121 protein-coding genes (1 of these 121 running past the window's edge) are annotated in these 115,343 nt (G+C 31.2%); 44 read left to right on the forward strand and 77 right to left on the reverse strand.

The window, feature by feature from the left end:
• Positions 1 to 473 precede the first annotated feature (473 nt).
• A complete protein-coding gene (locus LQ682_RS09925; RefSeq protein WP_017000499.1) occupies positions 474 to 893 on the forward strand; it encodes a YgzB family protein in 420 nt (139 codons plus the stop codon).
• A gap of 31 nt (positions 894 to 924) precedes the next feature.
• On the opposite strand, the gene perR is transcribed toward LQ682_RS09925, so the two are convergent.
• From perR to bcp, 3 genes are all read right to left on the reverse strand, one after another.
• Entirely contained in the window at positions 925 to 1,383 is a 459-nt protein-coding gene (gene perR, locus LQ682_RS09930; protein ID WP_017000498.1) for a peroxide-responsive transcriptional repressor PerR, read from the reverse strand.
• A 78-nt stretch (positions 1,384 to 1,461) separates the two neighbouring features.
• Positions 1,462 to 2,397 (reverse strand): phosphoglycerate dehydrogenase, encoded by a 936-nt coding sequence (locus LQ682_RS09935; RefSeq protein ID WP_239724227.1) that lies wholly within the window; start codon positions 2,395 to 2,397, stop codon positions 1,462 to 1,464.
• A gap of 23 nt (positions 2,398 to 2,420) precedes the next feature.
• On the reverse strand, positions 2,421 to 2,879 hold the full coding sequence (gene bcp, locus LQ682_RS09940) for a thioredoxin-dependent thiol peroxidase (RefSeq protein ID WP_017000496.1): 459 nt from the start codon (positions 2,877 to 2,879) through the stop codon (positions 2,421 to 2,423).
• Positions 2,880 to 2,963: 84 nt separating this feature from the next.
• Between bcp and LQ682_RS09945 the strand changes: the two genes are divergently transcribed.
• Both LQ682_RS09945 and LQ682_RS09950 read left to right on the forward strand, forming a co-directional pair.
• The gene (locus LQ682_RS09945) at positions 2,964 to 4,250 is read left to right on the forward strand and encodes a glutamate-1-semialdehyde 2,1-aminomutase (RefSeq protein ID WP_017000495.1); all 1,287 of its coding nucleotides are present in this window, start codon (positions 2,964 to 2,966) and stop codon (positions 4,248 to 4,250) included.
• A gap of 95 nt (positions 4,251 to 4,345) precedes the next feature.
• Entirely contained in the window at positions 4,346 to 5,440 is a 1,095-nt protein-coding gene (locus LQ682_RS09950; RefSeq protein ID WP_017000494.1) for an FUSC family protein, read from the forward strand.
• A 77-nt stretch (positions 5,441 to 5,517) separates the two neighbouring features.
• On the opposite strand, the gene LQ682_RS09955 is transcribed toward LQ682_RS09950, so the two are convergent.
• The 4 genes from LQ682_RS09955 to mutY form a co-directional block, all read right to left on the reverse strand.
• Positions 5,518 to 7,113 carry an FMN-binding glutamate synthase family protein gene (locus LQ682_RS09955; RefSeq protein WP_103269096.1) on the reverse strand — a complete coding sequence of 532 codons (1,596 nt, stop codon included), beginning with the start codon at positions 7,111 to 7,113 and terminating at the stop codon, positions 5,518 to 5,520.
• Between the two features lie 68 nt (positions 7,114 to 7,181).
• Positions 7,182 to 8,921 carry an ABC transporter ATP-binding protein gene (locus tag LQ682_RS09960; protein ID WP_017000492.1) on the reverse strand — a complete coding sequence of 580 codons (1,740 nt, stop codon included), beginning with the start codon at positions 8,919 to 8,921 and terminating at the stop codon, positions 7,182 to 7,184.
• A 66-nt stretch (positions 8,922 to 8,987) separates the two neighbouring features.
• Complete coding sequence (gene ntdP, locus LQ682_RS09965) at positions 8,988 to 9,542, reverse strand: nucleoside tri-diphosphate phosphatase (protein WP_017000491.1); 555 nt, start codon at positions 9,540 to 9,542, stop codon at positions 8,988 to 8,990.
• 75 nt (positions 9,543 to 9,617) lie between these two features.
• On the reverse strand, positions 9,618 to 10,655 hold the full coding sequence (mutY, locus tag LQ682_RS09970; protein ID WP_103269095.1) for an A/G-specific adenine glycosylase: 1,038 nt from the start codon (positions 10,653 to 10,655) through the stop codon (positions 9,618 to 9,620).
• Between the two features lie 92 nt (positions 10,656 to 10,747).
• Here mutY and LQ682_RS09975 point away from each other — a divergent pair, with 92 nt between their 5' ends.
• Positions 10,748 to 11,722: a metal-dependent hydrolase gene (locus LQ682_RS09975; RefSeq protein WP_017000489.1), complete on the forward strand. Its 975-nt coding sequence runs from the start codon at positions 10,748 to 10,750 to the stop codon at positions 11,720 to 11,722.
• A 97-nt stretch (positions 11,723 to 11,819) separates the two neighbouring features.
• Here LQ682_RS09975 and LQ682_RS09980 read toward each other — a convergent pair whose 3' ends face one another.
• The 5 genes from LQ682_RS09980 to LQ682_RS10000 form a co-directional block, all read right to left on the reverse strand.
• Entirely contained in the window at positions 11,820 to 12,590 is a 771-nt protein-coding gene (locus LQ682_RS09980; protein ID WP_017000488.1) for an ABC transporter permease, read from the reverse strand.
• Between the two features lie 9 nt (positions 12,591 to 12,599).
• Complete coding sequence (locus LQ682_RS09985) at positions 12,600 to 14,147, reverse strand: ABC transporter ATP-binding protein (protein WP_064211574.1); 1,548 nt, start codon at positions 14,145 to 14,147, stop codon at positions 12,600 to 12,602.
• Between the two features lie 12 nt (positions 14,148 to 14,159).
• Positions 14,160 to 14,477: a YfhH family protein gene (locus tag LQ682_RS09990; protein WP_017000486.1), complete on the reverse strand. Its 318-nt coding sequence runs from the start codon at positions 14,475 to 14,477 to the stop codon at positions 14,160 to 14,162.
• Complete coding sequence (gene recX / locus LQ682_RS09995) at positions 14,470 to 15,273, reverse strand: recombination regulator RecX (RefSeq protein ID WP_017000485.1); 804 nt, start codon at positions 15,271 to 15,273, stop codon at positions 14,470 to 14,472. The genes LQ682_RS09990 and recX overlap by 8 nt, the downstream gene beginning before the upstream one ends.
• A gap of 83 nt (positions 15,274 to 15,356) precedes the next feature.
• Positions 15,357 to 16,175 carry a glycosyltransferase gene (locus LQ682_RS10000; RefSeq protein WP_147641003.1) on the reverse strand — a complete coding sequence of 273 codons (819 nt, stop codon included), beginning with the start codon at positions 16,173 to 16,175 and terminating at the stop codon, positions 15,357 to 15,359.
• A 171-nt stretch (positions 16,176 to 16,346) separates the two neighbouring features.
• Here LQ682_RS10000 and LQ682_RS10005 point away from each other — a divergent pair, with 171 nt between their 5' ends.
• Entirely contained in the window at positions 16,347 to 18,080 is a 1,734-nt protein-coding gene (locus LQ682_RS10005; RefSeq protein ID WP_103269092.1) for a pyruvate oxidase, read from the forward strand.
• Positions 18,081 to 18,379: 299 nt separating this feature from the next.
• Here LQ682_RS10005 and LQ682_RS10010 read toward each other — a convergent pair whose 3' ends face one another.
• Together LQ682_RS10010 and LQ682_RS10015 are read right to left on the reverse strand one after the other, a co-directional pair.
• Complete coding sequence (locus LQ682_RS10010; RefSeq protein ID WP_064204906.1) at positions 18,380 to 18,895, reverse strand: type 1 glutamine amidotransferase domain-containing protein; 516 nt, start codon at positions 18,893 to 18,895, stop codon at positions 18,380 to 18,382.
• A gap of 102 nt (positions 18,896 to 18,997) precedes the next feature.
• Positions 18,998 to 19,159 carry an SE1561 family protein gene (locus LQ682_RS10015; RefSeq protein WP_017001206.1) on the reverse strand — a complete coding sequence of 54 codons (162 nt, stop codon included), beginning with the start codon at positions 19,157 to 19,159 and terminating at the stop codon, positions 18,998 to 19,000.
• A 273-nt stretch (positions 19,160 to 19,432) separates the two neighbouring features.
• On the opposite strand from LQ682_RS10015, the gene yfkAB reads away from it, so the two are divergent.
• Positions 19,433 to 20,572 carry a radical SAM/CxCxxxxC motif protein YfkAB gene (gene yfkAB, locus LQ682_RS10020; RefSeq protein ID WP_103269091.1) on the forward strand — a complete coding sequence of 380 codons (1,140 nt, stop codon included), beginning with the start codon at positions 19,433 to 19,435 and terminating at the stop codon, positions 20,570 to 20,572.
• Positions 20,573 to 20,842: 270 nt separating this feature from the next.
• Here yfkAB and LQ682_RS10025 read toward each other — a convergent pair whose 3' ends face one another.
• From LQ682_RS10025 to LQ682_RS10040, 4 genes are all read right to left on the reverse strand, one after another.
• Positions 20,843 to 21,355 (reverse strand): acyl-CoA thioesterase, encoded by a 513-nt coding sequence (locus LQ682_RS10025; RefSeq protein WP_064204904.1) that lies wholly within the window; start codon positions 21,353 to 21,355, stop codon positions 20,843 to 20,845.
• Positions 21,356 to 21,479: 124 nt separating this feature from the next.
• The gene (locus tag LQ682_RS10030) at positions 21,480 to 21,659 is read right to left on the reverse strand and encodes a hypothetical protein (RefSeq protein WP_016999024.1); all 180 of its coding nucleotides are present in this window, start codon (positions 21,657 to 21,659) and stop codon (positions 21,480 to 21,482) included.
• An 80-nt stretch (positions 21,660 to 21,739) separates the two neighbouring features.
• Positions 21,740 to 22,969 (reverse strand): aminopeptidase, encoded by a 1,230-nt coding sequence (locus tag LQ682_RS10035; RefSeq protein ID WP_239724206.1) that lies wholly within the window; start codon positions 22,967 to 22,969, stop codon positions 21,740 to 21,742.
• A gap of 18 nt (positions 22,970 to 22,987) precedes the next feature.
• The gene (locus LQ682_RS10040; RefSeq protein WP_016999026.1) at positions 22,988 to 23,191 is read right to left on the reverse strand and encodes a DUF1128 family protein; all 204 of its coding nucleotides are present in this window, start codon (positions 23,189 to 23,191) and stop codon (positions 22,988 to 22,990) included.
• A gap of 133 nt (positions 23,192 to 23,324) precedes the next feature.
• Here LQ682_RS10040 and LQ682_RS10045 point away from each other — a divergent pair, with 133 nt between their 5' ends.
• The 4 genes from LQ682_RS10045 to LQ682_RS10060 all read left to right on the forward strand — a co-directional run bounded on the left by LQ682_RS10045 (position 23,325) and on the right by LQ682_RS10060 (position 25,842).
• Positions 23,325 to 23,690 (forward strand): PH domain-containing protein, encoded by a 366-nt coding sequence (locus LQ682_RS10045; RefSeq protein ID WP_064204901.1) that lies wholly within the window; start codon positions 23,325 to 23,327, stop codon positions 23,688 to 23,690.
• Positions 23,691 to 23,851: 161 nt separating this feature from the next.
• The gene (locus tag LQ682_RS10050) at positions 23,852 to 24,151 is read left to right on the forward strand and encodes a hypothetical protein (RefSeq protein ID WP_016999028.1); all 300 of its coding nucleotides are present in this window, start codon (positions 23,852 to 23,854) and stop codon (positions 24,149 to 24,151) included.
• Positions 24,152 to 24,221: 70 nt separating this feature from the next.
• Entirely contained in the window at positions 24,222 to 25,289 is a 1,068-nt protein-coding gene (locus tag LQ682_RS10055) for a YihY/virulence factor BrkB family protein (protein ID WP_064204900.1), read from the forward strand.
• Positions 25,273 to 25,842: a beta-class carbonic anhydrase gene (locus tag LQ682_RS10060; protein WP_016999031.1), complete on the forward strand. Its 570-nt coding sequence runs from the start codon at positions 25,273 to 25,275 to the stop codon at positions 25,840 to 25,842. Before LQ682_RS10055 ends, LQ682_RS10060 begins: the two co-directional genes overlap by 17 nt.
• Positions 25,843 to 25,978: 136 nt before the next feature.
• Here LQ682_RS10060 and LQ682_RS10065 read toward each other — a convergent pair whose 3' ends face one another.
• The 5 genes from LQ682_RS10065 to map all read right to left on the reverse strand — a co-directional run bounded on the left by LQ682_RS10065 (position 25,979) and on the right by map (position 29,669).
• Positions 25,979 to 26,608, reverse strand: a complete 630-nt coding sequence (locus tag LQ682_RS10065; protein WP_016999032.1) for a response regulator transcription factor — start codon at positions 26,606 to 26,608, stop codon at positions 25,979 to 25,981.
• A complete protein-coding gene (locus LQ682_RS10070) occupies positions 26,598 to 27,641 on the reverse strand; it encodes a sensor histidine kinase (RefSeq protein ID WP_016999033.1) in 1,044 nt (347 codons plus the stop codon). Before LQ682_RS10070 ends, LQ682_RS10065 begins: the two co-directional genes overlap by 11 nt.
• Complete coding sequence (liaF, locus tag LQ682_RS10075; protein WP_016999034.1) at positions 27,638 to 28,348, reverse strand: cell wall-active antibiotics response protein LiaF; 711 nt, start codon at positions 28,346 to 28,348, stop codon at positions 27,638 to 27,640. The genes LQ682_RS10070 and liaF overlap by 4 nt, the downstream gene beginning before the upstream one ends.
• Before the next feature lie 15 nt (positions 28,349 to 28,363).
• Positions 28,364 to 28,753, reverse strand: coding sequence for a hypothetical protein (locus tag LQ682_RS10080; protein ID WP_016999035.1), 390 nt, complete (start codon positions 28,751 to 28,753; stop codon positions 28,364 to 28,366).
• Between the two features lie 160 nt (positions 28,754 to 28,913).
• Positions 28,914 to 29,669 (reverse strand): type I methionyl aminopeptidase, encoded by a 756-nt coding sequence (gene map / locus LQ682_RS10085; protein ID WP_016999036.1) that lies wholly within the window; start codon positions 29,667 to 29,669, stop codon positions 28,914 to 28,916.
• 95 nt (positions 29,670 to 29,764) lie between these two features.
• Here map and LQ682_RS10090 point away from each other — a divergent pair, with 95 nt between their 5' ends.
• Entirely contained in the window at positions 29,765 to 30,766 is a 1,002-nt protein-coding gene (locus LQ682_RS10090; RefSeq protein ID WP_016999037.1) for an FUSC family protein, read from the forward strand.
• Between the two features lie 55 nt (positions 30,767 to 30,821).
• Here LQ682_RS10090 and gatD read toward each other — a convergent pair whose 3' ends face one another.
• On the reverse strand, positions 30,822 to 31,544 hold the full coding sequence (gene gatD / locus LQ682_RS10095) for a lipid II isoglutaminyl synthase subunit GatD (protein WP_016999038.1): 723 nt from the start codon (positions 31,542 to 31,544) through the stop codon (positions 30,822 to 30,824).
• Complete coding sequence (gene murT / locus LQ682_RS10100) at positions 31,544 to 32,854, reverse strand: lipid II isoglutaminyl synthase subunit MurT (RefSeq protein ID WP_103269089.1); 1,311 nt, start codon at positions 32,852 to 32,854, stop codon at positions 31,544 to 31,546. Before murT ends, gatD begins: the two co-directional genes overlap by 1 nt.
• Before the next feature lie 146 nt (positions 32,855 to 33,000).
• On the opposite strand from murT, the gene LQ682_RS10105 reads away from it, so the two are divergent.
• Both LQ682_RS10105 and LQ682_RS10110 read left to right on the forward strand, forming a co-directional pair.
• The gene (locus tag LQ682_RS10105; protein WP_016999039.1) at positions 33,001 to 33,507 is read left to right on the forward strand and encodes a ferritin; all 507 of its coding nucleotides are present in this window, start codon (positions 33,001 to 33,003) and stop codon (positions 33,505 to 33,507) included.
• A gap of 195 nt (positions 33,508 to 33,702) precedes the next feature.
• Entirely contained in the window at positions 33,703 to 34,266 is a 564-nt protein-coding gene (locus tag LQ682_RS10110) for a 3'-5' exonuclease (protein ID WP_016999040.1), read from the forward strand.
• Positions 34,267 to 34,306: 40 nt separating this feature from the next.
• Here the strand turns inward: LQ682_RS10110 and LQ682_RS10115 are convergent, their stop codons facing one another.
• The 10 genes from LQ682_RS10115 to gatC all read right to left on the reverse strand — a co-directional run bounded on the left by LQ682_RS10115 (position 34,307) and on the right by gatC (position 44,197).
• On the reverse strand, positions 34,307 to 34,522 hold the full coding sequence (locus LQ682_RS10115; protein WP_016999041.1) for a hypothetical protein: 216 nt from the start codon (positions 34,520 to 34,522) through the stop codon (positions 34,307 to 34,309).
• A 119-nt stretch (positions 34,523 to 34,641) separates the two neighbouring features.
• The gene (gene dinB, locus LQ682_RS10120) at positions 34,642 to 35,709 is read right to left on the reverse strand and encodes a DNA polymerase IV (RefSeq protein WP_016999042.1); all 1,068 of its coding nucleotides are present in this window, start codon (positions 35,707 to 35,709) and stop codon (positions 34,642 to 34,644) included.
• 68 nt (positions 35,710 to 35,777) lie between these two features.
• Entirely contained in the window at positions 35,778 to 36,323 is a 546-nt protein-coding gene (locus LQ682_RS10125; RefSeq protein WP_016999043.1) for a DUF3267 domain-containing protein, read from the reverse strand.
• Positions 36,324 to 36,418: 95 nt separating this feature from the next.
• Positions 36,419 to 37,555 (reverse strand): PQQ-dependent sugar dehydrogenase, encoded by a 1,137-nt coding sequence (locus tag LQ682_RS10130; RefSeq protein ID WP_239724208.1) that lies wholly within the window; start codon positions 37,553 to 37,555, stop codon positions 36,419 to 36,421.
• A 110-nt stretch (positions 37,556 to 37,665) separates the two neighbouring features.
• Positions 37,666 to 38,364 carry a GNAT family N-acetyltransferase gene (locus LQ682_RS10135; RefSeq protein WP_239724211.1) on the reverse strand — a complete coding sequence of 233 codons (699 nt, stop codon included), beginning with the start codon at positions 38,362 to 38,364 and terminating at the stop codon, positions 37,666 to 37,668.
• A gap of 20 nt (positions 38,365 to 38,384) precedes the next feature.
• Positions 38,385 to 39,758, reverse strand: a complete 1,374-nt coding sequence (rlmD, locus tag LQ682_RS10140) for a 23S rRNA (uracil(1939)-C(5))-methyltransferase RlmD (RefSeq protein WP_103269086.1) — start codon at positions 39,756 to 39,758, stop codon at positions 38,385 to 38,387.
• A gap of 60 nt (positions 39,759 to 39,818) precedes the next feature.
• Positions 39,819 to 40,784 carry a diacylglycerol kinase gene (locus tag LQ682_RS10145; protein ID WP_239724213.1) on the reverse strand — a complete coding sequence of 322 codons (966 nt, stop codon included), beginning with the start codon at positions 40,782 to 40,784 and terminating at the stop codon, positions 39,819 to 39,821.
• Positions 40,785 to 40,993: 209 nt separating this feature from the next.
• Positions 40,994 to 42,421 carry an Asp-tRNA(Asn)/Glu-tRNA(Gln) amidotransferase subunit GatB gene (gatB, locus tag LQ682_RS10150; protein WP_064204894.1) on the reverse strand — a complete coding sequence of 476 codons (1,428 nt, stop codon included), beginning with the start codon at positions 42,419 to 42,421 and terminating at the stop codon, positions 40,994 to 40,996.
• A gap of 6 nt (positions 42,422 to 42,427) precedes the next feature.
• Complete coding sequence (gene gatA, locus LQ682_RS10155) at positions 42,428 to 43,894, reverse strand: Asp-tRNA(Asn)/Glu-tRNA(Gln) amidotransferase subunit GatA (RefSeq protein ID WP_064204893.1); 1,467 nt, start codon at positions 43,892 to 43,894, stop codon at positions 42,428 to 42,430.
• A gap of 3 nt (positions 43,895 to 43,897) precedes the next feature.
• Positions 43,898 to 44,197 carry an Asp-tRNA(Asn)/Glu-tRNA(Gln) amidotransferase subunit GatC gene (gatC, locus tag LQ682_RS10160; protein WP_016999054.1) on the reverse strand — a complete coding sequence of 100 codons (300 nt, stop codon included), beginning with the start codon at positions 44,195 to 44,197 and terminating at the stop codon, positions 43,898 to 43,900.
• A 165-nt stretch (positions 44,198 to 44,362) separates the two neighbouring features.
• Between gatC and putP (LQ682_RS10165) the strand changes: the two genes are divergently transcribed.
• Together putP (LQ682_RS10165) and putP (LQ682_RS10170) are read left to right on the forward strand one after the other, a co-directional pair.
• Entirely contained in the window at positions 44,363 to 45,892 is a 1,530-nt protein-coding gene (gene putP / locus LQ682_RS10165; protein WP_239724215.1) for a sodium/proline symporter PutP, read from the forward strand.
• 259 nt (positions 45,893 to 46,151) lie between these two features.
• Complete coding sequence (putP, locus tag LQ682_RS10170; protein WP_147640999.1) at positions 46,152 to 47,684, forward strand: sodium/proline symporter PutP; 1,533 nt, start codon at positions 46,152 to 46,154, stop codon at positions 47,682 to 47,684.
• 343 nt (positions 47,685 to 48,027) lie between these two features.
• Here the strand turns inward: putP (LQ682_RS10170) and LQ682_RS10175 are convergent, their stop codons facing one another.
• From LQ682_RS10175 to LQ682_RS10225, 11 genes are all read right to left on the reverse strand, one after another.
• A complete protein-coding gene (locus tag LQ682_RS10175) occupies positions 48,028 to 49,215 on the reverse strand; it encodes a CamS family sex pheromone protein (protein ID WP_103269083.1) in 1,188 nt (395 codons plus the stop codon).
• A gap of 11 nt (positions 49,216 to 49,226) precedes the next feature.
• Complete coding sequence (ligA, locus tag LQ682_RS10180) at positions 49,227 to 51,230, reverse strand: NAD-dependent DNA ligase LigA (protein WP_016999058.1); 2,004 nt, start codon at positions 51,228 to 51,230, stop codon at positions 49,227 to 49,229.
• A gap of 2 nt (positions 51,231 to 51,232) precedes the next feature.
• On the reverse strand, positions 51,233 to 53,413 hold the full coding sequence (gene pcrA, locus LQ682_RS10185) for a DNA helicase PcrA (protein ID WP_239724216.1): 2,181 nt from the start codon (positions 53,411 to 53,413) through the stop codon (positions 51,233 to 51,235).
• Between the two features lie 12 nt (positions 53,414 to 53,425).
• On the reverse strand, positions 53,426 to 54,109 hold the full coding sequence (pcrB, locus tag LQ682_RS10190) for a heptaprenylglyceryl phosphate synthase (RefSeq protein WP_016999060.1): 684 nt from the start codon (positions 54,107 to 54,109) through the stop codon (positions 53,426 to 53,428).
• A 151-nt stretch (positions 54,110 to 54,260) separates the two neighbouring features.
• Positions 54,261 to 54,974: a M15 family metallopeptidase gene (locus LQ682_RS10195; RefSeq protein WP_103269081.1), complete on the reverse strand. Its 714-nt coding sequence runs from the start codon at positions 54,972 to 54,974 to the stop codon at positions 54,261 to 54,263.
• Positions 54,975 to 55,122: 148 nt separating this feature from the next.
• Complete coding sequence (locus tag LQ682_RS10200) at positions 55,123 to 55,425, reverse strand: YerC/YecD family TrpR-related protein (protein WP_016999062.1); 303 nt, start codon at positions 55,423 to 55,425, stop codon at positions 55,123 to 55,125.
• A gap of 76 nt (positions 55,426 to 55,501) precedes the next feature.
• On the reverse strand, positions 55,502 to 56,797 hold the full coding sequence (gene purB / locus LQ682_RS10205; RefSeq protein WP_016999063.1) for an adenylosuccinate lyase: 1,296 nt from the start codon (positions 56,795 to 56,797) through the stop codon (positions 55,502 to 55,504).
• A 258-nt stretch (positions 56,798 to 57,055) separates the two neighbouring features.
• The gene (locus LQ682_RS10210; RefSeq protein ID WP_064498971.1) at positions 57,056 to 57,232 is read right to left on the reverse strand and encodes an NETI motif-containing protein; all 177 of its coding nucleotides are present in this window, start codon (positions 57,230 to 57,232) and stop codon (positions 57,056 to 57,058) included.
• Complete coding sequence (locus LQ682_RS10215) at positions 57,222 to 57,791, reverse strand: DUF2179 domain-containing protein (RefSeq protein WP_016999065.1); 570 nt, start codon at positions 57,789 to 57,791, stop codon at positions 57,222 to 57,224. Before LQ682_RS10215 ends, LQ682_RS10210 begins: the two co-directional genes overlap by 11 nt.
• 64 nt (positions 57,792 to 57,855) lie before the next feature.
• Positions 57,856 to 58,677, reverse strand: coding sequence for an ammonia-dependent NAD(+) synthetase (gene nadE, locus LQ682_RS10220; RefSeq protein ID WP_026023611.1), 822 nt, complete (start codon positions 58,675 to 58,677; stop codon positions 57,856 to 57,858).
• Positions 58,677 to 60,149 (reverse strand): nicotinate phosphoribosyltransferase, encoded by a 1,473-nt coding sequence (locus tag LQ682_RS10225; protein ID WP_147640996.1) that lies wholly within the window; start codon positions 60,147 to 60,149, stop codon positions 58,677 to 58,679. Before LQ682_RS10225 ends, nadE begins: the two co-directional genes overlap by 1 nt.
• Positions 60,150 to 60,307: 158 nt before the next feature.
• Between LQ682_RS10225 and LQ682_RS10230 the strand changes: the two genes are divergently transcribed.
• The 12 genes from LQ682_RS10230 to LQ682_RS10285 all read left to right on the forward strand — a co-directional run bounded on the left by LQ682_RS10230 (position 60,308) and on the right by LQ682_RS10285 (position 70,530).
• The gene (locus LQ682_RS10230; protein WP_103269079.1) at positions 60,308 to 61,480 is read left to right on the forward strand and encodes an MFS transporter; all 1,173 of its coding nucleotides are present in this window, start codon (positions 60,308 to 60,310) and stop codon (positions 61,478 to 61,480) included.
• A gap of 175 nt (positions 61,481 to 61,655) precedes the next feature.
• Complete coding sequence (locus tag LQ682_RS10235; RefSeq protein ID WP_016999069.1) at positions 61,656 to 62,486, forward strand: ATP phosphoribosyltransferase regulatory subunit; 831 nt, start codon at positions 61,656 to 61,658, stop codon at positions 62,484 to 62,486.
• 9 nt (positions 62,487 to 62,495) lie between these two features.
• On the forward strand, positions 62,496 to 63,113 hold the full coding sequence (gene hisG, locus LQ682_RS10240) for an ATP phosphoribosyltransferase (RefSeq protein WP_064211552.1): 618 nt from the start codon (positions 62,496 to 62,498) through the stop codon (positions 63,111 to 63,113).
• Complete coding sequence (hisD, locus tag LQ682_RS10245) at positions 63,103 to 64,359, forward strand: histidinol dehydrogenase (protein ID WP_064205127.1); 1,257 nt, start codon at positions 63,103 to 63,105, stop codon at positions 64,357 to 64,359. The genes hisG and hisD overlap by 11 nt, the downstream gene beginning before the upstream one ends.
• 3 nt (positions 64,360 to 64,362) lie before the next feature.
• Complete coding sequence (locus LQ682_RS10250; protein WP_064205128.1) at positions 64,363 to 65,373, forward strand: pyridoxal phosphate-dependent aminotransferase; 1,011 nt, start codon at positions 64,363 to 64,365, stop codon at positions 65,371 to 65,373.
• Positions 65,345 to 65,923 carry an imidazoleglycerol-phosphate dehydratase HisB gene (hisB, locus tag LQ682_RS10255; protein ID WP_016999073.1) on the forward strand — a complete coding sequence of 193 codons (579 nt, stop codon included), beginning with the start codon at positions 65,345 to 65,347 and terminating at the stop codon, positions 65,921 to 65,923. Before LQ682_RS10250 ends, hisB begins: the two co-directional genes overlap by 29 nt.
• Complete coding sequence (gene hisH / locus LQ682_RS10260; protein ID WP_103269078.1) at positions 65,920 to 66,501, forward strand: imidazole glycerol phosphate synthase subunit HisH; 582 nt, start codon at positions 65,920 to 65,922, stop codon at positions 66,499 to 66,501. Before hisB ends, hisH begins: the two co-directional genes overlap by 4 nt.
• Entirely contained in the window at positions 66,494 to 67,198 is a 705-nt protein-coding gene (hisA, locus tag LQ682_RS10265; protein WP_016999075.1) for a 1-(5-phosphoribosyl)-5-((5-phosphoribosylamino)methylideneamino)imidazole-4-carboxamide isomerase, read from the forward strand. The genes hisH and hisA overlap by 8 nt, the downstream gene beginning before the upstream one ends.
• Positions 67,195 to 67,953, forward strand: a complete 759-nt coding sequence (hisF, locus tag LQ682_RS10270; RefSeq protein ID WP_103269077.1) for an imidazole glycerol phosphate synthase subunit HisF — start codon at positions 67,195 to 67,197, stop codon at positions 67,951 to 67,953. Before hisA ends, hisF begins: the two co-directional genes overlap by 4 nt.
• Positions 67,950 to 68,582, forward strand: a complete 633-nt coding sequence (hisIE, locus tag LQ682_RS10275) for a bifunctional phosphoribosyl-AMP cyclohydrolase/phosphoribosyl-ATP diphosphatase HisIE (protein WP_103269076.1) — start codon at positions 67,950 to 67,952, stop codon at positions 68,580 to 68,582. The genes hisF and hisIE overlap by 4 nt, the downstream gene beginning before the upstream one ends.
• 65 nt (positions 68,583 to 68,647) lie before the next feature.
• Positions 68,648 to 69,706, forward strand: a complete 1,059-nt coding sequence (locus tag LQ682_RS10280) for a nitric oxide synthase oxygenase (RefSeq protein WP_016999078.1) — start codon at positions 68,648 to 68,650, stop codon at positions 69,704 to 69,706.
• 14 nt (positions 69,707 to 69,720) lie between these two features.
• Positions 69,721 to 70,530: a prephenate dehydratase gene (locus tag LQ682_RS10285; protein ID WP_147640995.1), complete on the forward strand. Its 810-nt coding sequence runs from the start codon at positions 69,721 to 69,723 to the stop codon at positions 70,528 to 70,530.
• A 75-nt stretch (positions 70,531 to 70,605) separates the two neighbouring features.
• On the opposite strand, the gene LQ682_RS10290 is transcribed toward LQ682_RS10285, so the two are convergent.
• The gene (locus LQ682_RS10290; protein WP_147640994.1) at positions 70,606 to 71,733 is read right to left on the reverse strand and encodes a glycosyl hydrolase family 28-related protein; all 1,128 of its coding nucleotides are present in this window, start codon (positions 71,731 to 71,733) and stop codon (positions 70,606 to 70,608) included.
• A gap of 86 nt (positions 71,734 to 71,819) precedes the next feature.
• On the opposite strand from LQ682_RS10290, the gene LQ682_RS10295 reads away from it, so the two are divergent.
• Genes LQ682_RS10295 through LQ682_RS10305 form a run of 3 tightly spaced genes read left to right on the forward strand, consistent with a single transcriptional unit; the run spans position 71,820 to position 73,655 of the window.
• Positions 71,820 to 72,371, forward strand: a complete 552-nt coding sequence (locus tag LQ682_RS10295; RefSeq protein ID WP_026023612.1) for a cysteine hydrolase family protein — start codon at positions 71,820 to 71,822, stop codon at positions 72,369 to 72,371.
• A gap of 58 nt (positions 72,372 to 72,429) precedes the next feature.
• Positions 72,430 to 73,356 (forward strand): manganese-dependent inorganic pyrophosphatase, encoded by a 927-nt coding sequence (locus LQ682_RS10300; protein WP_103269073.1) that lies wholly within the window; start codon positions 72,430 to 72,432, stop codon positions 73,354 to 73,356.
• Positions 73,357 to 73,379: 23 nt separating this feature from the next.
• Entirely contained in the window at positions 73,380 to 73,655 is a 276-nt protein-coding gene (locus LQ682_RS10305; protein ID WP_016999083.1) for a GNAT family N-acetyltransferase, read from the forward strand.
• Between the two features lie 88 nt (positions 73,656 to 73,743).
• Here the strand turns inward: LQ682_RS10305 and LQ682_RS10310 are convergent, their stop codons facing one another.
• On the reverse strand, positions 73,744 to 74,046 hold the full coding sequence (locus LQ682_RS10310; RefSeq protein WP_239724219.1) for a hypothetical protein: 303 nt from the start codon (positions 74,044 to 74,046) through the stop codon (positions 73,744 to 73,746).
• Positions 74,039 to 75,013 (reverse strand): Gfo/Idh/MocA family protein, encoded by a 975-nt coding sequence (locus LQ682_RS10315; protein ID WP_064205136.1) that lies wholly within the window; start codon positions 75,011 to 75,013, stop codon positions 74,039 to 74,041. The genes LQ682_RS10310 and LQ682_RS10315 overlap by 8 nt, the downstream gene beginning before the upstream one ends.
• 121 nt (positions 75,014 to 75,134) lie before the next feature.
• Here LQ682_RS10315 and LQ682_RS10320 point away from each other — a divergent pair, with 121 nt between their 5' ends.
• Positions 75,135 to 76,511: an aldehyde dehydrogenase gene (locus LQ682_RS10320; protein WP_135021527.1), complete on the forward strand. Its 1,377-nt coding sequence runs from the start codon at positions 75,135 to 75,137 to the stop codon at positions 76,509 to 76,511.
• Positions 76,512 to 76,731: 220 nt separating this feature from the next.
• Here LQ682_RS10320 and LQ682_RS10325 read toward each other — a convergent pair whose 3' ends face one another.
• The 4 genes from LQ682_RS10325 to pglS form a co-directional block, all read right to left on the reverse strand.
• Positions 76,732 to 77,490, reverse strand: a complete 759-nt coding sequence (locus LQ682_RS10325; RefSeq protein ID WP_016999087.1) for an ABC transporter permease — start codon at positions 77,488 to 77,490, stop codon at positions 76,732 to 76,734.
• Entirely contained in the window at positions 77,490 to 78,212 is a 723-nt protein-coding gene (locus tag LQ682_RS10330; RefSeq protein WP_218688148.1) for an ABC transporter ATP-binding protein, read from the reverse strand. The genes LQ682_RS10325 and LQ682_RS10330 overlap by 1 nt, the downstream gene beginning before the upstream one ends.
• 184 nt (positions 78,213 to 78,396) lie before the next feature.
• Entirely contained in the window at positions 78,397 to 79,173 is a 777-nt protein-coding gene (locus LQ682_RS10335; RefSeq protein WP_239724220.1) for a carbon-nitrogen family hydrolase, read from the reverse strand.
• Between the two features lie 15 nt (positions 79,174 to 79,188).
• Positions 79,189 to 80,223, reverse strand: a complete 1,035-nt coding sequence (pglS, locus tag LQ682_RS10340) for a 6-phosphogluconolactonase (RefSeq protein ID WP_103269069.1) — start codon at positions 80,221 to 80,223, stop codon at positions 79,189 to 79,191.
• A gap of 450 nt (positions 80,224 to 80,673) precedes the next feature.
• On the opposite strand from pglS, the gene LQ682_RS10345 reads away from it, so the two are divergent.
• The 4 genes from LQ682_RS10345 to agrA are packed head-to-tail and all read left to right on the forward strand — an operon-like array spanning position 80,674 to position 83,440.
• On the forward strand, positions 80,674 to 81,249 hold the full coding sequence (locus LQ682_RS10345; RefSeq protein ID WP_016999091.1) for an accessory gene regulator AgrB: 576 nt from the start codon (positions 80,674 to 80,676) through the stop codon (positions 81,247 to 81,249).
• Complete coding sequence (gene agrD, locus LQ682_RS10350; protein ID WP_016999092.1) at positions 81,246 to 81,386, forward strand: cyclic lactone autoinducer peptide AgrD; 141 nt, start codon at positions 81,246 to 81,248, stop codon at positions 81,384 to 81,386. The genes LQ682_RS10345 and agrD overlap by 4 nt, the downstream gene beginning before the upstream one ends.
• A gap of 24 nt (positions 81,387 to 81,410) precedes the next feature.
• Positions 81,411 to 82,727, forward strand: coding sequence for a quorum-sensing sensor histidine kinase AgrC (agrC, locus tag LQ682_RS10355; protein ID WP_147641141.1), 1,317 nt, complete (start codon positions 81,411 to 81,413; stop codon positions 82,725 to 82,727).
• Positions 82,724 to 83,440 carry a quorum-sensing response regulator AgrA gene (agrA, locus tag LQ682_RS10360; protein WP_016999094.1) on the forward strand — a complete coding sequence of 239 codons (717 nt, stop codon included), beginning with the start codon at positions 82,724 to 82,726 and terminating at the stop codon, positions 83,438 to 83,440. Before agrC ends, agrA begins: the two co-directional genes overlap by 4 nt.
• A 61-nt stretch (positions 83,441 to 83,501) precedes the next feature.
• Here the strand turns inward: agrA and LQ682_RS10365 are convergent, their stop codons facing one another.
• Positions 83,502 to 83,720: a hypothetical protein gene (locus LQ682_RS10365; RefSeq protein ID WP_016999095.1), complete on the reverse strand. Its 219-nt coding sequence runs from the start codon at positions 83,718 to 83,720 to the stop codon at positions 83,502 to 83,504.
• A gap of 244 nt (positions 83,721 to 83,964) precedes the next feature.
• Here LQ682_RS10365 and LQ682_RS10370 point away from each other — a divergent pair, with 244 nt between their 5' ends.
• Positions 83,965 to 84,930 carry an LPXTG cell wall anchor domain-containing protein gene (locus LQ682_RS10370; protein WP_103269066.1) on the forward strand — a complete coding sequence of 322 codons (966 nt, stop codon included), beginning with the start codon at positions 83,965 to 83,967 and terminating at the stop codon, positions 84,928 to 84,930.
• A 188-nt stretch (positions 84,931 to 85,118) separates the two neighbouring features.
• Here the strand turns inward: LQ682_RS10370 and LQ682_RS10375 are convergent, their stop codons facing one another.
• A complete protein-coding gene (locus LQ682_RS10375) occupies positions 85,119 to 85,286 on the reverse strand; it encodes a hypothetical protein (RefSeq protein WP_016999097.1) in 168 nt (55 codons plus the stop codon).
• Positions 85,287 to 85,533: 247 nt separating this feature from the next.
• On the opposite strand from LQ682_RS10375, the gene LQ682_RS10380 reads away from it, so the two are divergent.
• Together LQ682_RS10380 and LQ682_RS10385 are read left to right on the forward strand one after the other, a co-directional pair.
• Positions 85,534 to 86,505: a bile acid:sodium symporter family protein gene (locus LQ682_RS10380; RefSeq protein ID WP_239724221.1), complete on the forward strand. Its 972-nt coding sequence runs from the start codon at positions 85,534 to 85,536 to the stop codon at positions 86,503 to 86,505.
• 386 nt (positions 86,506 to 86,891) lie between these two features.
• On the forward strand, positions 86,892 to 87,929 hold the full coding sequence (locus tag LQ682_RS10385) for a C45 family autoproteolytic acyltransferase/hydrolase (protein ID WP_103269064.1): 1,038 nt from the start codon (positions 86,892 to 86,894) through the stop codon (positions 87,927 to 87,929).
• A 72-nt stretch (positions 87,930 to 88,001) separates the two neighbouring features.
• On the opposite strand, the gene LQ682_RS10390 is transcribed toward LQ682_RS10385, so the two are convergent.
• Both LQ682_RS10390 and LQ682_RS10395 read right to left on the reverse strand, forming a co-directional pair.
• Positions 88,002 to 88,841: a DUF4097 family beta strand repeat-containing protein gene (locus LQ682_RS10390; protein WP_239724222.1), complete on the reverse strand. Its 840-nt coding sequence runs from the start codon at positions 88,839 to 88,841 to the stop codon at positions 88,002 to 88,004.
• The gene (locus LQ682_RS10395; protein WP_103269062.1) at positions 88,841 to 89,386 is read right to left on the reverse strand and encodes an HAAS signaling domain-containing protein; all 546 of its coding nucleotides are present in this window, start codon (positions 89,384 to 89,386) and stop codon (positions 88,841 to 88,843) included. The genes LQ682_RS10390 and LQ682_RS10395 overlap by 1 nt, the downstream gene beginning before the upstream one ends.
• 151 nt (positions 89,387 to 89,537) lie before the next feature.
• Here LQ682_RS10395 and LQ682_RS10400 point away from each other — a divergent pair, with 151 nt between their 5' ends.
• Both LQ682_RS10400 and LQ682_RS10405 read left to right on the forward strand, forming a co-directional pair.
• A complete protein-coding gene (locus LQ682_RS10400; RefSeq protein WP_239724223.1) occupies positions 89,538 to 90,575 on the forward strand; it encodes a S66 family peptidase in 1,038 nt (345 codons plus the stop codon).
• Positions 90,576 to 90,654: 79 nt separating this feature from the next.
• The gene (locus tag LQ682_RS10405; protein WP_016999103.1) at positions 90,655 to 91,206 is read left to right on the forward strand and encodes a thioredoxin family protein; all 552 of its coding nucleotides are present in this window, start codon (positions 90,655 to 90,657) and stop codon (positions 91,204 to 91,206) included.
• A gap of 717 nt (positions 91,207 to 91,923) precedes the next feature.
• Here LQ682_RS10405 and LQ682_RS10410 read toward each other — a convergent pair.
• From LQ682_RS10410 to LQ682_RS10465, 12 genes are all read right to left on the reverse strand, one after another.
• Positions 91,924 to 93,282, reverse strand: a complete 1,359-nt coding sequence (locus tag LQ682_RS10410) for a gluconate:H+ symporter (protein ID WP_016999104.1) — start codon at positions 93,280 to 93,282, stop codon at positions 91,924 to 91,926.
• A gap of 12 nt (positions 93,283 to 93,294) precedes the next feature.
• Positions 93,295 to 94,830, reverse strand: a complete 1,536-nt coding sequence (gene gntK / locus LQ682_RS10415; protein WP_218688139.1) for a gluconokinase — start codon at positions 94,828 to 94,830, stop codon at positions 93,295 to 93,297.
• 9 nt (positions 94,831 to 94,839) lie between these two features.
• Positions 94,840 to 95,547: a GntR family transcriptional regulator gene (locus LQ682_RS10420; protein WP_016999105.1), complete on the reverse strand. Its 708-nt coding sequence runs from the start codon at positions 95,545 to 95,547 to the stop codon at positions 94,840 to 94,842.
• A 148-nt stretch (positions 95,548 to 95,695) separates the two neighbouring features.
• Positions 95,696 to 96,889 (reverse strand): amidohydrolase, encoded by a 1,194-nt coding sequence (locus tag LQ682_RS10425; protein ID WP_103269060.1) that lies wholly within the window; start codon positions 96,887 to 96,889, stop codon positions 95,696 to 95,698.
• A gap of 102 nt (positions 96,890 to 96,991) precedes the next feature.
• On the reverse strand, positions 96,992 to 97,195 hold the full coding sequence (locus LQ682_RS10430) for a hypothetical protein (RefSeq protein ID WP_016999108.1): 204 nt from the start codon (positions 97,193 to 97,195) through the stop codon (positions 96,992 to 96,994).
• Positions 97,196 to 97,256: 61 nt separating this feature from the next.
• Positions 97,257 to 97,985 carry an ABC transporter permease gene (locus LQ682_RS10435; protein ID WP_239724224.1) on the reverse strand — a complete coding sequence of 243 codons (729 nt, stop codon included), beginning with the start codon at positions 97,983 to 97,985 and terminating at the stop codon, positions 97,257 to 97,259.
• Positions 97,985 to 98,854, reverse strand: a complete 870-nt coding sequence (gene pmtC / locus LQ682_RS10440) for a phenol-soluble modulin export ABC transporter ATP-binding protein PmtC (protein ID WP_103269058.1) — start codon at positions 98,852 to 98,854, stop codon at positions 97,985 to 97,987. The genes LQ682_RS10435 and pmtC overlap by 1 nt, the downstream gene beginning before the upstream one ends.
• Positions 98,855 to 98,869: 15 nt before the next feature.
• Positions 98,870 to 99,535, reverse strand: a complete 666-nt coding sequence (gene pmtB / locus LQ682_RS10445; RefSeq protein WP_103269057.1) for a phenol-soluble modulin export ABC transporter permease subunit PmtB — start codon at positions 99,533 to 99,535, stop codon at positions 98,870 to 98,872.
• The gene (locus tag LQ682_RS10450; protein WP_103269056.1) at positions 99,532 to 100,188 is read right to left on the reverse strand and encodes an ABC-2 transporter permease; all 657 of its coding nucleotides are present in this window, start codon (positions 100,186 to 100,188) and stop codon (positions 99,532 to 99,534) included. The genes pmtB and LQ682_RS10450 overlap by 4 nt, the downstream gene beginning before the upstream one ends.
• Positions 100,189 to 101,064 carry a phenol-soluble modulin export ABC transporter ATP-binding protein PmtA gene (pmtA, locus tag LQ682_RS10455; RefSeq protein ID WP_064204930.1) on the reverse strand — a complete coding sequence of 292 codons (876 nt, stop codon included), beginning with the start codon at positions 101,062 to 101,064 and terminating at the stop codon, positions 100,189 to 100,191.
• A 1-nt stretch (position 101,065) separates the two neighbouring features.
• Positions 101,066 to 101,443: a PSM export ABC transporter transcriptional regulator PmtR gene (gene pmtR, locus LQ682_RS10460; protein WP_016999120.1), complete on the reverse strand. Its 378-nt coding sequence runs from the start codon at positions 101,441 to 101,443 to the stop codon at positions 101,066 to 101,068.
• Between the two features lie 168 nt (positions 101,444 to 101,611).
• Positions 101,612 to 102,895: an aminotransferase class I/II-fold pyridoxal phosphate-dependent enzyme gene (locus LQ682_RS10465; protein WP_103269055.1), complete on the reverse strand. Its 1,284-nt coding sequence runs from the start codon at positions 102,893 to 102,895 to the stop codon at positions 101,612 to 101,614.
• Between the two features lie 167 nt (positions 102,896 to 103,062).
• On the opposite strand from LQ682_RS10465, the gene LQ682_RS10470 reads away from it, so the two are divergent.
• A complete protein-coding gene (locus LQ682_RS10470) occupies positions 103,063 to 103,239 on the forward strand; it encodes a hypothetical protein (RefSeq protein ID WP_167543685.1) in 177 nt (58 codons plus the stop codon).
• Positions 103,240 to 103,384: 145 nt separating this feature from the next.
• On the opposite strand, the gene rsgA is transcribed toward LQ682_RS10470, so the two are convergent.
• On the reverse strand, positions 103,385 to 104,434 hold the full coding sequence (gene rsgA, locus LQ682_RS10475; RefSeq protein WP_239724225.1) for a ribosome small subunit-dependent GTPase A: 1,050 nt from the start codon (positions 104,432 to 104,434) through the stop codon (positions 103,385 to 103,387).
• Positions 104,435 to 104,629: 195 nt separating this feature from the next.
• On the reverse strand, positions 104,630 to 105,442 hold the full coding sequence (locus LQ682_RS10480; protein WP_103269053.1) for a MetQ/NlpA family ABC transporter substrate-binding protein: 813 nt from the start codon (positions 105,440 to 105,442) through the stop codon (positions 104,630 to 104,632).
• A gap of 118 nt (positions 105,443 to 105,560) precedes the next feature.
• On the opposite strand from LQ682_RS10480, the gene LQ682_RS10485 reads away from it, so the two are divergent.
• Complete coding sequence (locus LQ682_RS10485; protein WP_103269052.1) at positions 105,561 to 106,073, forward strand: methylated-DNA--[protein]-cysteine S-methyltransferase; 513 nt, start codon at positions 105,561 to 105,563, stop codon at positions 106,071 to 106,073.
• Between the two features lie 104 nt (positions 106,074 to 106,177).
• Here LQ682_RS10485 and LQ682_RS10490 read toward each other — a convergent pair whose 3' ends face one another.
• The 3 genes from LQ682_RS10490 to groES form a co-directional block, all read right to left on the reverse strand.
• The gene (locus LQ682_RS10490; RefSeq protein WP_026023628.1) at positions 106,178 to 106,741 is read right to left on the reverse strand and encodes a GNAT family N-acetyltransferase; all 564 of its coding nucleotides are present in this window, start codon (positions 106,739 to 106,741) and stop codon (positions 106,178 to 106,180) included.
• A 93-nt stretch (positions 106,742 to 106,834) separates the two neighbouring features.
• Complete coding sequence (gene groL, locus LQ682_RS10495; protein ID WP_064204924.1) at positions 106,835 to 108,460, reverse strand: chaperonin GroEL; 1,626 nt, start codon at positions 108,458 to 108,460, stop codon at positions 106,835 to 106,837.
• Between the two features lie 53 nt (positions 108,461 to 108,513).
• Positions 108,514 to 108,801 (reverse strand): co-chaperone GroES, encoded by a 288-nt coding sequence (groES, locus tag LQ682_RS10500; protein ID WP_016999250.1) that lies wholly within the window; start codon positions 108,799 to 108,801, stop codon positions 108,514 to 108,516.
• Positions 108,802 to 108,977: 176 nt separating this feature from the next.
• Between groES and mroQ the strand changes: the two genes are divergently transcribed.
• Positions 108,978 to 109,745, forward strand: coding sequence for an intramembrane glutamic endopeptidase MroQ (gene mroQ, locus LQ682_RS10505; protein ID WP_016999249.1), 768 nt, complete (start codon positions 108,978 to 108,980; stop codon positions 109,743 to 109,745).
• 154 nt (positions 109,746 to 109,899) lie between these two features.
• A complete protein-coding gene (locus LQ682_RS10510) occupies positions 109,900 to 111,600 on the forward strand; it encodes a M3 family oligoendopeptidase (protein WP_103269051.1) in 1,701 nt (566 codons plus the stop codon).
• Between the two features lie 61 nt (positions 111,601 to 111,661).
• On the opposite strand, the gene LQ682_RS14170 is transcribed toward LQ682_RS10510, so the two are convergent.
• From LQ682_RS14170 to LQ682_RS10530, 3 genes are all read right to left on the reverse strand, one after another.
• Positions 111,662 to 112,726 carry an SdrH family protein gene (locus LQ682_RS14170; protein WP_275591506.1) on the reverse strand — a complete coding sequence of 355 codons (1,065 nt, stop codon included), beginning with the start codon at positions 112,724 to 112,726 and terminating at the stop codon, positions 111,662 to 111,664.
• Between the two features lie 185 nt (positions 112,727 to 112,911).
• Positions 112,912 to 114,393: a sucrose-6-phosphate hydrolase gene (locus tag LQ682_RS10525; RefSeq protein ID WP_103269049.1), complete on the reverse strand. Its 1,482-nt coding sequence runs from the start codon at positions 114,391 to 114,393 to the stop codon at positions 112,912 to 112,914.
• A gap of 73 nt (positions 114,394 to 114,466) precedes the next feature.
• A protein-coding gene (locus tag LQ682_RS10530; protein WP_103269048.1) for a LacI family DNA-binding transcriptional regulator crosses the window boundary here: on the reverse strand, positions 114,467 to 115,343 show its 3' portion. The gene runs 71 nt beyond the window's last position; the window shows 877 of its 948 coding nt (coding positions 72–948); its start codon lies off the right edge, out of view — the gene reads right to left on this strand; it ends in the stop codon at positions 114,467 to 114,469.

Below are 115,343 nucleotides of genomic sequence, written 5' to 3' on the forward strand. Positions count from 1 at the left end.
TGGTTAAGCCAATCACTCTTTGAAGTACTTTCAGTACTCAATTATTGGAATTAACGTTGACATATTGTCATTCAGTTTTCAATGTTCATTTTTAACCGCTACAAGAATCAATTATACCAGTTATTTTATTTCGATGCAAGCTTTATTTTTAAAAAGTTTTAATTTGTTTTTTCGCTAGAAACAATCTTTTCAAGTTGTTAATTGCGAAGTAACTCACTTGCATAATTTATATTACATTGTTATTTCGTTAAATTCAAGCATCAAATTTACACTTTATTAACCTTTTTAACAAATTCTATAAGTTGTGTTCGTCTATGTGTTTCGACGACTTTTTTATAATATCAAGTTATATAGAGAACGTCAACGATTTATTCAAACAAATATGTATATTATTTCACTTTAAAAGCCACTATATATCATAATAGAAAATATGCTATACTTTATCAGTATTAAATAGTGTGGAGGGAATAGAATTGAAGCTATTTCGTAAAAAACCTACTAGTAAAATAAATAGAATAAGATCTTTTGCATTAGGATTAATCTTCTTAGGAATGATAATAATGTATATAGGTGTATTCTTCTTTTACTATTTCAAGAGTCAAATTGTTTTTAGTATTTTCTTAGTACTTGGTATGCTGGCATTAGGATTATCATTTATTGTTTATTTCTGGATTGGGATGCTTAGTTCGAGAACAATACAAGTTAAATGTCCAAACTGTGATCAATATACTAAGATGTTGGGTCGAGCAGATATCTGTGCAAATTGTAATCAACCTTTAACTCTAGATAAGAACTTAGAAGGAAAAACTTTTAATCAAGATTACAACAACAAACGTAAATCTAAGAAGTTAGAAGAAGCCGAACAGGATAATAATACTGAAGAACATAAATAAAAAAACTAAAGACCTAAAGTCTTTAGCTTTTTTATTTGTTTTTATTTTTACTTTGACATTCCGGACAAACACCATATATTTCCATTCTGTGGTGTGTAACAGAAAAACTTGTTACATGTTGAGCTAGTTGTTCAACTTCATCTAATCTCGGATAATGGAAATCAGTAATCTTTCCACATTGATCACAAATGATATGATAATGGTTGTGTGTTTCAAAATCAAAACGACTTGATGCATCACCATATGTTAATTCTTTAACAAGTCCAGTTTCTTTAAAAACTTTCAAGTTATTATAAACTGTAGCAACACTCATATTTGGAAATTGTGGTGAAAGTGACTGATAAATTTCATCAGCTGTAGGATGACTATCTGCTTCTATTAAATATTGAAGAATAGATTGACGTTGTGGTGTTATTCTTACGCCTGTACTTCTCAATGTTCCAATCGCATCTTCTAATAAATGTTCAACATCTTCTGTACTATGCTGCATCCTTTCACCCACCTTCTAATTTATAATGATTATTATTTATAATATAGCCCCTATAACAGTGCTTTGTCAAACAATTAATCAATATCCTGACTGAATATTCACTTCATTATTTAACTCGCTATTATCATTTTCTATCATTTTATTGAGATTTTCTATTAATATATCTGCACATCTCTCCATATTACGATTGTCATTACCCGTGATGTGTGGGGTTATCGTAACATTTTCCATATCATATAGCTTTGAATCCTCAGGCAGTGGTTCAATTTCAAAAACATCTATAGAAGCATGTCGTATTTCTTTATTTTCTAATGCTTTTACTAACACATCTTCAGAGACTACAGTTCCTCTTCCTACATTAATAAAGTGTACATCATCATTCATAGATTTGAAGTCTTGTTCATCTAATAAATGTACCGTGTTATCTGTTTCAGGTAATACATTCACAATAAAGTCTGCTTTATGATAAACTTTACCTCTTTCTTCTATAGAATATACTTCATCAAATTCATCTACTTTGTGACCTGTTGTATTTATACCAATCACATTCATATTAAATGCTTTCGCAATACGTGCAGTTCTTTCAGGAATTTTGCCAGTCCCTAAAAATAGGATTGTCTTATTATAGATAGAACCGGGATTTAACTTATGTTTAAATTCATGGTTCTTTTGCGCTTCATATGTTTCTTTAAATAGTTTTATATCATTAAATATGTAACCAAAAATAAACTCTGCAATTTGAATTGCGTGTACGCCTCTAGCATTTGTTAATTTAATTCTTCTTTTGTCGATATAATCGAGTGGTAAATTATTTACACCAGTAGCAAACCACGCTATCAATTTTAAGTTCTTGCATTTATCTAAAAAGGTTTCATCTACTTCGCTATGATAAGCTACCAATACATCCGCTTCTTTTAATACATCATTATCAGCTAATTCTGGATGCTTATAGAAAGTAAATTCAACTTTAGGAAATGCATTTACTAATCTTTCTTCTTGATCCTTCAATTTCATCAAAGCAACTACCTTCATTTATATCATTCCTTCAAAAAGTTTTTTAAGTCTTCTATTTGTGTTTTAACTTTAACTTTTTCAATAACATGTATTACTTTATTATCTTCATCAAGAACAAATGTAGTTCGAACTATCCCCATTGATTCTTTACCAAAAGATTTTTTCAGTTGATATACACCAACCTTTTCAGATAATTGATAATCTTCATCTACTAACAAGTCAAAATTTAGGCTATGTTTGTTTGAGAAATTAGAATGTTTCTTCTCACTGTCCCCACTTATACCATATACTTTAGTATTCAATTCATTAAAATCTTCTAAATTATCTCTAAAGTCACATGCTTCTGTAGTACATGTAGGTGTATTATCTCTTGGGTAAAAATACACAATAGATTTACTGCCTTTTAAGTCTTCACTAGATATTGTTTCACCATTTTGATTCTTTAAATTAAAATCTGGAAATTTGTCACCAATTTTTGTCATCATATACACTCCTTATCAACGATAGATACTTAATTTTATGATACGATATATATGAAAATAATTAAAACAAAAGAGGTTGATAAAATGGATTTTAAAAATAGTGAATATTTACAGACACTTTCTGATGAATATATTTTAGGTGGCGTTAACTCCCCTTCTCGTTCATATAAAGCGGTCGGTGGTGGAGCACCTGTAGTTATGAAAAAAGGGAAAGGCGCTTATTTATATGATGTAGATGGAAATAAATTCATAGATTATTTACAAGCTTATGGCCCTATTATAACAGGCCATGCTCATCCTCATATTACTGAAGCTATTAAAGGAGCAGCAGAAGATGGCGTACTACTAGGTACACCAACTGAATATGAAATTACATTTGCTAAAAAGCTACGTGAAGCTATCCCTTCATTAGAAAAAATTAGATTCGTCAACTCAGGTACAGAAGCTGTAATGACTACAATAAGAGTTGCGCGTGCATATACAAAAAGAGATAAAATTATAAAATTTGCTGGTTGTTATCACGGTCATTCAGATTTAGTACTAGTTGCAGCGGGTAGTGGTCCAGCTCAATTAGGAACGCCTGATTCCGCAGGAGTACCAAAAAGTGTAGCTCAAGAAGTAATAACAGTTCCTTTCAATGACATTGAATCATTTAAAGAAGCAATGGAACATTGGGGCGACCAAGTTGCTGGTGTTCTAGTTGAACCTATTGTAGGTAACTTTGGTATGGTTGAACCTAAAGAAGGTTTTTTAGAAGCTGTAAATGATATTACTCACGAACATGGTGGCTTAGTTATTTACGATGAAGTGATTACAGCATTTCGTTTCCATTATGGTGCAGCTCAAGACTTACTGGGCGTATACCCTGATTTAACTGCTTTTGGTAAAGTAATTGGTGGTGGACTACCAATCGGCGCTTATGGCGGTCGACAAGAAATCATGGAACATGTTGCACCTTTAGGTCCAGCTTATCAAGCTGGTACAATGGCTGGTAATCCATTATCAATGAGAGCAGGAATTGCATTATTAGAAGTTCTTGAACAACCTGATGTATATGATTATTTAGATAAACTAGGTAAACAATTAGAAGATGGTCTTCTAGAATTAATTGAAAAACATAATGTTAAAGCTACAATTAATCGTATTAAAGGTGCTTTGACTATCTATTTCACTGATGAAAAAGTTGAAAATTACATTCAAGCTGAAAACACAGATGGTGAGAAGTTTGCTAAATTCTTTAAATCTATGCTAAATCAAGGTATCAATTTGGCTCCATCTAAATATGAAGCATGGTTCTTAACAACTGAACATACTGAAGAGGATATAAAAGAAACTATAAAAGCAGCAGATATCGCTTTATCTCAACTATAAACTTGAAAATTGTTTAAAAACAATGTATAACCTATATATAATAGACTTGTGAATAAAGTTACAAGCTTTCTTCAACAACAAAAAGGAATGGTTCTATGAAATTTGGGGCAAGAATATTTAAGACAGGTATCGCAATTGTCCTTGCTATATTTCTAGCAAATTTACTACCAGGTTCAGTCATGCTTACTTCCATAGCTGGGGTTACAGCAATGGTAGCTATGCAACCAAGTGTTTATCGATCATTTAAAACAGTAGTAGAACAATTTCAAGGTAATATCATTGGTGCGGTTACTGCCATTACCATATTCTCTATTTTTGGTAACAATGTAGTCTTTATTGGTCTTACTGCGGTTATTATTATTTCAATACTTTATAAATTTAATTTACAACACGTTTCTAATTTAGCCGTTGTTACAGCTTTAATCATACTTGGGCATCATGAAGGCGACTTCTATATTTCTGCATTCTACAGATTTGCTCTCGTTATGATAGGTGTATCAAGTGCATTCATAGTGAATTTTGCTTTTCTACCACCAAAATTTGAAACTAAAATGTATTATAACTCTTTAAATATCTCTACAGATATATTTAAATGGTTCAGATTAGTATTAAATGGTACAACAGAATTTCATTACGTTAAACAAGATTTAGAAAATATTAGAACTCGTATTGTAAAGTTAGAACAGTTTTATCTTTTCTATAAAGAAGAGAGAGCTTATTCTAAGAAAAAAGCATTTGCTCAAATGCGCAAAAAGGTGCTATTTAAAGAAGCTATCATGGCAACTAGGCGAGCCTATGAAGTATTGAGAAAAATGAATCGGTATGAAAATGATATTCATAATTTAGATGATGACTTTAAAGTACAAATGAAATTTGAATTAGATGAATTGATGGCATTACATGAACAAATACTCGTTCGTATCTCACAAAAAGCAAAACACGAACTCGATAATGTGCCTGATCATCTAGTAGAACCATATAAAGAAGAGCTAATGGATATTTTCATTAAAGAAATCACAAGTAACCCTGATCAAGATGATTATGATATAGAAAACATAATGCAAGTCATTTCAGCAATGTTGGATTACAAATCTAGTATTTTACATTTAGATAGACTTTCATCAAGTTACTTTAAATTCCACCCTGAAGATAGTGATATAGAAATTGCTGAGGAAGATTTCGATTTATAAGTTTGACTGGCAAAGCTACAATATTAACACTTATCTTAAAAAGAGACGGAGACACTTTTATGTCTCCGTCTCTTTTATTATATTGCTCTTTTTTCATTATATAAAGATTTTTTATACTGTATACCATTTAACACGTGCCCATTATAACTTCTATAGAGTATATGTTTTTCTTCTATTTGATTCGGACTTTTAACTCCAACTGCAGCTGCTAAATTAAATAATCCTTCATGCAAGCTTACAATATAATTCGACACTCTATATTCTTTCTCTGATACGACTAATGCTGTTTCTTTTTTAGGGTCAGTAGTTGCAACACCAACCGGACAATTATTAGTATGACATTGTTGTGCCATGATACACCCTACATTAATCATCAAACTTCTTGCAACATTGACTAAATCTGCGCCTAATCCTAATGCAATAGCAATTTGATCAGGTGTAATTAATTTACCTGAAGCGAATACTTTTACTTTATCTCTAATTCCGTTGTTTTTGAGTTCTAGGTCAAGCAGTGGTAAAGCAGTAAACAGTGGTAATCCTACTGTATCCGTCAATTCTTGAAAAGTTGCCCCTGTCCCACCTTCACTACCATCTACTGTAATGAAATCAGGAATGATTCCACTTCTTGACATTTCGCTTATCAAATCTTTTAAGTCTTCTATATTACCTACTACGATTTTAATTCCTACAGGTTTTTCTGATAGATTTCTTAACTTATCAACAAATTGTAATAGCTCTAGGTTATTATGTAGAAATTCAAATCTATTTGGTGAGTTAACAGTTTCATATGGCGTCACGTTTCTAATTTCAGCAATTTCTTTCGTTATCTTCTTGCCATCAATATGCCCGCCTCTTGTTTTTGCACCTTGAGCTAATTTTAGTTCAAAAGCTTTTACTTGTTCTATTTTAGATTTCTCTATAAATTCATCCTCATCGAAGTTACCTGCTTTATCTCTTACTCCGAATAATCCCGGGCCAATTTGAAAAATGACGTCACAATTTCCGGATAAATGATGGTCACTTAAACCACCTTCTCCTGTATTCATCCAAGAACCGCTTCTTGCTAAGCCTTTAGATAATGCAGTTATAGCATTTTTACCAAGTGCACCGTAGCTCATCCCTGATTGGCCTACTAATCTATTTACTACAAAAGGATGCTTTAATTCTGGACCAATTACCATTTCATTAGTTTCCGTTAATTTATAAGGTTCTACAGTTTTTTTAACTTGTGACTCTTTTCTATCAAATAACCCTTCATTATCAACATTATAAATATAAGTAGACATCATATCTTTTTGATTTATTTCTAATTCATCAACATCTATAGGAAACATAGAATTTTGAATATAAAAACCTGGTTCTTCAAATTGTCTCTTAGAACCAAAACTTTCTATTCGACTCTTATATTTACCTGGCATTACCATATTTAAATATTGCTTTCTAGAAAATGGTTTGCCATCGTTATCATTTAATATTAGATATTGTCTTAATTCTGGCCCAACACTTTCTAAAAAGTATCTTGCTCTCCCTAGTAAGGGATAATTTCTTAATACGCTATGATGTTTTTGTCTTTTGTCTATTATATAAAGCGTTACCCCCGTGATTAACAATCCAATTATAATAACAAAAAATAATATGTTCACAATTAATTGTAATACACTTAGAAAAGTCATAAAAATTCCCCCTCTTTTCTACTATGATAACTTAATAATATCATAGTTAGATAGAGGGGGATGTAATTTTACTCGAAAGATTGTATATTGTATAAATTGAAGTAGCTGCCTCTAGCTTCCATTAACTCTCTATGCGAACCAACTTCTTCAATATTTCCATTTTGTATAACGACTATTTTATCTGCATGCGTAATTGTTGAAAGTCTATGCGCAACAATTAAAGTCGTTCTTTCAGCGCTTAATATTTCAAGTGCATCTTGAATAATTTTTTCACTTTCTAAATCTAACGCACTTGTCGCTTCATCTAGAATCAGTACAGGTGGGTTATTTAAGAATATTCTCGCAATAGATACACGTTGTTTTTGTCCACCTGAAAGTTTAACACCACGTTCTCCTACTTCTGTTTCATATCCATTAGGCAATGACATAATAAAGTCGTGAGCATTAGCTTTTTTACTTGCTTCAATGACTTCATCTTCAGTCGCGTCTGGTTTACCTAATAATATATTTTCTTTAATTGAATCCGAGAATAAAATATTATCTTGTTCAACCATGCCTACTTGATGACGTAAGCTCTCTGTTGTGAAATCTTTAACGTTATGTTCATCTATCATAATTCTACCTTCTGTTACATCATAAAATCTAGGTATCAAACTAATTAATGTAGATTTACCGCCGCCACTCATGCCCACAAATGCAACTGTTTCACCTTTATTAATATTTAAATTAATTTGATGTAACACTTCATCGTCATATTCATTATATTTAAATGAAACATTTTCAAATTCAATATCACCATTCGTAATTTTAATGGGTTCGGCATCTTCTGTATTTTTAACATCGTATTTTTCATCAAATAAATGAAAAACTCTGTCCATAGAAGCAATACTTTGAGTTAACGTTGTTGATGAAGAAACTAGTCTACGTAACGGTCCATAAAGTTGTTCTAAGTAAGCAACAAATGCTGCTAAAGTCCCTACTGTTAATTGTCCATTTATAACTAAAAATCCTCCGATACCTACTACTAACAATGGCCCTAAATCTGTTACTGTATTGATGACAGCAAATGATTTAGCGTTCCATAATGTATGTTCAGTAGCTTTCGTTAGAAAATTACGGTTACGTTCGTCAAATCTTTTTTCTTCATTTTTTTCAATAGCAAAACTTTTAATCACAGACATTCCAGAAACTCGCTCATGTAGAAAACCTTGAAGCTCAGCTAAACTTTGTGATCTTTTTCTAGTTAGCCTTCTTAACTTTCCGAAGAAGTAATAAATACTAAAGATGAATAGTGGAAAAATTGCAATTGCTGCAAAAGTTAATTTAATATCTAAAACAAACATAATACTTAATGCTATAACAATTGTTACTAAGTCTAGCCAAACATTCATAAGCCCTGTTAATATAAAATCTTTTGTCTGTTCAACGTCATTAATAACACGTGAAATTACTTCACCCGCTTTGTTGTTCGCATAAAATCTTGAACTCAAAGCCTGTAAATGTGTATATAATTTTTTACGAATATCATACAAAATCTTGTTAGATGTCCATTGCGCTAGATATTGTCTAAAGTACTCTATTGGTGGTCTTAAAACTATAAATATAAATCCCATAATTAATAGTGCATAAGTTAACTTTTCAGTTTTTTGCCCAATTGATAGTGCACCATTATTTATTACATCATCAATAACGAATTTTATTAATAATGGTAATAATAAAGGAATCCCAAATTTTAAAATCCCAATGATAATCGTACCTACAATATGCCAAGTATATGGCTTTACAAATTGTAAATACCTTTTGATCATTTTTGTTCCCCCATTCATAATATCAAAACGAAACAGCCTAGCAGATCGCTAGGCTGTATAATTTTTTCATTCTCCTGGATAATGTCTATCAATAGAATGAAATCTTTCTTGCCAAACTTTAATAAAGTCAGGCGCAAATGGTCCTTTTTTCCTTTCAATCCATTGTTGTAGAATATCAACATTTCTTCGTAGAATTGTATCAATATCTTTTGGATAATTCATTTGTTTCATATGCTGACGATATTCATCTTCATCTAAGAGATGATATTTCCCACTTGGGTACACTTTTATATCTAAATCGTAATCAATATATTTAATTGCTTCTTCATCACAAACAAATGGTGAAGAAAGATTACAATAATAATAAACACCGTCGTCGCGGAACATACAAATGACATTAAACCAATATTCAGCATGGAAATAAACAATCGCAGGTTCTCTTGTAACCCAAGTTCGTCCGTCACTTTCTGTTACGAGTGTACGATTGTTTCCACCGATAATGACATGACTCGTACCTTTAAGAATTGTTGTTTCAGACCATACACGATGTATATTACCATCATGTTTATAACTTTGAACCTTAATTACTTGGCCTTCTTTTGGTATGGATTCTTTGACCATGTTCCACACCACCTTTTAAATATTTACCAAGCTATTATATCATACTTCAATAAATAATCTAAAATAATGTTTTAGTTAAAGTAATTGATTCATTTGCGTGAAAATTTTAGTCATTGATGTAGAAAATGACAAAGTATCTTTTTCGTTTTTGTTCATCCACTTATAAGGTAGTTTAATATTTTCTTTTTGCATGTATGCCTTATATACTTTCATATTCCAAGTCATATGCGTAAATACATGTTTAGTTTGTATAACAGGTTCATTTTCTATCGTAATGACAGCATCAAGTTCATCTTCAATAGCATCAATACTTGTGTCTTGTTCAAACATTGGAAATTCCCACATACCATTTAATAATTTAGTATCTCTTTTACGTATAAGGATTTGACCTTCTCGGTTCGTAATATAAAGTACGTCATAATCAATTGTTTTTTTCTTAATTTTCTTTTTCTTAACTGGTAATTCTGAAACAACACCTTCTGCAAATGCTTCACAGTGCTTTTGAACTGGACATAATATACATATAGGCTTTTTAGGTGTACAGATTGTAGCGCCTAGTTCCATCATCGCTTGGTTAAAATCACCAGACTTTGTTTCTACGAATGGTTGCAATTCTTTTTCAAACAATTTTTTAGTTTTAGGTTGAGCAATATCAGCATCGTTACAAGTTAACCTACTCCAAACTCTCAATACATTTCCATCCACTGCCGGCAATGGATGATTATGTACGATACTCATAACAGCAGCATTAGTGTATGGACCTACCCCTTTAAGGGATTGAAAGCTTTCTGGATCATCAGGTACTTTCCCATTATATTTGTTGTGGACTTCTTTGACCGCTTCATGAAAATTTCTAACCCGTGAATAATAACCTAAACCTTCCCAATATTTAAGGACATCTTCTTCATTTGTAGTACTTAATGCTTCAATTGTAGGGAAACGCTCTATAAAAGCATTATAATATGGTCTTACAGTATTAACTTGAGTTTGTTGCAACATCACTTCACTTAACCAAATGTAATATGGATTTTTAGTTTCTCTCCAAGGCATTTGTCTTTGATTTTCATCAAACCATTTAAGTAAATCGTGCTTAAATTCATTTATTTCTAACATTTTGACACTACTTTCTGGTTAATTGCTTTAAGATTTCTATACTTATGCTATATAATATATATCATATACCTTAAAGTAAAGAGGTGAAATTTATGGATACTGGAACACATGTCGTTATGGGTGTAGCCTTAACTGGCCTTGCAACGTTAGATCCAAACGTAACACCAACGTTTGCAGCAGTTGCAACTGGTATTATGGTTGGCTCTCAAATTCCTGATATAGATACAGTATTGAAGTTTAAAAATAATGCTATATATGTAAAAAACCATAGAGGAATCACGCATTCTATTCCTTTTACATTATTATGGCCACTTATTTTATCATTTTTAATATTTGTTATATTTCCAAGTGTTAATTTATTACACATTTGGTTATGGACACAGCTTGCTGTATTCTTTCATGTTTTTGTAGATATTTTTAATTCTTATGGTACACAAGCACTCCGGCCAATTTCTAACAAATGGATACAATTAAGTATTATAAATACCTTCGACCCTATCATATTCATTACGCATTTGATTGCTATACTTTTTTGGACATTAGGATTGAATGCGGGTGTTGCATTCGGCACACTATACCTTGCACTGGCATTTTATTATGCGATACGATTCATATTACAAGATGCTATCAAGAAACAAGCTTTAAAACAAATCCAACAAGAGCATAATCCAGTGAAAATTTTCGTAGCTCCAACCATTCGTTTTATGGAATGGCGCATTGCGATACAAACTGAAACGCACGATTATGTTGGACGAAGCTACGGTCGTAACGTTTCATTTAATGATGTCTTCAAAAGACAAGCTTTCCCTAACGACCATATTATGGAACATGCTAAATTCGACAAAAATCTCAGAGCATTTTTAAACTTCAGTTCAATATATAGATGGGAAGTTACTAGAGTAGATCAACATACGACAGAATTAAGGTTCATCGATTTAAGATATTTAAAAAATGGCCATTATCCATTCGTTGCGATACTACTACTAGATGACGATATGAAAGTCACAAGTTCATATATCGGTTGGGTCTTTACAGAAGAAAAATTAATGAAAAAATTAGAAGTATAATTAATATATGACACGAGAAAGTTCAGCATATAAAAAATCCCCTTTCAAAGTTTTCAACGTTTAAGTTGCATACTTTGAAAGGGGGTTTTTCTTCAGTTTAATCTTTAAAATATTTTACTTTATCTGCTCTATTAACATTTATCCAAGCTAAATACACAATACCTAATTCAAAATAAAATAATATGTGATAAGGTAAATTGGTTACAGAAGCATTCCCTAAAATCATTGTCTGTTGGAAACCATTAATAATATAAAATAATGGATTTAACTTGAGTACATTTACCCAAACAGCATACATATTATTCGGGACATATAAAACTGGCACGATGAATAATAATATGATTAATAAACCAAATACAATAAATCTCGTTTTATAGAAATATTTTCCTAGCAAACCAATGATGGATGCTAATGGAACAAGTAAAATATATGCCATTACTAAATAATAGAAAAAACCTAAATGATTAATATCTATTATTTCAGACATGTTTGTAGATACCATACCTGTAATTGTAATAATTATAAGAAACATTAACATTGCTAAAAATACTTGGGCAGATGTCCCAACATAATAAGGAACTGATAACCTATTGTATAGTGCCCCTTGCTTTCTTACAGTTTTCTCAGCGTGAAATAACGATAAAAATATCCATATATAAGCAAAAAATCCTACAAGTCTAAAGAATGAAGTTGATCGTTGTATATCTATTGTATCTCGTATCAACAGTTGTCCAAATGTTAAAATAAGCAATAATAACATTATACCAAACGCTGATAAATAGTACTTGTAATGATAACGAACTTCAAAGAAGCAATATTTGATCATATGTGGAAAATGCTTGATGTGTTGTTCAAATAATTCGTTCATATTAACCTCCTATAATCGAATAAAGATCCATTTGTTTGCTTTCAAGTCTGCTACCATATACCCGTCTCTTGATTTAACGACCCAATTATCACTAGAAATATTATATTTTTTGATGAGTTTTTCTTTATTTTTAATATCAAATGTAAAGCCAATTAATTTATTATCGCTGTCAAAAATCATATGGACTTTTTGACCTTCCATTTGCTCATTAAACCTATTTTCATTTTCTGGTCTGATAGTCTCAGATACTTGTTTATGGCTTTTATGCATAAAACTATTATAAAAATCAATATAATTTAAATAATTATCATCCACATAATCTTCTAATTCAGACCAATTTTTTTCTTCGTATAAGCCTGCTGGATTAAAGAAGTATAAATTATTTTTATTTGTTGTATAAGCTTGACTGTCTATTTCTAGTCTGTATTTAGATTCATTTTCACCAGTGACATCTAGGAAACTATATTGAGGAAGTTTATAATTTTTATCTTTAGATGATGATTGTACTTCTGTATCTTTTTTTAACGATAATATATATGCTGATTTGTCTATGTATTCAGGCTTACTGTTCGTAGCAATAACTTGTTTAGTTGTATCTTCTTTATTAGAACTTAAATTTCCTACATCCAAGAACATGAATAATGCTGCTAACGATGCGCCAATAAGAAAAGTCGTACCGTAAAATAACATTTTTTCTATAGATTTAGGTATTTTACCGTATTGATATTTGCGCATTCTTTTATAACCTTCACCTTGTGCAACTGGTAACTCTTGCTGTGATATTCTCCATTTCAAATCATATAACGACTTTTGTTCTTTGTCATAAAGTTGATTATACTTTTTATAATAATCTCTATAGTGATTTAAAACTTCTTTCACTGTACCTTCTTTTCTAACTTGACCGTATGTTAACCAAATTAAATAGTTGCTCATTTTCTCTATAGAATGAACATGATCATCTATCAATACTGCAGCTCTATCATTTTCTTTCTGTTCTGTTAAAAAATCATGAAATTTTTGTTGAAATGATTCATTTAAATATTGAATGATATTTGTAAAAATCGCTACAGTAGGTTTCATATAATTACTAATACCAATAAGTAATTGAGCATACTCACTTTGGGTAATTTCTTGGCATGTAGAAGTACCTTTATCTTTTAGCTCTGCAAAATCTAAAATCTCATCTTGTAACTTAGATATGTTTTTAGCACTAACCTTTGATAAACTTAGCGTTCTTATAATCAATTCATTTAAAGTTTGAAAATCATTTTCTTTATGCGAAACATCAGCAAGAAATGTTTGTTCGTTATTGGTTACTTTACCTATGTTGGGCGATATTTCCTTTGTCATTAATCTGCTGATTAATTCTTTACCTGATTCATCATCGCCTATTATGCCAAGTACTTCACCACGATATAGATGTACCGTCACATTCTTCAAAATAATTTCTCTATCTAAACGATTTAATTTGAACAAAGATATAATTTTATTCTGTTTTTTAGTTTTGTAATAATATTTTGTTGCATTAACAACTCTTACTAATATTTGCTGTGTCATACTGCACCACCATTATAGTTGTAGAAGACTAACTGGAATGCCTTCCTCAATTTTTGAACCTTTTAATCTAAAGCCCCACGCAAACACACCATTAATTCTTTCAACTTTAAAGTAACTGCGCGTCTCACCTATTAGTCCATAAACCTTTCCTGTTTCTATCTTAGATGTATCAACAAGATAAGCTTCTGCAATTAAAGCTTTTCTTTTATAAACTTCGTATTCATTTAGAATACCCATCGCTTCAGCTTTTCTCATTTTTTCTCTATAATCCGCTATTACTGTGTTTAATTCGTATTCTGTCATTTCTACAAATTTTTTATCTTCACTCATCTACAATACCACTTTCTCTTAATTTGTCATTAATCATATCAAATGTATAGCCTTTTCTCGCTAATGCTTGAACGACATGAGTTTTTAGTTCATATCCATTATATTTCTTTTGATATTTATTATATACCTTTTCTAAATCTTTCATCAAAATATTTTCAACATCGTCAGAAGTTGGTTCTATATTTAAATCTGTTAAATGCTCGTTAATAAGCGAAAAAGCATATCCTCTTTGTTGTAGCGTTTGTACGATAGATTGTTTTAACCTATTTGGTGGCTGTTTCTTTTTACTCATAATTTTATTTGCAATATTTATAATTCTATCATCAGACATTTCTTCTTCAAATTTTGATTTATATTTTAATATTAAATCATTTGATAGTCCTTTTTCTTTAGCTACTCTTTCAAAATGATCTGGACCTTTATCAGTTGTTTTTAAAATTGTATTTTTCAAACTTTCAATATAATCTTCGTGATTAATATAGCGATTGTTTTTACAGTAATCAATTACATCTTTAACTAAATCGTAACTGTACTCTTTGTCCGTTAAATATTGTTCTACTTCTAGTTCCGTTCTTTTTTTATGGGATAGATATATAATTGCTTGATTTAAAGCTTGTCTATATTGATCATAGTCTTTAATTTTTTGAAGTTGTTCTTTCGTAACTTCCATATCTTTTCTTAAATTAAAATATATATAAGTAGCTTGATCAATACCCATCTCAAATTCGTTGTTAATAAATAAATTTAGCCGTTCTTTGTTTTTCTTTTGTACTTCTAATTTAGTGATTTTCAGCAAATTGAATCCCTCCACATTTATATATAGAATACAATAAAACACACTGAGTTTAAAAGTTTAATCACTTAACCCAGTGTGCTTTGTTATTGGTTTAATTCATTTATAGCTTGTGTATATTGACTATCTGTAATATATTTTTGTTGTTTCATTTTCTCTAATGTTGATTTAATCCTTGTTACATAACTATCACTAATGTTATTAATATCGAAATTTGATGGCGCATTAACTACGCTTGCTAAAATTGCACTTTGTAATACTGTAACTTGTGGTAAATAAGGATTATTTTTATCTACTGTAGCGCCAAAATAATAATTAGCCGCTTCTTCTATAGTATAATTGTTTCCTCCGAAATATATATTATTAACATAAAAACTTAGTATATCATTTTTATCATAAGTATCTTCTACTCGCTTAGCTACAAACATTTCTTTTACTTTACGCGTCATTTGAGTTTCGTTCGTATAAAAATAATTTTTAACGACTTGTTGTGTTATCGTACTACCACCTTGTGTCAATTCACCATTTTTTAATGATACTACTAAAGCTCTTGATACACCTCTTAAGTCTATACCCTCATGATCATAGTACCGTTTATCTTCTACGGCAACGAATGCATTTTTCGTATAATCAGGCATATCTTCAACTTGAACATAAGATGGTTTATCTTCTATTTTTGTTAATTCATCTACGTCCGATGTTCTTGACCACATATACATAACTGCGATATAGAACGCGATAACAACTATGATTAATATAGCTAAAAATCCAAATAATTTGGACACTTTTTTTCTTTTTCTAGGTTGTATAGGTTCTTGATAGTAGTGTTGATATCTTCTATATTGAACTTCTTCTTCAGAATTTGTTTGAGAAATATCATTTTTCTTATTTTTAAATAGCCCCATCTTTGCGCTCCCTCATTCGTATTTCTTTTATTATTATATCTTGTAATAAGTATTTTAAACACTGGTTTTTACTTAAAAACAAGAAAATCAGTCCGGAGACTTACTTTTACGTATTACTTTTAGCGTATTTGGGTATATATATTAGTATATGCAAACAAGGAGGAATAATGAATGGCAAAAATAAAAGCAAATGCAGCACTTGTACAAGTTTTAAAAAATTGGCAGATTGACCATGTGTATGGAATACCTGGTGATTCAATAGATAAAGTTGTTGATGCTCTTAAAACAGAAGAAGAAGCGATTAAATTTTATCATGTGAGACATGAAGAAGTCGCTGCACTTTCCGCTAGTAGTTATGCTAAGCTAACTGGAAAAATAGCAGTAGCTCTAAGTATAGGCGGACCAGGAGCAATCCATCTATTAAATGGTATGTATGATGCCAAAATGGACAACGTGCCTATGCTTGTATTAGCTGGTCAAACAGACTCAGACAAATTGGGAACAAAATTTTTCCAAGAGGTTGATTTACCAGCATTATTCGAAGATGTTGCCGTTTATAATAAACAAATTGAATCAGCGGAAAACATCCACGAAACAGTTAACGAAGCAATTAAAACAGCATACGCTAAAAAAGGTGTTGCTGTACTTACAATTCCAAGTGATATATTAAGTGGAAAAATAGAAGATAAAGTTCCAAGAGAAACTTATGAATTTCAAAATTCAGTTAAATATGCTGAAGAAAGTGAAGTTCGAAAAGCAGCTGAATTAATTAATAATAGTGAAAAACCTGTTGTATTAACGGGTGTTGGAGCTAAAGATGCAAAAGATGAACTACTCGATTTCATCGATCACATTGATGCGCCGGGTGTAATCACATTACCAGCAAAAGGTATCATCCCTGATAAACACCCTAATTTCATGGGTAATTTAGGTAAAATTGGTACAAAACCAGCTTTCGAAGCTACTAAAGACGCAGACTTATTAATTTTAGTCGGTACTAACTATCCTTATGTAGATTATTTACCTGATAAAGATATACCATGTATTCAAATCGACATTAAACCATCAGTTATTGGCAATCGTTTTAATGTAGATGTTGGTTTAGTTGGCGATACTAAAAATGTACTAGATTCATTAACTAAAGAAGCTAAAAAAGTAAATGACCGTAAATTCCTTAAAGCATGTCAAGAAAACATGAGAACATGGAATAAATGGCTTGAAGAAGATAGAACAGACGATAGCATGCCAATTAGACCTGAAAGATTAATGGCAGAAATTGAAAAAATAGCTACCAAAGATACTGTTTATTCAGTAGATGTTGGCACTTCCACAGTTTGGAGTACACGTTATTTACAGCTAGACCATAATAATCAATTTATTACTTCATCATGGTTAGGTACAATGGGCTGTGCTTTACCAGGAGCAATCGCTAGTAAAATAGCAAATCCTGATAAACAAGCAATCGCAATTACCGGTGACGGTGGTTTATCTATGGTTATGCATGACTTTGTAACAGCCGTACTATATAAATTACCAATCATTGTTGTCGTATTAAATAACCAAGAGCTTTCCTTCATTAAATATGAACAACAGGCAGCTGGTGAATTAGAATACGCTATCGATTTAGGAGATATAGACTTCGCTAGATTTGCTGATAATTGTGGTGGTATCGGTTATAACGTTTCAGATGTAGAAGATATTGCACCAACATTAGAAAAAGCAAAACGAGCAGATAAACCAGTAATCGTTAATGTAAGAGTAGATCCAGATGCTGCCCCACTACCAGGAAAAATCGTTTGGGATGAAGCACGAGGCTATGCGAAATTCGAAATTAGAACAGCGTTAGAAGAAAACAGATTAGAAAAAATGCCACCATTAAAAACATTAATTAGAAGATTCTTCTAAATTAATAGTCTAATTAGACGAGCTAAGGACATAAATCCTAACTCAAAATAAATAGCATCTCATTTCACTGATTTATTCAGTTAGAAATGAGATGCTATTTTTATATAATCTTCGATTTTATTTGTGCATGCTTAAGGTATGAGTCTTTGACCCAATGTCATATACCTTTGGTTATATTGGCAGTAGTTGACTGGACGGGCTTGTTTATACTTTCTTGCACGTTAGACTCTTAATTTTCTATTTAAGATTTACCATATAAAAAAACCACCCACCGTAATGGTGAGTGGCAATTAAAGCATTTATTGAAGCAATGCAAGTGATTCACGGTTAAAGTCTTCTAAGTCATCTGGTGTACGACTTGTGACGATGCCATTGTCAACGACTACAGATTCGTCAACGACTTTTGCACCTGCATTTTGTAAATCTTTACGAACTGATAAGAAACTTGTTAAAGTTCTACCATTTAATAAATCAGTATCAATTAATAATTGAGGTCCATGACAAATTGCGAATGAAGGTTTCTCTTCTTGTACGAAATGTTTTACGAATTCTCCAAAACGTCCTTTTTCATCTCCACGTAATAAATCAGGAGAAAAGCCACCAGGAATCAAGACTGCATCATAGTCTGCTGCATTTGCTTCATCTATACCAACGTCTACTTTAACTTTTTCGCCTTTTTTACCAGTGATTTCTTTACCTTTTTCTTCACCTACAACAACAACTTCGTGTCCTGCATCTGTTAATGCTTTTTGTGGGCTTGTTAATTCAACGTCTTCAAATAAGTCAGTTACAACTGCTGCTACTTTCTTACTCATAATATCAATCTCTTCCTTTCATAATGTGTCTACTCTCTGTATACCACATATCTGAAATTATAAACTTATTTCAAGTTTATTTTATGATAGGAAGACACCGTATTAGTCTTGCATAGCTTGAACTTTTTTCTCTAATTCATCTAATAATGCAATCCATTCATCCACATCAGAAACTTCCATATCTTCTGGATTCATTGCTTCAATTTCATCTAAAAAATCATATAATCTTTGTTTAATATCAGTCAAAGACGTCTTTTGGGTCATATTGATACTCCTTTTAATGTTTTTAATAATATTATTATGAATGATTACAAGTATAAAAACAATGATAATCCAGTATTGGCATTCATTCCTACATAAATAACCAAAACTAAAGGCCCATCACAGAGCGAAATAAGCATTTGACAAAAAGCTTGAAGAGATGGAAAATAAAAAATCGAGAGAGTAAACAAAAGTTTATTTTATTCAAAGTTAACGATAGTGCTATAAAATGAATGATATTAAACAGGTATCATTCAAGATGAAAGGATTTTATAAATGGCAATACATAGTGGTTTAAAGAAGAAAAAAATAACAATTAATAACGACCCTTGGGAAGCTTATAATGACATAGATGAACATGGCTCACTTCAACTAAGTAATATTGAATTTACAACTACGACTTTATGTAATATGAGATGTGCGCATTGTGCAGTTGGCTACACTTTACAATTGAGAGACCCTGACACTTTACCGATGGATTTAATTTTAAAAAGATTAGACGAAGTTCCTCATCTAAAAACAATCTCTATTACTGGTGGAGAGCCAATGTTTAGTAAAAAGTCTATTAGAGAAACAGTGGTACCTCTTTTAAAATATGCATATGATAGAGGTATTTATACTCAGATGAATTCTAACTTAACACTGCCTTTAGATCGTTATTTAGAAATTGCTGAATACATAGATGTGATGCATATTTCTCACAACTGGGGTACGATTGATGAATTCAGTGAAGTCGGCTTCCACGTAATGGACAAGAAACCACCTTTAAAGGCACGCTATAAACTTTACGAACAAATGATTCAAAACTCAGCTACTTTGTCAGAACAAGGCATGTTTGTATCAGCTGAAACAATGTTAAACCGTAACACTAAACCTTATTTGAAAAAGATTCATAATGAGATTGTACATGATATGAAATGTAGCCGACATGAAATACACCCGATGTACCCATCAGATTTTGCTAGTCAGTTAAACATCATGACATTAGATGAAATGAAGGAAACTATACATGATATTTTAGACTTTAGAGATAAAGATACTTGGATGTTATTTGGCACATTACCATTTTACCCATGCTTCTTAAATGAATCGGATCAGCACTTATTAAATCGTTTAAATCAAGCTGAAAATGTCACTTTACGAAATGACCCTGATGGTCGAAGTAGATTGAATGTTAGTGTATTTTCTGGAGATGTTATCGTTACAGATTTCGGTGATGAAACTGGATCAATCGCAAATATTAAACAAGATAAATTAGAAGATGTTTACCAAACATGGATAAATTCGTCACTAGCAAAGTCTTTAAATTGTCATTGTCCAAAAGTTAAATGTTTAGGTCCTAACTTACTTGTAAAAGATATGTATTATAAAGATGTAGACTTTAAAGCAAATGAGCATAGAATGAATCACTTATAAAAAGATTTCCTAATCCTAGCTTGTTTTAGATTTATCGGACCGTATTTTACATTTGCGGTTCGATATTTTTTATTTATCGAACCGCATTTTGCATTCCATATACTTCTTACATAAAATCCTCATCTCTGATTTTTCATTACAACATAGTTAAAAGAAAGATTTTTACATGATTTGCAATAAATATAAGAAAAAACAGTAGAAATTCAATATTAAAATTGAATTTCTACTGTTTTTGGATTTTCAGGACATTTATGACCAAGCCTAACTTTATTAAATATATAGTTTTGTCGACATAAATTCTAACGTTCTCTTGCTTTCGTCTCTTCTTTCGTGTCTTAAATTCACACGATCTTTAGCTGTTTCGTAAAACCACTTTTCATCTTCTGTTTCTGGATAAATAGCTGGTACTTTAACTTTTTTACCATTTTCGTCTAGTGCAACAAATGTTAAAAAGCTATATGCAGCTAAGTGTTTATTTTGGTTAATATTATCTTCACTGACAACTTTCACGCAAATTTCCATAGAAGAAGTGCCAGCATATGTAACGAATGAAACTAAAGAAAGTACTTCTCCAGTTCTAATCGGTTGAATAAAATCTACAGAATCAATAGATGCTGTAACTACTGAATTTCCACTATGTCTCATCGCTGCAATAGCAGCTATTTCATCGATTTCTGCAATTAATTTACCACCGAACATAGTATTATGATGATTTGTATCTTCAGGAAAAATCTGAATAGATTTAACGCTTCTTGATTCTGTCATGCCTTTACTTTCTTTCATTATTACATCCCCCTATTAAAAACTATGTAATTTAAAAATCTTGATATATTTAATACAGTTCTCTACTACCTATATAATATTTTAGGCTGAGACATAAATAATGTCTCAGCCTCATTAAAATTGATTAATGATAATGTTCTTCGTCATCGAAAACTTTCTTTTCTAGTGCTTCTTCTGCTGTATCAATACGTACTGATTCTTTGCCATCGAATGTTTTCGATAAATATAACATGATCGCTCCACCGAATGTAAAGATAGAGAAAACAAAAGCAATCATTACTGCCCATTCCATAGGTGTACTCATGATAACCCCTCCTTAGAATAACAAACTTTACAATTTTATTTATCTTTATTATACATGATGTTTTAGCAATTGGCTATGTTTTAAAATGCCCAGTTACCATCTCTAAAGACTGGTTCTCTCTCACCATTTTCTAAAATACCATCGATTGATAAATCTTTACTACCTATCATAAAGTCAACATGTGTCATAGAGTCATTTAAGCCATTTTCAGCTAGTTCTTCTTCTGTCATATTTTTACCAGCTTCAATACAGAATGCATAAGCTGAACCAAGAGCAATGTGGCATGAGGCATTTTCATCAAATAATGTATTATAGAATAAAGCATTCATGTTAGATATCGGTGAATCTACTGGCACAAGTGCTACTTCACCTAATCTTTTAGCACCTTCATCTGTTTCTAAAATACCTTTTAATATTTCTTCACCTACACCAGCTTTATAATCAACAACTTCTCCGTCTTTAAAAGTAATCGTGAAATCATCGATGATATTACCGGAATGGCTCAATGGTAAAGTGTTTTTAACAGTTCCATTTACACCATTTTTATGCGGTGCAGTAAATACTTCTTCAGTTGGCATATTAGCAACAAATGAATTACCTTTAGAGTTTACTGAACTAGCACCGCTCCAATATTGAAGTTTCGGTAATTCAATTGTTAAATCTGTGCCTTCAGATTTATAATGCAACGCTTTATACTTTTTATTATTTAAGTATTCAGCCTTCTCATGTAATGTCTTATCATGCTCTTCCCAAGCTTTAACCGGATCTTCTTGGTCAACACGTACTGTTTTTAATATTGTTTCTAATAGTTTATCAAACGCTTCTTGATCATCTAAATCTGGGTACATCATTTTTGCCCATCCAACAGAAGGATAAGCAGCAACGCACCAGCTTACTTTATCACTTTGAATAGCTACCATATAATCTTTAAATGCTTTACCACTTGCTGCCATAGCTTTATTAATTTTCTTCGGATCAGCATATTTTAGGCTATCAGGACTTGAAGATATAAGCGATAAGAAAGCTGCTTTTCTATCTAAGTAATCTAATCTTTCATCGACTACATATTGTTTAATTTCACTAAAGAATTCTTCTGGTTCATATTTATATTTCAATTGTTGTAATCGATCATCTTTATATTTAACTTGTACGTCTTCTGCGCCAACTTTATAAGCTTCTTCAACTAACAAGTGAACGAATGAACTTGATTCAATAGATGCTTGAATATAGACAGGTTCCCCTTTTTGTACATTCAAACCGACTTTGACTAATAATTCTGCATACTTTTGTAAGTCTTTCTCATATCCCATATTGATAACCACCCTCTGCTATTTTCTTAATTCACCTAATGCTTGAGTAATTGCACTCATCTCACTTGCTGAAATGTTTTTTCTAGACATAACCATAGTATGAATATCTTTTAATTCCTCTTTCTTTTCTTCTGGAATTGCGTCTTTATTTAACACACTCGTGTTTACTAGACGTAATTTTTCTTTTAGATCATCTACCATTTGTTCAATTGTTTCTGTCATTTGTTATCATCCTTTCAGAATAAGTTTAGCAAAAAGTACATATAATTAAAATAGTGAAACTATACATTAACTTTACAATATATATTAAGATTATATACAATAAAATCAAGTAATTTAATAGGAGTGATATAAGATGGCAGTTCAAGAGATACTTTCATGGACACTATTTGAAAAAATAGACATTCCAAATGAAATTAATCAATATCTCGCTAATGGTGAAGAAGCTTATAGTGCTTTCAAAACATTTAGAGATACGGCAGTCTTTACTAATAAACGCATTATAATTCGTGATTTACAAGGTATAAGTGGCAAAAAAATCGAAACTTATTCCATACCATACAGTATAGTTTTAATGTGGTCTACAGAAAACGCAGGTAAATTTTTAGACTTAAACGGAGAAATAACCTTGTGGACTAAAGCTGGCCAATTTAAAATTAAAATCGGAAAAAATCTTGATATTATGCCATTCGAAAAGTTACTATCAAACGCTTTATTGTAGATTATTTGTGTTTACAATATCACATTAATGGGAATGAATGTAATTAGTTAAATTTTAAATAATAAATGATGCCTATGTAAACAAATTTTATGCATTTATATGATATGATATGTAGGTCGAAGATATTTATTTAGATTAATATATTGAAAGGGGAAAACATTATGCAAAACAAATTAGTTCCTGCAATTTTGATTGGTGGCGCTATCGGTGCAGCAATTGCATTAGCAGATAAAAACACACGTCAATCATTATCAAATCAAGTACAAAATATTAAAGAAGGTAACACTTCTAGAGAGCCTTCTAAATTCGATCAAATTAAAGACGAAGTTTTATATTGGAAAGATGTAATAGAAGAAATTCGTCGTAAAAACCCAGAGTTAGAACAATCTATTATGGATGCGAAAGACACATTCATTGAGAAGAAAAATAACAGACAAATCTCAGGTCCAAATCATTCATAAATTTTAAAAGACTAGGCTTCTTTAAGCGACCTAGTCTTTTTTAACATTAAATATAATTAGGAGAATTTTTATGGCAAAAGATAAATCTAGCTCAAAGTTTTTAGAACAAGCTAAACACTTTAAAGATGAACAAAAAAAGTCTATAAAAAAAGAAAACTATATTCAACCTCAAGTGTTTGAATCTAAAACACCAAAAAAAGATAATCAAATATTTTTTGTATCAAAAATAAATAAGCCGGCAAAATACACTAAAAATGGTAATATTTTAACTACGTTATTATATAGAATTAGTAAAGATAATGCTACAGGTTTAGCTGCACAGCTATCTTACTACTTCTTATTAGCATTATTCCCTACACTTATCTTTATATTAACATTGATTCCGTTGTTCCAAATTAGTCCAGATACAATTACGAACATGATTTCGGAAAATGCTCCTGGCGATACAGCTAAACTGATTACCGGTATAATTGATGACGTCATGCAGAACGCTAGTGGCGGCCTATTCTCATTCGGTTTAATTGCGGCGCTTTGGTCCGCATCAAACGGAATGACAGCTTTAATGAACGCATTTAATGTTGCATATGATGTCGAAGACGGCCGTAACGCAATCGTATTAAAAATAATGAGTGTGTTCTTCACAATCATTATGGTTGTTGTATTTGGTTTAGCAATTGCATTACCAATATTTGGACAACAACTTGGTAATCTATTATTTGGTCCACTTGGTTTAGAATCTGAATTACGTTGGATCTTTAGTTTAATTAAATTTGTGTTACCACTAATCGTGACATTTATAGTATTTATGACGCTTTACGCTTTAGCTCCAAATATTAAAATTAAATTACTTTCAGTAATTCCTGGTGCTGCCTTTACTACAATTGTATGGTTAGGCTCAAGTGCCCTATTTGGACTATATGTTAATAACTTTGCTAACTACTCAAAAACATATGGTAGTATCGGAGGTATTATCGTGTTAATGTTATGGTTATTCTTAACAGGATTAATCATTATCATTGGAGCAGAAATAAATGCTGTTTTACATCAAAAGAAAATGCTTAAACATGGGCCACCAGAACAGCAAACTTTTGATAATATAGCAGAAAATGGTGAGATGACGAATGCCTCTATTGAATGATATTTTAAAATTCAATCAGACCTTTGTGGCAAACAAAGAATATGAGAACTTTATTACTACAAAAACACCTAACGCAAAAGCAGTTATATTAACTTGTATGGATACACGGCTTACCGAACTATCAACAAAAGCATTAGGCTTTAAAAACGGTGATGTTAAAGTCGTTAAAAATGCAGGTGCTACTATATCGCACCCATATGGATCAACAATGCGAAGTTTATTAGTGGCAATATACGCTCTTGGCGCAGAAGAAATTATTATAATGGGTCATAAAGATTGCGGAATGGGTAACCTTGATGTAGGTTCAGTAATTGAAACTATGAAAAGTCGTGGTGTTACTCAAGATACATTAAATACGATTCAACACTCTGGCATTGACATTCAACGATTTTTAAGAGGATTTGACGATGTAATACAGAACATTGAATCGAACATACAAAAAATTTATAATCATCCATTATTCGACCAATCAATTCCGATACATGGATTAGTCATTGATCCACATGACGGGTCATTGGAACTTATACAAAACGGTTATGACGCTATTAAATAGCACTTTAACTTGTAAAATACTATTAGAGATTTAAATATCAATCACATAGTCAAAATAATGCTGCTACTTCGTTGAATTTTAGTCAACCGAGTAGCAGCATTTATTTATATATGATTTTGTATGTGTGTACTTATTTTTAATTTATCAAATTGTGTTGAAAAGCGTAAATAACAGCTTGTGTTCTATCTTGTACTTCTAATTTACTCAAAATATTACTTACATGTGTTTTTACAGTTTTAATCGTAATATGTGAAGCACTAGCAATTTCTTGATTAGAATAGCCTTTTGCAATTAATAATAGTATTTCCATTTCGCGATCTGTGAGCATCTCAAATAATTCAGCTTTTTGATTCATACGGTTACGCATTTTAACTAATACTTCCGCTTCAAATACTGATTCTTTATTATAAGTTTTACGAATAGCATTAGCGATATCATCTGCTGAAGTTGTCTTTAAAATATAACTATCAACTCCTGCATCTAAAGCTTGATATACTTCATTGTCATCTATAAAACTTGTTAACATCACAATTTTAACGCTTGGCTGGTGTTGCTTAATATATTGAGTTGCTTCGATACCGTTCATATCATCCATCACTAAATCCATTAATATTATATCTGGTTTCAGTTCTTCTGCTTTCTCGATTCCTTCTCTACCAGAAGCAGCTTCACCCACTACTGAGATATCTTCTTGTGTTGATAAATAACTTGATATACCTATTCTTACCATTTCGTGATCATCAACGAATAATACTCTAATTGTCATACTCTTCCTCCTTATTATTCGGTACCTTCACTTCTATTCTCGTTCCTGAATTAGGCATAGAAATAATATTAAGTGTTGCGCCAATTTCAAGTGCACGTTCATTCATAGTATTTAAACCATAGCTTTGAGGATCTCTTTTAGATGTGTCAAAGCCTACGCCATCATCTTGTAATCTTAAAATAACGTAATCGCTTGTTTCGATTAATTCTATTGATAACTTCGTACCTTTAGAGTGACGTAATGTATTTGAAATTGCTTCTTGCGTTATTCTAAACAAGTGGTCTTCAGTACCTTTAGCAATTTCTATATCCTCTATATCATAAACAACTTTCATAGGTATTTTTTGTTTTAAATCGACGACTAAATCTTTAATACCTTCACCCAATGATTTGTTTTTTAAACCTAATGGTCTTAAATGGAGTAACAATGCTCTCATTTCAAGTTGTGAATCTTGAATCATCTTTTCTAATAAATTAACTTGTTTTGCTAAAGGATCGGTTAATTCAGTAGATTTAATAGCAGATAACATCATGCTCGCAGCAAATAATTGTTGGCTGACAGAATCATGTAGTTCTCTAGCTAATCTTTGTCTTTCGTCTTCTATAATTTTCTTTACAACAGAATCTTGCATTTGGTAAGACTCATTAATAATTTGTTGAGATTTCAACCTTAATGTATAAAGTTCTTCATGTAATGGGATTAAAGTTTGATAAATTTCTAACGTTTCTTTGTGTAAATCTATTTCATGATTATTAACGCCCAACACTTCACCTTGAAAGGAACGTTCTAATTGTTCTTTAATCCAATGGTGTTGCTGATTAATCTTATAAGCTACTGCTGAACCTATGATAATACAAAGAAGTATAACAACAATATTAACGAATAAAAAGGCAGGTATACCCATTATTTGTGTATAAAACAAACCTTGAAAATAAATAATGTTAATAAATATTCGATCTAAGAAAAACAATACAACTACAATTGAATAAACAAGTATTAACATTGAACCAATGATACGTGAATAGTTATTCATCGGAAAATCACCTCAACATCTCCCATAAATGTTGAGTAAAATATATTCACTTTAAATGTATTTTTGTGACTATTAACGTTGTAGTGTACAGTTTCATTTTTAACTCTGTAAACTTCGTCATTTAAATATAATCTACCAAAAAGAGCTGTAACATGTACATTAACTTGGTAATTATATGGTACGATAACTTGAGTTTTACCTATAAGTTGCCTTACAACTATTACATTGTTTTCGGATAAATTGGCAGCTAAAGATAAATCTAATTCTACATCTCCTACAGCTTGTTGAATTTGGATATCATCCCATTTATATATGTAGTGAGGTGTTTTTTGAGGTAAGAACCAACGTTGTTTAATGAAAGACTCATTTATGTTTTCGTTAGCTGTCGTTTCGACATGCTCGACTTTCAAAGGTTTCTTCCTGTATATGATATAGCGAATCACTAAAAATATTAAAAATAAAAATAAAATCATAAGCATATACGGGTTTGAAAGTAACGCATAAATTAACAAGATAGCCCCTATCCAAAATAAAATTAGACCTCTTAATTTATGGAAGTATAAATAGCCTACATAAATAAAAATCATGCCCGTTATTACAACAAGCAGTAATCCTATTTTTTCAAAGAAGATATAGTAAATATTCGATAATAAAATTAAAATTGTTAATACAATTAATAATTCTGTCGATATAAATTTATTCTTCAATCTACCACTCCTATTTTAGAGAAGCGAATTCATTTGTGTGAGCATTGACCGCTCAGCTACAGCATGTGCAATTTGATCTAAAGTACGTTTTATCGTTTCTTCAATCTTTGCTGAATCACTTTCTAACATATTGATTTGTTTTTGTAACCATACTAAATCATGGTCTTCTAATTTTTTGGCATACGTAATTTTAAAGTCTTCTATTTTGTCCATATACTTATTGTCTAATTCTAAAGTATACTTTTCAATTAGTTCAAATAAGTTTTGACGCTTTTGTTCTAAATATAAAATATATTCTTCCATTGCTTTTATTTTAACATCTAATTGCTTTGCACATGTATCTAAACTTTCATAATAAGAAACAAGAATAAGTTGCTTTAATTGATTTGAAACAACATTAAACATAGAATCACCTATTTCTTTCAGATTAACCTCTATTATAAAATGTTATTAAAAATCTCGAAATGGACCTAGGAACCAACTTTCTATAGGTCCTTAGTCTTAGATAAGAAAGTATATAGAATGAATTAGGCTGAGACATTGATCAATGTCTCAGCCTCTGTTTTTAGTCTTCTAATTTCGTTAATAATAATGGTCCATCTTTAGTAACAACTATAGTATGTTCTATTTGAGCGACAAAACTTTTATCTTTCGTCTCAAATGCCCATTCATTTTTACCATCGCCAACAATTGTAGCGTTTGATGAAATAAACGGTTCAACTGCTAACACCATTCCTTCTTTTAGCAATTGCTTTTCTAAAGGATCAAAATAGTTCATAACATGTTGTGGTGAGTCATGTAGTGAACGACCAACACCATGGCCAGTTAAGTTTTTAATTACTTTCAAGCCATTCTTTCTTGCTGTAGAATTTACAGCTCTACCAATTTGAGATAATTTAGTGCCTGGTTTAATCTTTTTCATTGCTTCTTCAAAAGCCATTGCTGCAACATCTACTACAAGTTGTTTTTTAGGATCATCTGCTTCTCCTACAACGAAAGAAATACCTGTGTCAGCATAGTATCCATTCTTTCTTGCTGAAACATCTATATTAACTAAATCACCTTCATTGATTACACGGTTACCAGGAATACCATGCGCAACTTCTTCATTTACACTTATACATGTATAACCAGGAAAATCATATTCTGCGATAGGAGCAGATTCTGCTTCTAATTCCTCAAATCTTTCCTTCGCTATGTTATCCAACTCTTTAGTTGTAATTCCGGGTTTCGTTGCTTCTTTCAATTCATCACGAATTATTGCACAGATTCTGCCTATTTCTTTAAGGCCTTCAAGTTCTTCATTGTTTTGAATAATCATTTAAATCCCGTTCTTTCTTTTAAATTTTTTTGTCGTCTTTATTATATCAGAAAATACATGGTATACTATAAAAAAATGATTTCGGAGTTTTGTATATGAAAGAAAATTGGTTAATCAGATTTATAGGTGCAAGAATTATCAAAACAGGTTTAGCTACATTTTTAACTGCACTAATATGTATGGTTTTGAATTTAAATCCCATTTTTGCGGTTATAACATCAATTGTCACAATAGAACCTACAGCAAAAGCATCTTTAAAAAAAGCTTTTGTCCGCTTCCCAGCTTCTATATTAGGCGCATTTATAGCAGTAATCAGTACATACTTCTTCGGTGAGTCGCCATTAAGTTATTCTTTGGCTGCTACAGTAACTATATTTGTATGTTACCAACTTAAACTTATAGATGGTATGCTCGTAGCTGCTATTACAGCGGTTGCAATGGTGCCTGTTATCCATGATGCTTTCGTATATAACTTTATATCTCGTTTAGCAACAACGACAATCGGGTTAACAACAGCAGGTTTAGTAAACTTCATTATATTACCACCAAAATATATTACACAAATTGAAAACATAAATAAAAATATGGAACGTCGTATTTTAGAAATTTACATAAACAGATTAAAAGAATTACTCATTGGAGAATATGAATCTAATATATCAATGAAACAAATGACTTCATTGCAACAGTCAGCAACAAAAATAGAACAATTGATTAAATATCAAAAAGAAGAATATGATTATCACCGTACGAAAAAAGAATCTAAAGCATATATTAGAAAAGTAGAAATGGCGTATCACACAAATAGATTATTGAATTCTCATTTATTAAATCTCATTTATTTACCTGAAGAAACATTCATAACGTTTACTGAAAATGAAAGAAGAGCAATTTCTAATTTAATCATTTCTTATAAAGATTTATTAAATCATAAAGAATTTAAAAAGCAGAAAAAAGCCGCATCTATCCTTAAAAACAGCGTTAAAGGCCTCGATGAATTTGATGAAAACCAAATAAAAAGCCATATCATATACGAAATCTTAATGATAAACCGAATTATAAACGATCGTTTTTCTAATATAACGAAAAAGGGTTAAAGTAATAAAACAAAAGTCTGGGACATTGATAATGTCCCAGACTTTTGTTTTTATATTATTTTTCTTTTAACAACCTATTTATAATAGCTCGTTTTGCTGCTTCTTCAACTGAATTATCTAATTCTTCTGGACTGAATTCAATCCCTTTTCTTTCACAAGCTTTTTTCAATAAATAATCAGTAATTTCATGATTTTTTGGTAATATTGGTCCATGTAAATACGTACCTATTAAGTTTTTATAATGTATACCTTCTTTTTTATCTGTATCATTATTTCCGTACCCATTTATAACTTTACCAAGTGATGGATATTCATGATATGTACGACCACCATGGTTCTCAAAACCAACAATTTGACCAAATGTTTCAGACTCCATAACAATATCTCCAGTAAGCCTTTGTTTTTTAGATTCAGTATATATGTCTAAAATATTTAAGCCTTCAAGTCTCGTACCGTCTGGCGTTACATATTCAGAACCTAAAAACTGATAACCACCACAAATCGTTAATGTTGGCAAGCCGTCTTCGATTGCGTCTTTTAGTTGTGTTTTAATTTTCTTAAGTTGTTCAGTAGCAAGACTTTGTTCTCTGTCACTGCCTCCTCCAATAAAGAAAATATCACAATCATCCAAACTCAAACCTTCTGTATCTATAATATCTACGACTTCTACTTTAATATTGCGCCATTTAGCACGTTGCTTTAAAGCAATAATATTACCGATATCTCCGTAAAGATTTAATTTATCTGGCATAAAATGAAATATTTTTATCGCTGACATTATACTTCCTCCTTAAACGCTCTATTTAGTACACGATGCATCGGAGATAGTGAAGTATAGTTAGGTATAGCAACAGTAAATTGAGGATACTCCATTGACATTCCAGTCGCTTTTTCAATAGACTTTTCAATGATAATGTCTGCATCTACTTCTGCATATTTTAATCTAAGTGCTAGTTCTTCAGCTCTTTGTCCCGTACATATAACTGCTTTTATATTTTGGCGTGATAACTTTTCAAAGTCCGCATCGTAAATCCAAGAAATATCTCTACCATCAGCCCCATTATCATTTAAACTGATAATGTATACTTTCTCCGAATCTATTTGTTCACCTACTGATAGACTAGCATTTAAACCAGCTGGATTTTTAGCTAAGTTAATTAATACTTCTTTATGACGATTTTTGTAATATTGCATACGCCCATTATCAGACGTATAAGATTCAAACCCGGCATTAATACTCTTATCGTTCAACCCTAATTCCCTTAAAACTGTATATGCAGCAACAACATTAAACACGTTGTAGTCTCCAGCTATTTTCATATCAAAAATAGTACCATTTATACCTGCATCTATAAATGGCTCTTGTTTAAAGGAGGAAACTTCATATTTAGGTTTTTCACGTTTAAATCCACAAACACAATCATAATGACCAATTTGATTGTAATGAACATGTTTGTAATTTAATAATCGACCACAATTCGGGCAATATTTACTTTCAACCATCGTACTTTGTTCAAATTCATGAATGCCCGCTTTCATGCCGTAGTATATAACTTCATCACTAGCAATTTTTAATCTACTTACGAATGGATCATCAGCATTTAATAATAGTTTAATACCCCTACCTTTAATTGTATTAGCTATATTATCGACCATTGTATCAATCTCGCCAAATCTATCCATCTGGTCTCTAAAGAAGTTTGTTACGACCATCATCGTTGGTGTCATTTCTTTCAATACTCTTGGTATTGAACCTTCATCAATTTCGATAATAGCAATTTTAGTATCTTTATTAGACTGAATAACAAAGCTTGAAGTAATACCCGCTGCCATATTGGCACCTTCATTATTATGTATTATATTTATATTATTTTTCTTTAAAGTATGGCCAATTAAATTGGAAGTAGTCGTCTTACCATTTGTTCCACTTATCATTACAATTTCATCAACATCATTTGCTAACTTTCTTAATATAAGTGGATCTATCTTACGAGCGACTTGTCCCGGAAGGTCGGTACCTTGTTTTCCCATTTTTCTACTTGCAAACCTAGCAAGTTTAGCCATATTTTTCGCAACATACTTCTTCATACGTTACCTCCTTATTCTGTCATATTATTATAACACGTTCAAAAGCTTTTAAAAAAGACTTTCACTAAGTTAAAACATTGGTATACCCTTACAAATAATGTATAATAAATATATAAACAAGTTTATTATAGAAGGGAAGATTTTAAATGTTATCTAAAAATATACTAGACGCTTTAAACAATCAATTAAATCACGAGTTTTATGCAGCACACGCATATATGGCTATGGCAGCATATTGTGCGGATAAGAGTTATGACGGTTTTGCAAACTTCTATATTCAACAAGCTAAAGAAGAACGTTTTCACGGTATGAAAATTTATAATTATATAAATGACCGTGGTGAAAAAGCTATCTTTACATCATTAGAAGCTCCAAAGACTGAATTTAATTCATTATTAGAAACATTTAAAGATGGCCTTGAACAAGAAAGAGATGTAACACGACGCTTCTATAACTTATCGGAAATCGCTAAAAATGAAAATGACTTTGCGACTATTTCGTTCTTAAATTGGTTCTTAGATGAACAAGTTGAAGAAGAATCAATGTTTGAAACACACATTGACTACTTAGAAAGAATACAAGAAGATAATAACGCACTATTTATATATGAAAAAGAATTAGCTGCTCGTCAATTTGATGAAGATGGTGAATGATTCTTAAAATAAGTAAAGGTCTAGGACATAAATGTCCTAGACCTTTTTATATTGCAATTTTAAAGTTGAACGTTGCACGTGGATCTCGTCTTGTAACATTAACCCTCCCCACCATCTTTATTTTTATCATTTCGAACAATTTTATTTACATTTTCATTATATATCCATATAATGACTTTCAAAGGAAGTGATTGAATGTCTTCATTTGTCGCGTTAGATTTTGAAACGGCTAACGGCAATCCTGAAAGTATTTGTTCAATAGGAATGGTTAAAGTTGTTGACCATCAAATTACTGAAGATTTTTATACTTTAGTTAATCCTAAAGATTATTTTTCTAAATTTAATATTAAAATTCATAAAATACAACCATCTGATGTGGAAAGCTCCCCTACTTTTGATGTAGTCTTCCCTTATATGATGGACTTCATAGGCGATTTACCTGTTGTCGCACACAATGCAAAATTTGATATGAATGTATTATTTAAATCGCTTATCAAATTGAATATAGAAATACCCGATATGACATATTTTTGTTCTTGTATATTAGCAAGAAAAACAGTAAATAATCATAGATACGGTTTAGCGCATATGATGTCTTATTATAATATTGATTTTAAAGGTCATCACCACGCTCTTAACGATGCAAAAGCATGTGCAATTATCACTTATAGATTGTTGCAACACTATCAAGATTTAAACAGTGTCATAAACATTTACGGTAAAACTTTATCTGACAAAAAATATGTATATAAAAAATAGGGAAACAACTTAATTAAAAGTTGCTTCCCTATTTTTTATTTTATTCTTTGTGCTGAAATTCTTTTTTAATATCTCTTTTAAGACTTGCTTTATTGACTGGTCTTTCTAATTTTCGATCTGCCCAGAATAATAATAAAGCGATAGCAACAATACCTATTAATTTAACAATATCAAAACTTCCTGTATCGATTGTACTCTTTACAAAAAGTAAAATCATTAATACTGTTATTCCGATAATAGCAAATTTAAATTTCATATCAATCTCTACTTTCTGAATAATGAATAATGAATAAATACCCGTTCAATGTGATTTCAAAACTTAATCACAATCTATATTAGGATACTAGTACTTTAACACTTTATCAAGTTTTCTACTTATAAAAAGTCATATATCGTCAAATTCCGGTATGTTTTAGACACTAAATTTCCTATTGAAACACCAATTAATCTAATTGCTGTATCTTGATCTTTAAGACTGTTATATAGTTCATATGCAATGTTATATATTTCTACTTCATCATGTACAGGGTTATTCACACTTGTTTGTTTAGACAATGTTTCAAAATTATGAGTTTTCATTTTCACCGTTATAGTACGACCTGCAAGTTCGTGCTTATCTGCTCTAACAGCTACTTCTCCACTTAAAGTACGTATTTTATTTAATATGAAATCATCATCATTTTGGTCTGTTTCAAAAGTAGTTTCTCTACCTATAGACTTTCTAATTCTTACTGGTTTAACAGGTGAGTTATCAATTCCTCTTACTTTATTATAAAAACTCAATCCTCTTTTCCCAAACATTTGAATAAGTTCCATTTGACTATAATCATATAAATCTTGACCAGTATGGATGTTCAATTCTTTCATTTTTTCTTCAGTCACTTTACCTACTCCTGCAAACTTACCTATTGGTAGTGACATCAATAAGTCATGTGTGTTCTCATAATTTATAACTGTTCTACCACTCGGCTTGTTCATACCACTAGCAAGTTTTGCTAAAAATTTATTATACGAAACACCTGCCGAAGAAGTAAGTTGTGTCTTATCGTAAATGTCTCTTTGAAGATATTGAGCAATAGTAGAGGCTGATAAATCTCTGCGAACTAGTTCAGTTACATCTAAATATGCCTCATCTAAAGATAATGGTTCAACTATATCAGTATAACTTTTAAATATCTCCATAATTTCATTAGAAACTTCTCTATAATGATTAATTCTAGGCCGAACATAATAACCATCAGGACATAATTGATGGGCTCTAGCCATAGGCATCGCAGAATGTACACCATATTCTCTAGCTTCATAGCTTGCAGTCGATACAACGCCACGTCCAGAAGCTCTACCACCGATGATAACCGGTTTACCTTTTAACTTTGGATTATCCCTCACTTCTACTTGAGCAAAGAATGCATCCATATCTATATGAATGATTCGACGTTCCATCTTTAACACCTCAATAAAAAATAGGAATATGGTTTCCCAAATTCCTATATATTATAACAAAAATTGTATTAAGTTGTTGAAGATATGTTTTTCTTGTCAGTATATAAATTTATGCCTACATCAGTATCTTCGATATATTTCATTTGTTGATGATTATATAAAACTTGCACCATATAGAAATCCCCTATACAAGCTGCACCATGGAATGCAAAAATATATATAATCGAACTTAATTTCAACCATAATAGTACCAAAAGTAAACCAATACTAATAATTACAAATGGAGCTAGCGCAATGGTATAAAATTGTCTACGTGTAAATATTTCTTTTGGCATAGATGCGTAGAACATACCACTCTTGTAACCGTATTTTACTTTTTTCGATGGTTGAAAAATTTTAAAACAAATACCATGAATAAGTTCATGAATAAATATTAAAATTATTAAACCAATAACACCTACAATAATATTTCTAAGAATACCTTCTTCTTGTATATATATAAAATTCGCCATTACTTTAAAACCAATTAATACGAGTGAAAGAAATAGGACAAATTGTAATAATGCTAATCGTTTTAATATAGAAGTGCTATTGAGTAAGTCAATTTTTAACATACAATTCCTCCATCAGATTGAATCTCTTTATCCGTCCCCTCATATTATAGATTAAAAACGATATTAATTCTATTCTTAATTTAACTTATTTGATATTATTTTAATTGGTTTAATGGTATTTTATATAGCTTATCATCATTATCAGAAGGATTACCTCTACCATCTGAATTATTACTAATGAAATACAACGTTTCTCCTTCAATCATGACATCTCGAATACGTCCGTGATCTGTAATGACCTTTTTAACTTTATCATTTTTAGTGTCAAATTCTAGAACTGCTTCACCTCTTAAAGCTGCAGAATAGATTTTCCCATCATGGTAAGCTAAACCTGAAGGAGCCCATGTTTCATCTGCTCCAGAAGTAAATAACGGTGACACCATACCATCTTTTTCTTCATTACCTTCTATAACCGGCCAACCATAATTTTTACCTTTCTTTATGTCATTAATTTCATCATTAGCTAAGTCTCCGTGCTCGCTAGCATAAAGCTTATTATCTGAAGGCCACACAAGACCTTGCGGATTTCTATGACCATAACTATAAACATATGAATTTGAAAATGCATTATCTTTCGGTTTACTACCATCTAAATTTAACCTTAAAATCTTGCCACCTAAAGAATCTTTATCTTGTGCAATTTCATCATTTGCAGCGTCACCAGTAGTAGCATACAACTTATCATCAGGACCAATCTTCAATCGACCACCATGATGGAAATCTCCACTCGGAATTTTGTCTAATAATACTTCCTCTTCTTCCCATGAGTCACCATCTAACTTCAATTTTACAATTCTATTAAACTGCCCTTCGTTGCCTTCATGCGTATAATAAGCATAAGCTTCATTGGATTCTTTAAAGTCAGGTGCCAACACAAAGCCTAATAATCCCGCTTCAGCAGCAGTTGCAATCTTCTCATCTAAGTTCACCTTTTGATCAGTCTTCTGATTACCCTCAATCTTAACAATCTTGCCAGGACGCTCAGTTAAATAAAAAGTATTATCCATCTTCTCAATAGACCAAGGTGTGTTCAAACCATCAACCACAGTCTCCATACCTTTAGATTCCTCATCATTAGACTTCTTCTCATCCGAATCACTTTGTTGTTTATTAGAATCATTTTGCTTTTCATCACTACTCTCTTCAGTCTTATTCACACTCTCCTCAGAATCATTACCACAAGCCGTTAATAAAAAACTTACAGAAATAGCACTTGCCAACATTCGTTTCATAAACAACCCTCCTTAACTTATTTATACAGATGAATGCGTTTACAAACAATAATATCGCTCAAAATAATAAAAAACAACCAGCTAATAAACTGGTTGTTTAATAAATTTATTTACTTAAATTCTTCTAACCTGTGAAGTTGTCTTCCTTCTTCATCAAAATTCTCTTCTGCCAACCATTTATTAAATGCTTGTTTATGCTTCGGCCATTCCTCTATTAACATGGAAAACCAACATGTGTCTCTTAAGCGATTTTTATAGACTACAGCGTTTCTGAAAGTCCCTTCATACTGAAAACCTAAACGTAATGCAGTTTTATAGGAGTTAGCATTTAAAGAATCACATTTCCATTCGTAGCGTCTGTATTGAAGTTCTTCGAATACATATTTCGCTAATAAATAGTGTGCTTCTGTAGACATTCTTGTTCTTTTTAATGAATCTGAAAAGTTAACATGTCCTTCTTCGACTACTCCATTTGCTTGATCAACTCTCATTAAACTAAATATTCCTAGAGCTTTGTTTGTCTCTTTATTTATCACCGCATAGAAGATAATTGTCGTGCTTTCAATCTTTTCGTTTAACTCTTCTTCAAAAGATTCATAGTCTTGAGGATACTCATATGGTAAGTAAGTCCAATTACTAGGATGAGAATCTCTATATGCATTATAGAGGTCTTTAGTGTGTGAATGAGATAACCGAGTAATAATAGTATACTTACCGACATAATGTATATCAGTAGGAAACTTTCTTGGCTGCCAGTTAGGTAACTCTTCACCAATTGGTAGGTTATATTCGTTAATTCTCTGTTTCATTTAATCACCCCATTACTTATTTATTCACTTATTTTCTCTATTAAAGCGACTGTTTCTACATGTGTCGTGTGTGGAAACATATCTACAGGAGTTATTTCTTTTAGTTGATAGCCGCTTCCTTTTAAGATTTCTACATCTCTTACTTGTGTTGCTGGATTACATGATATATACACAATACGCTTTGGTGACAATTCAATTAGTGTTTCTATGAATGTTTGATCGCACCCTTTTCTTGGTGGATCGACCATAACGACTTCTGGCTTGATACCTTCTTTTTGCCATTTTAATATAACTTCTTCTGCTTTTCCTGCTTCCCATGTCGCATTCTCTATATGATTGATTTTCGCATTTTCTTTTGCGTTTTCTATAGCTTGTTCTACTATCTCTACACCATATACGTGTTTAGCTTTTTGTGACATATATGACCCTATTGTGCCAATTCCACAATATGCATCAATTACTGTTTCTTCACCGTTTAATTGTGCGTATTCTAATGCTTTGCTGTATAGTTTTTCGGTTTGAGTTGGATTAATTTGATAGAAAGATGTATCTGATATTTTAAATTGATATTCTGCTAGTTGATCTGTAATTGTATCTTGTCCATAAAGTGTATAAGAAGTTCTTCCCATTATAACATTTGATTTTTCTCGGTTCACATTGTGTTTAATACTAACTACATTATCAAATTCTGAAGTAATAAATTCTATGATTTGATTTTTATGACTTAATTGTTTACTGTTTGTTACAAAAATAACCATAGTTTCCCCAGTATAATAACCTGTTCTTAAGATGATATGTCTTAATTCACCTTTATGCTTATGTTCGTTATAAATACTTAAATTCAAATCTTCTATTAATCGCTTTATTTTAACCATAATTGTGTCATGCTTCTTATCTTGTATCATGCAGTGATCGATATTTACAATATCATGGCTTCTTTGTCTATAAAATCCTAATTCAATTTCACCATGTTTATTTTTCCCGACTGGTATTTGAGATTTATTACGGTAATGCCAAGGGTTCTCCATACCTATTGTGTCATGTATAACGGTATCTTCAAAATTCGATTTACGTTTGAATAAATTGACGACTTGTTCTTTTTTCATTTGTAATTGGGCTTCGTAGCTTAAATGTTGTAATTGACACCCACCACAAACTTTATAATATTCACAAGGTGGTTCAACTCTTTCATTTGATGTTTCTTTTATAGTTAACAGTTTACCAATAGCAAATTGCTTTTTTACTTTTATAACTCGGAATTCTATTTCTTCATCTTTAATTGCATTTGGTACAAATATTGGGTATCTATCAAATTTTACAACGCCATGACCTTCATGTGTAAAATCTATAACTTGTCCCGTATACACTTCGTTTTTATTTACTATACTTGCCATAATTTCTCCTTCTTTCACGTACAACATAGAAAAAAGGGACAGTTAAATGTCCCTATGTATTTATTCTTCAGTTTGCTCTTCGTGAAGTCTTTCTCTTTCTCGTTCTACAGTTTCAATACCATGTTCTGCTTTCACACGTTCTAATTTAGAAAATACTTGTATATGTCTTTTTAAATTCACAAAATTGGCTGGTAGAACGCCACCAAATTCACCATCTACATTCAACTGTATTTGTTCAAATGATGATACGTTAATCGTTTTTGCTTTTGTATAATGTACTTTAGGGTGGTTAATGTGATCGCCTCTAGAAGCTAATGTCATAATATGACCAAGTTCAGCAAAATTAGCTTTCTCTAATATTAATAAAGTGAAATTACCATCATTGATTTCAGCATCTGGTACTAATTTTTCAAAACCACCAATTGAATTTGTTAAACCTATTAAAAACATCATGGCTTCACCTTGAAAAACATTACCATCATATTCAATTCGAATATCTGTTGATTTAATTTGTGGTAACATTTCTAAACCTTTGATGTAATAAGCTAATGGCCCTACCATAGTCTTTAATTTGCTTGGTGCTTCATATGATACTTCGGTGATTTTACCACCACCAGCAATATTTATAAAGTAGCGATTGTTCATTTTACCAACATCTACTGGCACGAGATCACCTTTAATGATTGTATCTACAGCTTCCATAATATCATTAGGTATAAGCAATGCTCTTCCAAAGTCATTTACCGTCCCCATTGGAATTAAACCTAATTTAGGTCGATTAGTTGCTTCAGCGATACCATTGATAACTTCATTAAGAGTACCATCTCCACCAGCTGCTATAATAACATCATAATCATGTTTCAAAGCTTCTTTAGCAGCATATGTAGCATCTCCAGCACTCGTTGTAGCATGAGCGCTTGTTTCGTATCCAGCTTGTTCTAATTTAATCAACACGTCTGGTAGTGCTCTCTTAAATAACTCTCTACCTGATGTTGGATTATAAATGATTCTAGCTCTTTTTTTCATTGTGATCCCTCTTGTATATTCTTATATCTTTATATTATAGCAAATGATACATATTAGAAAGTAAAATATATTAACGTTTTGTGTACTATAAATATTTTTATATTTCATTTTAATTGATTCCACAAAGTATTAAGTAATAACAAAGGTTATACCAAAGAAAAAATGGGTCTGAGACAATTAAGTATGTCTCAGACCCATATATTTATCTTTTATCTTTTTTCTAATTCTGATTTTAGTAATTGGTTAACAACTTGAGGGTTCGCTTGTCCTTTTGAAATTTTCATAATTTGACCAACTAAGAAGCCCATTGCTTTGCCTTTACCATTTTTAAAGTCTTCTACTGATTGTGGATTATTGTCTAATGCTTCAGTAACAAATCCTAATAACGTTTCTTCATCAGAAATTTGAACAAGACCTTTATCTTTCATAATTTGTTGAGCGTCGCCGCCATTTTTAGCTAATTCAGGGAACACTTTTTTCGCAATTTTACTACTCATTGTTCCATCTTCAATTAACTTAATCATTCCAGCTAAGTTTTCTGGTGTTAATGCAGTATCTTGTAAATCGATTTGATTTTTATTTAAATATTCATTAACTCCACCCATTAACCAGTTTGAAGTCAATTTAACGTCTGCTCCATGCTCAATCGCTTCTTCGAAGAAATCAGACATTTCTTTAGTTAATGTTAATACGTGAGCATCGTATGCTGGTAAACCTAAGTCATTTACATAACGCTCTTTACGAACGTCTGGTAAGTCAGGAATTGTTTGTCTTACACGTTCTTTCCATTCATCATCAACATAAAGTGGCACTAAATCTGGTTCTGGGAAGTAACGATAGTCGTCTGAACCTTCTTTAATACGCATTAAGATTGTTTCGCCAGTAGCTTCGTTAAAGCGACGAGTTTCTTGTAGAATTTCTCCACCTGCTAATAAAACTTCAGCTTGACGTTTTTCTTCATGTTCTAAACCTTTACGAACATAGTTGAAAGAGTTTAAGTTTTTCAATTCTGCTTTAGTACCAAACTCTTCTTGGCCGTATGGACGTAATGAAATGTTAGCATCACAACGAAGTGACCCTTCTTCCATTTTACAGTCTGATACGCCAGTGTATTGGATAATAGCGCGTAATTTTTCTAAGTAAGCATACGCTTCTTTAGGTGAGCGAATATCTGGTTCAGATACGATTTCAATTAATGGCGTTCCTTGTCTGTTTAAGTCGACTAAAGAATAACCATCTTTATGAGTCAGTTTACCCGCATCTTCTTCCATGTGTAAACGTGTGATACCAATACGTTTTGTTTCGCCGTCAACTTCTATATCAATCCAACCATTTTCACCAATTGGTTGATCAAATTGTGAAATTTGGTACGCTTTCGGATTATCTGGATAGAAATAGTTCTTTCTATCAAATTTTGATTCTGTAGCAATATCCATGTTTAATGCCATTGCTGCACGCATAGCCCAATCTACAGCAGTTTTGTTTACTACTGGTAGAACACCTGGATATGATAAATCTATTACATTTGTGTTTGTATTCGGTTCAGCACCAAAATGAGCTGGTGATGGTGAAAACATTTTTGATTCTGTTTTTAATTCGACGTGTACTTCTAAGCCGATTATTGTTTCAAAATGCATTCAGATTCACTCTCCTTGTAATGTTTTATAGTCATCATGTAAGTTAAATTGTGTTTCATATTGATAAGCAACTTTGTATAATGTTTTTTCATCGAATGGTTTACCAACAATTTGTAAACCAATTGGACGACCATTTGATTTACCACAAGGAATTGATATTGATGGTACGCCAGCTAAGTTAACAGGAATTGTTAAAATATCATTCGCGTACATTGTTAATGGGTCATCAACTTGTTCACCAATATTAAATGCTGTTGTTGGAGCAGTTGGTCCAACGATAACATCATAGTCTTTAAATATTTTTTCAAAGTCTTGTTTAATTAATGTTCTTACTTTTTGAGCTTTTTTGTAATAAGCATCATAATAACCAGAACTTAATGCAAATGTTCCTAACATAATACGACGTTTAACTTCATCTCCGAAACCTTCGCCACGAGATTTTTTATATAACTCTTCTAATGTATTTGCAGATTTAGAGTGGAAACCATAACGGATACCATCGAATCTAGCAAGGTTTGCAGACGCTTCTGAAGATGCAATGATGTAATAACTTGCTACACCATATTTAGTATTCGGTAATGAAACGCGATCAACAGTAGCACCTAAAGATTCTAAAGTTTTAACAGCTTCAGTAACTGAATTTTTTACATCTTCAGATACACCTTCACCAAGAAACTCTTCTGGAACTGCTATTTTTAATCCTGTGATGTCTTTACCTATTTCTGAAGTGAAATCTACATCTTCAACAGGTGCACTTGTTGAATCTTTTTCATCATGACCTGCGATTGTTTCTAAAATTAAAGCATTATCTTTTACGTTTCGTGTAATCGGTCCAATTTGGTCTAATGAAGATGCAAATGCAACTAAACCAAAACGTGATACACGTCCATATGTAGGTTTCATACCTACTACACCACAATATGATGCAGGTTGGCGTATTGAACCACCTGTATCTGAACCTAATGAGAATGGTACTAAACTAGCCGCAACTGCAGCTGCTGAACCACCAGAAGAACCACCAGGAACAGCTTTATGATCAAATGGGTTTACGGTTTTCTTAAAATAAGAATTTTCGTTTGAACCACCCATTGCGAATTCATCCATGTTTAATTTACCAATTAAAATTCCATTTTCAGCTTTTAATTGATTCATTACAGTAGATTCATAAATAGGAATGAAACCTTCTAACATTTTACTTGCACAAGTCGTTTCTACGCCTTCAGTAATAATGTTATCTTTGATACCCATTGGAATACCAAATAGTTTACCTTCCATTTTATCTTCTGCTTGTAATTTATCTTGTTCTTCTGCCTGTTTTAAAGCTTCTTCTTTGTTAAGAGCTAAGAAAGCTTTTATGTTTTTATCATCTGATTCAATTGCATCAAAAATGTCTCTTACGATATCAGATGGTTTGATTTCTTTGTTTTTAATCATTTCTGATAAACGTTCTACCGTTTCATAACGAATTGTCATGCTTTAGTCCTCCTCGTTCATAATAGCTGGTACTTTAAATTGGCCAGCTTCAGTTTCTTTAGCATTTTTTAATGCTTCTTCTTGAGGAATCCCTGATTCACTCTTATCTTCTCTTAGAACATTTTGTAAATCTAATACGTGGAATGTTGGCTCAACATTTTCTGTATTAGCTTCATCTAATTGTCCTGCAAAGTTTAAGATATCCTCTAACGATTGTGTGAATTCATTGACTTCGTCTTGTGAAACTTCAAGTCTAGCTAAATTAGCAACATGTTCAACTTGCTCAGATGTTACTTTCGTCATGTGCGACGCCTCCTTAGTTAATCTAACATCATATAATTTTAACAAATTTTCATATAAAAATCTAAAGTTAATAGAAAATAACTACATGAAAGCGTATACATTGATGTATAATAAATTATCAGAATAATTTCTGAACTTAAGTCAATGAGTGAGAGGTGGTTTTTCATGTTAATACTTGGAAATACGTTTAAAAATGTAAAAGTCGAAACTTCTTGGGAAACATATGTCATGATTGCTGTATATTTTACGATTTTGTTAGCAATCGGATTTTATGCATACAAAAGATCGACAAGCACGCTTGACGAATATATGTTAGGCGGAAGAGATTTAGGTGCATTAGTAACAGCATTATCTGCTGGGGCTTCTGATATGAGTGGTTGGATGATTATGGGGCTACCTGGGTCTGTTTATAGTATTGGATTATCAGCTACTTGGATAGCTATCGGGTTAACGATTGGTGCATGGCTTAATTACGTATTAGTTGCATCACGTTTAAGAATTTACACAGAGCTTTCCGACAATGCGATAACATTACCTGATTTCTTTGAAAAGCGATTATCGGACAATACTAGAATTGTAAAAATAATTTCTGGTTTAGTAATCGTCATATTCTTTACTTTATACACACATTCAGGAATGGTAGCAGGCGGTGTTTTATTTAATAGTGCATTTGGATTAAACTATCATGTCGGTTTAATACTAGCTGCTAGCATCGTTATTCTCTATACATTATTTGGAGGTTATTTAGCTGTATCATTAACTGACTTTTTTCAAGGTGTCATTATGATATTAGCTTTAGTGCTCGTTCCAATAGTAGCTATACTCAAATTAAATGGTCTAGATACATTTTCAGAAGTCGGCCGATTAACCCCCACTAGTCTAGATTGGTTTAAAGGAACAACAACGGTTGGCATTATCAGTTTACTCGCTTGGGGGTTAGGTTACTTTGGTCAACCACATATTATAGTACGTTTTATGTCTATTAAAACTCACAAATTAATGCCGAGAGCTAGAAGAATCGGTATTTCATGGATGGCAATTTCTTTAATCGGAGCATGTATTACAGGTCTTGTCGGTATCGTTTTTGTGGAAGAAAACAATGTAAAAGTCGATAATCCTGAAACTATTTTTATTGTGATGAGTCAATTTTTATTCCATCCATTAATCGGCGGATTTTTCTTAGCAGCTATTTTAGCAGCTATTATGAGCACGATATCTTCACAATTACTAGTCACTTCTAGTGCATTAACTCAAGATTTTTATATGCTTTTAAGAGGTAAGACATTACAAGATAAAGAACACGAAAAAGAGTTCGTTCTCGTCGGACGTATTTCAGTATTAATCGTATCCTTAATCGCAATGTATATTGCTTGGCATCCAAACGATACAATACTCAATTTAGTGGGAAATGCTTGGGCTGACTTTGGAGCGGCATTTGGTCCCCTTGTACTATTATCGTTATATTGGAAACGCCTTACTAAATACGGAGCTATAGCTGGGATAGTAAGTGGTTCACTAATTGTAATATTTTGGATATTAATGAAAGAACACGGCGGTATTTTTGAATTTTATGAAATTATTCCTGGTTTTATAATGAGTATGATTTTAACAATCATTGTAAGCCTATTCACAAATCCTCCAGAGGAAAAAACAGTAAATAATTTTGATGAAATGGTTAAAATTCTAAAAAATTAATAAGAAATTTTTAATATTTTAATTAGTCAAACTTTTAAGTTTTGGCTGAATTTTAAAAATTCGCTATACCCTACATAAACACAGGCGTCAGCATATTTTACTTTTATTCGAATTGTGTACAATTTGTGACATGAAAATCAAAACATGGTAAGCTAAATATACACTTTGGTTACTTTTTACCCTTTGAATATTATTTCAATTGTGTATAATGGGCAACGTGCAACTTTAAAATATATAAAAAATATAAAGGAGCGGGAAAATGTTTATTTTAGGACAAATTGACGTTAGTGCTGGAGTTGTTTCAGGCTGGCAGACTTACTTCATGATTATAGTCTATTTTGTTGTACTATTAGCGATTGGTTATTATGCATATAAACAATCTACAAGCAATTTAGATGAGTACATGTTAGGTGGCCGTAGTATAGGTCCTTACGTAACAGCTTTATCCGCTGGTGCATCCGATATGAGTGGTTGGATGATTATGGGGCTTCCGGGAGAAGTTTATAGCATTGGTCTATCAGCAACATGGTTAGCTATCGGTTTAACAGTAGGTGCTTGGTTAAATTACATATTAGTCGCACCAAAATTACGTGTTTATACAGAACACACAGGAAACGCGATTACAATTCCAGATTTCTTTGAAAAACGCGTAGCAGACAATACACATGTATTAAAAGTTATTTCAGGTATTATTATAGTAGTATTCTTTACATTGTATACATCAGTAGGTATGGTTTCTGGTGGTACACTATTTGAAAGTGCATTCGGTTTAGATTATAGACTTGGAGCTATTTTAACAATGGGTATCGTTGTAATATATACTTTCTTTGGAGGATACTTAGCTGTTTCTTTAACAGACTTCTTCCAAGGTGTCATTATGTTAATAGCGATGGTTATGGTCCCTATTGCAGCACTAATAACGCTAAATGGTTTTGATACATTTAACACAGTTGCAGAAGTAAAACCTACAAACCTTGATTTGTTTAAAGGTACTTCAGCAATTAGTATCATTGGTTTAATAGCATGGGGCTTAGGTTACTTTGGTCAACCTCACATAATCGTTCGTTTCATGTCAATTAAATCTCATAAACTTTTACCAAAAGCTAGACGTTTCGGCATTGGCTGGATGGCTATTTCATTAATTGGTGCTTGTTTAGTTGGTTTAACTGGTATTGCGTACATTCATGATACAACTCAAACAATTGATAACCCAGAAACAATCTTTATTTTAATGAGTCAAGTATTGTTCCATCCATTAGTTGGTGGGTTCTTCTTAGCTGCTATATTAGCTGCTATCATGAGTACAATTTCATCTCAATTACTTGTTACATCAAGTGCTTTAACTCAAGACTTCTATAAGATTATAACTAGAAAAAGAGGTAAAGAAGCAGATAGAGATAAAGAATTTGTATTAATAGGACGTTTTGCAGTATTACTTGTAGCAATCGTTGCTATGATGTTAGCATGGACGCCAAACGATACTATTTTAAACTTAGTAGGTAATGCTTGGGCTGGTTTCGGTGCAGCATTCGGACCTCTAGTATTAATGTCATTATACTGGAAAGGCTTAAGTAAAAATGGCGCTATCGCAGGTATGGTAACATCATCTATCGTAGTATTATTCTGGATTATGATGAAAGGACACGGAGGTATTTTCGAACTTTATGAAATTATCCCTGGTTTCTTAACTAACGTTGTTGTAACAACAGTTGTAAGTTCATTTACGAAAAAACCAGAAAAACACGTTATTGATAATCTAGATAAAATGAATCGTATTTTAGATGAAAAATAAAATAAATGATTATAGATTATAATATTTGTAGTCAGAGTAAAGCTCCCGATCCGATGGATTGGGAGCTTTATTATGTATTGATAGTGGTAAACTGGAGACGCTATGTTGCACGTGGGTCGCGTCTTGCAACATTCGAGGACATTATGTTGCACGTGGGCTACGTCTTGCAATTTTTAGGAGTCTTATTGCCTTTTCTCACCAAACGTGTCAATAATGGTAGCCTTGCTCCCTTTTCTCCATAATCTTGGCAATAACGAGATTTCTACCCCACTCCTATATTAAAAATTCTCCTAATCTGCTATTTAAAAATTAACGGATTAGGAGAATTATTTTAAGCTCTTATTTATTTGTAAATATGAATTTCTGGTTCTTTATCATCTTTTGTTTTAGTAATTAAAGACTGTGGTTCTTCCCCATCAATTATTGAAATTTCAATATCATCTATACCTTTAAAGTACTTCTCAGATAAATCTGCGACATATTGCGTCACACCTATAACTTCGGCTTTGCCATAATAATCTAGTGGAATTTTAATTTCAAGCTCTGTTAATTTATCATCTTCAAACTTACCTGTACCTACTGATTGTGTAAAATTAGGGAAATATTTTTGTAAGTCCTGGTTAAATTGTTCGAAATTAGAATTTAAATTTTTGTCTAAATCAGCTGCTTCTGATGATGGAATCGTGACATGTTTTTCATTCATATTTTCCCAGCTTTTAACTGACCTTTCACCGCCTTCACTTGTTCCATATGTTACAAACTTACCAGGTTTAATATCACCTTCACCTGATTGAATGAATATAGCAAAATTAATCGGGATATTTTTTATATCATCTCTTACACGTAATCGAGATAAGATTTCTTCCGCCATTTCTTTACCTTGTTTCTCTGCTTCTTTTTCATCTAACTTTTTAGTATATGTTTCACCATATTCTTCTTTTTGATATATATGCTCACTGTTCATTGCTAAACCGATCGTCATACCTGAGATCTTTTGTTTCTTAGCATCACTTTCGGTAAAGTAATCTTGCTCAATAATATGAGATAAGTATGTAGGAGAATTCTCAGCTATTTTTTCAGGGTCTGTTTCGCCTTTATGACTTGGGTTCAGACCTAAATTTTCACCAGCTTGTTTTTCTTCCTTTTCTTCAGCACTCATATTCTTTATTTCATCTTTAGTATATTTAGGCGCTAAATAAGCTCTAACTGTATCTTTTTCAAGATATTGACCATCACGGTACAAATATTCATCAGGTGAAAATGTTTGTTTACTAATGTCTAACAAGCCACTTTCAAATGCTTCGCTATTATAACTAGATACCATATTATCTTGTGTTAATCCTCTAGCAGCACTTATTTTAAATGGTAATAAAGTACGATAATAATCATTTGAGATTTGCATACCAGTAGAAATCTGTTTTGTTTGTTCTTTATCTTTTTCAGATTTGTTTTGGTTATCTTTTTGAGTTGTATCAGATGAGCATGCTGTAAGTAACATAACAGATGCTAATATTAGTAACCCTTTTTTCATATCATTAACCTCTATTCATTGATATTACGATATTTATCCAACCAGTCTTGTTCTGACCAAACTTCGATATTTAATTTTTCTGCTTTTTCGAGTTTAGAACCTGCTTCTTCACCAGCTATTACAACATCTGTGTTTTTAGTAACACTATTTGTTACTTTAGCTCCATATGATTGTAATATATTAGTAGCTTCTGGTCGTGTCATCTCTGTCATTTTACCAGTTAAGACAAATGTTTTTCCACTAAAATCTGGATGACCTTCTATTTCGGATTGTTTAACACCTGTATATGTCATATTAACATTTTTCTTTTTTAATTTTTCAATTAAAACTTGTATGTCTTCATTTTCCATATATGTTACTAAAGATTGAGCCATTTTATGACCAACATCAGGAATTTCAGTTAAGTCATCAATTTGTGCTTCGAATAATCGATCAATCGTCTCAAACTTTTCAGCAATCACTCCACTTGCTTTAATACCAAGATGTCTAACACCTAATCCGAATAACAGATGTTCTAATGATTTTTCTTTAGATGCTTCGATTGCCGTTAATAAATTTTGAACTTTTTTCTCGCCCATTCTTTCTAACGGTAATAAATCTTCTTTTGTTAAATAGTATAAGTCGCCTACGTCTTTAATCTTATCGTGCGTGTATAATTGTTCGATAATTTTTTCGCCTAAACCATCTATGTTCATAGCTTGTCTTGATACAAAGTGAATGATCCCTTCGACAAGTTGAGCTGGACATTTAGGATTAATACAACGTAGAGCAACTTCTCCTTCGATTCTGACAAGCTCATGATCACAACTAGGACAATGTGTTGGCATGTGATAAACTTCGCTATCTTCTGCTCTACTTTCTACTATACTACGTATAACCTCAGGTATGATGTCTCCTGCTTTTTTAATAACGACTTTGTCGCCTATTCTAATATCTTTTTCATGGATTAAATCTTCATTATGTAATGATGCTCTAGAGACAGTCGTTCCAGCTACTCTAACTGGTTCTAATATAGCAGTTGGTGTTACTACACCTGTTCTACCTATACTTAATTCAATATCTAACAATGTTGTTAAAACTTCTTCTGCCGGGAATTTATAAGCAATTGCCCATCTTGGTGATTTTTGAGTAAATCCTAGCTCTTCTTGCTGACTTAAGTCATCTACTTTTATAACAATGCCATCTATATCATAAGGCAATTGGTTTCTTTTTTCTGTCCATTTTTCAATAAATGATAATACACCTTCAATATCATCAAATGTTTCTCTTTCTTTATTCGTTTTAAAACCGAGTTCATCTAAGTTGTTTAACGCTTCTGATTGACTGCTCGCTTCAATTTCTGTTAAATCATTCACACTATATAAGAAAATATCTAACTTTCTCTTAGCAGTTAGCTTAGAGTCTAATTGTCGCAATGATCCTGCAGCCGCATTACGAGGGTTTGCAAATAGTTGTTCTCCATTCTTTTCTTTTTGCTCATTTAAAGAAAGGAAAGAACTTCTAGGCATATATGCTTCTCCACGCACTTCAATAGAAAGAGGTTCTTTAATTTTTAAAGGTATTGCGTGAATTGTTTTTAAGTTTTCAGTAATGTTCTCACCAGTAGTACCATCACCTCTTGTTAAACCTTGCACAAAACGCCCATTATCATATTTTAGAGATACTGCTAGTCCATCAATTTTAAGCTCACAAGTATATTTTATATTACTTACTTTATCTCTTACACGCTGGTCAAATTTTCTAAGGTCTTCTTCGTTAAAAGCATTACCTAAAGATAACATCGGTGTATCGTGATTAATTTTTTCGAATTGAGATAAAGGTGGTCCACCAACTCTTACAGTTGGCGAATCACTTGTTTTAAGTTCTGGATGTTCTTCCTCAATTGAGATCAATTCATGTAGTAATTTATCATATTCACTATCAGGAACAGATGGATTATCTAATACATGGTATTCATAATTAAATTTATGCAATAAGTGGTGAAGTTCATCAACTCTTGATTTTAATTCTTCCATATTTATTCTCCTTTTTTCTCAATTGGTGCAAACTGTGCCAGTAATCTCTTTGGTCCTTCTTTTTGGAATATAATATCTAATTCAACTGAACCGTTCTTATCATTTACTGCACTAACCATTCCTTCGCCCCATGATTTGTGCGTTACTTTATCTCCTACATTCCAAGTAGTATTAGAATTTTGATTATTATTAACTCTTCTCGCAAAACCACGTTTAGGCGCTGCTGTTTGTTTAGATTTAAATGAAGTTTTTGGTTTAACGCCGTCTAATAAATCTTCTGGGATTTCTTTTAAGAATCTAGATTTCATATTAGCTTGAGATCTACCAAATAAACTTCTAGTCGTTGCATGAGACACATGTAATTGTTCTTCAGCACGTGTAATAGCTACATATGCTATGCGTCGTTCTTCCTCCATTTCATGTTCTTCTCCAGATTGTAAACTTCTGAAGTGAGGGAAAATACTTTCTTCCATACCCACTATAAACACTATTTTAAACTCTAAACCTTTGGCTGAGTGCATTGTCATTAAAGTAACACCCGCTTCTAAATCAGCGTCATCTAAGTCTGCAACTAATGATAAGTCTGTTAAGAAATTCATTAAAGATTGTTCTTCAACTGGTGTGTTCTTTTCATAGTCTCTAGGTACTGATAAGAATTCATCGATGTTCTCTAGTCTACTTTGAGATTCTAAAGTTTGTTCATTTTCAAGCATTTTTCTATAACCAGATTTATCTAAAATTTGTTCAACTAATTCTGTTATAGATAAAAATTCTTGCTGCTGCATAAAGTTATTCATCATCTCATAAAAATCTGCACCTTCTTGAGTGACTTTTTTAGATAAACCAATAAAGTCTACTTCTCCTAATGCATCAAAATAACTTAAATTATTTATAGAAGCATATTGTGCAATTTTTTGAACAGAAGAAGGACCAATGCCTCGTTTTGGTATGTTTATAATACGCTCAAAACTAATATCATCATTACTATTTGAAACTAAACGTAAATAACTTAAAATATCTTTAATTTCTTTACGGTCATAGAACTTTGTGCCGCCTACCATAGTATAAGGAATGTTGGATTTTAAAAATGTTTCTTCAAGCACACGGGATTGTGCGTTTGTTCGATATAAAATCGCGATATCTTGATTATTATACCCTTCTTGCTTTTTCTTTAATATTTGACGAATAACATATTCTGCTTCGTCACGTTCAGTTGTCGCTTCATAATACTGAATTTTTCCACCTGAAGTATTGTCAGTCCATAAAGCTTTCGGTTTTCTCTCTGAGTTGTTTCTGATGACTTCGTTGGCTGCAGTTAAAATAGTTTTAGTTGAACGGTAATTTCGTTCTAAATAAATAGTTTGTGCGTTTGGATAATCCTCTTCAAAAGATAAAATATTTTTAATATCAGCACCACGCCAACCATATATAGATTGGTCAGAGTCACCTACCACACATATATTTTGAAACTTATTTGCTAATAATTGTACAAGTGTATATTGCGCTTTGTTTGTATCTTGATATTCGTCTACATGAATATATTGGAATTTATTTTGGTAATATTCCAATACTTCTGGTACGCGATTAAATAACTGAATCGTATACATAATTAAATCATCAAAATCTAAAGCATGATTTCTTAATAATTTTTCTTGATAGCCTTTATATACTCGTGCGACCATTGAAGCATAAAAATCATTCGCTTCTTTTTCTACATCTTCAGCTGTCTTTAATTCGTTTTTTAAATTAGAAATAGCACCAATAAACATTCTTGGTTCATATTTTTTACTATCTATATTTTCTTTTTTTAATACTTCTTTTATAACTGACTTTTGGTCAGTTGGATCAATAATTGTGAAATTTCTTTCGATTCCAATTCGATCAATGTCACGTCTTAAGATTCTTACACACATTGAATGGAATGTTGATATCCAAATACTTTCAGCCTCAGGACCAACGAGATGACTGATTCTTTCTTTCATTTCTTTAGCTGCTTTATTTGTAAACGTTATAGCCAATACGTTATATGGCGATACATCTTTTTCATCAAGTAAATATGCTATTCTATGCGTCAACACTCTAGTCTTACCACTACCAGCACCTGCCATGATTAATAATGGGCCTTGAGTCGTTTTGACTGCTTGTTTTTGTTCGTCATTCATTCTATCTAACAATGCGTTCATAAAAACCTTCCTTTATTGTTTTACTTTTACAGTTTGTAAAGCTTTTTTTAAATTATCATATATGATGTTACCAACTACTATTGTATCTGCGTACTCTGCCATTTCTTGAGCACTATTCAAATCATTGATACCGCCACCGTAGAAAAGTTGTGCTTGCTCTAAATGTTCTTTAATAGCTTTTACTTCTTCTACGTTGCCATACTTACCACTATATTCTAAATAAAAAATTGGTAAATGATATAATTTATCGACCATACGTGCATAACTTATTAAATCCTCAACATCCAATTGAGTATTAGCTTTAGTTAACTTTGCTACCTTACTTTCTTCATTCATAACAACGTAACCTTCTAAAAATATTTCATCGAAATCCATCATGTATCCATATTCTTTCACCGCTTCATGTAAAATACCGTTATGATATTTAACTTCATCACTGTTTAAGACACTTGGAACAAAGTAGAAATCGAACCCTGGTACAACACTTTCAATATTCGAAATTTCTAATGCACAAGGTAAAGGATAACGTCTAACACGACTCATCAAATTCAGTATATTGTCTTCTGTCACGTTATCTGTACCACCAATTATGATGGCATCTGTTCCTGATTCACAAACTTTCATTAAATCATCGTCTGTTATGGATTTAGCAGGATCTAATTTAAACACATGTCGCCACAATTTAATATCGTACATACTCAATCTCCTTTAATTATCATAAGATTAATTATAGCATTTTTGTGATTGAATTCCGAAATGAAATAGACGATTTCAAACAAAAAAGAAGCGAATAATACGCTCCTCATAATCGTAAAAATTCGCTTATTGTTTTTAGCATTTAATAAAATTAATATCCATAATCAAAATACTCTTCTAATGTTACATTTTTTTGATGAATCTTCTGTGCTAAATCTTTTCCAACATATCTTAAGTGCCATGGTTCATATTGATATCCGGTAATATCTTCTTTACCTTCTAAATATCTAATAATAAACCCATATTCATGTGCATGTTTTTCCATCCATTTACCTTCATCAGTATCACCGAAAGAAGATCTAAAATCATCTGTAGCTGTATCAGAACCTACGTCAAAAGCGAGACCTGTTTGATGTTCTGAGTTACCAGGTGTTGCGCTATACTGGTTTGCAGCTTCTTCTCCATCTCTTGCTACATAATCTTTATATAACTGTTCTTGGCTCTCATAAGAACGATAACCACTTCTAAACACTAAATCTAAATCTTGATTTCTTGCATCTTGAATTAATTTGTTCAATTGATTTCTTGCAGTAGCATTTTCACCAGGCGCATAATCTTTAGGTAAATCAATTTTTTTATTTACAAAAACATGACCGTCAACATAAGTTACACCATTTTTCTTAGTAACTTTATGTTTATCTTTTTCATCTTGTTTTTCATTTTCTTTTTGCTTGTTGTTTTCATTTTGTTTCGATTCATTGTTAGACTTATTCTCTTCTGACTGATTATCTTCTGTATTTTGCTGTATACCACATGCACTTAATAAAAGTGTAGCAACAGCAAGTGCTGTAAATAACTTCTTCATTATAAACGCTCCCTAATTAACCTAGTTTAATAATTATATAGCTTTTCATATAATTTATCAAAATTAAATATAATGAATAAGGCTGAGACATAATTAAATGTCTCAGCCTGTATTTTGAGTGAGAGATATGTATCTCAGACTCTATTATCTATTTTTCGAATTCTATGTTCATTCTTTCTAAAATCATCGTGTAAGCATCATTGCCCCATTGCAAAGAACGTTTAACACGTGAAATAGTAGCTGTCGATGCACCTGATTCTTTTTCAATATGTGCATATGTGTTGCCTTGTTTAATCATCTTAGCAACTTGAAGTCGTTGAGATAATGATTGTATTTCATTAACTGTACATAAGTCATCAAAAAATTGATAACATTCTTCTCTAGTTTCGAGCGTTAAAATAGCATCAAATAGTTCGTTTAGTGCTTGACCTCGTAATTTTTCAATTTGCAAAAAATCAACCCCTGTTTAATAAGTTCATTAATTGCATTTTAATGCATTACTCTATTAAAGTACAGCATAAACTATTTTATTCGATTCCAGCTCTCTTGAATATTGTATCTACTTGGTTTAAATGATGATTTTCATCGAAGCATTCATCTAATTCTTTAGCGTCCAATAATTCAGTAATTCTACTGTCTTGTTCAACTAATGTTCTAAATGGTGTTTGAGTTTCCCAAGATTCCATCGCTTTTGGTTGAACGATATCATAAGCTTCTTCTCTAACCATACCTTTATTGATTAATGTTAGCATAACACGTTGAGAGTATATAAGGCCAAATGTTTTGTCTATATTTTTTTTCATATTTTCAGGATATACTGTTAATCTATCTATAATATTTGTAAATCTATTTAAAGCGTAATCTAAAGCTATTGTTACATCTGGTAACATAATACGCTCTGCTGAAGAATGTGAAATATCTCTTTCATGCCATAAAGGAACGTTTTCATAAGCGGTAGTGATATAACCACGAATAACTCGTGCTAAACCAGTAACGTTTTCTGATCCAATTGGATTACGTTTATGAGGCATAGCTGATGACCCTTTTTGTCCTTTTGCAAATGCTTCTTCAACTTCTCTTGTTTCAGTTTTTTGTAATCCACGAACTTCAACAGCGAATTTTTCTATAGAAGTTGCGATTAAGCCTAATGTCGCAATGTAGTAAGCGTGTCGATCACGTTGTAATGTTTGAGTTGAAACCGGTGCACAATCTAACCCAAGTTCTTTACATACATGTTCTTCGATTTCAGGCGGGATGTTAGCGAATGTACCAACAGCTCCACTCATTTTACCAACTTCAATTTCTTCACGTACACGTTTAAATCTTTCTAAGTTACGTTTCATTTCCGTATACCATAATGCCATTTTGATACCAAATGTAGTTGGTTCTGCATGTACACCATGTGTTCTACCCATCATTAAAGTTGTTTTATGTTCAATAGCTTTATTTTTTAAAACTTCTAAAAATCTTTCTAAATCTTTTTCAATGATTTCATTTGCCTGTTTAACAACATAACTTAATGCCGTATCTACTACGTCAGTTGAAGTTAAACCGTAATGTACCCACTTACGTTCTTCTCCTAATGTTTCTGAAACTTGTCGTGTAAATGCTACAACATCATGTCTTGTTTCTTGTTCGATCTCTTTTGCTCGGTCTACATCGACTTTAGCATTTTCTCTAATTAACTTTACATCTTCTTCTGGAATATGTCCGAGCTTGCTCCATGCTTCACAAGCAAGTATTTCTACTTCTAACCAAGCCTCAAAACGATTTTGTTCAGACCAAATATTAGTCATTTCTTCTCTAGAATAACGTTCAATCATTGATAAATTCTCCTATCATATATTAGTCACTTACAGTATAACAAACATCACACAATACGTACATTATTTATAAAAATATAAATATAGTTCGTGAATTAGTGCAAGAAATATATTTTTAAATACATTATACATTGTAACAGTGCTTATCAAAATTAAAAGCTAAATACTATAAAAACATAAAAAACTCCTATCAAAGTTTTACTTTTTAAGTATCTACTTTGATAGGAGTATAATGCTCAATTTAAACCTAAGTTTTAATTAATCTTTTATTTTTTTACCGACAAATTGGATTTCTTGTTTTAGCACTTCATATTCGCCCTCTTTATTTTCTATAAATACAGGTTTTTCGAATCTTTTTACAGGTGTGTATCCTTGTTCTCTCATACGTTTAAGGCACATTTCGATTGTTTCATTGTCTTCTACTTTAAACTTCATCTGTATCATACGCCTTTAATTTTTTACTTCGTACGCCTTTAACCCAGAAGCCACCATGAATATTTTTAGGTTCGTATGCTATTACGAAAGCTTTTGAATCTAACTGTTTAATTGTGTCCATCAGTTTTAATTCAAATCTTCTTGGTGTTAATATTTGCATTACTAATCGATCGCCGTCTCTTCCTTTGGCAACGTAATGCGTTACACCATATCCTAAATCTCTTAACTTTCTCGGTAAATCTGTTTCATATTCTGCAGTTGTAACGTTAACTACAATATATCCTAAAGCTATTTTTTCTTCAATCTTCATACCAACAATAATACCCGCTGCAAATCCTAACGCATAAGCTAAAATGTTTTGAATTTGATCTAAACTATTAATTACTAAACCTAATCCAATAACATAAACAACTACCTCTAGTACACTTACTGCAGCAGCTACATATCGATATCCCTTTAATGTCAAAATGGTTCTCATAGTTAAGCATGATACATAAATAATATTAATAATAAATATTGATAGTACCATCAACCATGGATTATCTAATATAGCTGACATTTAAACCCTCCATTTTTCAAAATACTGGAATCATTTTATCAACGTAATTAACAAAAGTCACGCTTTATTTTGGCCAAGTGTATCTAGTATAAGGCATTTCTCTTTTATGAGCGTTTCTTACATAATGATTTTGAATGATTTCTTGATCTTTTTCATCAATTTTCTTACCTTCTAAGAAATCATCTATCGCATCGTATGTTACACCGAGTGCTACTTCGTCTGGTAAAGCTGGTTTGTCTTCTTCTAAATCAGCAGTTGGTATTTTATTAATAAGATGATCTGGTCCACCTAAATATTTTAAAATTGCTTTACCTTGCCTTTTGTTCAAACCAAATAATGGAGCTACATCACACGCACCATCGCCAAATTTAGTAAAGAAACCTGTAATGTTTTCAGCCCCGTGGTCAGTACCTAATACTAAACCACTGTTTGCAGATGCAATTGAATACTGTACTTTCATACGTTCTCTTGCTTTTTCATTTCCTTTTTGGAAATCCGTCAATTCAACGCCCGCTTCATTTAAGCTTTTAATGCTTGCTGTCACTGCAGGTTTAATATTAACTGTTACACGTTTCGTCGGGTTAATAAAATCTAACGCATCTTGCGTATCTTGTTCATCAAATTGTTCACCGTATGGTAGTCTTACAGCTATAAATTCGTACTCAGCGCCTTCTTCTTCATTTAATTCATCTACTGTAATTTGTGCAATTTTCCCAAGCAATGTAGAATCTTGTCCACCAGAAATACCTAAAACAAGTGATTTAATAAAGCTATGCGCTTTTATATATGACTTTAAAAAGTTTTTAATTTCTATAAATTCTTGTTCTGGATCTATCGTCGGTTTTACGTTCATTTCTTTAATTATGATTGATTGTAAATCTCTCATCATTCATCCACTTCCTTTATATCGTCTGCTACTCTTTCAGCAACTTCAAAGATTTTCTTATTCTTATTATCCCAACAAGTTTTACTTAAGTCCACTGGATACTCTTCAGGGTTCAAGTAACGCTTATTTTCTTCCCATAATATTTCTAGATTATTGAATGCAAATTCCTTAATTTCTTCAATTTCAGGTAATTTATAGACTAGTTCTCCATCTTTAAAAATATCATGGTGTAAATCGATTGCTTTAAAGTTTTTAATATATTTCATTTTATAAGTATGAACTGGATGGAACATTTTTAATTTTTCTTCTTTATTCGGATCTTCTTCTTCTAAAGTAATATAGTCACCTTCAGATTTATTTGTTTTCGTATTTATAATTCTATAAACATTTTTCTTACCAGGAGTTGTAACTTTTTCAGCATTATTTGAAATTTTAATTCTGTCTGATAATTCACCATTCTCATCTTCAATAGCTACTAATTTATAAACAGCACCAAGAGCTGGTTGATCATAAGCTGTGATTAATTTTGTGCCAACACCCCAAGCAGTTACTTTTGCACCTTGCGCTTTCAAGCTTGTAATTGTTTCTTCATCTAAATCGTTAGACGCAAATATTTTAGCATCTTCAAAACCAGCTTCGTCTAACATTCTTCTTGCTTCTTTAGATAAATAAGCGATGTCTCCAGAATCTAAACGAATTCCAATAAAGTTTATTTTATCGCCTAGTTCTTTAGCCACTTTAATAGCATTTGGTACACCCGATTTTAGTGTATGGAATGTATCTACTAAGAAAACGCAATTTTTATGTCTTTGAGCGTATTTCTTAAATGCTACATATTCATCATCATATGTTTGTACCATTGAGTGGGCATGTGTTCCAGAAATAGGAATACCAAATAATTTACCAGCTCTCACATTACTAGTTGAATCAAAACCACCAATAACAGCAGCTCTAGCTCCCCAAATTGCAGCATCCATCTCTTGTGCGCGTCTTGTGCCAAACTCCATAACGATTTCATCATGCACTACCTGCTTAATCCTACTTGCTTTAGTAGCAATTAAAGTTTGGAAATTCACTATATTTAATAAGGCTGTTTCGATTAATTGCGCTTGTATTAAAGGCGCCTCCACTCTAATTAATGGTTCATTATTAAAACAAAGCTCTCCTTCTCTCATTGCACGAATGTTACCAGTAAAACGTAATTCTTTTAAATAAGCTAAATAATCATCTTTATAGCCTACTTCTCTTAAGTATTCAATATCAGTTTCTGTAAATTTAAGATTCTCAATAAATTGAACTATTCTTTCTAAACCACTAAAAATAGCATAACCACTATTAAAAGGCATACTTCTAAAATATAAATCAAATACTGCTGTACGTTCGTGAATGCCATCGCCCCAATAAGTCTCTCCCATATTTATTTGATATAAATCCGTGTGTAACATTAAACTATCGTCTTCATATATATACATTGTTAGATACTCCTCAGATTATGTAATTTTATATTATTTTATCATACTTTTGATAATTAATTTTAGAATTTGAAATTATTTTAATTTCTTCATATAAAGTGATTTATCTCTGTGATAAAATACTAAAGATGTCAAATAAATACGTGGGGGGCTACGAAATGAAAAATTCATCATTTAAAAAATTATTTATTATACTCTCAATCATTGTTGCTGTTTCTGGTTTCTCACAAGGGATGCTTTTACCATTAATATCAGTCATATTTGAAAGAAGCGGTGTCTCTAGTTCTTTAAATGGATTACATGCAACATCTTTATATATTGGTGTATTTCTATCTTCATTCTTTATTGAAGGTCTTGTACGTCGCAGTGGATTTAAATATATAATTTTAATAGGTGGCGCTATAGTCGCATTATCCTTACTCTTATTCCCTGTTTTAAAAACCTTATCCATTTGGTTTATTTTAAGACTTTTAATAGGTATTGGCGATAATATGTTACATTTCAGTACACAAACATGGTTAACTCATATCACACCTAAAGAAAAATTAGGTAGAACCATTTCTGTATATGGTTTTAGTTTTTCTGCTGGGTTTATGCTCGGACCTCTACTGGCTAAGCTCGTAGATGTTTCAGAAACATTACCATTTATCTTATCTGCAATTCTATCCATTATTACAATTTCTTTAGTTTTATTAATACACAATGAATTTCCGTCATCAAATGTTCGCCCTATTAGCATGATTAATACATTGAAAAACTTCGGTGATGTAATCAAAACTTCTTGGATTGCATTTATGTTTCCATTATTATACGGGTTATTTGAAGCTGGTTTACACAGTAACTTCCCAGTATACGGTTTAAGAAATGGTTTAGATGTAACAAGTATCACATTAATATTACCTGCATTTAGCCTTGGAGCAATATTATTCCAAGTACCAATTGGTATGTTCAGTGATTTGCATGGACGTAAAAAAGTATTAACAGGGTTAACCTTAATAGGCAGTGTTATATTCCTATTGGGCGACTTCTTACCAACGACACCATTTATTATGATTGCTCTATTCCTTACAGCCGGATTATTCACTGGATCATTTTATGGTTTAGGTGTCAGCTTTATGACAGACTTAACACCACGACACAACTTACCTGCCGGGAATTTAATGATTGCTATGTCGTTTAGTGTTGGTAGTATTATCGGACCGATGCTAGGTGGCGCAATTATTGAAATATCAAATGGTACTGTCTTCTTTACAATGGTTGCTTCATTTATATTTATCGTGTTCATTTTATTACTATTTCATAAAACACCAACTGAAACAGCACAATCATAAAATTTCTATATTAGAGTCCGGGACATAAAAATTGACCCGGACTATTTTTTTAATTGTTTAAACTATACAAATTTTCAGAACTTTCAATTGATAAGTTAAATTAACCGTGTTATAGTATTCTCTATAAATTAAAAAACACTTTAGTTTGGTAGAGAGTAAAAGCGAGGTTAATAATATGGATTATGTACGTTATAAAGAAGATGTTATTTCAAACAAAGAGAAAGAATTAGCTTTTTTAAACTATTTTAATGAAAGAAATTTCGAAGTAATCGATATGAGTTTTATTGAAAAACTCCAATGGAAACAACTAACACAAGATGATTTAGATAGTTTAGATACACGCAGTATTTGGAAAAATGGTGATTCATTCTATAGTTTAAGAAATGATTGGACAGATCAAATACAACATTATAGCCGTGAATATCAACTGAAAGCATCTCGTGTTACTTATGCAGGACCTATCGCAGTGAATGAACATATTCACACAAACCTAGGTATCGAAATTTTTAACCCGACTAGACAAGACATGCTTCAATGTTATCAATATATCTACGATTTTATTCATACTAAACTAGATTTAAATATTGATTTTGCTGTAATCGGTCATTATCAATTATTCGATTTATTGCTTTCTTCAGAAGAACATACAGATGAATTGTATCAGGCAATAAGCGAACGTAACATTTCGAAAATATCAAAATTATTAACACAAGAACATCCTGTCGTAAAACTTTTAAAGACACCAACACATAAACAATTAGAATTTCTAACAACTTTTGCTGATGTTAACCACCCTACTTATCAGTCTCTACAATTTTGGAAAAAGGCACTTAAAGAATCTGGTGTTCAACACGTACATTTAGATATTACAACAATGCCTCCAAAATCTTATTACGTGGGAAGTTTTATTCAACTTTATCAAAACGAAAATGGAAATCCAATCGCTTCAGGCGGTCATTATAATGGCACTTTAGAAGGATTTGGCTTTGGTATCCAATTAAATTAGGAGGTTCTTATGTTAACAGTTGCATTAAGTAAAGGTCGTTTATTAAAAGACTTCATAAAGTTTATTGATTCAAACGGAAACAGTAAATGGGTAGAAGCATTAAATAATAGAGAGAGAAAATTACAAATTCAAAGTGAGGACGTTAGATTTATCTTAGTAAAAGGTCAAGATGTTTCAACGTACGTAGAACAAGGTATTGCAGATATTGGTATTACAGGTAGTGATATTTTAGATGAAAAAGAGAACTTAAATGTAAATAACTTGGTCGATTTACCGTTTGGATATTGTCATTTTGCTGTTGCAAGCAAACCAGAAGTAACGGAATATAAAAAAATTGCTACAACATACGTTAAAACAACAAAAGCATATTTTAAAGAAAAAGGACAAGATGTATCCATCATACCATTGTCCGGGTCTGTAGAATTAGCTGCAGTCGTTAATATGGTAGACGCTATAGTAGATATAGTCCAAACAGGTACCACCCTTAAATCTAACGGATTAGAAGAAAAGGAGTCTATAGGAGATATTAATGCAAAATTAATAACCAATAAACATGCGTTCTTTAGTAAGTCCAAAAGCATAGAATCCTTTATTAAAGAGATTGGAGTGTCTATTAATGCTATCTAAAACTGAATTCAAACAAAAATTTGAACAAGATTGTATCACTGAAGCTAGTCATACTGAAAATGTAAAAAATATAATTAACGATGTTAAAGAAAATAAAGATAATGCATTATTTAAATATAATGAGAAATTCGACAATGTTAAACTAGAAAATTTAGAAGTTTCTAAACAAGAAATAGAAAATAGCATTAATTTAATTTCTGAAGAATTAAAACAAGCATTAATGAATAGTCACGAGAACATTAAAACATTTCAACAGAAAATCAAACATGAAAATGTCACAACTGGTCAAACATACCAACTTTATCATCCTATTGAAAAAGTCGGCATTTATGTACCCGGTGGAAAAGCAAGTTACCCTTCTACTGTATTGATGACTGCAACATTAGCAAAAGTTGCAGATGTTAAAGAAATTACAGTCGTAACACCACCTCAAAAAGATGGTATTAATTCAGCTATTCTTGCTGCATGTTATATTGCTGGCGTAAATCGCGTCTTCCAAGTTGGTGGTGCACAAAGTATAGCTGCTTTAGCTTACGGAACTGAAACAATTCCAAAAGTCGACAAAATAGTAGGTCCTGGTAATCAATTTGTATCTTTAAGCAAACAATTATTATATGGCGTCGTTGGTATTGATCAAATCGCAGGTCCTAGTGAAATAGCCATTATTGCGGACGATTATTCTAATGTAGATTACATCATTCAAGACATCTTAGCTCAAGCAGAACATGACGAGAAAGCAAGAACTTTTCTTATATCAACAGACAAATCATTTTTAACTAAAGTAAGCCAAAATTTACAAAAAGCGATTGATGCTTCTCCAAGAAAAGAGATTATAGAAAAAAGTATTTCTGACTATCACTACCCTATTCATACAGTTGACACAAACGAAACTATTGATATCGTTAACTATATAGCTCCAGAACATTTATCCATTCAAACAACTGATCCTAGTTTATATATAGGCAAAGTTAAATATGTTGGTGCAATGTTCTTAGGTCAATATTCACCGGAAGCTATCGGAGATTATTCTGCTGGGCCAAGTCACGTATTGCCTACGGACCAAACAGCAAGATTCTCAAATGGTTTAACAGTAAATGACTTTTTAACTAGCCATTCTGTTATACATTTAGATGAACATGCTTTTCAAAAAATAGCACCTAGTGCGATTAAAATTGCTGATGAGGAAGGCTTATATCAACATAAAAAATCTCTAGAAATCAGATTAAATAACAACAAGGAGTACTGATATATGATAAGGATTAATAAAAATGAAAGCCCCATACCTGCTATGGAGTCAGAAAAATTAAAAGAAATTATTGCTTCATCAGAATTTAATTTCTATCCAGATGAAGAGTATGATGCATTTCTTGAATCTTATGCTAACTTTTATGGATTATCTCCTAATCAGATTTCTGCAGCTAATGGTTCCGATGAGTGGATTCAAAAATGTATGATTGCTCTACCTGAAGGCCCTGTTCTAACTTTAAATCCAGATTTCTTTATGTATACTGCGTACGCTCAACAAATTAAACGACCTATTTATTATGTTGATGCAGAACCTGATTTCACGTTTTCTTTATATAAAATCTTAAATGAAATTAGACGCATTAAACCAGCATTTTTCATAATGAGTGTCCCTCACAATCCTTCAGGCATACAGTATCCTGAACAATTTTTAAACGAGATTTCTCAACTTATGAAAGAAATCGGAGGATATTTTGTAATTGACGAAGCATATTTGGATTTTGGTGATGCATATGTAATTGACTTAGAGGACCATGTCATTCAAATGAGAACTTTGAGTAAAGCTTTTGCTTTAGCAGGCTTAAGAGTAGGAATTGTCATTTCTACTGAAAAGACTATCCAAAAATTAAATAGTATTGCTCATCCATATCCTTTAAATACACTTACTTTACAGATCGCTAAGTCTTTATTTGATGATACAGATCGGGTTCAATCGTTAATAAACAGACAGAGAAATTTAAGCATACAATTGCGCGATATATTTGAAGAACATGTGAGTGATATCATCCATGTTATACCTTCTAAGACAAACTTTGTATTAACGTATGGTGACTTAGCAAATGATTTAGGAGAATACATTTACAGTAACGGATTCTTCCCTAGATTTTATGATGACAATAGAATGTCACATACTGTACGTTATTCTATCGCTACTGAACACCAATTGAATGAATTAGAACAAATTGTAATTGACTGGAGGAAATCATATGACTTATCGCAAGAAAAGAACAACTAAAGAAACTAATATTGATATCGAATTATCTTTTGAAAATACCGAAACAAATATTAATACCGGTGTAGGTTTTTTAGACCATATGTTAACTTTGTTTAGCTTCCACAGTGGTATCTCATTAAACATAGAAGTAGATGGAGATACTTACGTAGATGACCACCATACTGTTGAAGACATCGGTATAGTTATCGGACAATTATTACTTGAAGCTATTAAAGATAAGCAGTCATTTGCAAGATATGGTTCATTCTATATCCCGATGGATGAAACATTAGCGCGTGCTGTAACTGATATTAGTGGTCGTCCTTATTTATCTTTCAATGCTGAATTCTCAAGAGAAAAAGTTGGTACATTTGATACTGAACTTGTTGAAGAATTTTTTAGAGGACTTGTCATTAATGCTCGTCTTACGACCCACATTGATTTATTAAGAGGAGGAAATACACACCACGAAATAGAAGGTATCTTTAAAGCTTTTGCTAGAAGTCTTAAGATTTCTTTAAGTGCAAATGATTATGAAGGTATCCCTTCTTCTAAAGGTGTGATCGAATGATTGCGATAATCGATTATGGTTTAGGTAATATTAAAAATATAGAACGCGCATTGCTAAATTTAGGTTACGATGCTGTACTAACATCAGATGAAAAAATGATTAAATCAAGTACTCACGTTATATTACCAGGCGTTGGGCATTTTAAAGACGCGATGTTGCAACTTCAAAAAAGTGGACTTGATCGTGTAATTCACGACATTAAAGATAGTCATCGTATTATAGGTATTTGCTTAGGTATGCAAGTGTTATTTGAATTTAGTGAAGAAGGTTCAACTAAAGGACTAGGATTACTAGAAGGCAAAGTTGTTCCTATTAGCAGTCCCTACCCTGTTCCACATTTAGGTTGGAACACTTTACAGAGTACTCATCCATTACTAAATAAAGATGTTTACTTTATTCATTCTTACCATGTAACAACTGATTTACCTATTGTAGCGACAGCCGATTATGGTCAATCTATAACAGCGATTGTTCAAAAAGAAAATATTATCGGTATACAATTTCACCCAGAAAAAAGCGGTGATTTTGGACTAAAAATACTAGACAAAGCTTTGAAGGAAGGTTTTTTACATGATTGAAATTTGGCCAGCAATTGACTTAATTGATTCAACAAATGTAAGACTTACAGAAGGAAAATATGACTCTAAAGAATCTATGAATAGAACAGCTGAAGAAGCAATTAAATTTTACTCACAATTCAAAAGCGTGTCTAGAATTCACGTAATAGATTTAATTGGTGCAAAAAATCAACAACCTACTGAATCAGACTACATAGAACAACTCGTACATTTAACAGATTTACCTATAGAAGTTGGCGGTGGCATTCGAACACTTGAAACGATAGACGCCTATTTCGATAAAGGGATTGAATACATTATTGTAGGTACTAAAGGTATAAGCGATATAAATTGGCTATCTGAAATTGCGCATAGATATCCTGGCAAAATTTACTTATCTGTTGATGCTTATGTTGAAGAAATTAAATTAAATGGATGGATTGACGATGCCGGTATCAATTTATTTGAATTTATTACGCAAATTGATGGCTTACCACTAGGTGGCATTATTTATACAGACATTTCCAAAGACGGTAAATTATCAGGCCCTAACTTTGAACTCACTGGGCGTCTCGTAACCTCGACTAATATACCAATTATTGCTTCTGGTGGTATTCGTAGCAAACAAGACATTGAACAACTAGAAAGATTAAATGTTCACGCAGCGATTGTCGGAAAAGCAGCAAATACAGATTCATTTTGGGAGGGCATTTCATGATAAAGAAAAGAATAATCCCATGCTTAGACGTAAAAGATGGGCGTGTCGTTAAAGGCGTTCAATTTAAAGGTTTAAGAGATATCGGCAACCCTGTTGAGTTAGCTGAATACTATAATAACGAAGCTGCAGATGAACTTGTCTTTTTAGATATTTCTAAAACTGAAAATGGACATCAAATGATGTTAGATATTATTTCTGAAACTGCATCTAAGTTATTCATTCCTTTAACAATCGGTGGCGGTATAAGTACTATAGATGATATATCATCGCTACTTAACCATGGCGCTGATAAAATTTCACTAAATTCTAGCGCTCTTAACAATCCATCTTTTATTAAAGAAGCAAGTGAAAAATTTGGAAAGCAATGCATTTGTATAGCTATTGATGCTAAATGGGAAGATGATAAACAAGATTGGTATTGTTATACACATGGTGGAAAGAAAAGAACTAATAAACGTGTGTTAGATTGGGTTGAAGAAGTTGAATCTTTAGGTGCAGGTGAACTATTAGTCACAAGTATGGATTATGATGGTGTTAAACAAGGTTTTGACCATACTTTGCTTAGCGAGATTAAGAAACATGTTTCTATACCTATCATCGCTTCAGGTGGTGGCGGAAACAGTCAACACTTTGTAGATTTATTCAAACAAACTGATGTATCAGCTGGTTTAGCAGCAAGTATTTTTCATGATAAAGAAACGACAGTTCAAGCTGTTAAATCTCATTTAGCAAAAGAAGGAGTTGACGTGAGATGAATAACCTTTCCCCAGATTTTTCTAAAGGATTACTACCAGCTATATTGCAACATTATAAAACAGGACAAGTGTTGATGCTTGGCTATATGAATGAGGAAGCTTTTAATTTAACAGTTCAAGATAAAGTTTGTTGGTTTTATTCAAGAAGTAAAGAACGCCTTTGGAAAAAAGGTGAATCATCAAATCATATTCAACATGTGATAGACATAAATTTAGACTGTGATGATGATACACTTTTAATTCAAGTTAACCCAGATGGTCCGACGTGCCACACAGGTTCGCAAAGTTGCTTTAATACCGATGAGCCTTTTTCTATAGAATCTTTAGAAGAAACTATTCAAGAAAGTGTTCAATCAAACCGTTCTCAATCTTATACACAATATTTATTAAATGAAGGTATTGAAAAAATCACTAAAAAGTTTGGCGAAGAATCATTTGAAGTTGTCATTGCTTCAATGAAACAAGATAATGAAGAACTTAAAAATGAGGTGGCCGATGTATTGTATCACCTATTTGTCATACTTCATGATAGAGGCGTATCAATAGAAGAAGTAAAAGAAGTACTATCTGAACGTCATAAAAAATCAGGAAATTTTAAAGGTGAACGAAACGATATAAAAAATTGGTAAATTGTCATAAATCAAATATTGTTAAAAATATGCAGTCGCTTATACTAGAACATAGAGGTGTTAATATGTTACAGGAAAAAGCGACTGCTTTTATTAAATCTATGCATCAAGAATTAAATATCGATAACGAAGAAACAAAGAAAAGAATCCAACAAATAATCAATGAAATAAATGAAACAAACACTTATAAACATACAACAGATGAGTTAATATACGGTGCTAAAGTTGCGTGGAGAAACTCTAATAGATGTATTGGAAGACTGTTTTGGGATAAATTAAATGTTAGAGACATGCGCTTTATTGATAATGAAATAGATTTTGTCCACTCTATAGAAAATCATATTGAAATAGCTACCAACAACGGAAAAATCAGACCATTAATTAGTATTTATTCAAATGACTTTGAAATTAAAAATGAACAACTCATTAGATATGCAGGTTACGAAAATAAGGGTGATCCAAAATCAAAAAATATTACTCAATTAGCTGAACATTTAAATTGGAAAAGTGATCACACTGATTTTGATTTATTACCTTTAATATATCGTTATAAACAACAACCATTAAATTATCATATTTATAAAGACAATCTCATAAAAGAAATACTTATTAAACATGATGAGTATCCCCTTTTAGAGCAACTCGGCTTAAAATGGTACGCTGTTCCAATCATTTCAAATATGGATTTAGAAATCGGTGGCCTTTATTATCACACCGCTCCTTTTAACGGTTGGTATATGGAGACGGAAATTGGCGTACGTAATTTTACTGATGAATATCGTTACGACAAACTAAAAGATATTGCTAATGCATTAAACCTTGATACTACTAAGACCACTAGTTATTGGAGAGATAGAGCATTAGTTGAATTTAATTATGCTGTTTACCATTCATTTAAAGAAGCTGGTGTATCCATAGTTGACCATTACACAGCATCAAAACAGTTCAAGAAATTTGAAGAAAATGAAGAAAATAAAAATCGTAAAGTTACTGGGAAATGGAGCTGGCTTGCCCCACCATTGTCACCATCTCTTGTACATAATTATCATAAAGGATATGATAATGAAACAAGAAGTCCAAATTTTTTATATAAAAAGAAAGGCAATAAATGTCCATTTCATTAGAAAGGAAGAATTTTATGAAATTATACTATCTAGGTCCTACTGGGACATTCTCACATATGGCAGCATTAAATTATAAAAATGAAAATATTACTGATTACATACCACAATCTAACTTATATGAAGTTGTAAAAGCAATTGAATCAGATAAAGATAGTATAGCTATTGCCCCTATTGAAAATTCAATAGAAGGTACAATTAATATTATTGCTGATACACTAACAGAACAAAAAGTTCATGTTATCGATGAACTACATTTAGACATAGCTTTTTCACTATACGTTAAAGAAGGTACAAATATAGAAGATATTAAAGAAGTTGTATCAATTGCCCCTGCTATTAATCAAACATCAAAATTTATAACAAAACATCAATTTAAATATCGTTACTCAAACAGTACTGTGCAAAGTTTAGATGAAATAGATGAGCACACTGGAGCAATTGCACCAATGGGATTAGAAAAAGATCGCAATGATGTTATCGCATTAGCAACACATATTGAAGACTATCCACATAACACAACTAGATTTTTAGTGCTTTCCTCTGAACAAAAACGAGTTGAAAAAGCGACAGATAGCATCTTACTTATAACACCTGATGAAGACAAACCAGGCTTATTAGCAAGCATTTTAAATACATTCGCTTTATTTAACATTAACTTATCATGGATTGAATCACGTCCTTTAAAAACAAAATTAGGCATGTATCACTTCTTCGTGCAAGCTGATTGTAGCGCTGATGACGTAGAAATGAAGAAAGTAATTACAATATTAAAAACATTAGATTTCAAAGTTAACGTGTTAGGTAATTTTAATAAAGATATATAGATTTTACATATAGAATTAAATAATATAAAAAATGCTCACAACCTTGGGATTGTGAGCATTTTTTATATCTTAATATTATTTATTTTCAGTTCCTTTTATAATTTCATTAAGTCGCTCTACATTTTTTTGTTTAATTTGCGATAAATTAAAATTATTATACAAATAGATATCTGAGGCGTTAATAAATTGAATTTTATCAGATATTTTATCAATGAATTTATTATCATAAATATAAATATCTTTATTGATTGCTTTTTCATAACTTTTTATAAGAATACTTTGTTTTGATTTAATATTTTCAAACTTATTGTTACCTATTAACAATGTGGAACCAGACTGTGCACCTTTATCTACTTTATTGATATCCATAGAATACTTACCTGTTGGCACTGCTAAATAACGAATGCCACCCTCACAATTAACAAAGTAGTTATTTGTAATCGTAGTTTCTTTTGATTTAAGCATTGTTACTGCATAATCTCCCAACCCATCAAATCTATTATTTTGTATATGTATGTTTTCATAAAAGCAATCATACATACTTGCATGTGACCCAATAGCTCTATTCCATGCAGACATATTCATATCTCCGGAATTTCCAAAATAACAATTTTCTATTATTACATTCTTTGTAACCGTACCATCTGTTGCACCAAATTTAGGGAATGCTCCTTCTGTTTGTATATCAATTTGGATAGCTTCACTGAAAGATCTTGTGCCACTATCATCTCTAAAACCTAGAAAATGACTATTCGTCACATAAAATCCATCCAAACCACAGGCATCAATAGCGTGTCCCCCTACAACATTTTTAAACGTGACATCATGAATCTGAATATTCTTAGCATGACCAATCGACATAATCGTGTTATTAGTATTATTAGTATGACCATATGCATCAAAAGTGCCACCAATTATATTAATATTGCCATGTCCTTCATAACCATAATATTTCTTAAAACTGTGTCCATTTTTCAACATAGCGCTAGGAGATTTTCTTATTAATGTAGCATCATCGTGTAATATAAGATTTGTATTACGATAAATCACAAGTTCATATAAAATGTGGTACTCACCTTTAGGTATATAAACAGTTACTGGTCCTTTTCTCGCTTCAAATAAAGCGAGTTGAATCCCTAAAGTATCTAGAACACCAGATTTACCTTTGGCACCATAATTCGCAACATTAATTGTTCTAGTCATAACTTCAAAACCACCTTGATTTAGCGTATACTTTTCTTATAAACATATTACACCGATTATTAAATATAAACAATTAGGGGGATATTATTTTGAAGAAAGCATTAATAGTAGTGGATTATTCAAATGATTTCGTAGCAGAAAATGGTAACTTAACTTGTGGTGAGCCGGGACAAGTAATCGAAGACAATATATTTAGTAAAATTGACTCATATAATAAAAATGACGAAAATATATTCTATTTAATGGATTATCATCATAAAGACGACCCTTATCATCCTGAAACTAAATTATTTCCGCCACACAATATCGTAGGTACTGAAGGTCGTGATTTATATCAATCATTAAAACCTCAATATGAACAAATTAAAAATCAAAAAAATGTATTTTGGATTGATAAAACTAGATATAGCGCATTTTATGGAACTAATTTAGATAGCCTTTTAAGAGAGCGCAATATTGATACAATAGAAATTGTTGGCGTATGTACTGATATTTGTGTTTTACATACTGCTGTCGATGCTTACAACCTTAATTATCAAATTTATATTCCAAAAAATTGCGTGGCATCTTTCAATCAAGCTGGGCATGATTGGGCGCTTACACATTTTGAAAATAGTCTAGGCGCTGTTGTAGAATAGACGTTTCGTTCGTGTTAAAATAAATATTAGAATAATGATAGTAAAAGGAGAATTCACATTGGTAAATACATTAATTTTTGGACATAAAAATCCTGACACAGATACTATTGCTTCAGCTTTAGTAATGCAAGACTTACAAAAAGAATTAGGTAATGATGTAGAAGCATTAAGATTAGGAGAAGTATCTGACGAAACACAATTCGCTTTAGATTACTTCAAAGTAGAAGCACCATCACTATTAGAAACTTCTGTAAAAGATAGAGAAGTTATCCTAGTTGATCACAATGAATTCCAACAAAGTGCTGATGATATTGCAGACGCTACAGTTACTATGGTGGTTGATCATCACAGAATTAGCAATTTTGAAACAGCTGCACCTTTATACTACAGAGCAGAGCCTGTTGGGTGTACAACGACAATCCTTAAAAAAATGTATGAAGAACATAACATCGAAATCAAACCAGAAATTGCTGGTTTAATGATTTCAGCAATTATTTCAGACACTTTATTATTTAAATCTCCTACATGTACTGAAGAAGATATTAAAGCAAGTGAAGCATTAGCGAAAATTGCCAATGTTGATTTAAATGAATATGGTCTAGAGATGCTTAAAGCTGGTGCATCTGTTAAAGGTAAATCACCAGAATTCCTATTAAATATGGATGCTAAATCTTTCAATATGGATGATAAAGTTGTTAGAGTTGCTCAAGTTAACACAGTTGATGTTAATGAAGTATTAGAAATCAAAGAAGATGTTGAAAATGAAATCAATAAAATCATTGCTAATGAGCAGTATGATTTATTTGTATTCATCATCACTGATATACTAAATAGTGATTCAACAGTTATTGCTCTAGGTAAAGAACAACAAGCTGTTGAAAAAGCATTCAGTACTAAATTAGAAAACAACCAAGCATTATTAGCTGGCGTGGTATCACGTAAGAAGCAAGTAGTACCACCAATTGATGATGTTTTAGGTAAATAACTTTTATAAGGAGTGTGTTTGCAATGGAAATTAAACAAGGTACGAACAAGTTCTATGTTGGAGAATCAGAAGATCAATTTGATGCTGAAATCACGTATCATGATTCAGATGGTAATGTTCTCGTAGTTGATCACACGTTTGTAGACCCGTCACTACGTGGACAAGGAACAGCTAGAAAGTTAGTAGACACTGTTATTGACAAGGCCCGAAACGAAGGCAAAGTTATAGACCCTGTATGTCCATATGTGAAAGACGTTATGGACAAAGACCAAAGCACACACGACGTATTAAAGAAATAATAATTTAAGTAAAAAGCCTCCTAATCCATTAATTAAAAATCTAACGGATTAGGAGGCTTTTTCAATCTAGAAACTAATGTCTCACCACTTATATATCAGTACTTTCTATTAATCTTTTCAAAAGTGTTTTATGTTTTGGTTTAGCTTCTTGTTCTGTACATTTATTCATTGGTGGGTAACCAAGGTCTATTGCATCTTTGAATGTAACTTCATCAATATAATTTGATGCTGTTTCATAATCATAACAGTTTGGAAAAGCATATTTATGATTAAAGTGATCCACAACAACTCTTGTAGTAGATGATGGTTCTTGTTTAAACGGCACAGTTGTAGCAATAACAGTTAATATAATGATAATAATACTAACGGTTATTATGACTTTTTTAGTCATTAAATTGAACCCCTACTTGATTTCTAATTTCATCTAATACTTTCAAAGTGTCTATCGTTCTTTGGTGTGTATTAATAGAAGACTCTGTTTTATTATTTTCAATACATTTTATAAACTCTTCTATTTCTTCTTTCATTGTATAATCATCACTATCGCTATAAGTATCTTTTATTGAACCATCTTTATTAAATACATTTATAACAGTAGGAGCACTTATCTTATTGATAGTTACATAACCATCTTCTCCAATGATTTCAGAAGGGCTTGGTCGATCACATATTTTAGAATAACTTATTGTGACTTGGAATGAATCATAATTTAAAATCGCATTACCTTGGCCATCAGCCCCTGTATTTAATTTGAACCCAGTTGCTTTTATTTCTTTAGGGAATCCGAATAAATGGATAGCCGGTGCAACTGCATATACACCTAAATCCATTAATGCGCCGTTTCCTAACTCTGGTTTAAAAGCATTTTCAACTATACCTTCTTTATATTTATCATATCGAGAAGAGTATTGATGATAGTGAAAATCTGCATAACGTATTTCTCCGATATCTGCATTTGCTTTAGCAAACTGTAAAAATGGTTTTAATACAGTTGATTTCATCGCTTCCATAACAGTTACATTATATTCATGTGCGAGTTTAGATAATGCTTCAAATTGTTCCACATTGATAGTAGCTGGTTTTTCTATTAAAACATGCTTGTTATTTTCAATTGCCAACTTTGCTTGTTCAAAGTGAAATGCATTAGGTGAAGCAATATATACAGCGTCAAAATTGGATGATTCACAAAATTGATTTAAATCTGTAAAAATTTCTTTTAAATCATGTTTGTCTTTAAAATAATTAGCTCTTTCTTCTGTTCTAGAATATACAGCATAAGGTTCGAAAGTAGCTGTTTGTCTACCACACTCTATTAATTTATCAGTTATCCAATTTGTACCTATAAAACCAAATTTCATGATGTTCACCTTTTCTTAATAAATTTTTGTTAATTTTTACTTTTTAGAAATAAAGACTTCGCTTTTAATTATAACTATTGTTAAAATATATACAATAGAAGTTATAAAGGAGATATTAACTTTGACTATAGCAAACCAATTCGAGACAATTCAATCATTTTTTGATAGCGATATAACAAAGGATATTAAATTCAGAAAAAAACAACTTAGATTATTAAAAAAATCTATTAAATCGCATGAAACAGAATTATTAGCAGCATTAAAGCAAGATTTAGGTAAAAATTCAGTTGAATCATATGCAACAGAAATTGGTTACATTTACAAAAGTATCTCGTTGATGCTTAAGGATGTCAAGAACTTGGCTGGCAAGAAAAACGTAAATACGCCAGTATTCTTATTTCCTGCAAAAAGTTATACTGTAAACGAACCTTATGGAACGGTTTTAATTATCGGTCCTTTTAACTATCCATTCCAATTAGTAATGGAACCATTAATTGGCGCAATTTCAGCAGGAAACTGTGCTGTCGTTAAACCTTCTGAACTTACGCCTAATGTGAGTCAGATTATTCAACAAATAATTGAAGATGTATTCCCCGCTTCATACATATCTTGTATAACTGGTGAACAAAATGTAACAGAAGAATTATTACAACAACCGTTTGATTTTATATTCTTTACAGGTTCTACAAAAGTTGGGCAAATTGTATATGAACAAGCGAGTAAGCAACTTATACCAGTTGCGCTAGAATTAGGTGGCAAAAGTCCAGCTATTGTAGATAAAACAGCTAATATTAAAGTTGCAGCAGAACGAATCGCTTTTGGTAAATTTATCAACGCAGGTCAAACTTGTGTAGCACCTGATTATGTTATTATTGACGCATCAATCAAACAACAATTTATTAAAGCAATTCAATCAACTATTCAAGAGTTTTATACTAAAAATGCTAAAAACAGTGAAGATTTTGGCAGAATTGTTAATGAGAAACATGCAAATAGACTGAATTCGCTCATTAATAATACAAATGGTGAAATTGTTTATGGTGGAGAAACTAACGTAACAGATCGTTATATAGAACCTACAATTGTTGATAATGTGAAGTTTGATGACGTTTTAATGGAAGATGAAATATTTGGACCAATTCTACCTATTATGTCGTACGATGCATTCGGAGATGCGATACAATTCATAAAGAATAAACCTAAACCACTCTCTTTATATTTATTTAGTGAAGATGAGAATCATACAGATGAAGTTGTTAATCGTATATCATTTGGTGGTGGTTGCATCAATGATACGTTAATGCATGTTGGCAATCATAACTTGCCTTTCGGTGGTGTAGGACACTCTGGTATCGGTCGTTATCATGGAAAAGCATCATTTGAATTATTCAGTAACCAAAAAGGAATTATGTTCAAAACGACGAAATTAGAAACAGGCGTGCTCTTCCCCCCTTATAAGGGTAAAGGGAAATACGTCAGAGCAATGTTTAAAAAGTAAATAAGAGTGGGACAAAAATCTTATTTTAATAAAAAGATTTCGTAGTCCTACCCAGGCAAAGAAAGAGGCTGAGACATAAATAATGTCCCAGCCTCTTTCTTTGTATTGATAGTAATGTACTTGACTCCTATATTATATGTGGACTTTTCTCAGTAATCTTGGCAATAAGGAGACTGTTATGTTGCACGTAGATCTTGTCTTACATCATTTGTTACCTTATTTACTCAAAACGGCTTTCTATTAATTGTTTTTTACTATTAAATAATGTTGGATATGATAGAAATCCTAATATTACACTCGTTGTAACTGCTGATGTTATTAATATAAATACAATTAAGATTTGAAAGAATACTGCATCAATTGGGTCAGCACCTGCAATAATTTGACCGCTCATCATTCCAGGTAATTGTACGAGTCCTATAGTCTTCTGTTGTTCTATTGTAGGAATAGCACTTGTTTGTATAGAAGTCATCAATTGCTTATGAATAGCTTGTTTTGGTGTGCCTCCTAAAGATAGTATCAGCTTTACTAAATTTTCATTTTGTTGAATCTCTGAAATAAATCGATTTAAGAATAAAATACTTAACACCATCGCATTACCAATAACCATACCAGTTATAGGAATTACATATTGCGGAGTTGGTGGTATAATTTTCAAACCAATAAGAATGCCTTGTGTTATTAACTCAATCGATACATACGCTAACAACAATTTCCAAGTGATACCTGGAATAGATAAGCCTTTCTTTCTAGCATTTTGAGTTGCTGCACCTATAATTAATACGACCATCAATATCATAAATATTGGATTATCTTTATCAAAAATAAATTGTAATATATATCCTACAATTAATAATTGAATAAAAGACCTTATACCAGCGATAACCGTGTCTTTTTCTAAACCTAATTTCAGTGATTTAGAAATAACTATAGGAATAATTATAAAAATTACCATTAATATCAAAGAAGTTATACTCATTATATTTTAGCTCCTATGAATTTTTTTACTTTCTTATTTGTAGTATGTCTGATTTCTTCACTTGTACCAGTTTCAACGACTTCTCCGTTCATCATGACCCAAATATAGTCACTCATACGAATTGCTTGGTTAACATCATGTGTAATCCAAATCATCGTAACATCATGCTTTTTATTAATGAGTGTTAATAATGATTCAATAGCTTCGACTGAGCTTCTGTCTAGAGCTGAAGTTACTTCATCTAGCAACATAACACTTGGCTTGGTAACTAAAGAGCGAGCTAATGATAATTTTTGTTTTTCGCCACCAGATAATTCTTTACTATTTTTATTTAAAAATGATATTGGTAAGTCAACATCTTTTAAAAATCCTTCAGCTTCTTTATCTGTCATAGTTCTATTTTGTAATGTTAAAGGAAGTTCTAAATTATCTTTAACGGTACCATTAATCATTGTTGCTTCTTGTGAGACAAGTTGCACTTTTCTTCTTAGTTTAATAGCTTCATATTCATTAATTAAATGCCCATCAATAAAAATATCTCCCTCTGTTGGAGAGTTTAAAGCATTAATAAATGATAATAAAGTAGACTTTCCAGCGCCTGATGGCCCTATAATTGTAGTAATCTTACCTTGATATATTTTACCGTTCACTTTATTTAAAATTTTACTACCTTCTATTTCATAGCCTATATTTTTAAATTCTACATCTACTTGTTCAGACAATCTAATACCCCCTTATATAAAGCTGCATATATGACAATTTTGATTTTAAACTTTTATTTAAATATATCAATAAAAATTTTTACTTTTAACAATATTACACTTAAAAATTAAAAAACTCTTCATTAGATTTTTTATCACTAATGAAGAGATTTCTTATATCGTACTCAAAATTATTTAGTTAATTTTAATATAAATCTGTTCGTAAACTATTAAAAATAGGAATAGATTCTCTAATTTGGCTTTGGGCATTTAAATCTAAATTAACAACTAATGTGCCTTCACCTTCATACAAACAGTCGATAAGTGCACCGTCTGGGCTATATGCTAAACTATGCCCTCCAAATTCGTTATCATCACATTTACCTACAGTATTACATGCTACTACGTAAATCTGGTTTTCAATTGCTCTTGCTTGTAATAATGCTTTCCAATGATCAATACGTGATTTTGGCCATTCAGCAGGTACAAAAATGACTTTAGCATCTTCTAATGTTAATGAACGTGATAATTCAGGAAATCTTAAGTCATAACAGATAATAGAACCCATCTCAATTTCATCTATATGAAATACAGTTGGCTTTTTTTCTCCAGAAGTTAAAAAATGATGCTCGTTTAACATTGGAACGAGATGTGCTTTATCGTAATTATTAATGAGTTTCCCTTCTTTATTTACAATAAGCGCTCTATTATAAATGTCTTCACCTTTTTTATAAGCAATAGAACCTGCAATAATATGTTTCTTAACCTCTTTTGCTTTGTTTTTTAAAAAAGGTATTATCACTTCCCCATCAACATCAGCAATGTTCTCTAATTCATTTAATCGATATGATGTGTTCCACATTTCAGGTAACACAGCTATATCTATATCTGTAGCTAAACTATCTAACCATTGACTAACTTTTTCTATATTTTCATCAGGTTTACCTGGTATTACATGCATTTGATATAAAGCTATTTTCATTCTATTCACCTTCAATCAGATAAATTGAACACATACACCTTCAGCGGCTTTTTGTTCATTTTCTATTTCTGTTAATTTACCAGTTTCTTTATTTCTACTGAATAACACTAAATTATAAGAATGTTCATGTGCTACAACTAAGAATGAATCACTTGGAGTAATATTAAAGTCTCTTGGCCAAGTACCTCCACTTGAAACAATTTCAACTAATTCAAGATTCGCACCATCACCTAGTATTTTAAATACAGCAATACTATTATGACCACGATTTGACGCATATACGAATCTACCATCATGACTTAATCTAACTGCAGCTATTTGTGAATTTAATTCAAAATCATCAGGAATAGTCATTTGTGGTTCAGTAACCGGGCTAAACACACCATTTTCATATGATAATACAATTATAGTATTGCTTAATTCTGTAACTAAATAAGCATATTTGTCACTAGGATGGAATGCTAAATGTCTCGGTCCACTTCCAGCTTGGAATTTCGTCGTTTCATATAGTTCTAATCCGTCTAAAGAGTATTTAAACGTTCTTATTACATCTGCCCCTAAATCAACTGTAACAATATAGTCTAAATCTGGTGTTTGCATTGCATAATGAATATGGCTACCATCTTGTCTTTCTTTATTAGGTCCATTACCATCACCATGATATGAATCGATTAATCTAAGGACTTCCCCATTTTCAGGATTAAGTTCATATAATCTTACTATGCCTGCACCGTATACTGCTTCAAATAAAAATTTACCATCTTCAGATATTGAAATATGACAACCTGTACCTTCTGTTGAAGCTAAGCAATCATTTATAAATGTTAAACTTTTATCTTCATTAATTAGAAAACTTGCGACACCACAATCATCGCCTTGTTTTTTAACTGCGTATAAATATTTACCATGTTGCATAATATACGTAGAAGCTTCTACTTCATAGCCTACTTCTACTTTTTCTATAGTTTGATCATTTTCATCAACATCAAATCTATAAATACCCTTTCCATCCTTTTTTGTATAACTACCAATATAACCTTGTGTTTTCATAAAATATAATTCCTCCCTAAATTATCTCTTTGTCTTCATTCTACATGAAATTACTGAATAACTATAATAAAAAACGTATACCAAAAGGCATACGCTCTAATAACTTATATAATCATAACATTTTAACAAATGAAAATTAACCAAATAAATCACTAAAAAACGCCACAAACCACTTAAAAATACTACTGATAGCGTTCACTATGTCACCTGCCATAAAGGAACCCCCTTTATTCACCTTATTACTTAGTCATTATCATTTTATAATATTATATTTAATATAATTAAAGTTTTCCCTAAGTCGTAATATTTCGTGCTTAACTGCAATAAAAATATGTTAATATATAAATATAAATAAAAACTCAAACAGTTGGGCATTGAAATAATACAGTTAGGCAAAAGAAGTAAAATGTAAACCATTATGATTTATAATTAAGTGTGAGGAGGGGCGCTATGTATCAACCAGTACAAACCCAAATTGATAAAATTGCTACAAGTCTTCAAAATTCAAATAATTTAGACCATGTAAGCTATTTAAAGGTAAAGTATGGACTAGAAGTATTTGTAGGGAATATTATGAAGACTGTTGTTATATATGGTGCTGCCCTTCTAAGCCATATATTCTTCTATACACTTATTGTTCACCTTAGTTATTTTGCTATAAGATATTTTGCATTTGGTGCGCATGCAAAATCTACTTTTTTATGTACCATTCAAAGCCTAATAATGTTTGTGATTACACCGCTAATTGTCATCAATATAAACGTACCGTATTGGATATTTTTGACATTAGCGCTCATAGGGTACATAATCATTATGAAATATGCACCTATGGAAACTAAAAAACATCCACTATTAGGTAAGTGGAAAAAGGGTTTAAAACTTAGGTCAATCATTGCAGCTACAATTTTGATAATCATTTCTTTATTCGTTAAAGAACCCTATCAACAATTAATCTGTTTGGGATTGATCTTCGAATCGGTATCACTATTACCTATATTTTATAAAAAGGAGGAAACAATATCATGAATTTATTAGCAGGATTATTTTCAAAAACAATTTCTAACGTTTTATCAGCAATCGGTGAGAAGGCAGTAATCAGAGGGTGTACAGCATTTTTAGATGAAACTGAAGTACCAGCTGAATTATTAAAAGAAAAACAATAAGTTGTCAATAAGGAAGTGTAATATATGGACTCGCTTTCTAATATAGAATCTTTACCTTTTGGTTTATTACAGGTCGTACTATTTACAATTTTATTAGCTATCACACAGAATTATCGATATAACAAAAGGGATTATGTAATCTTATTTATAGGGTTCATAATCCCTTCACTTTCTTTTTATTATCTGTTTGGCATGGGGGCTATAATATACGTATGCCTTTTTAATTTTGTATTTTTTTATAATAAATTTAAATTATTCGGCATTATAAATACTTTAATCGTTATTATTATTTCAGTAGTTTCTGACTATTTATCAATTTTAACTACTAGATATATTATAGATATTGTTGATAGTATGACTTATTATTTCATTTGTTATACTATTATCCATTCATTTATAACTATCTCTATTGCAGCTTTAATTAGGATGTTAATGGACAAACTTAAATTAAGTTATTTATATAATAACCGTATTTATTTACTGTTGTTAGCTGCGTTCCTTGCTCTATCATTTTTTGTGTTCTATATTTATATGCCTGAGAACTATGATACTGAAAAAGAGTTTGAGTTCCAAACTTTATTTTATGTTATTTATGTATGTGTGGCGGCAATTTTCGTCATTTTAATCTCTTTCACTGTCATCAGAGAAATGGCTTTACAGCGTACTAAAAAGGAGATTAATCATTATTATAAATATACCTTACAAATTGAACAGATTAATAATGAAATGAGAAAGTTTCGTCATGATTATATCAATATTCTTGCTACTTTGTCTGAGTATATTAGACAAGAAGATATGGATGGTTTAAGCAAATATTTTGATGAAAATATTGCGCATTTACATGATGATATGAAGTTAAATACGATTAAAATAAATGGTTTACAGAACTTGCATGTAAGAGAGATTAAAGGTTTGCTAACAACTAAAATTATTCAATCCCAAGAGCAAAATATTAATATTAGTGTTGAAGTTACTGAACAAATTGATCATATCAATATGAATATTGTTGAGTTGAGTAGATGTATAGGTATCATAATGGATAATGCTATTGAAGCATCTGAGTTTGTTGATGCACCTACTATTCAAATTGCTTTTATTAAAAATGAAGAATCTGTGCTACTTGTATTTATGAATAAATGTTCTAAAGATACACCAAAAGTACATAAGTTATTTGAAGACCAATTTTCTACAAAAGGTCGTAAACGAGGTATTGGTTTAACAACATTAAAAGAAGTAACTGAAAAGACTGAGAATGTTTTTTTAGATACGTATATTAATGATCAATTCTTTATTCAAAAGCTCGAGATTTTAAATGATCATAATGAGGAAGTGATACGATGAAAATTATCATTTGCGAAGATGACCCAAAACAATTAGAACGAATGCAAACAATCATTAATAATTATATTATGATTGAAGAAAAAGAAATGTCTATTGAGCTTGCGACTAATGATCCTTATGAGTTACTAGAACATGTAAAGACTTCTAATGATATCGGTTGTTATTTCTTAGATATCCAACTAGATGCTGATATAAATGGAATTACTTTAGCGAGCGAGATTAGAAAACATGACCCTATTGGTAATATAATCTTTGTTACAAGTCATAGTGAATTAACTTATTTAACGTTTGTTTATAAAGTTGCTGCTATGGATTTTATATTTAAAGATGACCCTGATCAGCTCAAGACACGAGTTATTGATTGTTTAGACACTGCTTATATCCGTTTAGGCATGTTATCTAAAAATACTAATGTTGAAAAATTAGAATTAACGCGTGGTAGTAATTCAGTATATGTCCAATATGATGATGTCATGTTTTTTGAATCATCAACTAAATCTCATCGATTAATAGCTCATCTTGATAATAGACAAATCGAATTTTACGGCAGTCTAAAAGAACTAACAAATCTAGACGACAGATTTTTTAGATGTCATAACAGCTTTGTTATAAACCGTCGAAATGTTGATAGAATTGATACAAAAGATCGCACTGTTTACTTTAATAATGGTGAACATTGTTATGCGTCTGTAAGAAATATAAAAAAGATTTAACTTTCATTTTATACATAAAGGGGTAAGCCATTATATTTATGGTTTACCCCTTTAATTATTACTATTCATTTTTTAATGATTCTTTAAATGATTCGATGTCTTCTATGTAGTATTTTACTTCACCGCACGATAAACAAACAGCAGCTTTAGGTACAGCAATCGCTTTTTTCAAGACGTCATCAGTTTCTTCTTCTTTAACTAACCTTACATCAACTAGAGTACCTGGTACGTTAATACGAAGTTCGTCAACCATTTCTTGATTACAGCTTTTACATATCATACAAGAACATCTCCCCTTTATTTATCTAAATCTTTTTGTTTATTTTACTCCTATATGCTCTTTGATGCAAAACTGAAGCATATTACTTTTAGCGAATATTATAATTTATTATAACTCAATATTTCTAGATTTTATATAAGTTAAAAATTCTATGTAAATTTTATAAAATAATACTAGCATATCCAGATTGTTTATGGCATAATAAAAATATCACCGGTGATATTAATTATAAAGGAGGTTGTGTATGAAGATATTTCTTCTCTTCATAAGTTTTACAACTACTTTCTTAATTTGTATAACATTAAATTCATCCAATATAACCTATGCAGAAACAAGTGAAACACCCATTGTTTTTCAATTTCTCACTTCCACTAATCAACCCATTCCTAATGAAACATTTCAACTTCAATTAGATAATGAAACGAAGTCTTTAACAACTAAATCTGATGGACTCGCTATTATACAAATCCCAAATGCATCTTTAAAGAAAAGCTACGTACTTACTACTTCTAATCAACAAACATTTACGGTTGAACCTAATAAACTCTATAGATTAACATCATCTCATAATACTATTTCTACTCCTTCTAATATAAATAGCCAAAACATTAGCATTAATGTTATATCAAATACTTACCAACAATTAAATAATATAGAAGTTAAATTGATAAGTAACAATCAAGAATTTACAGGTAAAACTAATCAAAATGGTCAAGTAGTAATTGAAATACCTGCAAACATCCCAAGAGACACTCTATTTAATGTACAAATTCAAGGTGTAGACACTAAGTCCACAATCAAAATTGGTGAAGATAAATATTACACATACAGTAGTAATAACAAGCAAGCTTCACTCCATATTACAAATAATACTAGCCCTCAAGCCATAGTTACTAATAACAATCCAAATGATACTAATCATTTCCCTAACCAAACTGATTCATTAAACAATTCGCAATCAAACACTCAGAACACAAATCATAATTATCAAATTTCTATAGTTAAAGACAATTTAACTTCAAATAATTCTAAAACCACTGAGACAGAACAAAAAGATACAAATAAAAAAGCCTTGTCCGAAAAGAAAACACTTCCTGATACAGGACAAAACAATCATATAATTAAATATATTTTTAGCACACTTTTTATAGCTATAGCTACTACTATATTCTTTATATTAAAGCGTAAAAGAACTCAAAAACAAAATTAGATCATATTAAAATTACACCCCCTCCTAAATATTCAATTATAATTTTAAATCACTTTATTCATATACCTTTACCCCTATTATTTTTAAAAGTGTAATTTTAATTAATATTCTTTAACACATTAAAATAAAATTTGGTAGTTAAATAAAAAAGAGCAATCACTTATACTAAGTGATTGCTCTCCTCATTTTTAATTATTAGATTCAATTTCTGAAACTATCTCTTTAGTTTTTTGTTCTAGATCTTCAAAATCCTTTTTAAATACAAATGCTAAGACAGCTACACCTGCACCAACAGCTACTGTTGTAATTGCAATTAAGATGAAAAAGAATTTGAAAATTCCTTTAATACAGTTCATTGAAGTCACCTCTATCATCATTTTCTACCATTTACATCATAACATAATAAGCATTATACATAAAAGATATACTCTCATCATACATCTAATTCATAGAATACGATTTAATTCTTGTATAAAATGTAACATTTATTGTATCGATTTTCATTTGATTTTTATTTTTAAATATTTCTTCTAATATACCATTGAAATAACTTCTGATTATTGGTAATATTCAGATTATTATATAATTTGGAAGGTGTTCATTATGGGTAATTTAAAGAAATTTAGTCAGTTTATTAATAAAACTTTTGTCTTTTGGATGTTAATAGCTGCTATTTTAGGTTTTAGTTTTCCAGGTACCATCGCTCAAATAGCACCTTATATCCCTTATTTATTGGGTATAGTGATGTTTGGCATGGGTATGACCATTTCAACGAATGATTTTAAAGAAGTATTTAAATCACCTAAGAGTGTAATTATCGGCGTTATATTACAGTATACTGTAATGCCTGTCACTGCTTATTTAATTGCTAAAGGTTTAAATCTTAGTCCAGATATAGCTTTAGGTGTGATATTAGTAGGTTGTTGTCCTGGTGGCACAGCATCTAATGTAATTAGTTATTTAGCTAAAGCAAATACCGCTTTATCAGTTTCAATTACTACATTATCAACATTACTTGCACCAATTGTAACACCTTCTCTCATTTTCTTATTTGCTAGAGAATGGTTGCAAGTATCATTTATGGAAATGTTCATTTCAGTAGTTCAAGTAGTGTTAATCCCTATTATTTTAGGTGTAATTGTACAGAAATTCTTTAGACCAGTAGCAGAAAAATCTGTCGATATTTTACCTATTATTTCAGTTATTGCAATTTCATTGATCTTATCAAGTGTGGTTGCAGGTAATAAGACACAAATTATCGCAACTGGTTTATTATTGTTTGGTGTCGTTTTATTACATAATGTTTGTGGCCTCACTATTGGCTATCTTTTAGCCAAAGCATTAGGTTTAGGACGACCTGATAAACGAGCAATTTCTATTGAAGTTGGTATGCAAAATTCTGGCTTAGCTGTTTCATTAGCTACAGCTCACTTTAATCCACTATCAGCAGTACCAGGCGCAATATTTAGTTTCATACACTTATTAACAGGTCCTAGTATTGCAATATTTTGGTCAAACCAAACAAAGCGTGATCAAAAACGGGTTGAATCTGCACCTGTTACAGATAACTTGTAATAATTTAATATTATTAACTCAAAAACACACATTCGTTTTATTAGTTAAACGAATGTGTGTTTTTCTGATAATAGATATTTTCAATTTTTCTTTTTATGTTTAAAATACTTATCTTGTTGTATTTAAGTTAAATTAAATTGTTAACCTCTGTACCATTCTTTCCATTTCTTTTTTGTATAGATATATATTTGATTCCACATCATACATACCTCCTAAATAACTTAATGATATGTGATAAATTAAATATAACATGGTAAAAAATTACATAGGTTAAGACATTATTACAATCTCTTTAATTAATTATGACCAATATTAAGGTTTATAGCTTATTTGCGTGACAAATGAAATATTTTCTAGCAAAATGAATAAGAATAGGAGTGATGATTTTGCAACAAGTAAGTATGCAAACATTTGAATTTAGAGGAAACCACTACGATTATGGAGTTGCGCAAGCCAAGTGGTTACAATCTACTAAAATGCTCGAAAACAGAGAAAAAGAATGGCGAGTTAGAAGGCCTAGATTTGATATAAATATAAATGAAACGAAAAAAATATATCAGCAATTCGCCCCGCAAATATGGGAGGAACTGATGGGCATACAAGATACTCTAAAAATGCCTTTAGAGCAAGTCCTTCTTAATTACGGTCATTATAGAGTTTATGCTAAAGATAGTGGTTGTTCGGTATTTTTAGGTAAAAACTTTATGGTTCGAAACTATGATTACAATCCTGCTACTTATGACGGACGTTTCAGCTTATTCCAACCTACTGATGGTGGTTACGCTCAAATTGGTCCAACATCTCGAGTAACTGGGAGAATGGATGGAATGAATGAACATGGTTTATCGATGGGTTATAATTTTATGCATCGTAAAAAGCCAGGTGATGGATTTGTATGTTATATGATTGGTCGTCTTATTTTAGAATGTTGTAAAAATATTGATGAAGCTGTTTCGTTGTTGAAAGAAATACCACATAGAAGTTCATTTAGTTACATTTTGATGGATGCATCTAACAACAGCATTATTGTAGAAGCTACACCAAGATCAGTAGTAACTAAAGAGAACATTCTTTGTACGAATCATTTTGAAGTATTAACACATGAAAATAGAAATTATATAAAAGAATCAGTAGAGCGATATAATAGAATTGAAAATATAACTAACGAAAATTTACCTTTAGAAACTGCTTTTGAATACTTTAATAACCCTGATTATGAAATTTATAGCAAACTTTTTAGAAGTTGGTCAGGTACGATACACACATCTGCTTATATTCCTGAACAACTAGAAGTTAAATTTGCATTAGGTGAAAATGGTTATATACACACTTTTAAATTTAATGAATGGTTACAAGGCAAACCTTTAGAATCACTATATGTTACAGGAGAAATAGATTCAGATATAATATTTGCAAGTGAATAAATGCATCAATTAAATAACCTCTAATCCATAAATTAAATTTAACGGATTAGAGGTTATATTTTATATAGCCTATTATTTAATTTTTATATCACCGTTATCAGTATAACTTTCAATAACATTTTTACCATTACCAACCTTTTCCCCGTTAAAAGCACTGTTTTCTATTTTTGTGCTACCTGAATCAGCATGTAATTGAAGTAATGTATCTTGTGGTTTATGTTTATAATCTATAAGTATATTTCCGTCTTCAGTAGATGCTTTAATATCACATTCATTTTTCAAATCTCTTATTTTGATATTACCTATTGAAGTTATCATTTCATTATTTTTTAACACTGAGTTATCTACTGTGATATTACCTGTATCCAATTCTCCATTAAATTCATATAATTTGGAGTTTTTAATACCAATACTCCCAACATCAGCCATAGCTTTAACATGTTGAAAATCTACTTGATTAAACGTTATATTCCCTGTCCCAGTAATAATATTACTATTTTTACTCTTAACATTTTCTATATTGATATTACCTGTATTAGTAGTGATGTTAAATGCATTATAATTTTTTTCAGGAAGCGTTATCGTAAGATGATTATTAACTTTTCTAAAAGGAATAAAGTTAGCGTTAAATGTAATCTTTTTATCTTGCTCAGAAAAATGTAATAAATTGTTTTCTATATTTGCGTTAACTTTATGTTTTCCATCGTAATTAATTTCTAAATAACGCCCCTTTTTTACATCTACATCTGTATTTTGAGCATTAATTATAATTTGATTCGTTTCATTGTTTTTAAATACTTTTTTGTATGTTTCTTGTTTTTCATACTGTTTGTTTACTGAAAACCATAGAAAAGTACCAAGTAATCCAAAAACTACAAAAATACTTAAACCTACAAAAAATAGTTTTTTCATTACTCTGCACTCCTCTTAATGATTTTTATACACCATCTTAAATATTTTAATATGCCTTTGTAACTTACTTCAATAAGTTTTAATCCAGTAATTAAGAGCATCAATCCGAGTCCTAAGAATGAAATAGCAAACATAATGTTCGTTACATCTATCCAATGGAATCCATTAATAAAGATGTTCACAACACTAACAATAGGCCCTAACATCATAACTGCTCCTATTAAGACTACTATTAATAGAATAAATGTTATAAAAAGAAATGGTGTAATGATAAATAAAATGTTGAAGAAACTTAGTCCTAGAGTTGCCATAATAGCATGAAAAACATTTTTAAAATTCGGAGCCATTTCTGCATCAGTTATAGCAGTATTGGCATATACTTTTTTTGCAATTGCTTTAGGGTTGCCAAGTTCATGGATAAGTTCTTCTTCATTTTGAGCCTCAAAAAACTTAGTCTCATATTCATACATAATTTTGTCTCTTTCCGCCTTTGGTAAACGAGACAATTCATCCTCTAAATAATTGAGGAACGTGATTTTATCCATATTCTGTTTCCCCTTTATTATTATCTCAAGTTTTCAATTTAATTTTAACACTCTTCCTACAAACAACATCATATTATCATCTGAAAAATTTGATTTCAAGTTATATTAGTGTGATATACTATGCACAACAAATAAATAAGGGGGTTTTGATATGAGTAAACTTATCAAGCCAAATAAGCTTTCTAAAGGTGACACAGTAGCGATTGTTTCTTTGTCTTCTGGTTTAGCTGGAGAAGAAGATATGATGTGGAGAACTAATGTTGGTATTGAAAGATTAAAAGATGTATTCGGACTAAAAGTAAAGATAATGCCAAATGCGCTTAAAGGTTCAGACTTTACATACAACAACCCTGAAAAAAGAGCAGAAGATTTACATCAAGCACTCAGAGATCCTGAAGTTAAAGCAATTATCTGTTCTCTAGGTGGAGATGACTCTGTTCGTTTATGGCCTTATATAGATTTAGAGTTAATAAAAAATAATCCTAAAATATTTAGTGGGTATTCTGATACAACTGCGTTACATTTTATGTTTTATCAAGCTGGCGTTTCCAGTTTTTATGGTCCATTGCTACTCACTGACTTCGCTGAAAATGTTGCAATGGATGATTATACTGTTCATTCAATTAAACAAACTTGGTTCCAAAACGAGCCAGTTGGTGATGTACCTACATCATCTCAAATTAGAAAATACGGTTTAAAATGGGATGAAAGCAACAAAGATATCAATAGAGACTCTTTCGATAATAACGGGTATGAAATTTTAAATGGAAAAGGAAAAGCAACTGGACGTTTAATTGGAGGTTGTATGGAATTATTCCATTCTTTAAAAGCAACAGATGTATTTCCAAATAAAGATGCTTTTGATGATGCTATTTTGTTCATTGAGACAGCAGAAGTCCACGCTCCACCTTGGTTAATGGAAGATTACGTGCGTGCATTTGGTTCAATGGGAATTTTCGAAAGAATAAATGGCGTAATTATTGGTCGTCCTCAAGATGATGTTTATTATGAAGAATATAAAGAAGTTTGGACTAAAATGTTAAAAGAATGGAATCAAGAAGATATGCCAGTATTCTACAATGCAAGTTTTGGTCATAATGAACCGAAATGCATTATCCCATACGGGGCATTGGCTGAACTAAATGTAGATAAGGGTACTTTCTCAATTCTTGAAAATGCTGTAGAGTAATTAATCTTCAGTTATTCTGCTTTGCGATTTATTTCAGAATTGTTATAATATTTAGTATATAAAAAGGGGGATAATTAAAATGACAAAACTAGTTACATATTATGAACAATCACAACCTATTAAAGAATATTTAAACGATATGACTACCAATAAAGAAGAACTCATTGAAATTTATAAATCTTTTCAATTACCTAAAAATGATGAACGTTTAGATAAAATAAAAGATAAAAATTATAAAGTTCTCGTCATCACTGAAGATTGGTGTGGGGATGCTATGATGAATATCCCAGTACTATTGAACATTGCAGATTACACTAATATGGAAGTTAAAGTATTTCATAGAGATGAAGATACAAATTTAATTGATCAATACTTAACAAATGGTACTGCAAGATCTATACCAATTTTTGTATTTTTAAATGAAAAACATGAACAAGAACATGTATGGGGTCCTAGAGCCATTACAGTTCAAAAATTCGTTGAGGAAACAAGAAAAGACTTACCATCTAAAGAAGATTCTTCTTTCCCTGAAAAAGAAAAAGAAGTACATCATAAAATCCATGATGAATATAAAAAGAATACACAATTCTGGGATGATGTATACGAATCAATCGTAAGCATCTTAAGATAAATCGGACTGGAACAGAAATCTTATTTTTCAAAAAAGATTTCATAGTGCCGCCCGGCAAGAGTGACTAGGAGTGAAAAGCTTGATATAAGCATATTTTCATTCCAGTCAACTACTGCCAATATCACGATAGAGGCTGAGACAAATAATTGTCTCAGCCTCGTTTTATGTAAATTACCCCTATATGTATCTCTCCATCCCCATGGTTCGATATAAACAGTTTACTTTATCTACAAAATAAATAAAAATATATGTCAGTAAAGTTAACATTTGAAATTTCGCAAGTGAAAAGCGCTCGTCCGGGAATTAACGAGCGCTTTTCGGGGAAAGGTTATTAATTAAGGAAACATTTATTTTTATAAAGCCGGGAAACTTTATAAAAATAAGTTGAATCATTTTATGATCCATTTCAACGTTACAATTACAGATAACTATCTAAACACGTTCTACACAAAGTCATTCACTATCATGAAAAAACATATACGAAATATTTTTAAGGAATTGAATGTATTGTGGTTCGTGTTGTGTTATCTATGACTAAAGTATATCAAGTCTTTTTCTAAATTTGTTGAATCATTCTTAACTCTAAATTTTTGTTTCTTAAGTGTTCTAAAAGTTTAGTGCTTTAACAGTTAGGAATGCCTAACTGTTAAAGTAACTGATAAATCAGGCTTGAATAATTCTTATTAAAATACTAAGTTTATACAATTTTAGTCTTTTTTATACGAATAAACTTATAAATAGTATAAATATAATACCAGATACAGAAATGACGGTTTCTAATAATGTCCATGTTAAAAATGTCTCTTTCATTGTTAATCCGAAATATTCTTTAAACATCCAAAATCCTGCGTCATTCACGTGTGAAGCAATAACACTACCTGCACCAGTTGCTAATACGACTAGAGCAAGATTCGCATCAGAAGCTTCTAATAACGGCGCTACGATACCTACTGTAGAAATTGCTGCGACTGTAGCTGATCCTAAAGCGATTCTAAGAACAGAAGCTACTATCCATGCAAGTAAAATTGGACTCATTGCTGTGCCAGTAAATAATTCTTCAACAGTTTTTCCGACGCCACCATCAATCAATACTTGTTTAAAAGCACCGCCACCACCAATAATTAATAACATCATTCCAATTGGATATATAGCGTTTGTTAATGTATCCATAACTTCTGTAATTTTTTTACCTCTTTTTAGTCCCATAGTGAATATAGCAAACAATACTGAGATCAGCATAGCTGTTGCCGCTTCACCTATAAAACTGATAAACCCTAGTACACCTTGAGGATTCTCAGGTGAACCAGTAAGTAAATCAACAATTGTTGAAATTAACATAATAAATACTGGTAATAGTGCTGTTAAAGCTGAAATACCAAATCCTGGCGTTTCTTCAATTTTAAATGTTTTTTGCTTACCTAGTGAATTTAAATCACCAGACTTAGTGAATCCTTCTGGAACTACTTTTTTGGCAAACATCGTAAATAATGGTCCAGCAATAATTGTAACTGGAATCGCAACAATTAATCCAAATACAAGCACTTCACCTATTTCTGCACCAAATTCTTTTGCAATCATGACTGGTCCTGGATGAGGAGGTAAAAAGCCATGTGTAACAGATAATGCTGCTGTCATTGGTATACCTAAATAAAGTGTTGAAACTTTAGATTCTTTTGCAATCGTAAATACAATTGGGATTAATAATACGAGCCCTACTTCAAAGAATAAAGCGATACCGATTATAAATGATGCTACCACTACTGCCCATTGGATGCGCTTTTGACCAAATTTATCAATTAGCGTATGTGCAATTCTCGTTGCACCGCCTCCATCAGCTAATAACTTACCAAGCATTGCACCTAATCCGAATATCAATGCGATGTGGCCTAGTGTAGACCCCATACCAGATTCGACCGTTGAAATGATTTTATTTAATGGCATGCCAAGCATTACACCTGTAATCATTGCTGTAATTATTAATGAAACGAATGTGTTAAGCTTTAACCACATAATTAATGCTAATAGTAAACCAACTGCTACAATAACGACTAGTAGTGGTGTAATTTCTGAAATCATATTAATCTCTCCTTATGAATGCATTTCTTGGAATTCTGCTATTGAGTTATATTCTTCTGTTAACTTACGACTTAAATTAATGAAAATTGGTATTAAAGATTGATAAATATCAACATTTTCTTCTATTGGCTGGTGTTGGTATGTTTTGCCTACCATATTATTCAACACTTCAAAATCATCTATTTCACCTAATGCTTTTAACCCTAAAACACATGCCCCTAGACAAGAACTTTCATAACTTTCAGGAACTTCAACAGATGTATCAAAAATATCTGCCATCATTTGACGCCAAACTTCACTTTTTGCAAATCCACCTGTTGCTTTAATTTGATTAGGGGATTTATCCATTACTTCAATTAACGCTAAATAAACTGTGTATAAATTAAGTAATACACCTTCTAAAGCTGCTCTGATCATATGCTCTTTCTTGTGCGTTAAAGTCAAACCAAAGTAACTTCCTCTTGCGTTAGCATTCCATAATGGTGCACGTTCACCTGCAAGATAAGGATGGAATATTAAACCGTTCGCCCCTGGTTGAACTCTGCTAGCTATTTTAGTTAATACATCGTAAGAGTCCACACCTAAGCGTTTAGCTGTTTCTACTTCACTTGCTAATAACTCGTCTCTTAGCCATTTGAGTACTACACCACCATTATTAACTGGACCACCAATACAATAATGATCTTCTGTTAAGACATAACAAAAGATTCTACCTTTTTCGTCAGTTTTTGGTTCATCAATTATCGTTCTAATTGCCCCACTTGTACCGATAGTTACTGCTACTTCTCCTTTTCTAAAACTGTTTACACCTAGATTAGATAGAACGCCATCAGAAGCGCCTACAACCACAGGAATATCTACATTAATCCCCATTAAATCAGCATATTTTTTAGACATATTTTTCAGAATATGTGTTGTTGAAACGAGTTCAGGTAATTGAGAAGTTTCTATTTCTAATAAATCTAATACTTCTTTATCCCAATCTAATGATTTTAAGTTCATCATACCTGTAGCGGAACCTATAGAATGATCCATTGTGTATTGACCAAATAATTGATAAATGACATAAGTTTTAATATCTATCCATTTGTTTGTATTGTTATATATTTCAGGTTTTTCATGTTTTAACCAAAATATTTTAGATAACGGTGACATCGGGTGTATTGGTGTACCCGTTCTTTTATAAATTTCTAAACCGTTATGTTCTTTATTGATTTTTTCTGCATAATCACTCGCTCTATTGTCAGCCCATGTTATACATTCTGTTAATGGTTGATTATTTTTATCCATCGCAATTAAGCTATGCATCGCACTACTAAAGCTAATTAATTTAATATCTTCAGGTTTTGCGTCTATTTCTCTTATAACTTTTTTGACTGTGAAAAGCACTGCATCAAATATTTCTTCAGGGCTTTCTTCAGCTACTCCTATTTCATCTGTTGTCATAGGATATTCAATGCTATGTTTTTTCAAAAACTTCCCTTCGTTATTATAAATAACAGCTTTTGTACTTGTTGTTCCTATATCTACACCTATCATGTATTTCATTGTATAACCCTACTTTCTATCTATATTGGTTTGTGAATTCCATAAAACTTCGATTTGTTCATCTACGTCGTCAAAGTTTAAATGAAATGCTTCTTTCATTTTATTTCGATCTTTGTTTTCTATTGCTTCAATATATACTTTATGATTATGAATAACTCTTTTAAAATCTTCAGGTTCATTTTCCATACGCTGTCTCATTGATACTAAAATTAAACATTCCATAACTGGTGTTAAATTACGCCATATCATTTCAATATATTGATGATTAATTGCAGTAATCATAGATTCATGAAACAGTAGATCTAACCTTGTAAACTCATCAGCATCTTCAAATTCCACAGCAACAGTCATCATTTTTAGAATTTTATTTAATTCTTTAATAACGACTGAATTATCGTCTAACTGTAGTCTTTCAAAAACAAATGACTCTAACATGAGCCTGATGTCGTATATTTCTTTCTGATTAACATTTGATAATCCCGTTACAATTGCGCCCATTCTTTCAAGCGATATTAAACCATCTTGTTGCAAAAGTTTAAGCGCGTCTCTTACAGGTGAACGACTGACCTCAAATTGTTGAGCTATTTTATTCTCACTTAACTTATCGCCTTGATTAATGGCTTTACTAATAATACCCAATCGAAGTTCACTAGCTACTTGTTCACCAGTAGAACGATATTTTAACCATTCGCTCGGATAATGATAATGATGTTTCATCTATCTTTCCTCACCTTCCGTATACTTGTATACAAGTTATACAAATAATTGTAACCGTTTACTATGGTTTTGTAAACGGTTACTTGAAAATTTATATTATTTTATTATTCGTGACATCTATTTAAGTATCTTTAAGATAATATCTTTCTTATTCTTCTATGTACAGCCTGTTTAATACTATTTCACCTAATGCCTTGCTTGCAGTCAACATTGCATCTTCATTAACCACGAATTTAGGACTATGATTAAAGAAAGCTTCTTCTACATCATAAGGTTTACATCCTACAAAAAAGAAAGTTCCTGGTATTTTTTCTAAGTAACTAGCAAAATCTTCAGAGCTTGTTAGTTGTTCATGTTCTTTCAATAATTTAAAATATTCACCTTGACTAGTAGCTAAAATATCAACTAAATAATCTGTCTGTTTATAATGATTGATTAAAGGTATGCAGTCTAAGTCATATTGGAATTGACATTCAACATTAAAAGTTTCTTCAAGACCTTCTATCAATTGCAAGATTTCATCATGAATTTGATGACCAATACGATTTTCCATATATCTAACATCACCCGCAAGTTCAACATTCTCTTGAATTACATTAAGTGATCCCGTGCCGTTAAATGAACTTATCGTGACTACACCCATATCAAATGGATTTAATCTACGCGATATTACTGTTTGTATATTCGTCACAAACGTACTAGCTGCCATTATGGCATCATTTGCTAAATGTGGACTGGAACCATGTCCTCCTTTACCTTTAACCTTCAAATGAAATAGAGATCTACCGCCCATTGTAGGACCTTTTCTATATGAAATAACTTCAGGCGTAAAGTCTGGAAATAGATGAATACCATAGATTTCATCTACGGTATCTAATAGACCTGATTCCAACATATCTATTGCACCACCTGGAGCTAACTCCTCAGCGTGTTGATGAATAATAACAACCTTTCCAGGTAAACTATCCTTTAATTCTATTAAAGATTCTGCTAATACCATTAAATAAGCTGTATGAGCATCATGCCCACAAGCATGCATCCATCCTTTATGTTTAGATGAAAATGCCAAACCTGTTTCTTCATAAATGTTTAAAGCATCAAAATCTGCTCTTAAAGCAATTGTTCTACCAGGTTTCCCGCCATTTATTTCTACAATCAAACCATAGTTTCCGCCAATACGATTATGTATTTTAACTTCCTTATCTTTATAAGACGTTTCTATATATTGAGCTGTTTTTTCTTCGAAAAACGAAGGTTCAGGATATTGATGTAAATAGCGATAGTGCTTAATCATGTCGTGTTCTTTTTGTTCTAGTTTTTTAAATAATAGACTTCTTAACATTAAACCACCTCATTTTCCTTCTAGTTAACTGCCGCCAATATAATGAAAAAGCCTGAGACAATTTATTTATGTCCCAGACTCCGGCTAATTTATCCCGACTTTTTACTTTTTGTCTTGATTTTGTTTTGCTTTATCCGGATGTTCATCAACTTTATCTTCTTTTTCAAATTTCGCAATTAGCGCTGTTAAAAAGAAACCTAAACCGGCACCAATCATTAACGAACTTGGTGTACCATTAAAGAAAAAGCTCGCAACGATACATATAATACCTATAATAATATAGTGTTTAATAAATTTTTTACCCAAGAATATCCCTCATTCATTTATCTAATAAATTAAATTTAACACACAAATGAAGGATAAACCATTATATATTCTTATTTATAATGACGAAATGGTTAATAACTGTAAATACTAGAATACAAACAACCGTTATCCCAATTTGGTAACCTTCCATACCTAAGTAACCACTATTTAAAATATCTGGAAGAAAGTCTAGTGGATTATATTTCATCACTTTAACTATTTTTTCTCCTATTTGAGGAACGATTGAAAGTATATTGAATATAGTTGGTAAGAGTATAATACATACGATAGCTGTAGTATAAACAATCACGGCTTTTCCAGTTAATAAATTAATAATATTCAATAAAGTTACATAGAATAAAATGATAATGAGTAGTTCACCAAACATTTTAAAGAAATCTGTAAACTCTAAATCACCTGTTGTCATCATAAATGTAGATAGCAACGTAACTACAGTGCCTAATATAGTAAACAAAATAATGATTCCTATTACTGAAATTAATTTACCATATAAGTACATCGTTCTGTTTTTCTTAGAATTTAAAAATAACTGAATTGTTCCATATGACATGTCTCTAACAATTGTTCTTAATGTAAACATTAATAATACTAATCCACCAAAAGCAAAGAAACCAGTTAATACATCAGGAGAAGTAAATACATTATCCATATTTAAAGAAATAATGATAACAGCAATGCTAGGAATAATTGCTAGAAATAAGCCGAATAAGCCTAATGGACTTTTAAATATTCTCGTTATATCATATTTAACGTGTTGTAAGATGTTCATTATGCTTCAACTCCTTTATTAATATTAAAGTACTGATCTCTTAATGTAGTTTTATTATTTTCGATAAATTTAGGGTAAATATCTTTTTCGCTGAGTAATCTGAGTACATTTTGATAATCTTGTAATGCTTCAATCGCAATTAACCCTTCGTGTTTATTGCTAGATATCACTTTGAAATTCATCGTTAAAACATCAAGCGCTTCGTTGTATTGATTACTTTCAATTAAGAATTTCGTGATTCTCGTTGATTCATCTTTCATATTGTAATCCTCAACAATACGACCATTTTTCATAAATACAGTTCTATCACATATGAGTTCAATGTCTTCTAATTTATGACTAGAAATAAGAACTTTAATATTCAATTCTTTACTTACACGTTCAATTGTTTTTAACACATCAATTGAACCATCTGGATCCATACCATTTGTCGGTTCATCTAAAATTAAATAGTGTGGTTTATTCATTAAAGCTACCGCTATTGATAATTTTTGCTTCATACCCATTGAATATTTTTGAACCTTTTTGTTTATATAAGGTTTGATTCCAAATGACTCTATCAATTGATTAACATATGCATCATCAACATCTTTACCTAAAACTTCTCTAAAAAAGTTCAAATTATAATAACCTGTTTTATTCAAGTACAGTTTAGGATTTTCAATTAAATAACCTACTCGTACATTACTTTCTTGTTCAAATTTCCCACTATATTTAACGATGTTTTCATTCATGATTTTCATCAATGTAGTCTTACCTACACCGTTTTTACCAATTAAACCTACAATCTGACTATCTCCAAATTCAAAGTCTATGTCGTTTAAGACTTGCTGATCGCCGTAATATTTATTTATGTTTGTTAATTTCAAAATGTGTCACCTCTTCTATATTGTTATCTCACCTTTTCTTGCTTTAGAAAATGCTATTACGTAAGTAATGATAAATAATATGATTGATATAGAAACCAAAATTTCATCTCCATAATTTGTAAAAACATTTGTTTGAATAGATAATTTATTCAATAGTTTATCTGTGTACGGTACTATACTTGGTAATATAAAACCAATCAAAATAATCCATATTACTAATGGTATTTTTAAAAACCTTTTAAAATCACAAAGCGGTAATATTAAACTGATTGTAAATAAATTCGCCGCAACATTCGTTAGTATCCCTGACATATTTATAACAACATCCATATCACTTGCCGCATACATTAATGCCACTAAATTATATAAACCAATCGTAACCGAGTTGATCAGGATTAAAATAATAGCAGTTAAATAGTGCATATTAACCGTCGTTATTTGTGTTATAGGATAACTTAAAAAGTTCATTTCTGATTTATTCTTGTTAATTCTTAAATATATATAATAAGGAAACGCCAAAGTGACAACATGTAAAAGAAACATGAGCATCCCTAATAGAAATATTTTGATGTAATTATTAAATGGTAAAATCATTATAACTGGTAATGCAAGAATCATTACCAATATATAAATTAAGTAAGGTTTTAATAATATTAAATTACGGTATAATATCGGCTTCATTTTACACCTCCGTAAATGGTAATTTTATCTTTCTTAGCATTATGAATAGCTCTACTAAATTGAATTATCCATATAATAATGGCAACTATTAACAACATTGAAGGTGTATAGTATAAAAATATTTTCCAACCTAGTATTTCTGAAAATGCATATGAACGATTTGAATATGTTCCGAAATACAACATTGCAAATATAGCGTACATAGCTCCCAATATCCAAGCTCCTAGTTGATTAATATTAACATGTGCATACGTTGGATAAACTATACTTAATGTTAATAAATTTGTTGCTACAATAAATATAGCTGCTTGAAGAAATATCGTGTCATTCTTATATAAAGCTATTATGATAATCAATACAAAAGAAATAATTGTCAGTAATAAGTTATATAAGTAATGTGCTTTTACGATATCTATTTTAGAAATAGGCAAACTATTATAAAAAATTTGGCTACTTTGCTTATTCAATAATATGGCATTATTAATACAATGAATTGAAACTGTAGCAATAAAATATATCGGAACAAAATTTATTATTTCAATGTTTTCAAATCCAAATGTGAATTGAGCAAAGAAAGTTAAAACAAAACAGATAAAATATGCTAACAAGTAACCTCTTTCATACATAAAGTTTCGGTAAAAAATTGCTTTCATTTAAACCACAACCTTATTTTTTTGGTCTTTTTCAATTCTTACCATCACTTCTTCTATTGTTGGTGTTTCAATCACTACCTCTTTTCCAAATAACTCAAGAAATACATGACTATTTTCTGTCATTCCTGAAAATCCAGTTTTTGTTTCTTTAATATTAATCAATAGTGATTTTAATTCATCATCCAGCATATTTGGGTCGCCTTTAACAATTTTATATTTCTCGGTTAAGTCATTCACACTTTCATTTAATAAAATTGATCCGTCTTTTAAATAAACAATATAATCAGCAATTTTTTCTAAATCTGAAATAATATGTGTAGAGAAAAATACTGTTTTTTCTTCATCAATTAATTCTTTTTGCAATATTTCAAGAACTTCATTTCTAACTACTGGATCTAAACCTGCAGTTGGCTCATCTAATATATATAGTTCAGCGTGATGACTCAAAGCGATTGCTAAAGATAATTTCATTTTCATACCTGTTGAGAAATGTTTTACTTTTTGTTTGTAAGTTAAACCAAATTGTTCAACATATTTCGAGAAAATATCATGATCCCAATTTTTATAATATTTACTTACTACTGATTCAATTGTTTTGATATTCCATTTTTCGTACATATATAATTCTGAATAAACAAAGCCAATTTTATTTTTAATTTCTACAGGATGCTCTCTCAAATATTCTCCTAATATTTTCAGATCTCCACTTTGTTCTTTTAAAAGACCCATTAAAATTCTTATAATCGTCGTTTTACCTGAACCGTTAGCGCCAATAAAACCTGTTACATAACCTTTTTTTACATCAAACTGTATATCGTTAAGGCTAAAATTTTTAAGATGATAGTTTAGATTATTTACTTCAATAGCTTTTGTCATATTACTCACCTTCCTCATAAATTAACGATATAATTTCATTTATTTCTTTCAGATCCATCCCTATTAATTTCGCTTGTTTTGTTAGTTCTTTAGCCAAGTCTTCAATCACAATAAATTGTTTTTCTTTCATTATCGAGGCATCTTGTTCTTTTACAAATGTGCCTTTACCTCGAATTGAAGTTACAAACTGTTCTTGTTCTAAATCGACGTAGGCGCGCTTAGTTGTAATTAAACTAACTCCTAAATCACTTGCTAGCTCTCGCATTGAAGGTAATGGTGTACCAGGTTCAACTTTACCTTGTAAAATATTCGCCTTTATTTGTTCTTTTATTTGTTCATAAATAGGTTGATTACTATTATTCTGCAGAAGTATCTTCATGTCCTACCTCCTCCAACTAACTGTGTATAAACAGTATATACACTATACATTGTTTAGTCAAATATTTTTCTATAATTTACATCAATTTCTTGTAATAACGATATTTACAAACAACAAAAAAATAGAGTGTGTATATCAATTGATATACACACTCTATATACACTTATATTATTTCAATTCATGAATCGCTTTAGCTATTGATTCAAATACATATTCAATGTCATTCTTTTCAATACAGCTAAATGCTACACGTACATCTGTTTTATTCAATGCAATAACACCGATGCTATAATTTTTAATTAAATGCAATCTTAGTTTTTCAGCTTCTACATCTGCTAATTTGATTGCCATAAAGTAACCAGAATTAAATGCATAAGGCGTCCATAAATCTTTATATTCTTCACGATATGCTACATCTTTCGTTACTTCATATCTTTCTTTTAAAATATTGATATTGTGATCAACTTGTTCTTGGAATGAAGGGTCTTCCATAGCATGTACAATTGCTGTTTGACTCGGCAATGCACAGCTTGATAAATTACTTCTAATTAAACCTTTTAATTTAGAAACTAATACTTCTTTTACAGTTTCATTTTGGGAACCAAAAGTTAAGAATCCAACACGGAAACCCCATGAGAAGTATTCTTTCGTTGCACCATCAATTTTAACAGGCATAATATTGTCATGGTTTAATTGAGATAATGCAGTGAATACTGACTGTTTATAAATATCATCAAAGAACAGTCCATAATAAGCATCATCAACTAAAGCAATTACTTGTGTTCCTTTGTCAGCTAATTGGTTAATTGCTGAAACCATTTCTTCCACTTCATTTACTGTTGGCGTGTAGCCAGTCGGGTTATTAGGGAAGTTTAAGACTAATACAACTTTATCTTTATTGTAATTTTCTAAAGCGCGTTTAAAATATTCTAAAGTATAACTACCATCTTCTTCAAAAGATTGATAAGTTTCAATTTGAGCATTATGTCTTACGCCAAATGTTAATTTATAGTTACCCCAATTATGTTCAGGTAATAAAATAGTGTCATCATGATTAACAAATAAATCACCAGCAAGTGATAAACCGTGAGTTAACGCGTTTGTTACAACAGGTTTTGAAATAGCATTTTCACTTAAATCTGGATTATCTTTTAAAATTTTATTTTTCCATAATTCTCTAAGTTTTTCATAACCTTGAGGTGGAGCATATGGGAATATATCGCTAGGTTCTCTATCGCTAAATTGACTATATAATGCATCTGTATACATAATACCTTCGTCAGTAGTAGCCATGCCAATTGTTGCATTGTATTTAGTACCTTTAGCATCGGCAGATTGAGATAATATACCTTTAGGGAAGTACATTGATTTACCTAAATCAGAAAGCATATCCAATACGATTGGAGATTCATTTTTTAATTGTTCATTCAATTCTAAAGCTAGTGGGTTCATAGAAAGTCATCCTCTTTCGTTAATATGATACCTCTATAGTAGACGAGATTTATTAAAATGAAAAGGATGTATATGCAATTTAATGATTTTATTTTTGTTTAAATTATACTTTTGATAAGAAAATAAAAATTGTTATAATATAATCATTAAGAAAAGGAGTTTATAAAATGTCTACCATTACTAAAGTACTCGCTGGATTAGCTGTAGTCGCATTTATAATAGGCGTTGTTATGGAAATTAGCGGGGATTCAGGTATTAAATTTACCATTGCATCTATATTATTTCTAATTGCTGCATTTATTAATCGAAATAGCGATCGTAACAAACAGAGTCATAAAAAATAATTATGAAATAAAAGTACAAAACAGCACTTCGTTAAGGTTAGGAAACGAAGCGCTGTTTTTTTGTGAAGAATATTATGGTGGATGGAATGTTGCACGTGGGACTTGTCTTGCAACATTCCGCTCTGATTTTAATCACTTTTATAAATTAATATATGATTTTATTATGATTTTTATATCTTTTAGTTTTATTTTTCCACTCTTCTTTTTTCTCGGCTAATGCTTTTTTTGAAGTTTTGGATTCATTATACTCAATTTCTTTTAATAATTTTTTATAATTATTAAGTCTATCTTCATCTAATTCGCCATTTTCAATTGCTTCTTGTACTCGACAACCTGGTTCTTCTTCATGAGAACAGTCATTAAATTTACAAGACTGAGCAAATTCAGAAATATCTTTAAAACTTGTATGAAGGTCATTTTTATCTCCATAAATAGCTAAACTTCTCATCCCTGGAGTATCAATTATTAAACCTTCGGGATTTACAAAATACAATCCTCGATGAGTAGTAGTATGTCTGCCCTTGCTATCTGACTCTCTAGTTGAATTTACTTTTAACGCATCTTTGCCCATTAAATAATTGGCAATGCTCGATTTTCCTACACCAGATGACCCCACTAATGTCGCCGTCATACCTTCATAAAATCTATCTTTTATTTTATTTAAATTCGTTTTCATTGTGACACTAGTTACTATTACTGGGACATCCTCTAATCTTTGTTTAACTAATTGGACTTTTTCTTGATAGTTATCTACGGTGTCCAACTTATTCAAAATGATAATTGGATTGGCTCTACTCTCAGTTATTTGCATAACATATCTTTCTAATCTATTTAAATTAAAGTCTCCATCTAACCCCATAACAACGAAAACTTCATCTAAATTAGTAGCAATATATTGTGATATAGTTTCGTGTACTTTAGATTGTCTTTTTAGTTCGCTAAATCTTGGTAGTATACCAATAATTAATTTAAAATTATCTAAATCATTAATAACTACCCAATCACCGATAACTGGTATCATATCGTTAATAACTATTTTCTGTGTAATTTCAGCTAAGTATTCACCATTTTTCATTATTACTTTAAAATGATTTTTCCCAACAAATGATACTCTTCCTAGTTGAAAGCTATCTTCATAATGTTCTTCAAAATAATTTAATTGGTCTTTCTTTAGTCCTAATTTGTTTAAATTCATTAAATTCCCCTTATTATTTATATATTAGGAATTATGACCACCCGTGCTTTTGTGACATAGAAGCATTTTATTTACATTTTTCATAAAACATCATCCTTTCAACTATGTTAATCGTATTGTAGTTCAAATAAATATTTTAAACAATAAGAAAATAATCTAGGATTGTAAAAATAACTCTAGATTATATTTAATCCTTTACTTCAATTCATCTGGTACTTTCCAATAGTCGTCTTTATTTTCTTTATTGAATACTTTTTTAAATCCTTTTGAGCTATATGCTTCTTTTATATCTTTTACCCATTGTTTATCTTTATTTTTTCCATCTACTACAACTTGTAAATATAAATCGTTAACTAAATCTTCTTTTAATAGTCCTTTTGAAGGGTCTACATCTGATGCATAAACAATTGATCCAGGTATAACTGCGTAATCTACTTCTCCTAATATTCTAGGTATATTGGCTGAATCCATTTCTTTAATTTTTATATTTTTTGGATTGTCAGAAATATCTTTTTTAGAAATTGTAATATCATCTTTATCTGCATCTAATTTAATCCAACCTGCTTTTTCTAATAATCGATATGCTCTGGCAGCATTTGAAGGATCTTGCGGAATAGCCACAGTGTCTCCATTTTCTATGCTTTTAATATCTTTGTTATCTTCTGAAAAAATTTGAGCTGGTACAGTTGGTATTTTGTTAATATTTGTTAATTTGGCATCTCTTTCTTTATTAAATGTATCCATATAAGCTTTATGTTGATCAACATTTACATCTACACTACCTTCTTGTAATGCAACATCTGCTTGTAATAATTCAGTAAAATCTTTTTGTTTCACGGTATATCCTTTATTTTCTAGTTCTGGTTTAATACCTTTTAAAAATAGCTCACTGTATGGACCTGGTGATGTTGCTATTGTAATTTCCTTTTTCTCTTTTTCCCCGCTTCCGCAAGCTACTAATATAACGGATACTATAAGAATCATTGATAAAAATATATTTCTTTTCATTATAAATCCTCCCTTTCATTCCCGATTAAACTCATATGTTTTATAGTAATAATATCACTTACATTTTTAAAGTCAATAACATGAGCATGTGTTAAAATTTACGAAAGGAGGGCTTTATATGAGTCTATATCAAAAAGAATTTGATACAAAAGCGGGTAAAATGGTTGGTATTTGTGACGAGACGCACTTATTATTACTACATTTTAATGATAAGTATAGTTTGGAAAAGGAAACAGAAAAAATTAAGCAAACGCTAAATGAAGATATTTCAAGTGGAAATCATGAAATATTGGATAAGTTAGAACAAGAGCTTTCTTTATATTTTGATGGTAAATTAAGTGAGTTTTCAGTTCCGATAAACTTTAATATTGGTACACCTTTCCAACAAAAAGTATGGAACGCTCTATGCGATATTCCTTATGGAGAGACAATTTCTTATAAACAATTAGCCGAAAATATTAATCAGCCCACAGCCTTTAGAGCAGTAGCTAATGCAAATGGTAAAAATCAACTTAGTATTATTGTTCCGTGTCATAGAGTAATATCAGCTGACGGGTCATTAGGAGGTTATTCAAGCGGAGTTGATAGAAAAGAAAAACTCTTAGCTATCGAAAGTGGTTTAAATGTTTAACTATAAACAATTTCTCGAACTTACGTTATATTGGCAAAGTGGGACTACGAAACCTTTTTATGAAAATAAGATTCCTGTCCCACTCCAATTAAATATGCTTTCTTTTAAATACTTTTAACCATATATTTATAATCATGTCCACTTAACACTCTGTCATGAAGTGGTTCAAATCCTAGATTTCTATATAATTTCATAGCACCTTCATTATCTACTTCGCAATTAAGTGTCACTGTTTCATAACCTTGATTTCTACCATAATCAAATATGTAATCAATCAATTTAGTTGCGATACCTCGACCTCTATAGTCTGAAAATACAGCTATAGATTCTATATATAAATCGCCTTCGTTCGCTTCTTTTTCAGGTAATGGCGTTCCTTCCAACTTAAATTCTTCTTTGAAATCAATATTATGCCAGTTATCTTCGAGTTGCTTTTCTTCATCTCCAGAATAACAATTAATAAAGCCAGCAATATTTCCCTCTACTTCATATACATGCATGTTTTTATAATGGTTTCTATAATTGCCCTCTTCAATACTTTGTTGAATGATTTTTAATACTTTTTCCTTTGGATTATTCTCAACTAGCGGAATTTGCATATCATGCCAAATAATATACATAAGTTCACTTAATTTAGCTGCATCTGTCTTTTTAGCTTGTCGTATCATATTATTTACCTCTCTTAACCAAATTAATTTCATTTTAACATAAAAAATTCCTCTCACCACAATGGCGAGAGGAATTGTAATGGTATTATTTTATTACATCATACCTGGCATTCCGCCCATGCCGCCCATATCTGGAGCAGCTGGTTCGTCTTCAGGTATATCTGCTACTACCGCTTCTGTTGTTAAGAACATAGCCGCAACAGATGCTGCATTTTGTAATGCTGAACGCGTAACTTTCGTAGGGTCTACAATACCTGCATCTAACATGTTAACCCATTCTTCAGTTGCTGCATTGTAACCAATACCTTCGTCTGCATTTTTAAGTTTTTCTACGATGATTGATCCTTCTAAACCAGCATTTTCTACAATTTGGCGTAATGGTGCTTCTAATGCTTTCAATACAATGTTCACACCAGTTTTTACATCACCTTTAGCTTCAACTTCAGATACTTTGTTATAAATTGAAACTAGTGCTGTACCACCACCTGCTACGATACCTTCTTCTACAGCAGCACGTGTTGAGTTTAATGCGTCTTCGATTCTTAACTTACGTTCTTTCAATTCTGTTTCTGTTGCTGCACCTACTTTGATTACAGCTACACCGCCAGCTAATTTAGCTAAGCGTTCTTGTAATTTAGTACGATCAAAGTCAGAAGTTGTTTCTTCAATTTGAGCTTTGATTTGACCAACGCGAGCATCGATATTAACAGAATCGCCTTGACCTTCAACGATTGTAGTATCATCTTTTGTTACTTGTACTTTACCTGCTTCACCAAGCATATCTAATGTTGTTTCTTTTAAATCTAAACCTAAATCATCAGTTATAACTTGACCACCAGTTAAAATAGCTAAATCATCTAACATTGCTTTACGACGATCACCGAATCCTGGTGCTTTAACTGCAACTGCAGTAAATGTTCCACGTAATCTGTTAAGTACTAAGTTTGTTAAAGCGTCTCCTTCTACATCGTCAGCTACAATTAATATTGGTCTGTTTGTTTGTAATATTTTTTCTAATACAGGTAAAATATCTTGGAATGATGAGATTTTTTTATCTGTAATTAAGATGTATGGATTTTCTAATTCTGCAGTCATTTTATCAGAATCAGTAACCATGTAAGGTGAAGTGTAACCTCTATCGAATTGCATACCTTCAACTACTTCTAATTCTGTGTTGAATCCTTTTGATTCTTCAATTGTGATAACTCCATCGTTACCTACTTTTTCCATAGCTTCTGAAATAAATTTACCAATTTCCTCGTCAGCTGCAGAGATAGAACCTACTTGTGCAATTTCTTCTTTCTTCTCTACAGGTTGTGAAATCTCGTGTAATTCTTCTAAAGCAACTTTAACTGCCTTATCGATACCTTCACGAATACCTACTGGATTCGCACCACTAGTAACGTTTTTCAAGCCTTCTTGAATCATTGCTTGAGCTAATACAGTAGCAGTTGTTGTTCCGTCACCAGCAACTTCATTAGTTTGGTTAGCAACTTCAGCAACTAATTTCGCTCCCATATTCTCATAAGCATCTTCTAATTCAATTTCTTTAGCGATTGTTACACCATCATTTGTAATAAGTGGTGAAGTGAATTTTTTATCTAAAACAACATTACGTCCTTTAGGTCCTAATGTTACTTTAACTGCATTAGCTAATTTGTCCACGCCTGCTAACATTGAACGACGTGCATCTTCTGAAAATTTAAGTTCTTTAGCCATCTATAATACCTCCATTAATTATATATCAATGTTTCATTTCAATTTTTAATCAATTACTGTTCAACTATTGCTAAAATATCATCTTCTGAAAGGATAATATATGTTTCTTTATCACGTTTAACTTCTGTTCCTGCGTATTGTTGGTAAACAACTTGATCACCAACAGATACATCAACAGTCAGTCTTGTACCGTCTTCTAAACGTTTACCTGGTCCAACAGCTACAACTTTACCTTCGTTAGACTGTTCTTTAGCTGAATCTGTTAATACAATTCCACTCGCTGTAGTTTGTTCTTTTTCTGTTTTTTCGATAATAATTCTATCTCCCAATGGTTTTAACATTTATAAAATCCTCCTTGGCGCTTTTAATATTAGCACTCTTAATAGTTAAGTGCTAACTATATTTTTATAATAATCAAACTTGGTCAAAATTACAAGTAAAATAACTTAAACTTTTCTCTTTTTTACAAAAATACGATACAATATTAACATGTTTATTTTTGGAGGAAATTATAGAAATGCAATTTAAAAGATTAACAGTCAATGTAACTACACTTTTACTATTTGTAATTGTACAAACAATCGCAATCGTGCCAAATACTATATACGCAAATGCTAATCTATCCAATACAACACGATTGGAGATTTCATTAACATGGATGGCAATTACAGCTATCATTACGGTATTAATATTATGGTATATGAATTCAAATATTAAAAATCCAACTCGACTCGAACAACAAACTAAAGAACCTTGGTTATACGTTATCTTTTGGTGTATCGCCGGTATATTTCTTGCTATGTTCGGACAAGGGATAGCTGCTTATATAAATATTTACGTATTTAATCAACCTATTGAAAGTGGCAATACCCAGAACTTAATGAAAATAGCACAGGAATCTCATATTTTAATTTTATATATCGTTTTAGCTGGACCTATTTTAGAAGAATTAATTTTCCGTAAATTAATATTTGGTGAAATTTTTAATATGATTAAAAAACCTACTTGGCTAAGTTTTATCATTGCTGTTCTTGTTAGTTCGTTTGTGTTTTCATTAGCGCATTCTGATCCAGAGCACACTTTAATTTACGTTGTAATGGGCACAGTTTTCAGTGGTCTTTATGTATTAACAAAACGTATCATTGTTCCAATTATTGCACATATGGGAATGAATGGTGTCGTAGTAATTGGACAAATCTTTTTAAAAGATGATCTTCAAGACCAATTAGAAAAACAGTCTCAAATGGCACATTTAATTTACAACACTATTATTCATATGCTTTAAATCTAGAATATGTTTTAGTCATCCCTATTCCGTTGGTTAAATTCAAGGGTTTAGGGATTTTTTATTGATAATAATCAAAATTTTAATTATATTAAAAGTAATAAGTTATAATTTGTAAAATAAGTTATAATATAAGAAATGAGGGGGTATTTATATGGTCTTAACATTTAACGAATTTCAGTATGAACATATTAATATTGAAGAAAAGGAACAAAACATAAAGTCGTTATTAAAAGACTTTGAATCTGCAAATACTTTAGAGGAAGCAATAAGTTTTGTTGATGATATTAATAAAATCCGTAACCACACTGATACGCATTTTAACATTGCGCTTATCCGTTCTTCCATCGATACAAACGATGAATTTTACAATAAAGAACGTGACTTTTTCGATGAAAACATGCCAAGAATTCAAAACTTAGACAATCTATTTTATAACGCACTTTTGAATTCTAAACATAAAGACGGATTAGTATCACATTTTGGTGAACAGTTATTTGAGTTGGCTAAAGTTGAACTCAATACTTATCATCCTTCTATTAATGATTTATTAGTAAAAGAAAATAAACTCATAAGTGAATATGATAAATTAATTGCGTCTGCTGACATATTATATAAAGGTGAACACCTAAACCTATCTCAATTTAACAAATATTTTATTAATCCAGACAGAGATATTAGAAAGGAAGCATACATAACAAAAGAACAATTCTTTGAAGAACACTTAGAAAAGATAGACCGCATTTACGATGACCTTGTTCATGTAAGACATGAAATTGCACTTAAACTCGGCTATAACAATTTTATTCAACTAGGTTATGATCGTATGCAAAGAATTGGTTATAATGCAGAAGATGTAGAAGTATTTAGAAATCAAATAAAGGACCATGTTGTACCAATTACCGAACAAATTAATAAACAACATGCCGAGCGTATTAATGTCGATCAATTAAAAGTTTATGACCAAAACTTTACTTTTAAATCTGGTTCTCCTAAACCCCAAATTGGCACACAAGCAATCATTAAAAATGCTCAAAAAATGTACCATGAACGTTCTAATGAAACAGGCAAGTTTATTGATTATATGATAGATAAATCATTATTTGATTTAGAAGCTAAAAAAGGAAAAGAGAGTGGTGGATATTGTACGATAATAAATGACTTTAATTCACCATTCATTTTTGCTAACTTCAACGGCACACAAGGTGATATAGAAGTTATGACACATGAAGCGGGACACGCTTTTCAAGTATTTGAAAGTTTAAAATACTCAGTCCCAGAATATTATTTTCCAACTTCAGAAGCATGTGAAATACATTCTATGAGTATGGAGTATTTAACATATCCTTGGATGTCATTATTCTTTGGTGAAGATACCGAAAAATTCAAGCTATCTCATTTAGAAGACAATATTAAATTTTTACCTTATGGCGTTGCGATTGATGAATTTCAACATAAAGTGTATGAGAACCCCAACCTTACACCAGAAGAAAGACGTAAAATTTGGTCAGATTTAGAACGAAAATATTTACCGAATAAAGATTATGACGGTGTTAATCATTTAATAAACGGTAGTTTTTGGCATAGACAAGGTCACGTGTTCGCTTTACCTTTCTATTATATCGATTATACTTTAGCAACTATTTGTGCCATGCAATTTTATATTAGACATGAAGAAAACCCTGATAAAGCTTGGAATGATTACTTAAAAATATGTCAAATCGGCGGTTCAAAATCATTTATAGATATAATGAATTCTGTACAATTAAACTCACCATTTAAAGAAGGTACAGTTAAAGAAATTGTAAGCCACTTATATGACGCTACGCTTAATATAGATCAATCAGAGTTTTAAAAATTATAGAATAAAAAACAAGACTGAGATATAAATAAATGTCTCAGTCTTGTTTTTTATTTCATGTTCTTCTTAATCTTCTAATAATAAAGACGATGATTGCACCTAATACAATGACGATAGCAATTGAAATGCCTAGTATAGTTTGTTTCGTTATATCTTTTTTATCACTTGCATTTTCAAAATCATGTGTCGTTTTTTTAGTTGTCTGGTCATTATCTACTGTAGTTGTTTCTGTCGTTTTCTCATGATTTTTAAATTTCGGTTCTGCTAAATCTGGTCTTGTCCCAACTTTACTCGTAACTAAATCTAGTACATCTTTATCCATTTTATTATAATATTCTTCAGCATTACCTGGAATGAATTTTGGAGAATGTTCTGATGATTGTATACCATCTTGTTGATAGTTTCCTATTTCATCTGTGTTTGGATAAGAAGGCATAGTTGGTATAGAATTTTCTATATCGTTTCCCTTTGAATTGTCTGATTTAGATTGGTTAGATGATTCATTTGATTTTGGTGGTTCTGAAGATGAATCATTTTTATTTGATTGATTTGGTGGTGGAGTTTGATTGTTATTTCCTCCATTATTTTGAGGTTCTTCGGTACTTGGCTCTTCGGTACTTGTATCGCCTTTATCCGGTTCCTCGGTACTTGGCTCTTCCGTACTCGTATCGCCTTTATCTGGTTCTTCGGTACTTGGCTCTTCTGTACTTGTATCGCCTTTATCTGGTTCCTCTGTACTTGGTTCTTCCGTACTTGTATCGCCTTTATACGGTTCCTCGGTACTTGGTTCTTCCGTACTCGTATCGCCTTTATCCGGTTCCTCGGTACTTGGTTCTTCCGTACTCGTATCGCCTTTATCCGGTTCCTCGGTACTTGGTTCTTCTGTTGAATTTTCAGTATTTTTCTCTTCTGATTTATCTTCTTCTGTCGATTTATCTTGTTCTGATGTTTTTTGCTTCTCTATCTTTTCATTACTTACATCGTTGTTTGTATTAGGAGAAGTATCTTTCGTATTATCTTCAATTGTTTCCTTGGCATCAACATTATTTACTGTATAACCTGAAAATGCTATTGAAGATAATATCACGGATGATAAAAATACATTTCTAAATATCTTCATAAAGATCTCCCCTCCTTGTTATTTTTTACAATTTCAGTATAAATGATAATTAAAACCTTTTCTATGCTTATATATAATATGTTACACAGAATTAATATTTTGTAATAACTTATTCATAAACCTCTAACTTATTACACATAATAAAACACCTGTTTTTAAAAAACAACAGGTGTAGAGTTTTAATACTATTTATTAAATTCAATATCATACTTTGTAAATTTCAAATAAACTTGTCCTGATTCTGTAGATGTTCTAAAGTTAACTGCATCATTATCAGGAAATATTCTTGATGTGAATACACATTCTCCATCATTCACAAAAATTTCTAAACTAGAAGTATCACTGTATATTCTAAGTTGGTTTAACTCATTATCTAAAACAGTGGACCTTGTAGCCTTTTCTACCGCTTCACTCACTACTCCACTCTCAAAGCGATCTAAAGTAAGTTTTTTAGTTTTTGTGTTATATATTATTTGCGTTGAACACTTTTTAGAAACACGCACTTCAAAATAGATTTCAGTTGCATCATTATCAAGTATGTCTATAATGAGCTCATACTGTTTCCCTTCATACGGGTGTAATTTCACGGAATGCTTATTTGCATATCCTTCTGCAATTTCTTCATTACTTCTTAATTTTTCTAATGCTTTAATTGGTCTTTGTTTAAGTTTGTTATTTTCTATCGTTAATTCTCTAGGAAGTGTTAAACAGTGTGCCCAACCTTCATCATCAGTCGCATAATCAATTTCAGGCAACCCCATCCAACCTATTAATATACGCTTTCCATCTTTATCTAAAAATGTTTGAGGTGCATAAAAATCAAAGCCTTGGTCCAATTCTATAAACTGACCATGTTCCATCGTTAGTTCTTCTAAGTTAACATTCCCAATTATGTATCCTGATTGGTAAATATTTTCGAATCGATCGTCCACTGCTTCAATTCCTTGAGGTGAGAAAACGAGTACATCTTGTCCATCTAATTCAAATAAATCTGGGCACTCCCACATAAATCCAAATTCATTTAATTCTGTTTTCAGTTCACCTTTAAAATTCCAATTTTTAATATCTTCTGATTCATAGACAATAACTGTACCTGTTTCATCTTCTCTTTGAACACCAAATATAGCATAATATTTGCCGTTTTGTTCCCATACTTTTGGATCTCTAAAATGTTCAGTATATCCTTCTGGGCTACTTTCTATTACAGGTTTTTCTAATTTTTTAAAAGAACCGTCTTCTTGTTCTACTGCTATCATTTGATTAGATGTACGTTCCCATTCAGAATCTCTTACATTACCTGTATACATTAAATATAATTTACCATTGTAATCAAAACCACTACCAGAATAAACGCCATGACTATCATACGATGTGTCTGGAGCTAAGGCTATTCCTTTGTCTTCAAAATGAATTAAATCATCACTTATGTAATGGTACCAATATTTAATACCGTGTACCGCACCCAATGGATACCATTGATGAAATATGTGATATTTACCATTATGATAAATTAAACCATTAGGGTCGTTTAATAACCCTGTTTTAGGCTGTATATGAAAAATTTGACGCCATTCAGACTGATTTACTTTTTCTTGTAGCTCTAAATATTCTTCTTCTGTTATATCTGATAATTTTGTATATCGTTCTTCACGTGTCCAATTAACCATTACCATTCTCCTTACTTTAATTTTGAACCGGTTCCATTTTATATTACTCAGTTATTTTATCATAACTTATTCTTTACTGCTCTTCAAAGTGAGTATCTATTATGTTAAGCTTTTTAACTTCTTCACCATTTAAAATATTTTGTAATACTTCAACTGATGTTTCACCCGCTTCTCTATAATTAAACGAAACTGTTTGTATAATAGGTGCGATAATTTTTGTGATTTTATTACCACCAAAGCCAATAATTTTAGGCATATCGTAATCAGCGTTTAACACTGAGTGATAAATTCCTAACGCGATGTTGTCCGTAGCTGCCACAATAACTTCATTATCTCGAACCTCAATATGTTTTCCGACTTCTTGTGCATCAGACATACTAAACGTACTTTCAATAAATCTAGGTACAATGCCGTTATTTTTTAATGATACAAATAATCCATCTTTCCTTGTCTTACCTACTGCGACATCGTATTCAGAAACACCTATATAAGTGACATGCTTATAATTGTTTTTTATAATCCACTTCGCTACTTGTTCGCCGGCATGATAATCATCGTGTACGATTGAATATAATAGCTCATGAGATTGTCCTACTATAATGACTGGGCATTCTATTGAATTTATTGCATTGAGATGATCATCTGAAATATGTGTAGCTAATAATATAATTCCATCTACTTTTCTTTTGGCCAATGTATAAATAGACTCTATTTCTCTTTCTTTTGATAAATCAGTATTTACAATCATTGTTTGTACATCTTGTAATAATAATGTAGATTCTATGCCTTTTAATGTTTCAGTTGTCGCATAAGAATCTAATCTAGGCACGATTGCTCCTATTAAACCTGTTCTTTTAGCTTTCAAACTTTGCGCAAACTGATTAGGTTTATAACCTGTCTCTTCTACAACTCTATGTATTTTTTCTCTTGTTACTTTGCTAATTGATCCG

The organism is Mammaliicoccus sp. A-M4 (assembly GCF_022386955.1).
In the GTDB taxonomy this organism is placed as follows: Bacteria; Bacillota; Bacilli; order Staphylococcales; family Staphylococcaceae; genus Mammaliicoccus; species Mammaliicoccus lentus.

Excerpts from the sequence above, each read along its gene's own strand:
- LQ682_RS10525 (WP_103269049.1), bottom strand. The coding sequence starts at position 114,393 with ATGGTTAATTGGACACGTGAAGAACGATATACAAAATTATCAGATATA.
- hisA (WP_016999075.1), top strand. The coding sequence starts at position 66,494 with ATGATTGAAATTTGGCCAGCAATTGACTTAATTGATTCAACAAATGTA.
- pcrA (WP_239724216.1), bottom strand. The coding sequence starts at position 53,413 with ATGAACGCATTGTTAGATAGAATGAATGACGAACAAAAACAAGCAGTC.
- ntdP (WP_017000491.1), bottom strand. The coding sequence starts at position 9,542 with ATGGTCAAAGAATCCATACCAAAAGAAGGCCAAGTAATTAAGGTTCAA.
- gatD (WP_016999038.1), bottom strand. The coding sequence starts at position 31,544 with ATGTCAGCGATAAAAATATTTCATTTTATGCCAGATAAATTAAATCTT.
- LQ682_RS10490 (WP_026023628.1), bottom strand. The coding sequence starts at position 106,741 with ATGATACGACAAGCTAAAAAGACAGATGCAGCTAAATTAAGTGAACTT.
- LQ682_RS10235 (WP_016999069.1), top strand. The coding sequence starts at position 61,656 with ATGGATTATGTACGTTATAAAGAAGATGTTATTTCAAACAAAGAGAAA.
- LQ682_RS10175 (WP_103269083.1), bottom strand. The coding sequence starts at position 49,215 with ATGAAAAAAGGGTTACTAATATTAGCATCTGTTATGTTACTTACAGCA.
- hisD (WP_064205127.1), top strand. The coding sequence starts at position 63,103 with ATGCTATCTAAAACTGAATTCAAACAAAAATTTGAACAAGATTGTATC.
- LQ682_RS10065 (WP_016999032.1), bottom strand. The coding sequence starts at position 26,608 with ATGACAATTAGAGTATTATTCGTTGATGATCACGAAATGGTAAGAATA.
- LQ682_RS10410 (WP_016999104.1), bottom strand. The coding sequence starts at position 93,282 with ATGATTTCAGAAATTACACCACTACTAGTCGTTATTGTAGCAGTTGGT.
- LQ682_RS10310 (WP_239724219.1), bottom strand. The coding sequence starts at position 74,046 with ATGACTAAAAAAGTCATAATAACCGTTAGTATTATTATCATTATATTA.
- LQ682_RS10050 (WP_016999028.1), top strand. The coding sequence starts at position 23,852 with ATGCAAAACAAATTAGTTCCTGCAATTTTGATTGGTGGCGCTATCGGT.
- gatB (WP_064204894.1), bottom strand. The coding sequence starts at position 42,421 with ATGCATTTTGAAACAATAATCGGCTTAGAAGTACACGTCGAATTAAAA.
- hisG (WP_064211552.1), top strand. The coding sequence starts at position 62,496 with ATGTTAACAGTTGCATTAAGTAAAGGTCGTTTATTAAAAGACTTCATA.
- LQ682_RS10395 (WP_103269062.1), bottom strand. The coding sequence starts at position 89,386 with ATGGATAAAATCACGTTCCTCAATTATTTAGAGGATGAATTGTCTCGT.
- perR (WP_017000498.1), bottom strand. The coding sequence starts at position 1,383 with ATGCAGCATAGTACAGAAGATGTTGAACATTTATTAGAAGATGCGATT.
- LQ682_RS10080 (WP_016999035.1), bottom strand. The coding sequence starts at position 28,753 with ATGTTTAATGTTGTTTCAAATCAATTAAAGCAACTTATTCTTGTTTCT.
- LQ682_RS10070 (WP_016999033.1), bottom strand. The coding sequence starts at position 27,641 with ATGAATAACTATTCACGTATCATTGGTTCAATGTTAATACTTGTTTAT.
- LQ682_RS10125 (WP_016999043.1), bottom strand. The coding sequence starts at position 36,323 with ATGTTAAAAATTGACTTACTCAATAGCACTTCTATATTAAAACGATTA.
- hisIE (WP_103269076.1), top strand. The coding sequence starts at position 67,950 with ATGAATAACCTTTCCCCAGATTTTTCTAAAGGATTACTACCAGCTATA.
- hisF (WP_103269077.1), top strand. The coding sequence starts at position 67,195 with ATGATAAAGAAAAGAATAATCCCATGCTTAGACGTAAAAGATGGGCGT.
- LQ682_RS10025 (WP_064204904.1), bottom strand. The coding sequence starts at position 21,355 with ATGAAAGAAAGTAAAGGCATGACAGAATCAAGAAGCGTTAAATCTATT.
- LQ682_RS10145 (WP_239724213.1), bottom strand. The coding sequence starts at position 40,784 with ATGAAAAAAAGAGCTAGAATCATTTATAATCCAACATCAGGTAGAGAG.
- LQ682_RS10035 (WP_239724206.1), bottom strand. The coding sequence starts at position 22,969 with ATGGGATATGAGAAAGACTTACAAAAGTATGCAGAATTATTAGTCAAA.
- pmtA (WP_064204930.1), bottom strand. The coding sequence starts at position 101,064 with ATGACAAAAGCTATTGAAGTAAATAATCTAAACTATCATCTTAAAAAT.
- LQ682_RS10195 (WP_103269081.1), bottom strand. The coding sequence starts at position 54,974 with ATGAAGAAGTTATTTACAGCACTTGCTGTTGCTACACTTTTATTAAGT.
- LQ682_RS10130 (WP_239724208.1), bottom strand. The coding sequence starts at position 37,555 with ATGAAACGAATGTTGGCAAGTGCTATTTCTGTAAGTTTTTTATTAACG.
- LQ682_RS10380 (WP_239724221.1), top strand. The coding sequence starts at position 85,534 with ATGGGTAATTTAAAGAAATTTAGTCAGTTTATTAATAAAACTTTTGTC.
- pglS (WP_103269069.1), bottom strand. The coding sequence starts at position 80,223 with ATGAAAACACAAGGTTATATTGGTAGTTATACAAAAAAGGATGGAAAG.
- groL (WP_064204924.1), bottom strand. The coding sequence starts at position 108,460 with ATGGCTAAAGAACTTAAATTTTCAGAAGATGCACGTCGTTCAATGTTA.
- LQ682_RS10465 (WP_103269055.1), bottom strand. The coding sequence starts at position 102,895 with ATGAACCCACTAGCTTTAGAATTGAATGAACAATTAAAAAATGAATCT.
- LQ682_RS10375 (WP_016999097.1), bottom strand. The coding sequence starts at position 85,286 with ATGAACTGTATTAAAGGAATTTTCAAATTCTTTTTCATCTTAATTGCA.
- LQ682_RS10365 (WP_016999095.1), bottom strand. The coding sequence starts at position 83,720 with ATGATATGTAAAAGCTGTAATCAAGAAATGGTTGACGAACTTCGTATT.
- LQ682_RS10305 (WP_016999083.1), top strand. The coding sequence starts at position 73,380 with ATGGAAATTAAACAAGGTACGAACAAGTTCTATGTTGGAGAATCAGAA.
- gntK (WP_218688139.1), bottom strand. The coding sequence starts at position 94,830 with ATGAAATACATGATAGGTGTAGATATAGGAACAACAAGTACAAAAGCT.
- LQ682_RS10010 (WP_064204906.1), bottom strand. The coding sequence starts at position 18,895 with ATGAGTAAGAAAGTAGCAGCAGTTGTAACTGACTTATTTGAAGACGTT.
- LQ682_RS10110 (WP_016999040.1), top strand. The coding sequence starts at position 33,703 with ATGTCTTCATTTGTCGCGTTAGATTTTGAAACGGCTAACGGCAATCCT.
- LQ682_RS10015 (WP_017001206.1), bottom strand. The coding sequence starts at position 19,159 with ATGACCCAAAAGACGTCTTTGACTGATATTAAACAAAGATTATATGAT.
- pmtB (WP_103269057.1), bottom strand. The coding sequence starts at position 99,535 with ATGAAGCCGATATTATACCGTAATTTAATATTATTAAAACCTTACTTA.
- LQ682_RS10390 (WP_239724222.1), bottom strand. The coding sequence starts at position 88,841 with ATGAAAAAACTATTTTTTGTAGGTTTAAGTATTTTTGTAGTTTTTGGA.
- gatC (WP_016999054.1), bottom strand. The coding sequence starts at position 44,197 with ATGACGAAAGTAACATCTGAGCAAGTTGAACATGTTGCTAATTTAGCT.
- LQ682_RS14170 (WP_275591506.1), bottom strand. The coding sequence starts at position 112,726 with ATGAAGATATTTAGAAATGTATTTTTATCATCCGTGATATTATCTTCA.
- LQ682_RS10400 (WP_239724223.1), top strand. The coding sequence starts at position 89,538 with ATGAGTAAACTTATCAAGCCAAATAAGCTTTCTAAAGGTGACACAGTA.
- LQ682_RS10485 (WP_103269052.1), top strand. The coding sequence starts at position 105,561 with ATGAGTCTATATCAAAAAGAATTTGATACAAAAGCGGGTAAAATGGTT.
- map (WP_016999036.1), bottom strand. The coding sequence starts at position 29,669 with ATGATTATTCAAAACAATGAAGAACTTGAAGGCCTTAAAGAAATAGGC.
- dinB (WP_016999042.1), bottom strand. The coding sequence starts at position 35,709 with ATGGAACGTCGAATCATTCATATAGATATGGATGCATTCTTTGCTCAA.
- LQ682_RS10450 (WP_103269056.1), bottom strand. The coding sequence starts at position 100,188 with ATGAAAGCAATTTTTTACCGAAACTTTATGTATGAAAGAGGTTACTTG.
- mroQ (WP_016999249.1), top strand. The coding sequence starts at position 108,978 with ATGCAATTTAAAAGATTAACAGTCAATGTAACTACACTTTTACTATTT.
- LQ682_RS10435 (WP_239724224.1), bottom strand. The coding sequence starts at position 97,985 with ATGAACATCTTACAACACGTTAAATATGATATAACGAGAATATTTAAA.
- ligA (WP_016999058.1), bottom strand. The coding sequence starts at position 51,230 with ATGGAAGAATTAAAATCAAGAGTTGATGAACTTCACCACTTATTGCAT.
- LQ682_RS10040 (WP_016999026.1), bottom strand. The coding sequence starts at position 23,191 with ATGACAGAAACAATTGAACAAATGGTAGATGATCTAAAAGAAAAATTA.
- LQ682_RS10480 (WP_103269053.1), bottom strand. The coding sequence starts at position 105,442 with ATGAAAAGAAATATATTTTTATCAATGATTCTTATAGTATCCGTTATA.
- LQ682_RS10420 (WP_016999105.1), bottom strand. The coding sequence starts at position 95,547 with ATGAAACATCATTATCATTATCCGAGCGAATGGTTAAAATATCGTTCT.
- LQ682_RS10250 (WP_064205128.1), top strand. The coding sequence starts at position 64,363 with ATGATAAGGATTAATAAAAATGAAAGCCCCATACCTGCTATGGAGTCA.
- LQ682_RS10215 (WP_016999065.1), bottom strand. The coding sequence starts at position 57,791 with ATGTCAGCTATATTAGATAATCCATGGTTGATGGTACTATCAATATTT.
- putP (WP_239724215.1), top strand. The coding sequence starts at position 44,363 with ATGTTAATACTTGGAAATACGTTTAAAAATGTAAAAGTCGAAACTTCT.
- yfkAB (WP_103269091.1), top strand. The coding sequence starts at position 19,433 with ATGGCAATACATAGTGGTTTAAAGAAGAAAAAAATAACAATTAATAAC.
- LQ682_RS09950 (WP_017000494.1), top strand. The coding sequence starts at position 4,346 with ATGAAATTTGGGGCAAGAATATTTAAGACAGGTATCGCAATTGTCCTT.
- LQ682_RS10030 (WP_016999024.1), bottom strand. The coding sequence starts at position 21,659 with ATGAGTACACCTATGGAATGGGCAGTAATGATTGCTTTTGTTTTCTCT.
- LQ682_RS09960 (WP_017000492.1), bottom strand. The coding sequence starts at position 8,921 with ATGATCAAAAGGTATTTACAATTTGTAAAGCCATATACTTGGCATATT.
- LQ682_RS10345 (WP_016999091.1), top strand. The coding sequence starts at position 80,674 with ATGTATCAACCAGTACAAACCCAAATTGATAAAATTGCTACAAGTCTT.
- LQ682_RS10370 (WP_103269066.1), top strand. The coding sequence starts at position 83,965 with ATGAAGATATTTCTTCTCTTCATAAGTTTTACAACTACTTTCTTAATT.
- LQ682_RS09990 (WP_017000486.1), bottom strand. The coding sequence starts at position 14,477 with ATGAGTGAAGATAAAAAATTTGTAGAAATGACAGAATACGAATTAAAC.
- bcp (WP_017000496.1), bottom strand. The coding sequence starts at position 2,879 with ATGACAAAAATTGGTGACAAATTTCCAGATTTTAATTTAAAGAATCAA.
- hisB (WP_016999073.1), top strand. The coding sequence starts at position 65,345 with ATGACTTATCGCAAGAAAAGAACAACTAAAGAAACTAATATTGATATC.
- LQ682_RS10280 (WP_016999078.1), top strand. The coding sequence starts at position 68,648 with ATGTTACAGGAAAAAGCGACTGCTTTTATTAAATCTATGCATCAAGAA.
- rlmD (WP_103269086.1), bottom strand. The coding sequence starts at position 39,758 with ATGGCAAGTATAGTAAATAAAAACGAAGTGTATACGGGACAAGTTATA.
- groES (WP_016999250.1), bottom strand. The coding sequence starts at position 108,801 with ATGTTAAAACCATTGGGAGATAGAATTATTATCGAAAAAACAGAAAAA.
- LQ682_RS10105 (WP_016999039.1), top strand. The coding sequence starts at position 33,001 with ATGTTATCTAAAAATATACTAGACGCTTTAAACAATCAATTAAATCAC.
- nadE (WP_026023611.1), bottom strand. The coding sequence starts at position 58,677 with ATGAGAGATTTACAATCAATCATAATTAAAGAAATGAACGTAAAACCG.
- rsgA (WP_239724225.1), bottom strand. The coding sequence starts at position 104,434 with ATGAATTTAAACAAATTAGGACTAAAGAAAGACCAATTAAATTATTTT.
- LQ682_RS10210 (WP_064498971.1), bottom strand. The coding sequence starts at position 57,232 with ATGAAGTTTAAAGTAGAAGACAATGAAACAATCGAAATGTGCCTTAAA.
- LQ682_RS10060 (WP_016999031.1), top strand. The coding sequence starts at position 25,273 with ATGCCTCTATTGAATGATATTTTAAAATTCAATCAGACCTTTGTGGCA.
- LQ682_RS10510 (WP_103269051.1), top strand. The coding sequence starts at position 109,900 with ATGGTCTTAACATTTAACGAATTTCAGTATGAACATATTAATATTGAA.
- LQ682_RS10135 (WP_239724211.1), bottom strand. The coding sequence starts at position 38,364 with ATGAAACAGAGAATTAACGAATATAACCTACCAATTGGTGAAGAGTTA.
- LQ682_RS10055 (WP_064204900.1), top strand. The coding sequence starts at position 24,222 with ATGGCAAAAGATAAATCTAGCTCAAAGTTTTTAGAACAAGCTAAACAC.
- LQ682_RS10315 (WP_064205136.1), bottom strand. The coding sequence starts at position 75,013 with ATGAAATTTGGTTTTATAGGTACAAATTGGATAACTGATAAATTAATA.
- LQ682_RS10225 (WP_147640996.1), bottom strand. The coding sequence starts at position 60,149 with ATGTATATATATGAAGACGATAGTTTAATGTTACACACGGATTTATAT.
- LQ682_RS09955 (WP_103269096.1), bottom strand. The coding sequence starts at position 7,113 with ATGACTTTTCTAAGTGTATTACAATTAATTGTGAACATATTATTTTTT.
- LQ682_RS10090 (WP_016999037.1), top strand. The coding sequence starts at position 29,765 with ATGAAAGAAAATTGGTTAATCAGATTTATAGGTGCAAGAATTATCAAA.
- agrD (WP_016999092.1), top strand. The coding sequence starts at position 81,246 with ATGAATTTATTAGCAGGATTATTTTCAAAAACAATTTCTAACGTTTTA.
- LQ682_RS10405 (WP_016999103.1), top strand. The coding sequence starts at position 90,655 with ATGACAAAACTAGTTACATATTATGAACAATCACAACCTATTAAAGAA.
- LQ682_RS10470 (WP_167543685.1), top strand. The coding sequence starts at position 103,063 with ATGTCTACCATTACTAAAGTACTCGCTGGATTAGCTGTAGTCGCATTT.
- gatA (WP_064204893.1), bottom strand. The coding sequence starts at position 43,894 with ATGACAATTCGTTATGAAACGGTAGAACGTTTATCAGAAATGATTAAA.
- LQ682_RS10045 (WP_064204901.1), top strand. The coding sequence starts at position 23,325 with ATGGCAGTTCAAGAGATACTTTCATGGACACTATTTGAAAAAATAGAC.
- LQ682_RS10335 (WP_239724220.1), bottom strand. The coding sequence starts at position 79,173 with ATGAAAATAGCTTTATATCAAATGCATGTAATACCAGGTAAACCTGAT.
- purB (WP_016999063.1), bottom strand. The coding sequence starts at position 56,797 with ATGATTGAACGTTATTCTAGAGAAGAAATGACTAATATTTGGTCTGAA.
- LQ682_RS10425 (WP_103269060.1), bottom strand. The coding sequence starts at position 96,889 with ATGTTAAGAAGTCTATTATTTAAAAAACTAGAACAAAAAGAACACGAC.
- LQ682_RS10115 (WP_016999041.1), bottom strand. The coding sequence starts at position 34,522 with ATGAAATTTAAATTTGCTATTATCGGAATAACAGTATTAATGATTTTA.
- LQ682_RS09975 (WP_017000489.1), top strand. The coding sequence starts at position 10,748 with ATGGATACTGGAACACATGTCGTTATGGGTGTAGCCTTAACTGGCCTT.
- LQ682_RS10290 (WP_147640994.1), bottom strand. The coding sequence starts at position 71,733 with ATGACTAGAACAATTAATGTTGCGAATTATGGTGCCAAAGGTAAATCT.
- LQ682_RS09935 (WP_239724227.1), bottom strand. The coding sequence starts at position 2,397 with ATGAAATTGAAGGATCAAGAAGAAAGATTAGTAAATGCATTTCCTAAA.
- mutY (WP_103269095.1), bottom strand. The coding sequence starts at position 10,655 with ATGTTAGAAATAAATGAATTTAAGCACGATTTACTTAAATGGTTTGAT.
- pmtR (WP_016999120.1), bottom strand. The coding sequence starts at position 101,443 with ATGAAGATACTTCTGCAGAATAATAGTAATCAACCTATTTATGAACAA.
- LQ682_RS09985 (WP_064211574.1), bottom strand. The coding sequence starts at position 14,147 with ATGACACAGCAAATATTAGTAAGAGTTGTTAATGCAACAAAATATTAT.
- agrA (WP_016999094.1), top strand. The coding sequence starts at position 82,724 with ATGAAAATTATCATTTGCGAAGATGACCCAAAACAATTAGAACGAATG.
- LQ682_RS10000 (WP_147641003.1), bottom strand. The coding sequence starts at position 16,175 with ATGGGGCTATTTAAAAATAAGAAAAATGATATTTCTCAAACAAATTCT.
- agrC (WP_147641141.1), top strand. The coding sequence starts at position 81,411 with ATGGACTCGCTTTCTAATATAGAATCTTTACCTTTTGGTTTATTACAG.
- LQ682_RS10325 (WP_016999087.1), bottom strand. The coding sequence starts at position 77,490 with ATGAGTATAACTTCTTTGATATTAATGGTAATTTTTATAATTATTCCT.
- LQ682_RS09980 (WP_017000488.1), bottom strand. The coding sequence starts at position 12,590 with ATGAACGAATTATTTGAACAACACATCAAGCATTTTCCACATATGATC.
- murT (WP_103269089.1), bottom strand. The coding sequence starts at position 32,854 with ATGAAGAAGTATGTTGCGAAAAATATGGCTAAACTTGCTAGGTTTGCA.
- hisH (WP_103269078.1), top strand. The coding sequence starts at position 65,920 with ATGATTGCGATAATCGATTATGGTTTAGGTAATATTAAAAATATAGAA.
- LQ682_RS10230 (WP_103269079.1), top strand. The coding sequence starts at position 60,308 with ATGAAAAATTCATCATTTAAAAAATTATTTATTATACTCTCAATCATT.
- LQ682_RS10005 (WP_103269092.1), top strand. The coding sequence starts at position 16,347 with ATGGCAAAAATAAAAGCAAATGCAGCACTTGTACAAGTTTTAAAAAAT.
- putP (WP_147640999.1), top strand. The coding sequence starts at position 46,152 with ATGTTTATTTTAGGACAAATTGACGTTAGTGCTGGAGTTGTTTCAGGC.
- LQ682_RS09945 (WP_017000495.1), top strand. The coding sequence starts at position 2,964 with ATGGATTTTAAAAATAGTGAATATTTACAGACACTTTCTGATGAATAT.
- pcrB (WP_016999060.1), bottom strand. The coding sequence starts at position 54,109 with ATGTACGATATTAAATTGTGGCGACATGTGTTTAAATTAGATCCTGCT.
- LQ682_RS10285 (WP_147640995.1), top strand. The coding sequence starts at position 69,721 with ATGAAATTATACTATCTAGGTCCTACTGGGACATTCTCACATATGGCA.